This window comes from Pollutimonas thiosulfatoxidans (genome assembly GCF_004022565.1).
Lineage (GTDB): Bacteria > Pseudomonadota > Gammaproteobacteria > Burkholderiales > Burkholderiaceae_B > Pusillimonas_D > Pusillimonas_D thiosulfatoxidans.
The window spans coordinates 2,335,113-2,448,398 of sequence record NZ_CP022987.1 but is presented as its reverse complement, the minus strand read 5'-3'; the positions used below and the strand labels follow the sequence as shown (position 1 = coordinate 2,448,398).

At 59.0% G+C, this 113,286-nt stretch carries 111 protein-coding genes, 2 tRNA genes and 5 pseudogenes (2 of these 118 running past the window's edge); 50 read left to right on the top strand and 68 right to left on the bottom strand.

All coding sequences use genetic code 11. From position 1 onward, the window contains the following. The 6 genes from CKA81_RS11850 to CKA81_RS11825 all read right to left on the bottom strand — a co-directional run. Window positions 1-368, bottom strand: the 5' portion of a protein-coding gene (locus CKA81_RS11850) for a hypothetical protein (protein ID WP_128355447.1). It extends 4 nt beyond the left edge of the window; the window shows 368 of its 372 coding nt (coding positions 1-368); it begins with the start codon at window positions 366-368; the stop codon falls past the left edge of the window. Further along, complete coding sequence (locus CKA81_RS11845; RefSeq protein WP_128355446.1) at window positions 365-2,101, bottom strand: tyrosine-type recombinase/integrase; 1,737 nt, start codon at window positions 2,099-2,101, stop codon at window positions 365-367. The genes CKA81_RS11850 and CKA81_RS11845 overlap by 4 nt, the downstream gene beginning before the upstream one ends. 96 nt (window positions 2,102-2,197) lie before the next feature. Then, a complete protein-coding gene (locus CKA81_RS11840; RefSeq protein WP_128355445.1) occupies window positions 2,198-3,118 on the bottom strand; it encodes a nucleotidyl transferase AbiEii/AbiGii toxin family protein in 921 nt (306 codons plus the stop codon). Continuing rightward, window positions 3,111-3,866 carry a type IV toxin-antitoxin system AbiEi family antitoxin domain-containing protein gene (locus CKA81_RS11835; protein WP_128355444.1) on the bottom strand — a complete coding sequence of 252 codons (756 nt, stop codon included), beginning with the start codon at window positions 3,864-3,866 and terminating at the stop codon, window positions 3,111-3,113. Before CKA81_RS11835 ends, CKA81_RS11840 begins: the two co-directional genes overlap by 8 nt. 198 nt (window positions 3,867-4,064) lie before the next feature. Then, window positions 4,065-4,319: a helix-turn-helix transcriptional regulator gene (locus CKA81_RS11830; protein ID WP_128355443.1), complete on the bottom strand. Its 255-nt coding sequence runs from the start codon at window positions 4,317-4,319 to the stop codon at window positions 4,065-4,067. Window positions 4,320-4,982: 663 nt separating this feature from the next. Next, complete coding sequence (locus CKA81_RS11825) at window positions 4,983-5,336, bottom strand: helix-turn-helix domain-containing protein (RefSeq protein WP_128355442.1); 354 nt, start codon at window positions 5,334-5,336, stop codon at window positions 4,983-4,985. A gap of 739 nt (window positions 5,337-6,075) precedes the next feature. Between CKA81_RS11825 and CKA81_RS11815 the strand changes: the two genes are divergently transcribed. The 4 genes from CKA81_RS11815 (at window position 6,076) to CKA81_RS11800 (ending at window position 10,712) form a co-directional block, all read left to right on the top strand. Beyond that, window positions 6,076-8,082 (top strand): ParB N-terminal domain-containing protein, encoded by a 2,007-nt coding sequence (locus CKA81_RS11815; protein ID WP_128355440.1) that lies wholly within the window; start codon window positions 6,076-6,078, stop codon window positions 8,080-8,082. A gap of 355 nt (window positions 8,083-8,437) precedes the next feature. Then, on the top strand, window positions 8,438-8,866 hold the full coding sequence (locus CKA81_RS11810) for an antirestriction protein (RefSeq protein WP_128355439.1): 429 nt from the start codon (window positions 8,438-8,440) through the stop codon (window positions 8,864-8,866). A 134-nt stretch (window positions 8,867-9,000) separates the two neighbouring features. Beyond that, on the top strand, window positions 9,001-9,438 hold the full coding sequence (locus CKA81_RS11805; RefSeq protein WP_128355438.1) for a LexA family protein: 438 nt from the start codon (window positions 9,001-9,003) through the stop codon (window positions 9,436-9,438). Then, window positions 9,396-10,712 (top strand): Y-family DNA polymerase, encoded by a 1,317-nt coding sequence (locus CKA81_RS11800; RefSeq protein WP_228255708.1) that lies wholly within the window; start codon window positions 9,396-9,398, stop codon window positions 10,710-10,712. The genes CKA81_RS11805 and CKA81_RS11800 overlap by 43 nt, the downstream gene beginning before the upstream one ends. A 321-nt stretch (window positions 10,713-11,033) precedes the next feature. Here the strand turns inward: CKA81_RS11800 and CKA81_RS11795 are convergent, their stop codons facing one another. From CKA81_RS11795 to CKA81_RS11775, 5 genes are all read right to left on the bottom strand, one after another. Continuing rightward, complete coding sequence (locus tag CKA81_RS11795) at window positions 11,034-12,320, bottom strand: arsenic transporter (protein WP_128355437.1); 1,287 nt, start codon at window positions 12,318-12,320, stop codon at window positions 11,034-11,036. A gap of 77 nt (window positions 12,321-12,397) precedes the next feature. Beyond that, window positions 12,398-12,883, bottom strand: coding sequence for an arsenate reductase ArsC (locus tag CKA81_RS11790; RefSeq protein ID WP_128355436.1), 486 nt, complete (start codon window positions 12,881-12,883; stop codon window positions 12,398-12,400). Further along, entirely contained in the window at window positions 12,880-13,380 is a 501-nt protein-coding gene (locus tag CKA81_RS11785; protein WP_128355435.1) for an arsenate reductase ArsC, read from the bottom strand. The genes CKA81_RS11790 and CKA81_RS11785 overlap by 4 nt, the downstream gene beginning before the upstream one ends. Window positions 13,381-13,434: 54 nt before the next feature. Further along, complete coding sequence (locus CKA81_RS11780) at window positions 13,435-13,776, bottom strand: ArsR/SmtB family transcription factor (RefSeq protein WP_026483188.1); 342 nt, start codon at window positions 13,774-13,776, stop codon at window positions 13,435-13,437. A gap of 52 nt (window positions 13,777-13,828) precedes the next feature. Further along, window positions 13,829-14,983, bottom strand: coding sequence for an MFS transporter (locus CKA81_RS11775; RefSeq protein WP_206750833.1), 1,155 nt, complete (start codon window positions 14,981-14,983; stop codon window positions 13,829-13,831). 139 nt (window positions 14,984-15,122) lie between these two features. Between CKA81_RS11775 and CKA81_RS11770 the strand changes: the two genes are divergently transcribed. From CKA81_RS11770 to CKA81_RS11745, 6 genes are all read left to right on the top strand, one after another. Next, window positions 15,123-15,440, top strand: coding sequence for an ArsR/SmtB family transcription factor (locus CKA81_RS11770; protein WP_128355434.1), 318 nt, complete (start codon window positions 15,123-15,125; stop codon window positions 15,438-15,440). Next, complete coding sequence (locus CKA81_RS11765) at window positions 15,437-16,522, top strand: ArsO family NAD(P)H-dependent flavin-containing monooxygenase (RefSeq protein WP_128355433.1); 1,086 nt, start codon at window positions 15,437-15,439, stop codon at window positions 16,520-16,522. Before CKA81_RS11770 ends, CKA81_RS11765 begins: the two co-directional genes overlap by 4 nt. Next, window positions 16,519-16,944, top strand: a complete 426-nt coding sequence (gene arsC / locus CKA81_RS11760) for an arsenate reductase (glutaredoxin) (RefSeq protein ID WP_128355432.1) — start codon at window positions 16,519-16,521, stop codon at window positions 16,942-16,944. The genes CKA81_RS11765 and arsC overlap by 4 nt, the downstream gene beginning before the upstream one ends. Window positions 16,945-16,967: 23 nt before the next feature. Further along, on the top strand, window positions 16,968-17,726 hold the full coding sequence (gene arsH / locus CKA81_RS11755; RefSeq protein WP_128355431.1) for an arsenical resistance protein ArsH: 759 nt from the start codon (window positions 16,968-16,970) through the stop codon (window positions 17,724-17,726). 183 nt (window positions 17,727-17,909) lie between these two features. Then, window positions 17,910-19,181 (top strand): IS256 family transposase, encoded by a 1,272-nt coding sequence (locus tag CKA81_RS11750; protein ID WP_164878465.1) that lies wholly within the window; start codon window positions 17,910-17,912, stop codon window positions 19,179-19,181. A gap of 410 nt (window positions 19,182-19,591) precedes the next feature. Next, the gene (locus CKA81_RS11745; RefSeq protein ID WP_128355429.1) at window positions 19,592-20,119 is read left to right on the top strand and encodes a JAB domain-containing protein; all 528 of its coding nucleotides are present in this window, start codon (window positions 19,592-19,594) and stop codon (window positions 20,117-20,119) included. A 64-nt stretch (window positions 20,120-20,183) separates the two neighbouring features. Here the strand turns inward: CKA81_RS11745 and CKA81_RS11740 are convergent, their stop codons facing one another. Next, a complete protein-coding gene (locus tag CKA81_RS11740) occupies window positions 20,184-20,981 on the bottom strand; it encodes an HNH endonuclease (RefSeq protein ID WP_199287535.1) in 798 nt (265 codons plus the stop codon). Between the two features lie 721 nt (window positions 20,982-21,702). Here CKA81_RS11740 and CKA81_RS11735 point away from each other — a divergent pair. Both CKA81_RS11735 and ssb read left to right on the top strand, forming a co-directional pair. After that, on the top strand, window positions 21,703-22,512 hold the full coding sequence (locus tag CKA81_RS11735) for a DUF3560 domain-containing protein (protein WP_128355427.1): 810 nt from the start codon (window positions 21,703-21,705) through the stop codon (window positions 22,510-22,512). Window positions 22,513-22,578: 66 nt separating this feature from the next. Beyond that, entirely contained in the window at window positions 22,579-23,037 is a 459-nt protein-coding gene (gene ssb, locus CKA81_RS11730; RefSeq protein WP_128355426.1) for a single-stranded DNA-binding protein, read from the top strand. A gap of 116 nt (window positions 23,038-23,153) precedes the next feature. On the opposite strand, the gene CKA81_RS11725 is transcribed toward ssb, so the two are convergent. The 9 genes and pseudogenes from CKA81_RS11725 to aac(6')-31 form a co-directional block, all read right to left on the bottom strand. Further along, window positions 23,154-23,828 carry an SOS response-associated peptidase gene (locus tag CKA81_RS11725; protein ID WP_128356760.1) on the bottom strand — a complete coding sequence of 225 codons (675 nt, stop codon included), beginning with the start codon at window positions 23,826-23,828 and terminating at the stop codon, window positions 23,154-23,156. Between the two features lie 549 nt (window positions 23,829-24,377). Continuing rightward, on the bottom strand, window positions 24,378-27,275 hold the full coding sequence (mobF, locus tag CKA81_RS11720; protein ID WP_128355425.1) for a MobF family relaxase: 2,898 nt from the start codon (window positions 27,273-27,275) through the stop codon (window positions 24,378-24,380). A 388-nt stretch (window positions 27,276-27,663) separates the two neighbouring features. Then, a pseudogene (locus CKA81_RS11705) lies at window positions 27,664-27,930 on the bottom strand (DDE-type integrase/transposase/recombinase); the annotation flags it as partial. 54 nt (window positions 27,931-27,984) lie between these two features. Beyond that, on the bottom strand, window positions 27,985-28,749 hold the full coding sequence (locus CKA81_RS11700) for an IS6-like element IS6100 family transposase (protein ID WP_001389365.1): 765 nt from the start codon (window positions 28,747-28,749) through the stop codon (window positions 27,985-27,987). Between the two features lie 506 nt (window positions 28,750-29,255). Further along, window positions 29,256-29,756 carry a GNAT family N-acetyltransferase gene (locus tag CKA81_RS11690; RefSeq protein ID WP_000376623.1) on the bottom strand — a complete coding sequence of 167 codons (501 nt, stop codon included), beginning with the start codon at window positions 29,754-29,756 and terminating at the stop codon, window positions 29,256-29,258. A 127-nt stretch (window positions 29,757-29,883) separates the two neighbouring features. Then, window positions 29,884-30,723, bottom strand: a complete 840-nt coding sequence (gene sul1 / locus CKA81_RS11680) for a sulfonamide-resistant dihydropteroate synthase Sul1 (protein WP_000259031.1) — start codon at window positions 30,721-30,723, stop codon at window positions 29,884-29,886. Next, window positions 30,717-31,064 (bottom strand): quaternary ammonium compound efflux SMR transporter QacE delta 1, encoded by a 348-nt coding sequence (locus tag CKA81_RS11675; RefSeq protein ID WP_000679427.1) that lies wholly within the window; start codon window positions 31,062-31,064, stop codon window positions 30,717-30,719. Before CKA81_RS11675 ends, sul1 begins: the two co-directional genes overlap by 7 nt. Before the next feature lie 210 nt (window positions 31,065-31,274). Then, a complete protein-coding gene (gene qacG2 / locus CKA81_RS11670; RefSeq protein ID WP_003830719.1) occupies window positions 31,275-31,607 on the bottom strand; it encodes a quaternary ammonium compound efflux SMR transporter QacG2 in 333 nt (110 codons plus the stop codon). A 391-nt stretch (window positions 31,608-31,998) separates the two neighbouring features. Next, window positions 31,999-32,553, bottom strand: coding sequence for an aminoglycoside N-acetyltransferase AAC(6')-31 (gene aac(6')-31 / locus CKA81_RS11665; protein ID WP_044424439.1), 555 nt, complete (start codon window positions 32,551-32,553; stop codon window positions 31,999-32,001). 160 nt (window positions 32,554-32,713) lie between these two features. On the opposite strand from aac(6')-31, the pseudogene intI1 (CKA81_RS17345) reads away from it, so the two are divergent. The 3 genes and pseudogenes from intI1 (CKA81_RS17345) to CKA81_RS11650 all read left to right on the top strand — a co-directional run. Next, a pseudogene (intI1, locus tag CKA81_RS17345) lies at window positions 32,714-33,013 on the top strand (class 1 integron integrase IntI1); the annotation flags it as partial. Next, a pseudogene (locus CKA81_RS17075) lies at window positions 33,014-33,367 on the top strand (TCP-1/cpn60 chaperonin family protein); the annotation flags it as partial. Window positions 33,368-33,593: 226 nt separating this feature from the next. Next, window positions 33,594-35,126, top strand: coding sequence for an IS91-like element ISCR3 family transposase (locus CKA81_RS11650; RefSeq protein ID WP_001747814.1), 1,533 nt, complete (start codon window positions 33,594-33,596; stop codon window positions 35,124-35,126). Between the two features lie 91 nt (window positions 35,127-35,217). Here CKA81_RS11650 and CKA81_RS11645 read toward each other — a convergent pair whose 3' ends face one another. Continuing rightward, window positions 35,218-35,940, bottom strand: a complete 723-nt coding sequence (locus CKA81_RS11645; protein ID WP_223151157.1) for a LysR family transcriptional regulator — start codon at window positions 35,938-35,940, stop codon at window positions 35,218-35,220. Window positions 35,941-36,029: 89 nt separating this feature from the next. Next, a complete protein-coding gene (gene tet(G) / locus CKA81_RS11640; RefSeq protein WP_001257840.1) occupies window positions 36,030-37,205 on the bottom strand; it encodes a tetracycline efflux MFS transporter Tet(G) in 1,176 nt (391 codons plus the stop codon). A 103-nt stretch (window positions 37,206-37,308) separates the two neighbouring features. On the opposite strand from tet(G), the gene tetR(G) reads away from it, so the two are divergent. Next, the gene (gene tetR(G) / locus CKA81_RS11635) at window positions 37,309-37,935 is read left to right on the top strand and encodes a tetracycline resistance transcriptional repressor TetR(G) (protein ID WP_000163574.1); all 627 of its coding nucleotides are present in this window, start codon (window positions 37,309-37,311) and stop codon (window positions 37,933-37,935) included. Here tetR(G) and CKA81_RS17180 read toward each other — a convergent pair. The 5 genes and pseudogenes from CKA81_RS17180 to aadA1 all read right to left on the bottom strand — a co-directional run. Further along, window positions 37,932-38,048, bottom strand: a pseudogene (locus tag CKA81_RS17180) (DUF3363 domain-containing protein); the annotation flags it as partial. The gene tetR(G) and the pseudogene CKA81_RS17180 overlap by 4 nt on opposite strands. Window positions 38,049-38,141: 93 nt before the next feature. After that, window positions 38,142-39,356, bottom strand: coding sequence for a chloramphenicol/florfenicol efflux MFS transporter FloR2 (locus CKA81_RS11625; protein WP_000214125.1), 1,215 nt, complete (start codon window positions 39,354-39,356; stop codon window positions 38,142-38,144). 216 nt (window positions 39,357-39,572) lie between these two features. Further along, window positions 39,573-40,544, bottom strand: a complete 972-nt coding sequence (folP, locus tag CKA81_RS11620) for a dihydropteroate synthase (protein WP_000259026.1) — start codon at window positions 40,542-40,544, stop codon at window positions 39,573-39,575. After that, on the bottom strand, window positions 40,538-40,885 hold the full coding sequence (locus CKA81_RS11615) for a quaternary ammonium compound efflux SMR transporter QacE delta 1 (protein ID WP_000679427.1): 348 nt from the start codon (window positions 40,883-40,885) through the stop codon (window positions 40,538-40,540). The genes folP and CKA81_RS11615 overlap by 7 nt, the downstream gene beginning before the upstream one ends. A gap of 163 nt (window positions 40,886-41,048) precedes the next feature. Further along, complete coding sequence (gene aadA1 / locus CKA81_RS11610; protein ID WP_001206316.1) at window positions 41,049-41,840, bottom strand: ANT(3'')-Ia family aminoglycoside nucleotidyltransferase AadA1; 792 nt, start codon at window positions 41,838-41,840, stop codon at window positions 41,049-41,051. A gap of 145 nt (window positions 41,841-41,985) precedes the next feature. On the opposite strand from aadA1, the gene intI1 (CKA81_RS11605) reads away from it, so the two are divergent. The 6 genes from intI1 (CKA81_RS11605) to CKA81_RS11575 all read left to right on the top strand — a co-directional run bounded on the left by intI1 (CKA81_RS11605) (window position 41,986) and on the right by CKA81_RS11575 (window position 51,486). Continuing rightward, window positions 41,986-42,999, top strand: coding sequence for a class 1 integron integrase IntI1 (gene intI1 / locus CKA81_RS11605; RefSeq protein ID WP_000845048.1), 1,014 nt, complete (start codon window positions 41,986-41,988; stop codon window positions 42,997-42,999). Window positions 43,000-43,274: 275 nt separating this feature from the next. Beyond that, entirely contained in the window at window positions 43,275-43,847 is a 573-nt protein-coding gene (locus CKA81_RS11595; RefSeq protein ID WP_113934837.1) for a recombinase family protein, read from the top strand. 29 nt (window positions 43,848-43,876) lie between these two features. Then, a complete protein-coding gene (locus tag CKA81_RS11590; protein WP_113934836.1) occupies window positions 43,877-46,003 on the top strand; it encodes a site-specific DNA-methyltransferase in 2,127 nt (708 codons plus the stop codon). 3 nt (window positions 46,004-46,006) lie between these two features. Further along, on the top strand, window positions 46,007-48,607 hold the full coding sequence (locus tag CKA81_RS11585; RefSeq protein ID WP_128355423.1) for a DEAD/DEAH box helicase: 2,601 nt from the start codon (window positions 46,007-46,009) through the stop codon (window positions 48,605-48,607). Between the two features lie 51 nt (window positions 48,608-48,658). Beyond that, window positions 48,659-48,883, top strand: a complete 225-nt coding sequence (locus CKA81_RS11580; protein WP_128355422.1) for a transcriptional regulator — start codon at window positions 48,659-48,661, stop codon at window positions 48,881-48,883. Continuing rightward, window positions 48,880-51,486, top strand: a complete 2,607-nt coding sequence (locus tag CKA81_RS11575) for an AAA family ATPase (RefSeq protein WP_128355421.1) — start codon at window positions 48,880-48,882, stop codon at window positions 51,484-51,486. The genes CKA81_RS11580 and CKA81_RS11575 overlap by 4 nt, the downstream gene beginning before the upstream one ends. Window positions 51,487-51,780: 294 nt before the next feature. Here CKA81_RS11575 and CKA81_RS11570 read toward each other — a convergent pair whose 3' ends face one another. The 13 genes from CKA81_RS11570 to CKA81_RS11510 all read right to left on the bottom strand — a co-directional run bounded on the left by CKA81_RS11570 (window position 51,781) and on the right by CKA81_RS11510 (window position 62,562). After that, complete coding sequence (locus tag CKA81_RS11570; protein ID WP_128355420.1) at window positions 51,781-53,391, bottom strand: type IV secretion system DNA-binding domain-containing protein; 1,611 nt, start codon at window positions 53,389-53,391, stop codon at window positions 51,781-51,783. A gap of 12 nt (window positions 53,392-53,403) precedes the next feature. Next, window positions 53,404-53,838, bottom strand: coding sequence for a hypothetical protein (locus CKA81_RS11565; RefSeq protein ID WP_128355419.1), 435 nt, complete (start codon window positions 53,836-53,838; stop codon window positions 53,404-53,406). 6 nt (window positions 53,839-53,844) lie between these two features. Continuing rightward, window positions 53,845-54,552: a StbB family protein gene (stbB, locus tag CKA81_RS11560; protein WP_128355418.1), complete on the bottom strand. Its 708-nt coding sequence runs from the start codon at window positions 54,550-54,552 to the stop codon at window positions 53,845-53,847. Window positions 54,553-54,594: 42 nt separating this feature from the next. Beyond that, complete coding sequence (locus tag CKA81_RS11555) at window positions 54,595-55,014, bottom strand: hypothetical protein (RefSeq protein WP_128355417.1); 420 nt, start codon at window positions 55,012-55,014, stop codon at window positions 54,595-54,597. A 24-nt stretch (window positions 55,015-55,038) separates the two neighbouring features. After that, on the bottom strand, window positions 55,039-55,497 hold the full coding sequence (locus CKA81_RS11550) for a hypothetical protein (RefSeq protein ID WP_128355416.1): 459 nt from the start codon (window positions 55,495-55,497) through the stop codon (window positions 55,039-55,041). Window positions 55,498-55,948: 451 nt separating this feature from the next. Continuing rightward, on the bottom strand, window positions 55,949-56,866 hold the full coding sequence (locus CKA81_RS11545) for a TrfA (RefSeq protein WP_128355415.1): 918 nt from the start codon (window positions 56,864-56,866) through the stop codon (window positions 55,949-55,951). A gap of 129 nt (window positions 56,867-56,995) precedes the next feature. After that, the gene (gene virB11 / locus CKA81_RS11540; protein WP_128355414.1) at window positions 56,996-58,021 is read right to left on the bottom strand and encodes a P-type DNA transfer ATPase VirB11; all 1,026 of its coding nucleotides are present in this window, start codon (window positions 58,019-58,021) and stop codon (window positions 56,996-56,998) included. Beyond that, window positions 57,993-59,102 (bottom strand): type IV secretion system protein VirB10, encoded by a 1,110-nt coding sequence (gene virB10, locus CKA81_RS17425; protein WP_269467472.1) that lies wholly within the window; start codon window positions 59,100-59,102, stop codon window positions 57,993-57,995. Before virB10 ends, virB11 begins: the two co-directional genes overlap by 29 nt. 11 nt (window positions 59,103-59,113) lie before the next feature. Continuing rightward, entirely contained in the window at window positions 59,114-59,965 is an 852-nt protein-coding gene (virB9, locus tag CKA81_RS11530; RefSeq protein WP_128355412.1) for a P-type conjugative transfer protein VirB9, read from the bottom strand. A gap of 26 nt (window positions 59,966-59,991) precedes the next feature. Further along, the gene (locus tag CKA81_RS11525) at window positions 59,992-60,678 is read right to left on the bottom strand and encodes a virB8 family protein (protein ID WP_128355411.1); all 687 of its coding nucleotides are present in this window, start codon (window positions 60,676-60,678) and stop codon (window positions 59,992-59,994) included. A gap of 3 nt (window positions 60,679-60,681) precedes the next feature. Then, on the bottom strand, window positions 60,682-60,819 hold the full coding sequence (locus CKA81_RS11520; protein WP_026483152.1) for a hypothetical protein: 138 nt from the start codon (window positions 60,817-60,819) through the stop codon (window positions 60,682-60,684). 76 nt (window positions 60,820-60,895) lie between these two features. Next, window positions 60,896-61,846 carry a type IV secretion system protein gene (locus CKA81_RS11515; protein WP_128355410.1) on the bottom strand — a complete coding sequence of 317 codons (951 nt, stop codon included), beginning with the start codon at window positions 61,844-61,846 and terminating at the stop codon, window positions 60,896-60,898. A gap of 11 nt (window positions 61,847-61,857) precedes the next feature. Continuing rightward, entirely contained in the window at window positions 61,858-62,562 is a 705-nt protein-coding gene (locus tag CKA81_RS11510; RefSeq protein ID WP_128355409.1) for a type IV secretion system protein, read from the bottom strand. Between the two features lie 435 nt (window positions 62,563-62,997). Here CKA81_RS11510 and CKA81_RS11505 point away from each other — a divergent pair, with 435 nt between their 5' ends. Next, on the top strand, window positions 62,998-63,840 hold the full coding sequence (locus CKA81_RS11505) for a COG1361 family protein (protein WP_128355408.1): 843 nt from the start codon (window positions 62,998-63,000) through the stop codon (window positions 63,838-63,840). Between the two features lie 230 nt (window positions 63,841-64,070). Here CKA81_RS11505 and CKA81_RS11500 read toward each other — a convergent pair whose 3' ends face one another. The 13 genes from CKA81_RS11500 to CKA81_RS11445 form a co-directional block, all read right to left on the bottom strand. Continuing rightward, window positions 64,071-64,451: a hypothetical protein gene (locus CKA81_RS11500; protein WP_128355407.1), complete on the bottom strand. Its 381-nt coding sequence runs from the start codon at window positions 64,449-64,451 to the stop codon at window positions 64,071-64,073. A gap of 193 nt (window positions 64,452-64,644) precedes the next feature. After that, a complete protein-coding gene (locus CKA81_RS11495; protein WP_128355406.1) occupies window positions 64,645-65,190 on the bottom strand; it encodes a hypothetical protein in 546 nt (181 codons plus the stop codon). A gap of 9 nt (window positions 65,191-65,199) precedes the next feature. After that, a complete protein-coding gene (locus CKA81_RS17330) occupies window positions 65,200-66,099 on the bottom strand; it encodes a hypothetical protein (RefSeq protein WP_228255707.1) in 900 nt (299 codons plus the stop codon). Beyond that, window positions 65,997-67,643 carry a VirB4 family type IV secretion/conjugal transfer ATPase gene (locus CKA81_RS11490; RefSeq protein WP_228255706.1) on the bottom strand — a complete coding sequence of 549 codons (1,647 nt, stop codon included), beginning with the start codon at window positions 67,641-67,643 and terminating at the stop codon, window positions 65,997-65,999. Before CKA81_RS11490 ends, CKA81_RS17330 begins: the two co-directional genes overlap by 103 nt. Window positions 67,644-67,654: 11 nt before the next feature. Then, window positions 67,655-67,975: a type IV secretion system protein VirB3 gene (locus tag CKA81_RS11485; protein ID WP_128355405.1), complete on the bottom strand. Its 321-nt coding sequence runs from the start codon at window positions 67,973-67,975 to the stop codon at window positions 67,655-67,657. Window positions 67,976-67,978: 3 nt separating this feature from the next. Next, window positions 67,979-68,299 (bottom strand): TrbC/VirB2 family protein, encoded by a 321-nt coding sequence (locus CKA81_RS11480; protein WP_128355404.1) that lies wholly within the window; start codon window positions 68,297-68,299, stop codon window positions 67,979-67,981. Between the two features lie 83 nt (window positions 68,300-68,382). Continuing rightward, on the bottom strand, window positions 68,383-69,048 hold the full coding sequence (locus CKA81_RS11475; RefSeq protein WP_128355403.1) for a lytic transglycosylase domain-containing protein: 666 nt from the start codon (window positions 69,046-69,048) through the stop codon (window positions 68,383-68,385). A 10-nt stretch (window positions 69,049-69,058) separates the two neighbouring features. Then, window positions 69,059-69,730, bottom strand: a complete 672-nt coding sequence (locus tag CKA81_RS11470; protein WP_128355402.1) for a TrbM/KikA/MpfK family conjugal transfer protein — start codon at window positions 69,728-69,730, stop codon at window positions 69,059-69,061. Window positions 69,731-69,781: 51 nt separating this feature from the next. Beyond that, a complete protein-coding gene (locus CKA81_RS11465) occupies window positions 69,782-70,072 on the bottom strand; it encodes a plasmid mobilization protein (protein WP_128355401.1) in 291 nt (96 codons plus the stop codon). 75 nt (window positions 70,073-70,147) lie between these two features. After that, window positions 70,148-70,435: a NadS family protein gene (gene nadS / locus CKA81_RS11460; RefSeq protein WP_128355400.1), complete on the bottom strand. Its 288-nt coding sequence runs from the start codon at window positions 70,433-70,435 to the stop codon at window positions 70,148-70,150. A 1-nt stretch (window position 70,436) separates the two neighbouring features. Further along, complete coding sequence (locus CKA81_RS11455) at window positions 70,437-70,748, bottom strand: type II toxin-antitoxin system RelE/ParE family toxin (protein ID WP_128355399.1); 312 nt, start codon at window positions 70,746-70,748, stop codon at window positions 70,437-70,439. A 60-nt stretch (window positions 70,749-70,808) separates the two neighbouring features. Beyond that, window positions 70,809-72,122 (bottom strand): tyrosine-type recombinase/integrase, encoded by a 1,314-nt coding sequence (locus CKA81_RS11450; protein ID WP_128355398.1) that lies wholly within the window; start codon window positions 72,120-72,122, stop codon window positions 70,809-70,811. 172 nt (window positions 72,123-72,294) lie between these two features. Further along, window positions 72,295-72,370 (bottom strand) — tRNA-Phe (locus CKA81_RS11445). Between the two features lie 170 nt (window positions 72,371-72,540). On the opposite strand from CKA81_RS11445, the gene hemA reads away from it, so the two are divergent. From hemA to CKA81_RS11420, 5 genes are all read left to right on the top strand, one after another. Beyond that, complete coding sequence (gene hemA / locus CKA81_RS11440; protein ID WP_128355397.1) at window positions 72,541-73,815, top strand: glutamyl-tRNA reductase; 1,275 nt, start codon at window positions 72,541-72,543, stop codon at window positions 73,813-73,815. A gap of 66 nt (window positions 73,816-73,881) precedes the next feature. Then, window positions 73,882-74,961 (top strand): peptide chain release factor 1, encoded by a 1,080-nt coding sequence (gene prfA, locus CKA81_RS11435; RefSeq protein WP_128355396.1) that lies wholly within the window; start codon window positions 73,882-73,884, stop codon window positions 74,959-74,961. After that, a complete protein-coding gene (prmC, locus tag CKA81_RS11430) occupies window positions 74,954-75,778 on the top strand; it encodes a peptide chain release factor N(5)-glutamine methyltransferase (protein ID WP_128355395.1) in 825 nt (274 codons plus the stop codon). Before prfA ends, prmC begins: the two co-directional genes overlap by 8 nt. Before the next feature lie 24 nt (window positions 75,779-75,802). Next, entirely contained in the window at window positions 75,803-76,129 is a 327-nt protein-coding gene (gene grxD / locus CKA81_RS11425; protein WP_128355394.1) for a Grx4 family monothiol glutaredoxin, read from the top strand. Then, window positions 76,126-76,698 (top strand): UbiX family flavin prenyltransferase, encoded by a 573-nt coding sequence (locus CKA81_RS11420; RefSeq protein ID WP_128355393.1) that lies wholly within the window; start codon window positions 76,126-76,128, stop codon window positions 76,696-76,698. The genes grxD and CKA81_RS11420 overlap by 4 nt, the downstream gene beginning before the upstream one ends. Here the strand turns inward: CKA81_RS11420 and CKA81_RS11415 are convergent. From CKA81_RS11415 to folB, 3 genes are read right to left on the bottom strand one after another with little or no spacing between them, the layout of a single operon-like run. Further along, window positions 76,695-79,034: a mechanosensitive ion channel domain-containing protein gene (locus tag CKA81_RS11415; protein WP_128355392.1), complete on the bottom strand. Its 2,340-nt coding sequence runs from the start codon at window positions 79,032-79,034 to the stop codon at window positions 76,695-76,697. The genes CKA81_RS11420 and CKA81_RS11415 overlap by 4 nt on opposite strands. Window positions 79,035-79,061: 27 nt before the next feature. After that, complete coding sequence (ttcA, locus tag CKA81_RS11410; protein ID WP_128355391.1) at window positions 79,062-80,054, bottom strand: tRNA 2-thiocytidine(32) synthetase TtcA; 993 nt, start codon at window positions 80,052-80,054, stop codon at window positions 79,062-79,064. Window positions 80,055-80,071: 17 nt separating this feature from the next. Continuing rightward, on the bottom strand, window positions 80,072-80,431 hold the full coding sequence (folB, locus tag CKA81_RS11405) for a dihydroneopterin aldolase (RefSeq protein WP_128355390.1): 360 nt from the start codon (window positions 80,429-80,431) through the stop codon (window positions 80,072-80,074). Window positions 80,432-80,484: 53 nt separating this feature from the next. Between folB and CKA81_RS11400 the strand changes: the two genes are divergently transcribed. Continuing rightward, window positions 80,485-81,384 carry an NAD(P)/FAD-dependent oxidoreductase gene (locus tag CKA81_RS11400; protein WP_128355389.1) on the top strand — a complete coding sequence of 300 codons (900 nt, stop codon included), beginning with the start codon at window positions 80,485-80,487 and terminating at the stop codon, window positions 81,382-81,384. Here the strand turns inward: CKA81_RS11400 and CKA81_RS11395 are convergent. Beyond that, window positions 81,381-83,141 carry a M61 family metallopeptidase gene (locus CKA81_RS11395; RefSeq protein ID WP_128355388.1) on the bottom strand — a complete coding sequence of 587 codons (1,761 nt, stop codon included), beginning with the start codon at window positions 83,139-83,141 and terminating at the stop codon, window positions 81,381-81,383. The genes CKA81_RS11400 and CKA81_RS11395 overlap by 4 nt on opposite strands. A 32-nt stretch (window positions 83,142-83,173) precedes the next feature. Between CKA81_RS11395 and CKA81_RS11390 the strand changes: the two genes are divergently transcribed. The 14 genes from CKA81_RS11390 (at window position 83,174) to CKA81_RS11325 (ending at window position 98,108) form a co-directional block, all read left to right on the top strand. After that, entirely contained in the window at window positions 83,174-83,950 is a 777-nt protein-coding gene (locus CKA81_RS11390) for an enoyl-CoA hydratase (RefSeq protein WP_128355387.1), read from the top strand. A gap of 203 nt (window positions 83,951-84,153) precedes the next feature. Continuing rightward, the gene (locus CKA81_RS11385) at window positions 84,154-84,501 is read left to right on the top strand and encodes an ATP synthase subunit I (RefSeq protein WP_317135162.1); all 348 of its coding nucleotides are present in this window, start codon (window positions 84,154-84,156) and stop codon (window positions 84,499-84,501) included. Window positions 84,502-84,558: 57 nt separating this feature from the next. After that, complete coding sequence (gene atpB, locus CKA81_RS11380; protein WP_128355385.1) at window positions 84,559-85,437, top strand: F0F1 ATP synthase subunit A; 879 nt, start codon at window positions 84,559-84,561, stop codon at window positions 85,435-85,437. 102 nt (window positions 85,438-85,539) lie between these two features. After that, entirely contained in the window at window positions 85,540-85,782 is a 243-nt protein-coding gene (gene atpE / locus CKA81_RS11375; protein ID WP_128355384.1) for a F0F1 ATP synthase subunit C, read from the top strand. Between the two features lie 124 nt (window positions 85,783-85,906). After that, window positions 85,907-86,377, top strand: a complete 471-nt coding sequence (locus CKA81_RS11370) for a F0F1 ATP synthase subunit B (RefSeq protein WP_128355383.1) — start codon at window positions 85,907-85,909, stop codon at window positions 86,375-86,377. A 14-nt stretch (window positions 86,378-86,391) separates the two neighbouring features. After that, window positions 86,392-86,931: a F0F1 ATP synthase subunit delta gene (locus CKA81_RS11365; protein ID WP_128355382.1), complete on the top strand. Its 540-nt coding sequence runs from the start codon at window positions 86,392-86,394 to the stop codon at window positions 86,929-86,931. A gap of 35 nt (window positions 86,932-86,966) precedes the next feature. After that, window positions 86,967-88,508: a F0F1 ATP synthase subunit alpha gene (atpA, locus tag CKA81_RS11360; RefSeq protein ID WP_128355381.1), complete on the top strand. Its 1,542-nt coding sequence runs from the start codon at window positions 86,967-86,969 to the stop codon at window positions 88,506-88,508. A 101-nt stretch (window positions 88,509-88,609) separates the two neighbouring features. Beyond that, on the top strand, window positions 88,610-89,524 hold the full coding sequence (atpG, locus tag CKA81_RS11355; protein WP_128355380.1) for a F0F1 ATP synthase subunit gamma: 915 nt from the start codon (window positions 88,610-88,612) through the stop codon (window positions 89,522-89,524). Window positions 89,525-89,571: 47 nt separating this feature from the next. Further along, on the top strand, window positions 89,572-90,993 hold the full coding sequence (atpD, locus tag CKA81_RS11350) for a F0F1 ATP synthase subunit beta (protein WP_128355379.1): 1,422 nt from the start codon (window positions 89,572-89,574) through the stop codon (window positions 90,991-90,993). A 9-nt stretch (window positions 90,994-91,002) separates the two neighbouring features. Next, window positions 91,003-91,428, top strand: a complete 426-nt coding sequence (locus CKA81_RS11345) for a F0F1 ATP synthase subunit epsilon (protein WP_128355378.1) — start codon at window positions 91,003-91,005, stop codon at window positions 91,426-91,428. A 206-nt stretch (window positions 91,429-91,634) separates the two neighbouring features. Then, complete coding sequence (locus tag CKA81_RS11340; RefSeq protein WP_128355377.1) at window positions 91,635-92,441, top strand: hypothetical protein; 807 nt, start codon at window positions 91,635-91,637, stop codon at window positions 92,439-92,441. A 73-nt stretch (window positions 92,442-92,514) separates the two neighbouring features. Continuing rightward, window positions 92,515-93,540 (top strand): uroporphyrinogen decarboxylase, encoded by a 1,026-nt coding sequence (hemE, locus tag CKA81_RS11335; RefSeq protein ID WP_394342556.1) that lies wholly within the window; start codon window positions 92,515-92,517, stop codon window positions 93,538-93,540. 339 nt (window positions 93,541-93,879) lie between these two features. Continuing rightward, a complete protein-coding gene (locus CKA81_RS11330) occupies window positions 93,880-95,967 on the top strand; it encodes a primosomal protein N' (RefSeq protein WP_394342555.1) in 2,088 nt (695 codons plus the stop codon). 41 nt (window positions 95,968-96,008) lie between these two features. Further along, a complete protein-coding gene (locus CKA81_RS11325; protein ID WP_128356758.1) occupies window positions 96,009-98,108 on the top strand; it encodes a UvrD-helicase domain-containing protein in 2,100 nt (699 codons plus the stop codon). A 68-nt stretch (window positions 98,109-98,176) separates the two neighbouring features. On the opposite strand, the gene CKA81_RS11320 is transcribed toward CKA81_RS11325, so the two are convergent. From CKA81_RS11320 to CKA81_RS11310, 3 genes are all read right to left on the bottom strand, one after another. Then, window positions 98,177-98,410: a hypothetical protein gene (locus CKA81_RS11320; RefSeq protein WP_128355374.1), complete on the bottom strand. Its 234-nt coding sequence runs from the start codon at window positions 98,408-98,410 to the stop codon at window positions 98,177-98,179. Window positions 98,411-98,565: 155 nt separating this feature from the next. Then, window positions 98,566-99,321 (bottom strand): enoyl-CoA hydratase-related protein, encoded by a 756-nt coding sequence (locus tag CKA81_RS11315; RefSeq protein ID WP_394342512.1) that lies wholly within the window; start codon window positions 99,319-99,321, stop codon window positions 98,566-98,568. Beyond that, entirely contained in the window at window positions 99,312-100,292 is a 981-nt protein-coding gene (locus CKA81_RS11310; RefSeq protein ID WP_128355372.1) for an NAD(P)H-dependent flavin oxidoreductase, read from the bottom strand. The genes CKA81_RS11315 and CKA81_RS11310 overlap by 10 nt, the downstream gene beginning before the upstream one ends. Window positions 100,293-100,405: 113 nt before the next feature. Between CKA81_RS11310 and CKA81_RS11305 the strand changes: the two genes are divergently transcribed. Together CKA81_RS11305 and CKA81_RS11300 are read left to right on the top strand one after the other, a co-directional pair. Further along, window positions 100,406-101,626 carry a CaiB/BaiF CoA transferase family protein gene (locus CKA81_RS11305; protein WP_128355371.1) on the top strand — a complete coding sequence of 407 codons (1,221 nt, stop codon included), beginning with the start codon at window positions 100,406-100,408 and terminating at the stop codon, window positions 101,624-101,626. 40 nt (window positions 101,627-101,666) lie between these two features. Continuing rightward, a complete protein-coding gene (locus tag CKA81_RS11300) occupies window positions 101,667-103,202 on the top strand; it encodes a 3-hydroxyacyl-CoA dehydrogenase (RefSeq protein WP_128355370.1) in 1,536 nt (511 codons plus the stop codon). Between the two features lie 81 nt (window positions 103,203-103,283). Here CKA81_RS11300 and CKA81_RS11295 read toward each other — a convergent pair whose 3' ends face one another. After that, entirely contained in the window at window positions 103,284-104,225 is a 942-nt protein-coding gene (locus tag CKA81_RS11295) for a c-type cytochrome (protein WP_128355369.1), read from the bottom strand. A 180-nt stretch (window positions 104,226-104,405) separates the two neighbouring features. On the opposite strand from CKA81_RS11295, the gene CKA81_RS11290 reads away from it, so the two are divergent. The 4 genes and pseudogenes from CKA81_RS11290 to CKA81_RS11275 all read left to right on the top strand — a co-directional run bounded on the left by CKA81_RS11290 (window position 104,406) and on the right by CKA81_RS11275 (window position 106,946). After that, a tRNA-Arg gene (locus CKA81_RS11290) sits at window positions 104,406-104,480 on the top strand. Between the two features lie 12 nt (window positions 104,481-104,492). Next, window positions 104,493-104,648, top strand: a pseudogene (locus CKA81_RS17555) (4Fe-4S dicluster domain-containing protein); the annotation flags it as partial. 154 nt (window positions 104,649-104,802) lie between these two features. Next, entirely contained in the window at window positions 104,803-105,732 is a 930-nt protein-coding gene (locus CKA81_RS11280) for a sulfurtransferase (protein ID WP_128355367.1), read from the top strand. 62 nt (window positions 105,733-105,794) lie between these two features. Beyond that, window positions 105,795-106,946 (top strand): YeeE/YedE family protein, encoded by a 1,152-nt coding sequence (locus CKA81_RS11275; protein WP_228255705.1) that lies wholly within the window; start codon window positions 105,795-105,797, stop codon window positions 106,944-106,946. Window positions 106,947-106,954: 8 nt separating this feature from the next. Here the strand turns inward: CKA81_RS11275 and CKA81_RS11270 are convergent, their stop codons facing one another. From CKA81_RS11270 to CKA81_RS11255, 4 genes are all read right to left on the bottom strand, one after another. Beyond that, window positions 106,955-107,743, bottom strand: a complete 789-nt coding sequence (locus tag CKA81_RS11270) for an SDR family NAD(P)-dependent oxidoreductase (RefSeq protein WP_128356756.1) — start codon at window positions 107,741-107,743, stop codon at window positions 106,955-106,957. Next, on the bottom strand, window positions 107,743-108,045 hold the full coding sequence (locus CKA81_RS11265) for a DUF3861 domain-containing protein (RefSeq protein ID WP_128355365.1): 303 nt from the start codon (window positions 108,043-108,045) through the stop codon (window positions 107,743-107,745). Before CKA81_RS11265 ends, CKA81_RS11270 begins: the two co-directional genes overlap by 1 nt. A gap of 12 nt (window positions 108,046-108,057) precedes the next feature. Continuing rightward, window positions 108,058-108,891 carry a DODA-type extradiol aromatic ring-opening family dioxygenase gene (locus tag CKA81_RS11260; protein ID WP_128355364.1) on the bottom strand — a complete coding sequence of 278 codons (834 nt, stop codon included), beginning with the start codon at window positions 108,889-108,891 and terminating at the stop codon, window positions 108,058-108,060. A 122-nt stretch (window positions 108,892-109,013) separates the two neighbouring features. Beyond that, window positions 109,014-109,919: a mechanosensitive ion channel family protein gene (locus CKA81_RS11255; protein WP_128355363.1), complete on the bottom strand. Its 906-nt coding sequence runs from the start codon at window positions 109,917-109,919 to the stop codon at window positions 109,014-109,016. Between the two features lie 81 nt (window positions 109,920-110,000). Between CKA81_RS11255 and CKA81_RS11250 the strand changes: the two genes are divergently transcribed. Beyond that, entirely contained in the window at window positions 110,001-110,825 is an 825-nt protein-coding gene (locus tag CKA81_RS11250) for an isocitrate lyase/PEP mutase family protein (RefSeq protein ID WP_128355362.1), read from the top strand. 800 nt (window positions 110,826-111,625) lie between these two features. Here CKA81_RS11250 and CKA81_RS11245 read toward each other — a convergent pair. Then, the gene (locus tag CKA81_RS11245; protein WP_128355361.1) at window positions 111,626-112,807 is read right to left on the bottom strand and encodes a zinc-dependent alcohol dehydrogenase; all 1,182 of its coding nucleotides are present in this window, start codon (window positions 112,805-112,807) and stop codon (window positions 111,626-111,628) included. A 20-nt stretch (window positions 112,808-112,827) separates the two neighbouring features. Then, a protein-coding gene (locus CKA81_RS11240; protein WP_128355360.1) for a ferritin-like domain-containing protein crosses the window boundary here: on the bottom strand, window positions 112,828-113,286 show its 3' portion. The gene runs 51 nt beyond the window's last position; the window shows 459 of its 510 coding nt (coding positions 52-510); its start codon lies beyond the right edge, outside the window; its stop codon occupies window positions 112,828-112,830.

Below are 113,286 nucleotides of genomic sequence, written 5' to 3'. Positions count from 1 at the left end.
TCCCAGAGCCACGTACGCGTGCCCAAAATCTCAAAGGGAGGCTGATGCGCCGACACGATTTCTTCTACCCAGTCGAGGTCGGCAGATAAGATCAGCGGGGCATCATTGGTTAGCAAGCGGCAAAACTGGCAGTAGCGTGACAGCCATTTTTCACACTGATATTTGGGTGGGATGGCAATTTCCGCGATGACTAACGCGGAACTGAACTGACGCTCTGCGATCTTGAGGTCGTGAAGGTAGCCCAGTTGGACGGCAAAGCCATTCCATTCGGTGTCGATCGATTGATCTTCAGGGCTTTTGCTTTTTACGCGCTCCACAAACGCGAGCGCCTGAAGTTCAATTGAAGGGTAGTGCCCAAAGTAGCTCATGCGGCACTCCTTTGCGTGTGCAGGGGAACGACATTGTTTGATAGATGGGGCCGTGGCAGGCGGCGAAGCGGGGCGACCGAGGTCTGTTTTTTTGCTTCTTCCAGCGCCAATTGCGCTTTGTCAAGCGCTTGAACTGTGCTGGCTCGGTAGCCCGCCGGCGAGTCCGCGATATCAGGTTCGCGACCGTGGAGCATGTGGGCGACCGTGTCCGCCTTAATGTTTATATACCGCATTGCCATTTCTGTTGTCTTGTGCCCGGTGATCTGCATGATGACGGGTAGGTCGCCCTTAAAGTGCAGGGCGTAGCGCGTTGCCGAGGTATGGCGTAGATCATGGATACCCAAATCGCCAATCGGGGTGTCGCCGGCGTTGCATGTCTTGCGTGCAACGGCCCAGGCTTTCTTGACGGCTTCATAGGTGGTTGGAAAAATTGGGTCATCGATGGACCAGGGCGCTTGGTCAGGCTTTCGGCGTTTGGTTTTTGCGTGGGTCTCAAGTTGCCGCAGGATCTTGATCGCGTCCGGCCCCAGTGGTACATCGCGCCCGCCGCTCTTGGCGTCAGGAAGCGTCAATATATTTCGAGTCCAGTTGATATGACGCCAGCGCGCCGTGGTGAGCGGCTCGCAGGAGCGCATGGCGGTCTCCAGCATCAGGCAAAACAGGGATGGCGCGTACTCGTTGCCGGCCTGGCACAGCGCAACCGACAAGTTTTCCCACTGCGCGTTGGTCAGGATGCTATCGCGCGGCGGATCAGGCTCGGGCATATCGAGATGCGTGGCGGGGTTGCTCAGGGGGCGCGTCCAGTTCCACCGGTTTCTGGCGTGGTTGAATAGGCGGCGCAGTTCAGCACGTTCATTCGCGATCGGTGCGGCTTTGTAGCCAGCAGCCCTCCTGGCATCGATCAGCGCCTGTACGGCATGGGCCGTCACCTGCGCCATAGGCATTGCTGCCAGCCTGCGGCGTGCTTCGTCGACTTTTTCGGCGCGGGCTTCTTGCGCCGAGCGGTGTTTTGCCAAGCTTTGGGGAATAGCACGCGTATATTCTTCTACGACGAATGAGACCTCCCAATAGACGCTGCCTTTCTTCCCACTATTGTGGTCATCGGCGGGTGTTAAGCGGATCACCGGCATGTTGAGCGTACGCAGGTAGCGGTTGATGATCAGGGAATCTGGGCGGGCTCCTTTCAAATAGGGGAGTCGCTCACGGGCATAGTGCATAAAGGCGGCCGCTACGGTCGTTTTAAAGGGGCCTTGGCCAGCTGCTTGGTCTTTGAGCTTAAGTTCTGCCAGAAGCTTGGCCTGGGCCTTGTTTGCGGCCGCCTGCGAGGCGAAGCCGCTTTGGTAGATATCCTGGCCGTGGGCGCGCAGGCGAAAGGCCCAGCCGGTGCCTTCCCGAATCGGCTTAGCCATGGTGCACCTCCGCATTAGTCGGTAGGTGCCGCAGGGTGGAGTGATTGGTGTATGGATGCATTTACATAATTCCTTAGCATGTGGAATTACGGTATAGGTAAAAGCGCAAAAAAACGGCGAAGCTATTTCAAAAAAGGCTGCTACACCGCAGTCAAGCGCATCCGTCCACCAATAGCATTGACAGAAAAGTGACAGACAAACAAAAAGCCCAGCATGATGTGCTGGGCTAAGTGTTTGATTTTTCTGCGAATTCGTTGGTGGCCTGGGGCGGAATCTAATTGGGGCGCGGCAGGCCAGTGTTTGTGAGCTTTTCCATTTAAGCACGACTTACGGGGTGCCATCTGGGGTGCCAGTGTAAAAAAACAACAAAAATGGTCTTTGGTTGGATTCTTGCGTACAGCAGTTGCATTGACTGGAGCACTACGCAAGCCCCAAACCTGCGACTAATGCATCTGCCTGTGCTGAAAAATCAGCCGGGCGACGTTTGCGGAAGGCTTCCAGATTGCTGAGCTTCCAGCGTAGGGCGGGAAGTTCTCTGGCATGATCGCATTCAAGCAATGACCAATCGGGTTCAGCGCGTACCAAGCCGCCAAGAAACTGCTTGTGCTTATCGGCCAACTTCTGCGGAAGATCGTCTCGCAAGCGGGTGCGTGCTGCAAGCAGGGTATCCAATGAGCATTCTACTTCTGTCATGCCCACGAACGCACGCTCATATTCCGCCGAAATGTCCTTGTCTTTGCCAAACAGCACTTCATGCGGTGGACGGTTGTGGCCCGCCAGGTAGATGGTGAAGCATTCGGCCATGCCTTGTGTGAGGCCGCCGGATTCATACAGTTGCCATATGTCGAACAGGTCACGGGGATGCTGCCGATCCAGGGCAGCGACTAATTTACCGGCGTACAGTTCATCGCGGGCAAGGATGGGTGCATCGAACTCAACGCCGAACAGGTCGCTGGTGCTGGTGCTCAATGGTCGGTACTCGACCGGCAATACCGTGCCACGGAACACGATGTTCACTTCAATCTTGACCTGGCTGCTATCGTTTTCGACGATCAGCTTGGTATCGCCAAGGTCTTTGCTGCGAATCAGGCGAGTGTGCAGTCCGAGGGGGTGAACTCGTTGGGAGATGGCCGCGAGTTCATCGTTGATGGCCTGCAGCGCTTCATCACGTTGCGTTTGCCAGGGTTGGTAGACCACGTCGATATCAACGGACAGGCGGGGCATGTTCTGTACGAAAAGATTGATTGCCGTCCCGCCTTTCATGGCAAAGATGTCGTTATTGAAAACAGCCGGCGTAACGGCCAGCAGCAAGCGGACCGTGTCCGCGTAAGTTTTATCCATGAGGGTTCAGGCTCAATAAACTGCCATCGGCAAGCCGGCTCATCCAGCGTTTGTTGCTACCCGTGTGTATCGGGTAGCGTGCTAACAAATCATCAACATCCACCACTTCTGTCTCTCGCGCCCAGGTAAGGAAAAGACGGACGGTTTTCACGCTGGTGCAGCACGCCAGCAACTGGCCGAGCAGTTCCTTGCGTGGTGAGCGCAGGCCGTCAAAAAGGTTGCGGGCTTCCTCCAGGCTTTGTCGGGTTCCGACGTCGTACAGCATTTCCAGGACGGCGCGTTCAGCGACAGCCATACAGAGATCATCAGGCAGGCCGGGTGGGGTGGTGAGTGTCTTGGCGGGCAAGGTGGTGTCCGGCCAATTGAACAAGTTTGCATAGACATACCGGGCGGGAAAACGTGACGTGAACCACTTGGGCAGGGCGTAACGGGTGTCGCCCCACAGCACCAGCGTGTCGCGGCCCAGGTTATGCCTGATGCCGTGCAACGCCAGCGCGCTTTTGCCCCCGACATGCAGGCCGGTTACGTGCCGCTGAAGAAATAGCAATGCGCCATAGACATTAAAGTCGTCATTGGGGAAGGCATAGACACCTTGCGCCAGACGCACGAGCCACCCATTCTTGGCATAGTCGGCTGCAAGTTTGGGAGATACGCCGAGTTCCCCCAGGGTGTCGAGGTCAAACGGTGCGCCGCGCGGGAGGTCGGACTGCACTCGTTTGATTAGATTGTGTCGTGAATTTACGCTCATGGGTTAAAAATAGCACGATATTCAATCGTTATGCGCATTAGAGAGGGTGGTTGTCTCTCCGAGATGACGGGTGCCTATTTATTTACGCTTTGATTGGATTATGCATTATTTTTAACCTATGAGGTTAAAATAAGCTCTTAATTTAATCGGTTTTGCGTTTGGTTTGTAAGGCATGCGCACTGCATGCCTTTGGCCCGCTTAGTTAACCAGCGCCTTGTTCCGTTCAATCAGCGCATGAACACTAGCTGCAGTGATGCCGCTGGAACGCTTCCCTATTTTTATGAGCACCAGCTCCCCTTCGTTGACCAGTCGATAGATTGTTGATCGCGACACGCCCAGCTTCGCTTGCGCCGTATGTACGCGGTACAGAAGTGCCTCGTCGGGTTGTTTCGGGGCTTGCCTGCTGGGTGACGGGTAGCCAAAGATGCTGTTTGGCATTGCCTGCTCCTTCATATACTCCTCCGTTAGACCTTGGAAAGCACCCTGGGCATCAGGATGCTTTCCAAAGCCGGCGCTGCCTACGCCGTTCCGTCCGGCCCGCCAAGATGCCACGATGGGGGCCGGGTGCTTTGATCGTTCCCAGCAGCGCCCGCCGCTGGCTCCGCTGCTGCGGGTCGTCGGGATGCTGGGAACTGCGGTCTTTGCCGCTGTCATCGACGGATTACGCGCCATCCATCGAATGTGGCCTGCCTTCGGCAGAGCCGGCGTCCGTGTGAACGGATCGTCACTCACGCCTTCCAGTTAGCACCAGTCGCTACCGGCCCGGAAGGGGAATGGTTTTTCACCTGCTTTACTCCTACCCAGGTGCATGTCGCCCCGCATGATGCTGACGACACGGGTAGCCGCGCACTCGCACCGTTCACGGAGAACAGGGCGCGGTATTTATCGGTGTTTTGTTGTTAAAGAGCAGGGTTGATGTAATCATTACGCATCTATTGGAATCGGTCAATACTAATCTAATACGAAAAAGTCATATCGTTAATGGGAATTGATGTCAATTGGGCTTAATGGGGGAGGGAGTGACGCAACAAGGTGCGGCCTGAGTCGTCCAGAGAATGAACGCAGGCGTTAAATAATTGTGGTTTTTCTGCAGGTTAATTGCAGGGAATTGCTGATTCAGGCGTCTGGGCCTGTCTCATCTTCTTTGCGGGCGTACTTATTTAGCTTCAGTTGGATGTAATCGCCGATATCTTCCTGAACGTGGCTAGGCAATTCTCCAACGGCACTACGGGAGATAGAGGGCCAAGGCCAGGGCTCTTCGAACATTTCCCCTTTGCCAGTAACCAACCATTCAGCACGCACGTGCAGGGCAGCGGCGATCCAAACGATATGCCGTGAGGATTCGCTGCGGCCGCCTTCAATGTGGGCGATAGCACCTTGAGTGAGGGGCGTCTGGACGAGGTTTGCCAATGCTTCCTGTGTCAGTCCGCGTGTGGTGCGTGCGATGCGTAAGCGTTCGCCAATGCTCATGCTGTGTGTGAGTTGGAGAGGTTTTCAGTAGTTAGATACATTATGACAGGCTTCTGAGTCAAAGTATGACCATAAATAAAAATAAATAACTAATAAATTTGAAGTGTAAAACGTCAGTTTTGCGACATTGTGGCAGGTATTGGATCATAGTGGAACGCACGTTTACCATGCTTTTCGATTGCACAGCAGGATTCAGACCCGATGAAATTCAATCACGAAAGTGATTTTATTGGGGGCAGATAGGACATCTGTCTATCGCTTATGTGCGTCCCTGCTTCGCAGACCGCGCTGCTCCCGGTTCGCTGTTCGCTCATCCCTCACGGGACTGGCTGACGCCAGCCTTCCGCATCACTGACGCCTTCGGCCCGGCTTCTCGACCGGGCCTGCGCGCTTCGCTTGCCTGCGGGTGGCACCAAAGACCTGGCTGTTGCCGGCGCAGCCATCTTTCCTGACCTCATCACCTGGTCCGCGACTGTAGCCCGTGGCCGCGTGCCGTCAAGGCGCGCCAGGCCGTGTCCTCGGCTGCGCCTGCGGGCCGCACCCACCTGGCGCTTCTTTCCTTGACGGCTCACGTTCGTGGGCTACTGGCCGTCGCGGGCGATGAACTCAGGAAAGACGGTGGCAACGAGGCCAACCGGGTTCTTCGTGCCGACCGCATATCAACAGCAAAAGCGGGCTCCGAATCTTGGAATCCGGTATGCGGTGAACAGCTAACCCTTCAACGTCAGGAGTATTTACCATGAACGCGATCAATCACAGCGAAGTCCAGGCCATTGAAACGGCGAACGAGGACGTGGTCATTCCCGAGCAGAGCAGCATCGTGGTGCCGTTGTCGCAGTTGCGCGTATCCAAGCGCAACGTGCGCAAGATTCGCAGCAGCGGCCCATCCATTGATGCACTGGCAGCAAGCATTGCCAGGGTCGGGCTGTTGCAGAACCTGACCGTGGTGCAGGCCCGCGACGGCAAGTATTACGACGTAGTGGCCGGGGGCCGTCGCCTTGCGGCCTTGAAACTGTTATCCAAGTCCGGGCGCATTCCCAAGGAATGGGCGGTGCCGTGCATGCTGGTCGCCAGTGCTGATGCACGAACCGTGAGCCTGACGGAAAACGTGCAGCGTGAAGCCATGCACCCGGCAGATCAGTTTGAAGCCTTTGCTGCGCTGGTGGCCGAAGGCCAGCCCATTGAAGATATTGCAGCAGACTTTGGTGTCACGCCCCTGGTGGTGCAGCGGAGGCTCAAGCTGGCGAATGTGTCGCGGCGTCTGCTGGCCGATTACCGGGCTGACGCGGTGAGCCTTGAGCAGTTGATGGCGCTTGCCATCACAGATGACCATGCAACACAGGAAGCGGCCTTCTACGAAGCGCCCGAATGGCAGCGGCAGCCCCATTCTTTGCGGGCCAGACTGACTGAGCAGGATATCGACGCGGGCCATTCCCTGGTGCGCTTTGTGGGGCTGGATGCTTATGAAGCTGCCGGTGGCGGTGTGCGCCGTGATTTATTTGCACAGGATGATAACGGCACCTATATCACCGATACAGCGCTATTGGACAGGCTGGTGAAGGAAAAGCTCGACAGCCATGCCGCCCAGGTCAAATCCGAAGGGTGGGCATGGGTGGATGCCACGCCGTCCATGACCCATGCCGATCTTCACGCTTTTCAACGAGCGCCGCGTGAGCGCCGTACTCCGGGCAAGCGGGAAAGCGCACGGATAGAAAAGCTGGAAGCCAGGATGCAGGCCATCGGCGAGGAACTGGATGCCGCGCTGGACAGCGATGACGAAGAAACCGCAGATGCGCTGCAGGAAGAGGGTGACAGTCTGGCTGCGCAGTTGCAAGATTTGGAAGAGCGATTACTGGACTACAACCACACTATCAAGGCGGCGGCGGGTGCCGTTGTGACCATCGACTGGCAGGGGCAGGTGGTGATTCATCGCGGTCTACTGCGGGAAGCCGAAGCCAAGGCGTTGCGGACTTTGGAGCGGCTGCAGCAAGGGCTGGCCGAAGAAGAAAGCAATGGCGGCGACAATGGGAACAATGACCAATCCAAGGCTGCTTCTATTTCCGACAAGCTGGCCCAGCGCTTGAGCGCGCACCGTACAGCAGCGCTACAGATTGAACTGGCACGCAACCCGCAAGCCGCCCTGGCTGCCGTGGTGCATGGCATGGTGCAGACGGTGCTGCCAGTGGGCCGCTATCCCCATTACAGCTTACCGTTGGACATGCGTCTGAACGTACAAAACCGGCTGGACAGCATAGCCCCGGATTGGCCGGAATCACCCGCTGCGGTGGCCTTGCGTGAGTTGCAACAGGCAGTAGGTGCAGACTTGCCGCAGGATAGCGCCGATCTGTTTGCCGTGTTGCTGGCAAAGCCGCAGGATGAACTGCTACGGTTGTTAGCTGTGTGCGCCGCAGCTGCAGTAGATGCGGTGATTCACCGCGCCAGCGAGCACCAGCCAGGGGCAGAACTGGCGCAGGCGGTGGGCCTGCACATGGCGGCATGGTGGCAACCGACCGCCGAAGGCTATTTTCAGCATATTTCCAAGGCCATGATTCTGGATGCCGTGGGTGAGTTCGCGCCTGAGCAGGCGGCAAGGCTGGAAAAACTGAAGAAGGGTCAGCTGGTTAGCGAAGCAGAGCGCCTGGTGGCAGGTACGGGGTGGATGCCCGCAATCTTCCGGGTGGATGCGTCGCAGGAATCTGACTGCGATTCAGACACTGACGAAACCGCTAATTCCCTCGCTGCGTAATCCTGACGATAGGCCCGCGCCCCGGTTCCGGCCGGGGCGCTTCGCTGTTCAGCCAGCATCATCCCCAAAGCTTTGGCGTTTTGGGGCAGATGGTCAAAGTCCGGGCGCAGCATCGCCGCTCCCGGTTTTCCTGCCGGATATGGCCGCGCTTCACGCGGAGTTTCCCAACACAAGACCAAGTGACACTGTATGGCTGTCTTGCTTCCGGTCATTGTGTCATGCCGTTCTCGGTTTCAAGGGCGGCGCGTCGCCGTGGGCGCCGCTTGCGGCCGCTGGCCGTCTTCGACCCTTGAAACCTGCGCTGCGCCATGCCTATGGGGTTCCGGGCAATCCCGCCCTGAATACGGAGATCATCATGTCCAACATCAATGTTGAAACCGAGTACCCCATCATCACCGTGCAGCGCGTGGAGGATGACAAGCGCATGGACTTTCTGCCGAGCGCCCTTGGAGCAGACTATCTGTACGGGGAACGACTGATTTTTAGCTGGTTACGAGAACTCAGTAACGACTACCAGGGCGGCTACTGGCATTACTACTGGTTGTCGAACGGGGCTTTCTACATGGCACCGGACATCTCATCAAAATTACGCCTGGTATGGGCAAACAATTTCTTCGACGGAGAAATGTCGGCTGATGCGGCTGGCATCGTTGCCACCCTCTATGGGTTGAATCACCTGAGTTCCATCACGCATAGCGATATGTTGATTGAGCGCTATCACGGGCTGTGCCAGCATGTGGGCCACCACCCTGAGTCGAGTCTGATCTGGCGTGCCATTGACTGAAGGACAGCAATCTACCCGCGCGAAAGCGCGGGAACGGGCTGCCTGACTGAAGTGTTTCGGGTGGCGTCTGACGCAGTGGCACTCCCGCAATTCAGTCTTATAGAATAAACTGTGTATTTATACAGTATTTTTCTATGTCTAAACCTCTACCTATCGGGCAGATGCCTGTCGAGTGCTGGCTTGTGGAAGCGGCAGCGCAATGCGGCTTTCCCAGCCCAGCCGATGACCATACTCAGCGGCGTATCGACCTGAATGAAATTCTTCTGCATCAGCCTGCGGCGACCTATTACATGCGGGTGCGGGGAACGAGCATGCGTGACGCCGGCATTGAGGATGGCGACTGCATCATCATCGACCGGTCACTGGAAGCCCGCCATGGCGACGTCATATTGGCCGTCATAGACGGTGAGTTCACCGTCAAAACGCTGTTCAAGCGAAACGGCAAGGTCTCTCTCAAAGCGGCCAATCCACTGTTTCCCGAGATCAGCATACGAGAAGGCCAGGAACTCAGCGTCTGGGGGGTAGTGACGTGGGTCATCAAGCAGGCCAGTCGTCGCGGCGGATTGCGCTGATAGACGGAAACAGCTTCTATGCATCGTGTGAGCGCGCCTTGCGGCCTGCGCTGAATGGTAAGCCTGTCATCGTGCTCTCCAACAATGACGGATGCGCCATTGCGCGGACAGCGGAGGCCAAGGCCCTGGGAATCCGCATGGGCGACCCCTGGTTCAAGATCAGACACCTTGAATCTGAGGGCTTGGTGGCACTGTCTGCGAACTTTGCTCTTTATGGCGACCTCAGCGAAAGGATGATGCATGTCATCGGGCAGTTTTCTCCTCGGCAGGAAATCTATTCCATTGACGAGTCCTTTCTCGATCTGACCGGGGTGCCGGGTACGGGCAGGGAAATTGGAACGGCTATTCGTAGCCGGGTACTGCAGTGGGTGGGGATCCCCACCTGTGTTGGCATTGGTCCGAGCAAAACCCTGGCGAAACTTGCCAATCACCTGGCCAAGTCGCTGCCCAGGCTCGAAGGCGTGTGTGATCTGTCAGGGCTGTCGCACGAACGCCTGATGCGTGCGATTCGCCATGTGCCGGTAGCTGAGGTGTGGGGTGTGGGCCGACGGTTGGCCCCTAGGCTGCAGGAGCTGGGCATACAGACAGCCGCTGACTTGGCCTGTGCAGATGCGCGAGTGCTGCGTGATACGTTTTCCATTGTTATGGCCAAGACAGCCAGAGAGCTGGCTGGGGAGTCGTGTATCGCATGGGAAGACAGTCCGGCCCCCAAAAAGCAGATCATGTGCTCTCGCAGTTTTGGTTCTCCGGTGGGTGACATCGGCGGGCTGATGGAAGCGCTCAGTGTTTATACAGGCCGAGCCGCCGAAAAGCTGCGGGCGCAGGCGTCGATGACCACGGCCATTCATGTGTTTGCCAGGACCAGCTTCTTCAGACAGACCCCACAATACAGCGGCAGTGCAGTGATGCCCCTGGGTGAACCGACTGACGACACCCGTGTGCTGCTGGCAGCAACACGGCAGGCACTGCGAAAATTCTTCCGGCCCGGTTTCGCTTACGCGAAAGCCGGTGTCTGTCTGCTGGATGTGCAGCCAAGGCTCGAAGCCCAGGCCCAGCAGCAGTTAGCGTTTGATGTTCAGGATTCCGAGGCTGATTCGCGGCAGGTGAACAAAGCCATGTGTGTGCTGGACTGCTTGAATACCCGCTACGGGCGTGACACCGTCAAACTTGCGAGCAGTGTGCATGACGAGACTGCCGCGTGGCAGATGCGCCAGGAACGGATGTCCCCTTCCTATACGACGCGATGGGAAGATTTGGTAGAGGTGTGGCGGTAGCCTGTCGTGTGACCGCTCAATGAGAATAAACATAAGGGTTCAGAGCCGCGCCAGTCGCGGCTAAGGGCGCTCGCCGCGCGGCCGGTATCCGCAGTCATTTCCCCATCGGTACAGGCCCTAAAACGCCGACTGTATCAGTCCACTCCGCCCTGCAAGGGTGCGCTTCGCCGGGTACTCACCCGATCCCTCCGGTTCTCTTCGTCCTCCTGTCTTGATCCAGCGGCAAGGCGCGGAACTCACGGAAACGGCGGCGTTGAGGCTGAAAATTCGTCTCACACGGAGCCGCATTGCGTGATGACTTGCCGTTTTCGCGTCTGACAATTAGAAAGCGCTAAGTCGTACAACCAGTGCCGCCAAGGTGAAGAGCAGCACCGGAAGGGTGAGCACAATGCCGACCTTGAAGTAATAACCCCAGGTGATATCTACGCCTTTACGTGCCAGCACATGTAGCCATAGAAGTGTCGCCAGACTTCCAATAGGCGTTATCTTCGGCCCGAGATCGCTGCCGATGATGTTTGCATAAATCATGGCTTCCCTGATGGAGCCCGTTGCCTGGCTTGCATCGATGGACAGCGCGCCGACCAAGACTGTCGGCATGTTATTCATGATCGAAGACAATAAGGCCGTGAGTAGGCCGGTTCCCAATGTGGCCACCCACAATCCTTGGTTCGCCATTGCATCGAGCCATCCCGCGATCATATCGGTCAGCCCGGCATTCCGCAGGCCGTAGACAACCAGATACATGCCAAGTGAAAACACCACAATCGGCCAAGGTGCCTCGCGGACGACCTTGCGGATGCTTATTACGTGACCGCGACCCGCAACCAGCAGCAGAATGGCCGCACCCGATGCAGCAAGGGCGCTGACCGGAATGCCGAAGCCTTCCAAGAGGAAGAAGCTGACTAGCAGCAGAATGAGCACATACCAGCCCGCCCGGAATGTGGCCGGGTCGCGAATAGCGTCAGCAGGTGCTTTCAGTTGGCTGGCATCGTAATTCACCGGGATACTTTTTCGAAAGTAGATCAGAAGCACCACCAAGGTCACCGCAACGGAGATGAAGTTGACCGGCACCATGACTGCAGCGTATCGCGCGAAGCTGATATCGAAGAAGTCAGCCGAGACGATGTTGACCAGATTCGACACGATGAAGGGAAGGCTTGCCGTATCCGCGATAAAGCCAGCCGCCATGACAAAAGCCAGTGTGGCCGCCGGTGTGAAACCGAGCGCGAGCAGCATGGCCATCACGATGGGCGTCAGGATGAGGGCGGCCCCGTCATTGGCGAAGAAGGCCGAAACGGCCGCGCCCAGCAAGATGATTAGTGCAAACAGCAGCCGGCCGCGTCCGCCGCCCCAACGCCCGACGTGCAGGGCCGCCCATTCAAAAAAGCCTGCTTCATCGAGCAACAGGCTGATGATGATGATGGCAATGAAGGCGGCGGTGGCGTTCCAGACGATACCCCACACCACCGGGATGTCACCGAAGCTGACGGCGCCGAAGGCCAGTGCGAGCCCGGCGCCTAGCGTGGCACTCCAGCCGATATTGAGCCCGCGTGGTTGCCAGATGACCAGCACAATGGTGAGCAGGAATATAAGTAGTGCGACGACCACAGTGGAACCTCAATGTTTCGGGAATAGAAAAACGCCGTCGTGTGACGGCGGGGCAGAAGTGTTTATAGCTGTGCAAGCTACACGGACGGAGTGATAGAACTGATCTGGTCGAGCGCTCTTTTCAGTTCCAAGGGATCTGACTGCAGTTTGCTTAATGGCAAAGCGAGGAAGGCCTCGATGCGCGCTCTAAGTATGCGATAAGCAGTCTCAAAGGCCGCATCAATCTCGCTGTCTGTGCCGGTGACATGCGCAGGGTCTTCCACGCCCCAGTGGGCGCGCATAACGTTCCCAAGATACGCCGGACATTCCTCACCTGCCGCGCTTGCACACACGGTGATAACGATATCGGGCCGCACTGGCAGGTCATCCCAGGACTTGCTAGCGTAGCCTGCCGTCGAAATGCCTTCTCGGTTCAGAACTGATAGCGAGCGTGGATGTACTTCTCCGGTAGGTCGGCTGCCGGCGCTCACCGCCTTCCAACCGCTTGGCGCAAGATGATTGAAGGTGGCTTCGGCCAAAATCGAACGGCAGGAGTTGCCGGTACAGAGAAACAGGACGTTCATTTGTTGTTGGTACCTAGAGTATCGAGCTCGCGCTTGATGGCGACGCGGTCGAGCTTCGTCAGTGGCAAGCTGGTAAAAATCTTGATCCGGTTGGCGATCTGCCGGAAAATTTTGTCGAATCGTTCGCGTTTTTCTTCAGGCGTTCCTTCACTCGCTGAGGGATCTTCAAACCCCCAGTGGGCGGTGATCGGTTGCCCTGGCCATACGGGACACTGTTCGCCAGCGGCGCTGTCGCACAGCGTAATGACGAAATCCATTTGCGGGGCATCCGGTGCGGCGAATTCGTCCCAGCTTTTGCTGCGCACCTTGTCTGTCGGTAGTCCGACTGACTGAAGGATCTCCAGTGTCAGCGGGTTCACCCCGGCGCCGGGGTGGCTGCCAGCGCTGTATGCGCGGAATCGACCATTACCCAGTTGATTGAGCAACACTTCGGCCATGATGCTGCGCGCGGAATTTCCCGTGCACAGAAACAAGGTGTTGTATGGTTTATTTGACATGGCGAACACACTTCCTTTGAACCAGGACCGCCCAGTGGCGATGGAGTGATAGGGTTACCCGAGATTCTGCTGGGCTGGAGAACAGACTTCCAAGTTGACCGGCGAGCATGGGTTACCGCCGCAGCAGTTTTCCGTGAGATAGGCCAGAATGGAATTCATGGCTGCATACTGCACCGAATAGGACACGAAGCGGCCTTCCTGGTGGGATGACAGCAAGCCTGCGTGGACGAGCTCTTTGAGATGAAAGGTGAGCGACGAGGGAGGTATATCGAGCAGTTCTGCTAATCGCCCCGCGTGTAACCCTGCAGGACCCGCCTGCACGAGATGACGATACGCCTCAAGCCTTTTTTCGTGAGCGATAGCTGCGAGCAGTCGCACAATGTCTTTCGTTTCCATATTTCGATAATAGCAGAAATGACAAATTTAAGTGCTGTAATTGGCGTTTCATTCAGGTCGATACCGGCAGGCGCCAGGTAACCGCTACTCCCAGCAGGGTCAGAGCGGTGAGCGTACCTAGCAACATTGTCGGCCCGAGTTCGCTCAGTACTATTGCTAACCCCAAGGGGGCAATAGCCTGGGCAATAAGCATGGGCCGCGCCAATAGCCCCATACGTGCGCCATACCCATGGCTGCCGAATAGGGCTAACGGGAGGGTGCCGCGCACAATAGTCAGCAGTCCATTGCCTGCGCCATACAGAGCCATTGCGATAAAGGCCAGACCGGGATCGGCAGGCATTAGCAAAGCGAGCCCAAGAAAACAAAGAAGCACTGCTCCACGGGCAGACCACGTTGGATGAAGCGTCCGCCAAAGGGAGAATTCGAGCAGTCTAGCGGCCACCTGTGACGGCCCTATCATCATCCCTACTGCCAGTGCGACGGATGTTGCCAAGCCGAGCTGAACGAGCGTGTCCAGCAGATGTACGGACACGCTCGACATTACGGAGGAGTGCAGCGTGAAGAGGGCTGCGACCAAGAGAAAAAGGAATTGGGTCTCTTTAAGAGCCCCAGCGCGCAGCTCGGCATTGTTCGCCGGTTCAACTCCGCTGTTGCCTTTCTGCTCGCGAGGGATCAATAGCAAATACATCGGCAAGCCCACCGACAGATGTATACCGGCGAGCACCAGGCAGGTACCCCGCCAACCCAGTGTCGCCTCCAAGGTGGTGATGGCCGGCCAAGCTACCGTGCTCGCAAAGCCGCCAAATAGCGTGATGCCCGTCATCGCGGTGCGAGCGTTGTCGCCCAATAGACGTCCCAGCGTGGAGAAGGCGGCGTCATACAAGCCGCCGGCCATGGCCGTTCCAAGCACGGTCCATGCAAGGAAATAGACGGGTAGGTTCGGTGCTGTCCCCATCAAGGCCAATCCGGCTGCCAGCAGCAGGGAACTGCTGGCGAGCACCGGACGACCACCGAGATGATCGATCATTCGGCCAGCGCGGGGCGCGGCGAATCCCGCCACGAGCAGCCCCCAGGAAAGTCCGGCGACGACACTGCCAAGCGACCAACCGGTGTCACGAGAAATTGGGGCGGCAAGTACGGCAGGTAAGTAGAACGTACTACCCCATGCCAATATCTGGGTGATTCCCATGACGGCGATCAGGCGCACAGGAGCATCGGAGAGGGACGGTAGCGGAATGCGCACAAAGCTGCTGAGATGGTGAAAGCGGCCACAGCGGCGACGCTTGAAGATGGATGTTTGACAGATAATACTTGAACAGGCTCCATATTTCCACGATAATAGAAATATGGAATCGAAAGACGTTGTTCAAGTACTATCGGCGCTTGCACAAGAGTCGCGCCTGGCTGTCTACCGTCTCTTGGTGCAAGCCGGTCCAGCTGGACTTCCCGCTGGCCGCATTGCTGAACTTACCTCTATCCCACCTTCCTCACTGTCCTTCCATTTGAAGGAGCTCTCCCATACAGGATTATTAACCTCGCGCCAAGAGAGCCGTTTCGTTATCTATAGCGCCAACTTTGCAGTGATGAACGACATTCTGGGATACCTTGCAGAGAACTGTTGCGAAGGCGTCTTGTGCGTACCATCGGAACAAGGCGAAGCATGAATGATGTCGATGTTGTAATCGTAGGAGCGGGCCAATCAGCGCTGGCAACGGCGTACTTTTTGCGCCGCGCTGAGCTCTCTTTCGTGTTACTCGACGCAGAGGAAGGGCCTGGCGCGGCGTGGCGGCATGGATGGGATTCCCTGACATTGTTTTCTCCGTCGCAATGGAGTTCGCTTCCAGGTTGGCCCATGCCCCCCGCACACGGTTATCCTTCGCGCGACCATGTCATCGACTACTTTGCGCGCTACGAGGCGCGCTATGAGCTTCCCGTCGTACGTCCGGTTCTCGTGCAGGCGGTGCGGCGTGATGGCGACCGCTTTCAAATTGAAGCCGAAGATGGTCGTGTCTGGCGCTCGCGTGCAGTGGTGAGCGCCACCGGCACATGGCGTCATCCCTACGTACCCAGTTACCCCGGGCAGGATAGCTTTTCCGGTGTGCAGACCCACTCCGGACACTATCGGAATCCACAAGCCTTTGCCGGGAAGCGCGTGCTAGTGGTTGGCGGCGGCAACTCCGGCGCACAGATAAGGGCTGAGATGGCTGGCATCGCGCAGACCACGTGGGTCACGCCTTTAGAACCTGTCTTTCTGCCCGATCAAGTTGACGGGCGAGTGTTGTTTGAGCGGGCCACCGAGCGTTGGCAGGCTATGCAGCAGGGCTTGCCGCCGCCGGAAGAAGTCGGCGGTTTTGGCGATATCGTGATGGTGCCCTCCGTTGCCGCTGCGCAACGACGCGGCGACCTCAAATCTGTTCGGCCTTTCTCTGCTTTTACGTCAACCGGCGTCGTATGGCCCGATGGCAGCCACTCAGAGGTTGATGCCGTCATCTGGTGCACGGGCTTTCTGCCGGCGCTTGACCATCTAAGCCCACTAGGCGTCCTGGATGCAGATGGCCGAGTCGCCGTCGAGGGCACGCGTGCCGTGGCTGAACCAGGGTTATGGCTCGTGGGCTATGGCGACTGGACGGGCTTCGCGTCCGCCACTCTCGTTGGCGTCATGCGCACGGCACGCAGTACTGCGCAAGAAATCGGGGCGACGCTGTCGCCTGTCCACCAAACTCAACCAGAGGGAGTATCGCAATGAGCGATGTCGTTATCTATCACAACCCCAAATGCGGAACATCGCGCAACACGCTTGCCCTCATTCGTAATGCCGGGATCGAGCCGCAAGTGATCGAGTACCTGACCACTCCACCGGCGCGGCAAGTATTGAAGTCGATGATCGAACGTGCCGGACTGTCAGTGCGCGAGGCGCTGCGGGAGAAAGGAACGCCCTTTCAAGAGCTCGGCTTGGGCGACACGTCGCTTTCAGACGATGCGTTATTAGATGCCATGCTGGCGCATCCCATTCTTATCAACCGACCCTTCGTCGTGACGCCCACTGGCGTGCGCCTGTGCCGACCGTCTGAGCTGGTACTCGACATCCTGGAGCGGCCCCAACGTGGCCCGTTCGCCAAAGAGGACGGCGAAGTGGTCATAGACGAACACGGAAATCGTGTGCGCTGAACCGGCGCACCTGGAAATTTGAAATGAAGCAATTTACATCGCTACACGACGGCTCGTTGCCCGCATTGGACGCATCCTTGTTGGATATCCCTTCGCACGAGAAACTCGGCATCCCGGTTGACGCTCAACACCCGCCGCGCATTCTGTTGCTCTATGGCTCGCTGCGCGAACGATCGTATAGTCGGCTTCTTGTTGAAGAGGCAGCCCGCATTCTGCAGCGCATGGGTGCGGAAACTCGCATCTACGATCCTGAAGGTTTGCCGCAGCCCGACAGCGTGCCGGCCGATCATCCCAAAGTGGCCGAGTTGCGGGAGTTGTCACTATGGTCGGAAGGGCAGGTGTGGTGCAGTCCTGAGCGTCACGGTACGATCACCGGCATTTTCAAGAGCCAAATCGACTGGTTGCCGCTCGAAGTGGGCGCGGTCCGGCCAACACAGGGGCGCACGCTCGCGGTTATGCAAGTCAGCGGCGGTTCGCAGTCCTTCAACGCAGTTAATGCTATGCGGGTACTGGGGCGCTGGATGCGCATGGTGACTATTCCGAATCAGTCGTCAGTCGCCAAGGCGTTTCAGGAGTTCGACGAGGCAGGCCGCATGAAACCATCGTCCTACTACGATAGAGTCGTGGACGTGATGGAGGAGTTAATGAAATTTACGCTGTTAGTGCGAGGCCGCGCAGATTACATGGTCGACCGCTATAGCGAGCGCAAGGCTGCAGAAGCCGAAGTGTCGCGCCTTGCAGAGGCAGCCATGGCTCATGAGCGAGAGACTGAGCGGACGTAAACCAGGGGATCCCCATGCATGTGCTAGTTGCTGATGTGGTCGCCCGTACGATCAAGGGTTGGGTTCGCGCCTGACCACTTCAGCGGTTTCTTAAAGACATCGTATTCCCACAGAAGTCAGGCCGCCCGAGCCTGTCCGTAATTTTGTGGGTGAGGCATATCATAGGGGTTAAAAACCATGGATATGCCAATGAAGAAGAAGCGTACCGTTGCCGCGCAGGCAGCCGCCCGTGGGCCGTTGCCTGATCTACCCAGGGAACTGCTCGATGAACTGGTCAAAGGTCCGATGACGCCCACTGAAGTCCAGGATTTGATGCTGGCGTTCAACAAGGCGATCATCGAACGGGCCATGGGTGCAGAGATGAACATGCACCTTGGCTACCGGCCCGGTGAAGCCAAGCCACCAGAACAGGCCAACGAGCGCAACGGTGCCAGCGGCAAAACGATCATTACGGATCGCGGCCCCGTGCGGGTGGATATTCCCCGAGACCGCGATGGCAGCTTTGAACCCGTTCTGATCCCGAAGCACGAGCGCCGATTTACCGGCTTTGATGAACGCATCATCGCCATGTATGCCCGGGGCATGAGCGTGCGCGAGATTCAGGGATTCCTGGCCGAGAGCTACGGCACCGAAGTGTCGCCGGACTTCATCAGCTCGGTGACCGACGAAGTCATGGCCGAGGCTATTGCCTGGCAGAGCCGTCCGCTGGAAGCGATGTATCCAGTCGTTTTCTTCGATGCGCTGCGCGTCAAGATCCGCAGCGATGGCGTGGTCAGCAACAAAGCCGTTTATCTGGCGCTTGGCATCCAGGCCGACGGTCAGCGTGATGTATTGGGCCTGTGGATTGAGCAGACCGAAGGTGCCAAGTTCTGGCTCAAGGTCTTCAACGAGCTGAAGACCCGTGGGGTTCAGGACATCCTGATCGCCGTCGTGGACGGCCTGAAGGGGTTGGCAGAGGCGATCAATACCGCCTATCCGAAAACCGCCGTGCAAACCTGCATTGTGCACCTGATCCGAAACAGTCTGGATTACGCTGGCTGGCGCGACCGCAAAGCGGTTGCCCAAGCGCTACGGCCCATCTATGCCGCCGCTAGCGAGCAAGAGGCCGAAATGGCTTTGCAGTCCTTTGCCGAGGGCCAATGGGGCGCAAAGTATCCGACCATCGTGCAGGCTTGGCAACGGGCCTGGGAATACGTGATTCCGTTCTTCGTATTCCCGCCCGAGATCCGGCGTGTTATCTACACCACTAACGCCATCGAAAGCCTGAACATGCAATTGCGTAAAATCATCAAAACGCGAGGTCACTTCCCCAACGACGAAGCGGCCATCAAGCTAATGTGGCTAGCGTTACGGAATGTGTTGAACAAATCCGTGCGCGCGGCCTTCGATTGGAAATCAGCCATGAATCAGTTTGCCATCATGTTCGGCGAACGGTTTACGCAGGCTCGGGGATAAAGTTGTTAAACCGCCTCGCCCACAAAAAGACGGATACTCCCGGCCGCCCCAGCGGCAAGGGCGCTCGCCGCGCGGCCTGTGTCAGCAGTCATTTCTCCATCGGCACAGGCCACCATTACCCTGAGTGCGCCGCCTAAAACGCCGACTGTATCACTTCACTCCGCCCTGCAAGGGGTGCGCTTCGCCGGGTACTCACCCGGTCCCTCCGGTTCACTTCATTCTCCTACGGGCTGCGGCTTCCGCTCCCGCCCCTTTTCGTTCGTCCTTCCTTGATCCAGCGCGGCAAGGCGACGAACTCACGGCAACGGTGGCACTCCGGGCCAGACGTAGTACTGCGGACACCGCAAAACCTACAGAAGGCTCGGAATCTTCGGCCCCGGTGCCAGTTAACCCCGAAAGGAGAATGAACCATGGAAAACCAAAGCGCCGCGCTGAGCTACGACAACATGAATGCGATGCCCGCCCTGTATGTGCGCGGCCCCAGCGGTCGCTATAGGCTGGCCAGCGATGACATGATTCTTGCGGCTGGCCGCATGGCCGCAGAGAGTCTGCTTCCGCAGTCACAGCCCGTCGATAACCCGGTGAAGGTGCGCAAGTTCTTTCAATCCAAGCTGGCCGGCCTTGGGCATGAATGCGCAGCTTTCTTGTATCTGGATAGCAGGTTCAAGCCCATCCAGTACATAGAGCAGGGCATGGGAACGATCAATCAGGCCAGCGTGTATCCGCGCGAGATCGTGAAAACCGCATTGCGCCTGAATGCCGCTGCGCTCATCATGTCGCACAACCATCCGTCGGGATCGAATGAGCCGAGCACCGCCGACCTGAATCTGACCCAGCATCTCAAGAAGGCCCTGGCGTTGATTGATGTACGTCTACTGGACCATATCATCGTGACGGCGACGGAAACGATTTCCTTGGCCGAGCGTGGTGAGATGTGACGGCATGAAAAGCCAGGCAGGGCGTTCCGCCCTGCCTGGCCGCAAACTTGAATCGCTGAACCATCTAGCCTTGCTTACCTGTTTCTGATTGATGCCATTCCAATGCTTCTCTACTTGGCATCATGCTGGCGCTCGTAGGTAGCTTCAGCAGCTTGCCATGCCATTGACCGTATTCCGACTGTCGAAGGTTTTGATGCACGGTAACGGTGTAATCGTCAGCGTTAATCGTGATCCAGCCCAGATCAAAGAGGGTGTGTATGTCAGTGCGCAATAGCAGCCCATTCGTGACCACGTTAGTTTCCGAACCCCGATACGGATAGATATGCGCAGCTTCCAGCACGTCAACGACATTGCATTCCGTGATTGCACAGCGACCACCGTAAGCCGCAATTAGTTGATGCCGAAAAGCGGGCTGACCTCGGCGACGTACGATATCTGTGGCGATGCGTTTTCGCCCGTCCTCGATGCTCTGAGGATCGAAGGCGTCGCTGTGTTGGGCCTCCTCCTCTGTCGCCGCCATAAGATCAGCGTGCTCGCGTTTCAACACAAAGGACACAGGGTTTCTTCCTTCGTCACTCGAATAGGCAAACGGGCCTTCATAACGGAAAGCGGCACCTGGATGCTCGTACTTCGCGTGCCGGTAAAACAAGAGCAGTTCCAGCCCTCGTTGTTGGTGTTCACGGATCAGGTCGTCAGTTCTACCTGATGTCTGACCTTGCCAATAAAGCGTGTCATGCTCCAGAACATCCTCATATTGTGTTCGGTCTGCGGTCTTGCGTTCCGTCACAAACAGCCAAACCGAATCATGTCCCTTCGGTCGGAATACACCTGTATTGATCGTGGCGTCTGAGATATCAAACATCTCACGCAGCTGCGCCCGACTATAGATATTTCCTTGCGTTAGTGCGTCAGACGTTCTGACTGACACGGACTGCGCGTTCTGTAGCATGTCGCCCCTAATCTCTTCATTCGTTGGCCGTATTGTAGGCAGCCACGCCGCATGGTGAGGATGTCGCTCTCGACCAGCCTTGCGGGGTAATGCAAACGTTTCTGGGCGTGTCCCTCCGCCTGACGGCTGCGGGCCGGGCTGTCGTGCTTCGCATCAAGCCGCCTGCGGCGTCTTGCCCCTGCGGGCTTCCATCCCTCACGTCTTCGCGCCTGCCGGCGCTGCGCGCTGCGCTTGCCCCGGGCCGCTGGCCCAAGTAAGAGCCGCGCCGGGCGCGGCTGTGGGCGCTCGCCGCGCGGCTGCCGTGCGGGGTCATCGCTCGGGCGGGCCGTTTTTCCGTCTTCCGTGAGTTCTGTCGCCAAAACCGCCGACTGTATCACTGCGCTTCTCCCTCCAAGGGATTCGCTTCGCCGGGTACTCACCCGGTCCCTCCGCTTCGCTTCGGGCTGCGGCTTCCGTTCCCGCCCCTTTCCGGTCGGCGCTACATGATCCAGATCGGCACGGCGACGGAACTCACGGAAGACGGCGGCAAGACCGGAGAGCCAGCGTAAACCCCACACGGCGGATTTACGTTCCGGCTCAAGAATCTTCGGATTCGGTCAGCTGAAAACCCGAAACCTCATTTGGAGATCAGATCATGAACACCTATGAAGCGAAGCAAGCAGCACGGAAAGCAGGGTATCAGGCCAAGGCCGCACAGGCCGAACGACAGGCAGACGCGGCACACGCCCAGGCGCACGACATGGCACAGGCCATTCCCTTTGGTCAGCCGATTCTGGTGGGCCATCACTCCGAACGTGGCGACCGTCGCTATCGGGGCCGCATCCAGCAGAGCTATGAAAAATCCTTTGAGTTGCAGAAGAAGGCCGAACACTATGCAGACAAGGCCGCAGCAGTAGGCAAGGGCGGCATCTCCAGCGATGACCCGCAGGCCATCGAAAAGCTGAAAACCAGGCTGGCATCGTTGCAGGCATGGCAGGACGCTATGAAGAAATTGAATGGGGTTCTTCGCCGCCATGCCAAGGCCGAGCCGGAAACCTGCATCAGCGCCCTCGTAGCCAGCGGTCTGGTGGACGATACTCGCGCCCGCGAACTGGTCAAGCCTGATTTTATGGGTCGTATCGGTTTTGCACCGTACCAACTGCAGAACAACAACGCCAATATTCGCCGCATTGCCCAACGCATCAAAGACCTGGAGAAAGTGGCTGACCGGCCCGAGTTTGAACGCAGCGGCCCCGGCTACACCTACCGCGAGGATCCGCAGGAAAACCGCGCCATGTTCTTGTTTGACGGCAAACCCGCCAAGGAAACGCGCGACTTGCTCAAGCGCCACGGATTCCGCTGGAGTCCGACACGCAGCGCCTGGGTGCGGCAACTGACCGGCAACGCCCAATGGGCCGCCATGGATTTCATGCGCGCCCTGGAACTCGCCCAGCGACAGCAATAAGCCTTTCCTGTCTGGGCGGAGGGTCGCCCAGACATTCCCCCCGACTGACACAAAGGAGAAGTCACCATGGCATCGTTGAACCGCGCCACTCTGATCGGCAACCTTGGCAAAGACCCCGAAGTCCGCTACACCGCAGAAGGTGCAGCCGTCTGCTCAGCGTCGATTGCTACGACTCACCAATGGAAGGACAAGGCCACAGGCGAGCGCCGCGAAGAAACCGAATGGCACCGCGTCGTTTTCTATGGCCGACTGGCTGAAATTGCCGGTGAATATCTGCGCAAAGGCCGCACGGTATTCGTGGAAGGCCGCCTGAAAACCCGCAAGTGGCAGGACGCCGACACCGGCACAGACCGTTACACCACGGAAATCATTGCCGACCAAATGCAGATGTTGGGCAGCAGGGAAACCGCCAAGGATGAAACTGCACAAGCTGCACCGGCAGCCCGCCCGAAAGGCCGCAGCAGCAAGGCGAAGGCACCCACTGCAACGCCTGACGAAATCGATACATCAGATATTCCATTCTAATCGACAGCCCACCACAGGTCGGGTAACACCGGCCTGGCGAAAACCGCGACTGGCCCGGCTTTGCCGGGCCTTGTTGCGTGTGTCGCCGGAATCCTCGCGCTGACCGACACAGATCATTAAATCAGGCTGGACTGTCGCGGCGGTTCCAGCGGGATGGCATCGAATGCCGCAGCGGGCGGCAGAGTAAACAGCGCCTGCGCGTCGTCCTGGCTGCCGTTCAGCCATTGATCGACATCGGCCAGCTCAATCGGAATCACCGAGCGCTTATCCTGCGCGCCGACAGGTTTGGAGGGATCCGGCTTGTGCATCCTGTTCATCAGGGGGTGAGCGTCTGCGTTCAGCGTAAGCATGGTGTAGCTTTCTACCACTTCGCCGGTTTCCCGGCTCACCCAGGTATTCCACAGACCGGCCAGCCCCCAGGGCGCACCATCGGCGCGCCGGAACCGCCACCACACATTGCTGCCGCTTTCCCAACAGGGTTCATCGAAGGATTCCGCCGGAATGATGCAGCGCTGCCCCCGCGCCCAGGCTTGCCGAAAGGTGGGCTTTTGCGCTAGTTCTTCTGCGCGTGCATTGTTGGTGGAATAGGGCAATTTGGCATCCTTGGCGAATGGGGGAATCAGCGCCCACTGGCCTACGGCAAGTTCCCGCCCCTGGTCGCCTGCACGAATAAACGGCCCCATACCCCGGGGATGCACCTCTGGCCCCCAGAGCCTTGGCGGGTTCTGGCGTCCTACATGCCAGTAGCGTTCAACAGCCGCCTGATCGGGTGTTACGTAGCGATTGCACATAGAGAAATTCTCGCGTGTTTGCTGTGGGTGTGCAATGTCGGGCTTGCTGTTCTCTGCGGGTGGTTTGCTGTTGGGGAGCATGTCAGAGCAGCTTGTGCTGCTGGTGCCGTGCAGTTCCCAGGCTGCGCCTGGGACCCTGTCCGGTGACGATGCCAGCCCGGTTCCCGGCCTGGCTGGGACTTTCCGTCCTCAAATTCGCCTTCGCTCATTTGTGGCCTTAAAAGTCCCACACATGACGCACCCCTGGCGGGGTGGGGAAAGGGTTGTGTTTTCAAATGCCTAGCGGGAAAGCGTTGTGACCTCCGATGCAGGACAAACAGGGCTGCAGAATTGCATAAGCCGTTGATTGGAAGGAGGAAGGAAAGGCCACGGGTGTAGCCTTCCGGGGCGTAGACGGTGGAATAAATTCTTTCCGCAGTTGTGCCACTACATCTCGACGGCTGGCTTTATACACTCTCATGACTTGCTGAGGGCATGCCAGCTGCAGCATGGCTGCAACTGGACTACCCACCAATTACACATTGCCTGCAACCGGCCTGCACAATTGCGTCAATCTACCTCAAGGTCAGATTCGACAGGTAGAGTCGATGCGGCCAGCTCCTTTTCATCCTGGCCAAAGACCTTTGCGGCAGCAGGCTGCAGGTCGTGCGCCAGTCCCTTGTAAGTCTGCCTGTCCACTCTTTCCGGCAGCTTCTCTGCATCGTCGGTGAACACCGTCACCTCATGCCGTTCCCGCGAGATGCTGACGTAGTAGGTGTCCTGGGCGGTGGTGCGGCTGAAGCTCTCGGCGTTGTAAAGCACCCGGTCGCAGGTCAGCCCCTGAGCGCTGTGCGCGGTGGTGGCATAGGCGTAGTCCATGTTCAAGGGCCGGTCTGTGGGTAGCTGGACATGGCGGCCCTGGGTTTCCAGGGTGACGCTGCCCGCGTCGATGGCTACGACTTTCGCCAGTTGCCCGTTGACCAGATCATGTTGAGCATCGTTGCGCGTGATGCGGACATGGTCGGCTACGGACAATTCTGCCTCGTTCAGATGATAGACAGACAGCTTGCTCATGGTCTTGGGAATGATTTCTATGGGCTGCGTGGTTGTTGGGTCTGCGTGGAAAGGTAGGACGTTTATACGGTCATGGCGGGCGCTGCCGGTCACGCGGTAGAGTTCGCCGCGTTTCAGGCCGCACTTGTAATCACGCTCTGGAATCACGATGTCCCCCACGGTGTAATAGCGGGCCACACTGCGTTCGGCGCGTGTGGTGTCATGCCGGGCCAACAATTGGCACGGGCGGCCTTTGCCTTCCAGGCCAAGCAGGGCGTGAATGCGTCGATTGATTGCATTCCTTGAGGCGTTGGTGCCGGTCACGACGATGGTGTTGGCCTGTTCGGTGGCCGTCAGTCCGGTGTAGGACTTCGCGATGGCCTCATAACGGGCTGAGCTGTCGCGGGTCTTCCTGCCATGTTCGTCGGTGGTGAACTCATCTGGAATGACGCGGATGGTATTTAGCAGCGGCAAGGAGTGACTGGCCCGGCCTGTGGCAGCGAGTTCGACCGCCTGGCGCAGCCGCGCCGAGCGTTGGCGCTGGATGTCGCCCATCAAGACGGTCTTCATTCCCTGTTCCTGCAGCATGGCAAAGGCGCGGCCGGCCTCGATGGCCTTGGTCTGGGCCGTGTCGCCCAGCAGCACCACCTTCGCGCCTGTTGGCTGAATGAGGGCCAGCAGCTTGTCCATCTGTCGCACCGGTACCACCCCGGCTTCGTCGATAACCACTACTGATGTCGGTCCTAGGGAGTCCAGGAAGGGGCGCTTGTCGGCAGCGGCCAGGATGGAGGCAATGGTGTTGGCCGCAATGCCGTCTTGGCGCAGGTTGCGAACCATGTTCCCGTAGGGAGCCAGGGCCGTCATGGCGTGACCCTGTTCACGCAGAATGGTTTGGGCGTTTTGCAGGGCGAAGGATTTCCCCGTACCGGCGAGCCCCTGGATGCCTGCTACTTGATCGCTGCCAGTGGTAATCAGCATGACTGCTTCGCGCTGGCCGGGGGTCAGCAGGGTATCCAGAGCATTTTCAGCGTCGGCGGCGTTGATCGTAGATTGCCAGGCACCACGGCCTGTCTGTTCAGCAGCCAGTATCCTGGATTCGGCTTCATGGGCCTTGCGGGTGGCGTAGCGTGGGCTTTCCATCAACAGGCGGCCCTGGGCAATGGCGTCATCAACCAGCTGCAGGGCAGTGTCCTGGTTCAATCCAGCCAGCCGGGTGACTTCAGCAGCCCATCCTTCGCGGGTCATGGGCTGGGCGTTCTTGTCCTGTGTGCTGCTGTAGTGCGGCGCTTCCTGGATCAGCGCACCGGATGCGACACGGCCCTGGATGGCTGCCTGAATGGCTGTGATGTTGGTATGGCCCCCGGCATGGCGTACGGCGCTGTGCAGCAGATCGGCCAGGGGCATGACGGACTCGCGTTCAGCCAAGTGCTGGATGGCCCAGTCCAGCGAAGCCTGTGCGACAAGATCGGCAGATATTTCCCGTGCTTCTGGTGCCTGTCGTTCAGCGTCGTGGCGTGCTTGGTCAAACTGCATTCCGATGGTTGCTGCCGCTTCCCGCCACTGCTGATGCAGTTCCGCGCGGCTGAAAACCTGGGTTTTCTCCTGGCGGTGTGCCAGATTGATACCCTGGCGCAGCGCATGAGGGGCGTTGTCGCGGGCGGTGCCGCGAGCCGTCAGTTCAGCCGTGATGCCGGCGCTGCGCTTACTGAAAAACTCGATCTGTTCACGGGTGATATGGGCCAGTTCGATATGGTTCTTTTCATGGCGAACGGCATACCCCAGGGCGCGGACATTACGTTCCAGCTCAGCCTGATAGATGGAGTCTGTCACCCGCAGCAGCTTGAAAATCGCCTCGTTCGAGAGCGACACCCAGTTGTCGTCGGCGCGCTGAGTCAGGTTCATCAGCAGGGCGTGAACATGCAGGTGAGGGTCAGGGGCTGCGTCTTCCGTAGGGCGGGCGGTTTCATGGCGGAACTTGGCAATGATGAGATTGCCTGTCTGTTCCACCCGCGACTTGCCGTTTTCCTTGTGGCGACCCATGGTCAGATGTTGTTCGACATAGGCCAGAGCAGCAGTCACCGCTTGATCGTTGGCATGAATCAGGCGTTCATCGCCGCCAATCAGTGCCTGCAGCGTGATGCTCTTGGGCGCACCAAAGGTCAGATCAAGCGCAGCACGGGCCTTGGCATCCTTGCGGATCGACCGGCCAGCCGTCACATTCCGGCCGAAGTCGCCCTGCAACATGGCTTTGAAGCGGGCAGGGTCAATCTCACCGACGGCTCCCAGGCGCCGGGCGCCATCGCCTTGCCAAGTTGCGGCACCACCGTCGCGGCTGTAGTAATCGTCAGCCTGGTCGGCGTAGTAGTGGGTGGCAAGGGACGCGCGAGCGCGGTAGATCTGACTGTGCGAGATCATGGGGGCTCCGGGAGAGGTAGTGTGAGGGGTTGGTCGGCAGGTGGAAAGCCTGCGTCAGTATTGGATTAGAAAGGAGAGGAAGGTGAATTGACACTCAGTTTATCTACTGGCTCTGTAGATAATGCCGGCATCTAACGTGTCTGTGAAACGGTGGTTTTCTGAACAGATCATAGTGGCGCACTTGTCATTTTCAGAAGACGACTGCACCAGTTGATTGGGCGTAATGGCTGTTGTGCAGCCAGCTCCTGACAGTTCAATATCAGAAGTGATCTGCACCAATCTCGACTATGCTCAATACTCGTGTGCACCAAAGCGAGGTGAGCATGGCGACGGAGGCTCTGTTGCAAAGATTGGCGGCAGTCAGAGGTAGGCTGTCGCTCTGCGCCGATCAGGCGGCTGCTGCGAAATGGTGGTTGAGCATGCCCATGGCCTCCGTCAGCGCCGAGGGCCCAATGCCAAAAGCTCTCTCCACAAGGCGCACCTCGCCCCTGATGCCGGGCTGCAGGCACCAGGGGCGAGCCTGTCCTTTGCGCAGGGCTCGCATGACTTCGAATCCCTTGATCGTGGCATAGGCCGTGGGGATCGATTTGAAACCGCGCACCGGCTTGATCAGTATCTTGAGCTTTCCGTGATCGGCCTCGATCACGTTATTGAGGGCTCTGTTGCAAAGATTGGCGGCAGTCAGAGGTAGGCTGTCGCTCTGCGCCGATCAGGCGGCTGCTGCGAAATGGTGGTTGAGCATGCCCATGGCCTCCGTCAGCGCCGAGGGCCCAATGCCAAAAGCTCTCTCCACAAGGCGCACCTCGCCCCTGATGCCGGGCTGCAGGCACCAGGGGCGAGCCTGTCCTTTGCGCAGGGCTCGCATGACTTCGAATCCCTTGATCGTGGCATAGGCCGTGGGGATCGATTTGAAACCGCGCACCGGCTTGATCAGTATCTTGAGCTTTCCGTGATCGGCCTCGATCACGTTATTGAGATACTTCACCTGCCGGTGGGCCGTCTCCCGGTCCAGCTTTCCTTCGCGCTTCAATTCGGTGATCGCTGCACCATAGCTCGGCGCTTTGTCGGTATTGAGCGTGGCAGGCTTTTCCCAGTGCTTCAGGCCTCGCAGGGCCTTGCCCAGGAACCGCTTCGCTGCCTTGGCGCTGCGGGTCGGCGACAGGTAGAAATCGATCGTGTCGCCCCGCTTGTCGACTGCCCGGTACAGGTAGGTCCACTTGCCCCGCACCTTGACGTAGGTTTCATCCAGGCGCCAGCTCGGATCAAAGCCACGCCGCCAGAACCAGCGCAGCCGCTTCTCCATCTCCGGGGCGTAGCACTGGACCCAGCGATAGATCGTCGTATGGTCGACCGAAATGCCGCGTTCCGCCAGCATTTCCTCAAGGTCGCGATAGCTGATCGGATAGCGACAATACCAGCGCACCGCCCACAGGATCACATCACCCTGGAAATGGCGCCACTTGAAATCCGTCATCGTTCCGTCCGTCCAATCTCCGCCAAGCATGCTCAAGCTTCACGATTTTTGCAACAGAGCCCACACGAGTATTGAGCATAGTCGAGATTGGTGCAGATCACTTCTGATATTGAACTGTCAGGAGCTGGCTGCACAACAGCCATTACGCCCAATCAACTGGTGCAGTCGTCTTCTGAAAATGACATTTGGTATCTCTCATAAACGGATGTTTTTGAGAGAACTATCTTCGGCCTTCACACGCACGAAAGGCGGCGAAGCTCCGCCGTTAATCCGTCCGCCGGAGATCTCGCCCAGGCAGGCTGAAGGCCGAGCAAGCCTGACAGGCCCGAAAAGCCCGGCACGGGCGTCGGCGGCGATGACGGCGGCGGCATTATCCAGGGTTGATGATGGAAGTGGAGGATATCGACAACCTCTCGCGCAACCAAGACATCGCGGTCGGACTGCAAGTGATCTTGAAGCCACGGGCCCGTCCCACCCCGACATGGACCTCGATGCCCGAACGGACGTTAGATTTCGAGTTCTAGGCGTTCTGCGATGAAGGTTGGATCCCAGCCGGGATTGAAAGTGTCGACGTGGGTGAATCCGAGCCGCTCGTATAGGCCACGCAGGTTCGGGTGGCAGTCGAGCCGCAGCTTGGCGCACCCCTGCGTTCGCGCGGCATGGCGGCAAGCCTCGATCAGCGCGGAGCTGACACCCCGGCCCGCATGTGTCCGTCGCACCGCGAGCTTGTGCAGATATGCGGCCTCCCCCTTGAGGGCGTCGGGCCAGAACTCGGGATCCTCGGCCGACAAGGTGCAACAGCCGACGATGCCGTCGCTGCAACTCGCGACTAGGAGCTCGGATCTCAGGACGAAGGTCTCCGCGAATGTCCGGTCGATCCGCGCGACGTCCCAGGCGGGCGTTCCCTTGGCGGACATCCACGCCGCAGCGTCGTGCATCAGCCGCACAACCTCGTCGATATCACCCGAGCAGGCGACCCGAACGTTCGGAGGCTCCTCGCTGTCCATTCGCTCCCCTGGCGCGGTATGAACCGCCGCCTCATAGTGCAGTTTGATCCTGACGAGCCCAGCATGTCTGCGCCCACCTTCGCGGAACCTGACCAGGGTCCGCTAGCGGGCGGCCGGAAGGTGAATGCTAGGCATGATCTAACCCTCGGTCTCTGGCGTCGCGACTGCGAAATTTCGCGAGGGTTTCCGAGAAGGTGATTGCGCTTCGCAGATCTCCAGGCGCGTGGGTGCGGACGTAGTCAGCGCCATTGCCGATCGCGTGAAGTTCCGCCGCAAGGCTCGCTGGACCCAGATCCTTTACAGGAAGGCCAACGGTGGCGCCCAAGAAGGATTTCCGCGACACCGAGACCAATAGCGGAAGCCCCAACGCCGACTTCAGCTTTTGAAGGTTCGACAGCACGTGCAGCGATGTTTCCGGTGCGGGGCTCAAGAAAAATCCCATCCCCGGATCGAGGATGAGCCGGTCGGCAGCGACCCCGCTCCGTCGCAAGGCGGAAACCCGCGCCTCGAAGAACCGCACAATCTCGTCGAGCGCGTCTTCGGGTCGAAGGTGACCGGTGCGGGTGGCGATGCCATCCCGCTGCGCTGAGTGCATAACCACCAGCCTGCAGTCCGCCTCAGCAATATCGGGATAGAGCGCAGGGTCAGGAAATCCTTGGATATCGTTCAGGTAGCCCACGCCGCGCTTGAGCGCATAGCGCTGGGTTTCCGGTTGGAAGCTGTCGATTGAAACACGGTGCATCTGATCGGACAGGGCGTCTAAGAGCGGCGCAATACGTCTGATCTCATCGGCCGGCGATACAGGCCTCGCGTCCGGATGGCTGGCGGCCGGTCCGACATCCACGACGTCTGATCCGACTCGCAGCATTTCGATCGCCGCGGTGACAGCGCCGGCGGGGTCTAGCCGCCGGCTCTCATCGAAGAAGGAGTCCTCGGTGAGATTCAGAATGCCGAACACCGTCACCATGGCGTCGGCCTCCGCAGCGACTTCCACGATGGGGATCGGGCGAGCAAAAAGGCAGCAATTATGAGCCCCATACCTACAAAGCCCCACGCATCAAGCTTTTGCCCATGAAGCAACCAGGCAATGGCTGTAATTATGACGACGCCGAGTCCCGACCAGACTGCATAAGCAACACCGACAGGGATGGATTTCAGAACCAGAGAAAGAAAATAAAATGCGATGCCATAACCGATTATGACAACGGCGGAAGGGGCAAGCTTAGTAAAGCCCTCGCTAGATTTTAATGCGGATGTTGCGATTACTTCGCCAACTATTGCGATAACAAGAAAAAGCCAGCCTTTCATGATATATCTCCCAATTTGTGTAGGGCTTATTATGCACGCTTAAAAATAATAAAAGCAGACTTGACCTGATAGTTTGGCTGTGAGCAATTATGTGCTTAGTGCATCTAACGTTTGACGTGAGGGGCCGCCGTAGCGGCGAAGCCGCGAAGGGAACCCGCAAGCGCAGCTTGTGGGCGGTCCCTCTCGACGGAATGGTTAGATGCGACCGTTTTAGTGAACACTTGCCTTAGATAGCAAGTTGAGCACAGCAACGCCGCTGATAATGAAGCCGACACCAACAAATCCCCACATATCTAGTTTTTGACCATGCAAAACCCATGCAATCGCAGTGACCAAGACGATCCCGAGGCCCGACCAAACTGCGTAGGCGATTCCAACAGGAATCGATTTGAGTGTCAGCGACAGGAAATAAAAAGCAGCAGCGTATCCCGCTACGACGATAAAAGACGGTACTAACCTAGTAAAGCCCTCACTAGACTTGAGCGCAGAGGTTGCAATGACCTCAAAAATAATGGCCGTAGCCAGAAATAACCAATTTTTCAAAATATTTCTCCATGGAGTTCCGCGAAGAAATTTTAGGTTCGATTTAAGAAAAAAAACAGTCTTGTTGCTGGCCGAAATTTGTGCGCACAGCAAAGCATCTAACGTTTGACATGAGGGGCGGCCAAGGACGATAGCCCTTGGACGTCCCCCCGATGCCCCCCCCCCCCCCCCCCCCCCCCCCCCCCCCCCCCCCCCCCCCCCCCCCCCCCCCCCCCCCCCCCCCCCCCCCCCCCCCCCCCCCCCCCCCCCCCCCCCCCCCCCCCCCCGATACGCAAAAAAAAAAAAAAAAAAAAAAAAAAAAAAAAAAAAAAAAAAAAAAAAAAAAAAAAAAAAAAAAAAAAAAAAAAAAAAAAAAAAAAAAAAAAAAGCCGACGTCCCCTCGATGGAAGGGTTAGACAGCACTGCGCGCCTGCTCGAACGCCTGACGTGTTTGAACCATGTATACGGCCGGTCCATCTGGGGTGTTTATGGTTCTTTGCGCCACAAAACCCGCCTTCTCGTAGCACCGGATTGCGCGTAAGTTGTTCGGCGACGGGTCCGTTTGGATCTTGGTTACCTCAGCGTCTTTGAACAGCATCTCAACGAGCGCGCAAACGAGCTTGGTTCCCAAGCCCTTGCCCAGCTGCGATGGATTCGCCAGAGACTGGTCTATTCCGCGTACTCCTGGATCGGTTTCGTCTTCCCACCATCCGTCACCGCTTCCGAGTGCAATGTACGACTGAGCGTACCCAATCGGTTCTTCATCCAGCATTGCGATGTAGGGAGTGACGGACTCTTTCGCCAGGGCGCTTGGTAGGTATTGCTCCAGCACTTCAGCAAGTGTTGGACGTGTTTCTTCTCCGCCCCACCACTCAACGATGTGAGGCCGATTTAGCCAGTCATGGAGCATCGGAAGGTCGTGCTCGGTCATGAGGCGCAGCGTGACGAAGCTAATGGTAGTGGTCATGAGAACGGTCTTTGTGCTGCCTAACTTTGTTTTAGGGCGACTGCCCTGCTGCGTAACATCGTTGCTGCTCCATAACATCAAACATCGACCCACGGCGTAACGCGCTTGCTGCTTGGATGCCCGAGGCATAGACTGTACAAAAAAACAGTCATAACAAGCCATGAAAACCGCCACTGCGCCGTTACCACCGCTGCGTTCGGTCAAGGTTCTGGACCAGTTGCGTGAGCGCATACGCTACTTGCATTACAGTTTACGAACCGAACAGGCTTATGTCCACTGGGTTCGTGCCTTCATCCGTTTCCACGGTGTGCGTCACCCGGCAACCTTGGGCAGCAGCGAAGTCGAGGCATTTCTGTCCTGGCTGGCGAACGAGCGCAAGGTTTCGGTCTCCACGCATCGTCAGGCATTGGCGGCCTTGCTGTTCTTCTACGGCAAGGTGCTGTGCACGGATCTGCCCTGGCAGGGCATCAACGAAGACCAGAACCTGGGCATCGCCATCACCCGCCGTGCGCTGGAAGCCCCGCTGCGCGCCATCGTGGCCAACGCCGGTGAAGAACCGAGCGTGATCGTGGCCAACGTCAAGGCCGGCGAAGGCAGCTACGGCTACAACGCCGCCACCGGCGAGTTCGGCGACATGATCGCCATGGGCATCCTGGACCCGACCAAGGTGACCCGCTCGGCCCTGCAGCACGCCGCTTCCGTCGCCGGCCTTGCGATCACGACCGAAGTGGTCGTGGCCGAAGTGCCGAAGAAGGAAGAGCCGGCCATGCCGGGTGCTGGCGGTATGGGCGGCATGGGCGGCATGGATTTCTGATCCGGTTGGCCCGGTCGTCAGGGAACCGGACCGCGCCAGCGCGGTCCGATCCCGGCAACGACCCGACATCAAGGCCCCAAGGACGGGGCCGGAGCCCGGCAGCGATGCCGGGCTTTTTGTTGTGCCCGCGCCGCGGCAATGTCTGACGCGAAGATCAGAACGCACCGATACGAACGTGCGAACACAGGCGCAACACTGAGCAGCCGTCCCCGCACCGGAGCGCTGCGTGCCGCGCCTCGCCACATCCCGGCGGCAAGCCGCGGGATGCGCGCCACTGCCGTCCGCCCACACCGGTTCGCGGTACGCGCGCCACGCGCCCGAGCGCACGCTGCTGTACGCGTTGGTAGAGGCGCACTACCCGGACTTCATTGCACGGATCGAAGCGGAGGGCCGCTCGCTGCCCGGGTATGTCCGCGAGGCGTTCGATGCCTACCTGCGTTGCGGCGTACTCGAGCACGGCTTCCTGCGGGTGGTGTGCGAGCACTGCCGTGCAGAGAGGCTGGTGGCCTTCTCCTGCAAGAAGCGCGGGTTCTGCCCGAGTTGCGGCGCGCGACGCATGGCCGAGAGTGCGCGGCACCTGGTCGAGGAGGTGTTCGGCCCGCGGCCTGTGCGGCAATGGGTGCTGAGCTTTCCGTACCCCTTGCGTTTCCTGTTCGCCAGCAAGCCAGAAGCCATTGGCCCGGTGCTGGGCATCGTGCAGCGCGTGATCGCCGGCTGGTTGGCCGATCAAGCCGGCATCGACCGCGCCAGCGCCCAGTGCGGCGCGGTGACGCTGATCCAGCGTTTCGGCAGCGCGCTGAACCTGAACATCCACTTCCACATGCTGTGGCTCGACGGCGTGTACGTGGAAGCCACCGAGCTGCCGCGGCGCGAACTGCGCCTGCACCGCGCCCGTGCGCCCACCACCGCGCAGTTGACCCAGCTGGCAGCTACCATCGCGCACCGGGTGTGTCGGCACCTGACGCGCAAAGGCTGGCTCGAAGGGGAGGGCGAATCGGCCTTCCTGGCAGACAGCGCTGCAGGCGACGACAGCATGGATGGGCTGCGGATGAGTTCGATCACCTACCGCATCGCCACCGGCCGCGACGCTGGCTGCAAGGTCGTCACGCTGCAAACGCTGCCCGGTGACGCCGGTTCGCTGGAGGGCGAAGCCGGCAAGGTCGGCGGCTTCTCACTGCATGCCGGCGTGGCGGCCGAAGCACACGAAAGCCACAAGCTGGAAAAGCTGTGCCGCTACATCACGCGCCCGGCGATCAGCGAGAAGCGGCTGTCGATAGCGCTCCAGGGCAGGGTGCGTTACCAGCTCAAGACCCCGTGGCGCAATGGCACCACGCATGTGGAATGGGATCCGGTGGATTTCATCGCCAAGCTGGCGGCGCTGGTCCCGCCACCTCGCGCGCATCTCACCCGCTTCCACGGCGTATTCGCCCCGAATGCAAACCTGCGTGCGCAGCTGACGCCCTCGGGGCGCGGCAAGCGGCCTGCGGGCGATGCGGCGCCAGTGGACGTCAGCGCCCACGACGCGCCGCGCAGCCCCGAGGAGAAGCGCCGTGCGATGAGCTGGGCGCAACGGCTCAAGCGGGTCTTTTCCATCGACGTCACCGCCTGCGTCCACTGCGGTGGCACCGTGCGGATCGTCGCCAGCATCGAGGAACCCACCGCCATCCGCGCCATCCTCGCCCACTTCGAGAAGCACGGCGCGCGGGAAGAAGCGCACTACAGGCCCGCAGCGCGCGCGCCGCCAGTGCAAGCCGCGTGACGATCTGCCGGCTGCACAGCCGACGGCGAAACCGGAATCCGAGCCGATGCGGCCACGATCCGCAGGGCGGCGCTCGGCCCGCTGTCGGGAATCAGCGAAGCATGGCTGCTGACAACGCCGCTGCGTGGCCCCGCGATGCCGAAATCCCACTCACAGACGTCCGATCCGTGCCCAAAACGGGGCTTGCGCGACCGCCGCCTACCCAGCAGACTGCCCGAAAAGGGCGTTTGAACTTCCTATACGCAAGGAACGTCTCGCCTGCCAAATCGGGCCATGTGACGGCTGACCGCTTGGCGAGCGGATGCCGTTCCGGTAGCACCGCCAAGAGCGGTTCGGTCCATGTGCGACGGGAATGGCAGTCGGGTGGTTGGGGCGTGCCCGCGACGAACGCCACGTCCAACCTGCCGGCGCGAAGCTGCACCACCGCTTCACGGGCCGGGCCTTCGGCGATCTCGACTTCAACATCGGGGTAATCCTTGCGGTATTGGCCGATCAGCTTTGCGAGGAAGCTATGCGGAATCAGGGCATGGATACCGATACGAAGCCGGCCGCTTTCTCCGGCTGCCGCCATGCCGGCGGTTTTCACCGCATGGTCGAGTTGGTCAATACCTACGGCTATCCGCTCGACGAAATGGCGTCCGGCCTCGGTCAGCCGAACGCCGCGCGCATGACGCTCGAACAAGAGGATGCCGAGGTCTTCTTCCAGTGCCTTCACGCGGGCGCTGACGCTGGACTGTGCAACGCCGAGCGCGTTGGCGGCGTGACGGAAGTTGAGATATTCGGCGACAGCGAGAGTGTGAACTAAGGTCATCATTGGCACTCGCCCCGAAAGGAGATGATTGCTCAACAGATTTAATCCGTCATTTCTCCTAAGTCTACGCATGCCAAATCGCCATGACTAAATCACAATGAAGTTGCGAATGGTCTGCGTAGTATTGGCAGACATATTAAATAGAGGATCGCGCCGACAATCCAAACCCAACCGTTCCATGCCCCGGCGGTGGCAGAATAGAGTGCTGTGAAGCCAAGCGGTCCTGCGATAGAGCTTAGATTGGTGAGGCTCGTTAGCGTTCCTTGCAAAGCCCCTTGCTTGTTACTGCTGACATTGTTTGAGAGCATTGCCTGCAAGGCCGGCATGCCAACACCCCCGGCGGCAAGCAGCAACAGAATCGGGAACACCATCCATCCCTGCGTGGCAAAAGCCAGAAGAACGAAGCCAGTCGCATCCGCAGCCATGCCAAACAGCAGCGTGCGCCGCTCTCCAAGCCGGCTTGAAAGCGGGCCGGTAACAAACGCTTGGAAGATCGCATGTGTTGCCCCAAACGCCGCGAGCGACAAACCAACGGTCGCGGTGTTCCACTGAAAACGGTCCTCGCCATATATGACCCATAGGGCTGCAGGCACTTGGCCGATCAGTTGAATAATGAAGAAAACTGCGAAAAGCGCACCTAGCCCGCGCAATGCATCATCCAGCCGTAACAGAACGAATGGTTTGATGCGAACCGGCTTTCCGGTCCCGCCATGGCTGTGATGAGTCTCCTTGAGGAAAATGCAGGCAAGCAGGAACGCGAACCCGTTGAGAAGGGCGGCGGCGATAAACGGGGCATGAGCAGAGATACCACCGAGCATGCCACCAAGTGCTGGCCCGGCAATCATGCCCGCCCCATAACAGGCCCCCATGTAGCCGAACCAGCGTGCGCGAGAACCTTCCCCCGTCGAATCGGCAATGGTTGAGGCTGCTACAGCTCCGGTTGCGCCCGTGACGCCGGACACGAGTCGGCCGATATAGAGCACCCATAAGACCGGCGCTGATGCCATAATCGTGTAATCGACTGCGGCTCCTGCAAGAGAAGCCAGAAGTACCGGACGCCGACCGTAAGAATCCGAAAGCTGTCCAAGCATGGGCGCGAAGACGACCTGCATCAATGCATAGAGCGACAGCAAGGCACCATAGTGTCCAGCGACCTGCTCTGCTGGCACAAGCTCACGCAGAAGCGTCGGAAGGACGGGCATGATGAGGCCGAGACCCATGGCGTCAAGACCCACGATCAGCAGGGCAATGATGGCAGAGCTGCGCACCTGAAACTCCAGCGCCGCTCAATGGAGCGACTTTATCAACGATAAGGAGATGGACATATAACTTATCGGTGATAAATTGTCAAGCACTGGCGAAGGAACGTGAATGACCAAACTGGACAAGGGCACCGTGATCGCGGCGGCGCTAGAGCTGTTGAACGAGGTTGGCATGGACAGCCTGACGACGCGGAAGCTCGCTGAACGCCTCAAGGTTCAGCAGCCTGCGCTTTACTGGCATTTCCAGAACAAGCGAGCGCTGCTTGATGCGCTCGCCGAGGCGATGCTGGCGGAACGCCATACCCGCTCGCTACCCGAAGAGAATGAGGACTGGCGGGTGTTCCTGAAAGAGAATGCCCTGAGCTTCAGAACGGCGTTGCTCTCTTATCGGGACGGCGCGCGTATCCATGCCGGCACTCGACCGACAGAACCGAATTTTGGCACCGCCGAGACGCAAATACGCTTTCTCTGCGCGGAGGGCTTTTGTCCGAAGCGCGCCGTTTGGGCGCTCCGGGCGGTCAGTCACTATGTGGTCGGTTCCGTTCTCGAGCAGCAGGCATCTGATGCCGATGAGAGAGTTCCGGACAGGCCAGATGTGTCCGAGCAAGCACCGTCGTCCTTCCTGCACGATCTGTTTCACGAGTTGGAAACAGACGGCATGGATGCTGCGTTCAACTTCGGACTCGACAGCCTCATCGCTGGTTTCGAGCGGCTGCGTTCATCTACAACAGATTAGAGGCTTATGCCCCTTTGCCGCCCCAACTGCCACGACACCGATCCGCTTTGCACGATGCCCATGACCTCACGGCCGAGCTGGCGGTCGATGACCGGCCGCCACGGGACAAGGGAAATGAGCGGTATCTTGCCAGACAGGATACCGCCATTCACGAGGTTTCGAAGATTATTGCGCCGCATCGGAGCGGGCTTGCTTCCAGTCGTCGGCTAGACGACTGGCGACTTCTCGGTGGCAGCATCACGGGATCGAAGGAGCGCCAGCCCCAACGACACCAGCACTGCCATTGCCGTGGCGTAACAAATCACGGGCCACGCTGTATCGCCGTTTAACAGCGTCACCGCCAATGTCCCGACGATACTGACTATCAGGCTTTGGATGCAGAAGTAGAACGCAACCGCTGATCCAGCGATGTCGTCGAACTGCGCAAGTGCGCCGTTGGCGGTAACGGACACCGTGAAGACAATGCCGACCGCGACAACCCACATCGGCAGGATGAAGCTGAAAAATGACGGCGATCCGAAAAGTTGGCCGATCCCCAACAGGATCGCGCCGGAAACGAGCAACGCCATCCCGCGCGCTACGCATCCCGCGATACCCCATTTGGCAACGAAGGACTTTGCGAAGCGGGTTGTCGTGACCATGACCAGCGCGACAGTCGCGAAGGCCAAGCTAAATCCGATCTCGGAATAGCCGGCTTGGCCTATGAGAACACGGGGGGCTGTCGAGAAGAAAACGAAGAATGTGCCCATGCCGGCACTAAATCCGACCGTGTAAACCCAAAAGGCCGGACTCGCGAAGATCGGCAAAACAGATCGTTGCGTTCTGGCCTGATCCAACGGTCGGGTTTCATGCCACCTGAAACTGGCGTTTAAGAGTGCGAGCGAAGCCAGTGCAGCCAGTGTGATGAAGATCGCCTGCCATCCCCAAAACTCGCCGATCAGCGCACCGGCTATAGGGCCGAGCGCAGGCACGAACGCCAGCATCGAACTGAAAAGGCCGTAGATGACGGCACCTTCGGGACGATTGGCATATACGTCGCGCACGGTCGCGAAGGTGGCCACCAGCATGGCCGATGCTCCAACAGCCTGAACCAGACGAAACGCAACAAAGGCTAATGCAGTTGAAGAACAAGCCGCTCCCAGAGACGCAGCAACGAAAGCCGTTGCGCCTACAAGCAGGATCGGCCGTCGCCCGACGCGATCGGAGAGTGGCCCAAAGATCACTTGGCCCACACCGAGCATCACCATGTAGAGGCTCAACGTGAGTTGGATTATGGATGGAGTCGTGTTCAGGACGCCCGGCATCGCCGGAACGACTGGAAGATAAATATCCATCGCCAGCGAGGCGAGGATGTCGAAGGGAGCCATAAGCAGCAAGGCTGCCGGCAGCGTATAGGCCCACGCGGGGCGTGTGGTGGTCATGACGAATCAACCGCTCGATTAAGGATACCGGGCAGCGTCTGCTCGTCAGCAATCAGATGGGATTGGTCTTACAGAGCGCCGCAACAACAATTCTGATGTTGCGGCTTACTTGTCTGCTGACTTGGAATTTCCCATGCTGATGGCTCCACGATTACGAAATTGAATAGCAGCTCTTATCGAATTAGTTGTTGCGTTGCAATGCGGTATCGTTGGCTCCTATAGCCCCAACCCCCGCTGCCGCCCTAACTGCCACGACACCGAACCGCCCTGCATGATACCCGCGACCTCGCGGCCGAGCTGGCGGTCGATGATCGGCCGCCACGGGACAAGGGTGAACTCGTGGCTCTTTTCCACGATGGCGAACTTGCCGCTCGTTAGCTGGACAGTCCCGGTGAACTTGCCGCTGACACTCTCACCATCCTTGGCGGCGCGGAACGGCAGCGCCTTGCCCTCGGCCATCTCCGCACCGGCGCGCGCAACTTCCCGCTCGCGCAGGGTGGCGAGAAGATTGCGCCGGTAGAAGATTCGGCCGTCCCTGTTGCGCGTGGCGTCGCGCTGTTCGATATGATGCTCGCGGCGCTGGTCCATGGCTTCGCGGACCTGTTGCCCGAAGCCGGTCGGCGCAAGGTCGGCCGTTTCGCCATGGACCAATCGCCGGTCCATCCCCGGATCGAGGATGAGCCGGTCGGCAGCGACCCCGCTCCGTCGCAAGGCGGAAACCCGCGCCTCGAAGAACCGCACAATCTCGTCGAGCGCGTCTTCGGGTCGAAGGTGACCGGTGCGGGTGGCGATGCCATCCCGCTGCGCTGAGTGCATAACCACCAGCCTGCAGTCCGCCTCAGCAATATCGGGATAGAGCGCAGGGTCAGGAAATCCTTGGATATCGTTCAGGTAGCCCACGCCGCGCTTGAGCGCATAGCGCTGGGTTTCCGGTTGGAAGCTGTCGATTGAAACACGGTGCATCTGATCGGACAGGGCGTCTAAGAGCGGCGCAATACGTCTGATCTCATCGGCCGGCGATACAGGCCTCGCGTCCGGATGGCTGGCGGCCGGTCCGACATCCACGACGTCTGATCCGACTCGCAGCATTTCGATCGCCGCGGTGACAGCGCCGGCGGGGTCTAGCCGCCGGCTCTCATCGAAGAAGGAGTCCTCGGTGAGATTCAGAATGCCGAACACCGTCACCATGGCGTCGGCCTCCGCAGCGACTTCCACGATGGGGATCGGGCGAGCAAAAAGGCAGCAATTATGAGCCCCATACCTACAAAGCCCCACGCATCAAGCTTTTGCCCATGAAGCAACCAGGCAATGGCTGTAATTATGACGACGCCGAGTCCCGACCAGACTGCATAAGCAACACCGACAGGGATGGATTTCAGAACCAGAGAAAGAAAATAAAATGCGATGCCATAACCGATTATGACAACGGCGGAAGGGGCAAGCTTAGTAAAGCCCTCGCTAGATTTTAATGCGGATGTTGCGATTACTTCGCCAACTATTGCGATAACAAGAAAAAGCCAGCCTTTCATGATATATCTCCCAATTTGTGTAGGGCTTATTATGCACGCTTAAAAATAATAAAAGCAGACTTGACCTGATAGTTTGGCTGTGAGCAATTATGTGCTTAGTGCATCTAACGCTTGAGTTAAGCCGCGCCGCGAAGCGGCGTCGGCTTGAACGAATTGTTAGACATTATTTGCCGACTACCTTGGTGATCTCGCCTTTCACGTAGTGAACAAATTCTTCCAACTGATCTGCGCGGGAGGCCAAGCGATCTTCTTCTTGTCCAAGATAAGCCTGTCTAGCTTCAAGTATGACGGGCTGATACTGGGCCGGCAGGCGCTCCATTGCCCAGTCGGCAGCGACATCCTTCGGCGCGATTTTGCCGGTTACTGCGCTGTACCAAATGCGGGACAACGTAAGCACTACATTTCGCTCATCGCCAGCCCAGTCGGGCGGCGAGTTCCATAGCGTTAAGGTTTCATTTAGCGCCTCAAATAGATCCTGTTCAGGAACCGGATCAAAGAGTTCCTCCGCCGCTGGACCTACCAAGGCAACGCTATGTTCTCTTGCTTTTGTCAGCAAGATAGCCAGATCAATGTCGATCGTGGCTGGCTCGAAGATACCTGCAAGAATGTCATTGCGCTGCCATTCTCCAAATTGCAGTTCGCGCTTAGCTGGATAACGCCACGGAATGATGTCGTCGTGCACAACAATGGTGACTTCTACAGCGCGGAGAATCTCGCTCTCTCCAGGGGAAGCCGAAGTTTCCAAAAGGTCGTTGATCAAAGCTCGCCGCGTTGTTTCATCAAGCCTTACGGTCACCGTAACCAGCAAATCAATATCACTGTGTGGCTTCAGGCCGCCATCCACTGCGGAGCCGTACAAATGTACGGCCAGCAACGTCGGTTCGAGATGGCGCTCGATGACGCCAACTACCTCTGATAGTTGAGTCGATACTTCGGCGATCACCGCTTCCCTCATGATGTTTAACTTTGTTTTAGGGCGACTGCCCTGCTGCGTAACATCGTTGCTGCTCCATAACATCAAACATCGACCCACGGCGTAACGCGCTTGCTGCTTGGATGCCCGAGGCATAGACTGTACAAAAAAACAGTCATAACAAGCCATGAAAACCGCCACTGCGCCGTTACCACCGCTGCGTTCGGTCAAGGTTCTGGACCAGTTGCGTGAGCGCATACGCTACTTGCATTACAGTTTACGAACCGAACAGGCTTATGTCCACTGGGTTCGTGCCTTCATCCGTTTCCACGGTGTGCGTCACCCGGCAACCTTGGGCAGCAGCGAAGTCGAGGCATTTCTGTCCTGGCTGGCGAACGAGCGCAAGGTTTCGGTCTCCACGCATCGTCAGGCATTGGCGGCCTTGCTGTTCTTCTACGGCAAGGTGCTGTGCACGGATCTGCCCTGGCTTCAGGAGATCGGAAGACCTCGGCCGTCGCGGCGCTTGCCGGTGGTGCTGACCCCGGATGAAGTGGTTCGCATCCTCGGTTTTCTGGAAGGCGAGCATCGTTTGTTCGCCCAGCTTCTGTATGGAACGGGCATGCGGATCAGTGAGGGTTTGCAACTGCGGGTCAAGGATCTGGATTTCGATCACGGCACGATCATCGTGCGGGAGGGCAAGGGCTCCAAGGATCGGGCCTTGATGTTACCCGAGAGCTTGGCACCCAGCCTGCGCGAGCAGCTGTCGCGTGCACGGGCATGGTGGCTGAAGGACCAGGCCGAGGGCCGCAGCGGCGTTGCGCTTCCCGACGCCCTTGAGCGGAAGTATCCGCGCGCCGGGCATTCCTGGCCGTGGTTCTGGGTTTTTGCGCAGCACACGCATTCGACCGATCCACGGAGCGGTGTCGTGCGTCGCCATCACATGTATGACCAGACCTTTCAGCGCGCCTTCAAACGTGCCGTAGAACAAGCAGGCATCACGAAGCCCGCCACACCGCACACCCTCCGCCACTCGTTCGCGACGGCCTTGCTCCGCAGCGGTTACGACATTCGAACCGTGCAGGATCTGCTCGGCCATTCCGACGTCTCTACGACGATGATTTACACGCATGTGCTGAAAGTTGGCGGTGCCGGAGTGCGCTCACCGCTTGATGCGCTGCCGCCCCTCACTAGTGAGAGGTAGGGCAGCGCAAGTCAATCCTGGCGGATTCACTACCCCTGCGCGAAGGCCATCGGTGCCGCATCGAACGGCCGGTTGCGGAAAGTCCTCCCTGCGTCCGCTGATGGCCGGCAGCAGCCCGTCGTTGCCTGATGGATCCAACCCCTCCGCTGCTATAGTGCAGTCGGCTTCTGACGTTCAGTGCAGCCGTCTTCTGAAAACGACAGCACTTTACCTTCGTGAAAGCCGCTCTCTGGTGTTAATATCGGCGTCAAGTTTTCAATGTCCCGGATGCGTCCATGAATCAACGCATAGGATACGCCCGCGTATCAACCGATGATCAGCACCTTGACCTGCAGCGCGACGCGCTCCAGCAGGCTGGGTGTGGCGTGATCTATGAAGAAGCGGCCAGTGGCAAGAATACGGCTCGCCCCGAGCTTGAGCAGTGCCGCAAGGCGCTGCGGGCAGGGGACACCCTGGTGGTGTGGCGGCTGGATCGGCTCGGGCGCAGCCTGCCAGACCTTGTGCAGATCGTGACCGATCTTGAGCAGCGCAGCATCGGCTTTGAAAGTTTGACAGAAAAGATCGAAACCGGCAGCGCGGCGGGCAAGCTTATTTTTCATGTGTTCGCAGCGCTGGCCGAATTTGAGCGCGGTTTGATCCGAGAGCGGACGCAAGCCGGGTTGGCGGCCGCTCGTGCCCGTGGCCGCGCCGGTGGCCGCAAGCCGAAGCTGGATGAACAGCAGGTTAGAGAGATCAAAGCCCTGCTGCGTGACCCCCATATTCAGGTGGCTGACGTGGCCCGTCGCTATGGCGTATCTCGAACCACGATTTACAAGCATTGCGGCGTCGTACAACCACGCCATCAATAGCGAAGAAACAAAAGAGGGAAAGCATTTCCGTGTCCAGACTGACTGATTTGATTGCCAAGGCAAAAGCCAAAGATTCGGCCCTGGGGGCTGAGTTGGATCGAGAGTTCAAGATTCTCTCTTCGCGCCTTCCCTTCGGCTTGAACTTCGAGCGGCATAGCCCCGAAGCGGTTGAACTGCCGCTGCGCCCGATACGCAAGGGCGACAAGGTGCGCGTGCTGTCGGAACGTGGCACAACCCAAAAGGGCGATCAGCGGCTGTGGCAGGTGAAGTCGATCCACAAGGCGAAGAAAACGGCTGACTTGGAGCTGCTGGATGCGACAGAGGTCGAAATGCAGACCGTGGCGCTGGGGGATTTGGTGGTGGTAGCCCAGTTCCGCGACATCATCTATCCCGGCCTGGTCAGCACCGGTAAAGTGCAGCGTGGTGGCGACAAGCCGTGCCACACCGTCATCAACGGTGAGAACTACCACGCTCTCAAAGCGCTGACCTATACCCACCGGGGAAAGGTGGACGTCATCTATATCGACCCGCCGTATAACACCGGGGCGAAGGACTGGAAGTATAACAACGACTATGTGGAGGGCGACGACCAATATCGTCACAGCAAATGGCTGGCGATGATGGAGCGCCGCTTGCTGGTAGCGAAAGAATTGTTGAATCCGGCGGATTCAGTGTTGATCGTAACTATTGATGAAAAGGAGTATCTGCGGCTTGGGTTGCTTTTAGAACAGGTATTCCCAGAAGCTAGAACCCAAATGGTTAGTGTTTCAATCAACCCAGCAGCGGTTGCTCGTGCAGGGTATTTCGGCAGATCCGACGAGTATTATTTTTTCGTGATGCTGGGGCGAAGTGGGGTCAAACCAATTCGCCTTTCTGACGAGTGGATCACGACAAAGGGCCGAACTCATAAAGGTGACATTCGATGGGATTTACTTCGAAAATCTGGATCAAGTCCAACTCGAGACGGGCACCCTGAAACTTTCTACCCTTTTTTTGTTTATGAAGATGGGAAATCGTTCCATAGCGTTGGTGAACCAATTGGGGTAGGTGCGAATCGTCACGACACGGTAGCTCCCGATGGAACGATAGCTGTTTGGCCCATCCGCAAAAACGGAACAGAGGGACGTTGGCGGCTTAAGCCATCCACTGTGAGAGAAGTTTTGTCGTCCGGAGGGCTTCGACTTGGAGAACTGAAGGGTGAAACAACTCCCGTATATTACCTGGCAGAGGGCGAGCGTTCGAAAATTGAGAACGGAACTTATGAGGTGCTTGGGCGTCGCGACGACGGATCGGTAATTACTTCGACACTAGAAACGACAGATCGCGTTACCGTACCTGGCTCTCAATGGCGTATTGGTTCACATGATGCGACACAATACGGCACGAGGTTGCTGCTGAATTTTCTTCCTTATCGCAGATTTCCATTTCCAAAGTCGCTCTATGCGGTTGAAGATGCACTACGTTTCTTTGTCTCTGACAAATCGGAGGCTGTTATTCTCGACTTCTTTTCTGGTTCTGGAACCACTGCGCACGCTGTAATGCGGCTTAACAAGCAAGACGGCGGGCAGCGCCAATGCATCAGTGTGACTAACAACGAAGTTGCCGCTGACGAACAGAAAAAGTTGCGCGAAGCAGGTTGGCGTCCCGGCGATGCCGAGTGGGAAAAGTGGGGCATCTGCGACTACATCACCAAACCTCGCGTTGCCGCTGCCATCACGGGCAAGACACCCGACGGCGAACCCATCAAGGGCGACTACAAATTCACCGATGAATTTCCGATGGCTGAAGGCTTCGAGGAAAACGCAGAGTTCTTCACGCTGACCTATGAGACGCCGGTATCGGTCAATTACAACCTGGCGTTCAACCGGATTGCGCCGTTGCTGTGGCTGCGAGCAGGAGCGCAGGGCAGTCGCATAGACAAGCTGCCCGACAATGGGTGGGCGGTGGCCAATACTTATGGCTTGCTCAGCAATGTGGATGCGGCCACACCCTTTATCAAGGCGCTGGCTAAGGCCGATGGAGTACGCATTGCCTATATCGTCACCGATGATGACCGCCGCTTCCAGGCGATTGCCAAGCGGTTGCCCGATGGCGTCGAGCCGGTGCGCTTGTACGAATCGTATCTGACCAATTTCAGCTTCACTAACGGAGAGTAACGGATGAAGTTCACGCTCAAAGACTACCAGCGCGACGCCGTCCGCGACTCCCTGAATAACCTGGGCAAGGCCCGCCGCCTGTGGCATAACGAATCCGACCGAACGGCGTTTTCGCTTACAGCGGTGACTGGTGCGGGTAAGACCGTGATGGCCGCTGCCACATTCGAGGCGCTGTTTCACGGTGATGATGAGTTCAGCTTTGATGCCGACCCCGGCGCGGTGGTGATCTGGTTCAGCGACGACCCTTCGCTGAACGAACAGACCCGCTTTCGCTTTATCGAGGCGAGTGACCGCATCAACTACACCGACCTGGTGGTGGTGGAAAACACCTTCAACAGACCGAAATTCCAGGCGGGGAAAATTTACTTCCTCAATACCCAGAAGCTCAGCAAGAACAGCTTGCTGGTGCGTGGCCATGATCCTGAAGAAATGGCCGCCAAGCTGGACAGCACCTTCGCGGACATGCGGCCCGACCTGCGGGCATACACGATTTGGGACACTATTCAGAACACCATTGAAGACCCGGATTTGACGCTTTATCTGGTGCTGGATGAGGCGCACCGTGGTATGGGTGTGCAGACAGCAGCCAGCCAGAACGCCAAAAGCACGATTGTGCAGCGGCTCATCAATGGCGTGGGCAGCGTGCCCGGTGTTCCTGCTGTCTGGGGTATTTCAGCCACGGTGGAGCGGTTCAACAAAGCGATTGAGTCGGCAGGCAAACACATCAAGCTGCCCAATGTGGAAGTTGATGCGTCCAAGGTGCAAGAGTCCGGCCTGATCAAGGACACCATCCTGCTGGATATTCCAGACAATGCGGGCGATTTCGATACCGTGCTGGTGCGGCGTGCGACCGATAAATTGAAGGAATCCAGTCTTGCCTGGGGCGCTTATTCCAAGCAGCAACAGGAAGCTCAGCTTGTCGTGCCATTGATGGTTTTGCAGGTGCCCAACACGCCTGACCCCGATGAAATCGGGCGGGCGCTGGATACCATTTTCGAGCGCTACCCTGAGCTGCCCTCTGCCAGCGTGGCGCACGTTTTTGGGGATCACACCACACAGCGCTTCGGTAACCGCGATGTGCCCTACATCGAGCCGCAGCGAGTTCAAGAATCGGCCTGGGTGCGGGTGCTGATTGCCAAGGATGCGATCAGCACCGGCTGGGATTGCCCGCGTGCCGAGGTCATGGTGTCGTTCCGTGCGGCCAGCGACAAGACGCACATCACGCAGTTGCTGGGTCGCCTGGTACGTTCGCCGCTGGCCCGCCGTATTCCTGGCAACGACCGCCTGAACGCAGTGGACTGCTTGCTGCCGAAATTCAATCGCAAGGCCGTGGAGCAGGTGGTCGATGAGCTGACAACTGGCAACGAGGCGGCAACGCCTGGGCGCGTGTTGATCGACTACATGGAGGTGCAGCCGAACCCTGCTGTCGCGCCTGCCGTGTGGGAAGCATTCGAGGCGTTGCCGTCACAAACGCGGCCGCAACGTGGTGCCAGGCCTGCGGTCAGGTTGACTTCGTTGGCACACGAATTGGCGTCCGACGATATTCTGTCCGGCGCGGGCAGACTGGCACACGCCGAGATGCACGCCGCCTTGGATTCGTTTCAGGCCGACAACGAAGCCAAGATCAAGGCCAAGCGGCAGTCCGTGTTAGTTGTGGACGGGAAAACCGTGAAAGCAGACATGCTGGGACAGGGCCGGAGCCTGGAACAGTTCTGGGAAGATGCCGATATGGCGGTGATCGACGATGCCTACCGCCGTGCGGCGCGCATCTTCAGCCCGGCGATTGCTCATTCGTATGTCGACCATCTGGCGAGCCAGGAGGCCGACCGGAACGAAGACCCGGAAGGCTTTCTTGAGGCCATCATGGAGGCCCGCGTAACCGTTGCTGGTTTGGGGCTGGTGATGGAGGCGCAGGCCTATTTTGATGCTGAGGCCGATAAGCTAGCGAAGGACTGGTTGACTCGGTATGGGGCGCAGATCAAGGCGCTCAGCGATGATCGACGCGAGTCCTACAGGCAGATCATCGAAATGAGCACGGAGCCGCAGGACGTGGGCTTGCTCAAGCCTGAAGCTCGTTATGAGGCAACCAAGGCGAACGAAAACGGCAAGGTGAGAGTGCTCCCAGTCTGGGATGACCACTTGCTATGCAACGATGCCGGCAAATACCCCGCTGAACTGAATGACTGGGAGCGGACGGTAGTCGAGACTGAATCGGCAAGGCCGGGGTTCTCGTTCTGGTATCGCAACCCGCAGCAGCCTGGGCAGGCTTCGCTGGGTATTGCCTATGAGAAATCGGGGCAGTACGGCATTGTTCGCCCGGACTTTCTGTTCTTTGCCACTCAGGGGGATGGCTCTCTCGTCGTCGATCTGGTTGACCCGCACGGCCTGCATTTGAGCGACGCGCTAGTCAAGCTGCAGGGCTTGGCTCTGTATGCTGCCAATCATGCTGATACCTATCGCCGAATTGAGTCCATCGCCCAGGTGAAGGGCAGCGACAAACTGCGTGTGCTCAACCTGAAACGGCGGGAAGTGCAGGATGCGGTGGCGGACGCCCAAGATGCGGAGGTTTTGTTCAGCAGCGGGCTGGCAGATGACTATCAGTGATCGTGCAACCGGATTGACTAATCAGATCAGTGACTATTGGAGTCACAGCGCATGAAGCCGCACAACGCAACTGACCTCTTTTTTGTGACCGAGGAAGCAGAAGCCGAGATGGTCGCCGCCGGCTATGAGTTTGAGCCGCCGAGCCACGCGCGAACAGCGAGCATCCGCGAGCTGTTCGGCTGGCAGCCCGGCGAGACCCTATCCGAGGCTGTGAGCAGGCACCTGGAGAAGGCTGGTGCAGGTAGCGGGTGCAAACCGAGAGGCGAAGGTGTATGACGACGGAAGCAGAGGCTCTCGCCAATATCCTTGCATGGTCTGCTGATTGTCCTGACTGGCAGCGTGACGCATTGCGCCGACTTGCAACGCAAGTAGCCTTGGAACCGGCCGAGATCGACGAGCTGACTTCCATCTGCAAGGGCGAGAACCCAGCCGTCCCACTGGAAGCAGGGCACCTTCGTGGCCCGAACCAGGATCAGGGGGAAGTCTATCTACGTCAGGTGCATGGAGTTCGGCATGTTAACGCCCTGGCCCCCGATCAGCGGCTGACGCTTCACCGTGTCGGTTTGACCATCATCTACGGCGACAACGGATCAGGAAAGTCCGGCTACGCACGTATTCTCAAGAAGGTTTGTCGCGCCCGTATGCCTGGTCGGACTGAGGAAATCGTCCCTGACATCTATGACCCAGCGCCAGGTACGCCGAGCGCCACGATTGAATACGCGATCAGCGGCCAGAACCGCACTTGTGCTTGGCAGCTTGGACAGGCTGCCGACACCGCACTTTCAGGCATTAGCGTGTTCGATTCACGCACTGCGAACGTCCACGTTGACGATACGAATGACGTGGCTTACACGCCGTTTCCGCTCAAACTACTGGGTGCGCTGGCGCAGCTCTGTAAGTCGGTCAAGGACAAGTTGGCAGCCGAGATTGCGCAGATAAAGGCGCAAACTCCCGAAGCGATCAAGACGCCAGCATGCAGCAGGGAGACAGAGGTTGGCAGGCTCATGGCTCGGCTCACCGCCAGCATTGCGCCGGCGACGGTCGAAACGATGGCTACGCTCACGCAAGCAGAGCAAGACCGATTGGCGCAGCTCACTGCGGACCTGGCTGGTGATCCGGCTCGCGCGGCGCGCCAACTTGCGGCGTTGAAGACCAAGGTTGACGGGCAGGTTGCGCGCCTAGATCGGCTATTTGCTTCAATCAGCGACGATACCGCCAAAGACCTGCGCCGCCTTGCTGTTGATAGCGATGCCACGCGCCGGGCGGCAGAAGCTGCTTCCAGTGCGCTCTTCCGCGACGAACCGTTGCCGCAGATTGGGTCGGATGTTTGGCAGGCGCTATGGGCCAGCGCCAGAGCATTTTCTGACGCGGAAGCCTATCCCGAACAGCGATTCCCCGTGACAGATCCTGGCAGCGTATGCGTGCTTTGCCAGCAGGAATTGACCCCCGTCGCCGCTGATCGCCTCAATCGCTTCGAGACTTTTGTGCGCGACGACAGCCAGCAACGTGCCGATGCTGCGCGTGTCGCATACGACAGAGCGCTAACAGCGTTCAAGGGCGAGTCTGTTTCGTTGTCAGAGCTGGCGAACATTGTGGCAACCATCCGCGACGAACTGCGTCAGGATGCCTTGGCGCTGGAGATTAGGGGCGCGACCCTGCGCGCCCTGTGGCGTCATCGCCAGATCAGGCGACGCCACGCAAATCCAAGCGCTGCTATTGACGTGCCCGTTCCGGAATATTCGCGTCAGGCGCTGGTGGATCAAGCTGAGGGCATTGAGACTCGAGCGAACGCCCTTGCAGCAGAGGCGGGCTCTCCAGCTCGCGCCGCCTTGCTTACCGAACAGGCCGAGCTTGTGGATCGGCAATGGCTTGGTGGCATCAAAGCCGATGTTCTCGCCGAAATCGAACGCCAGAAAAAAATCGCACGGCTTGAGACGGCCCAGCGGGACACTGCGACCAACCGTGTCACCACCAAGAGCACCGAGATCGCTCAGAATTTGGTCACGGACGCGCTACGCGCACAGTTCGCTCGCGAGGTGGCGAGCTTCGAGATTGCAGGTCTCGCTGTGGAGCTTCGGCAGCAAAATAGCGTTCAGGGCATCCCTCGCTTCAAGGTCGCACTTACGCGGAAGCCCACGGCTGCGGTGGGGCAGGTCTTGAGCGAAGGCGAGCACCGCTGCGTTGCCTTGGCCGCGTTTATGGCCGAACTCGCCACCACCGAAAACAAGTCCGGTATCGTCTTTGACGATCCCGTTTCATCGCTCGACCATATGCACCGGGAGGCCGTGGCCAAGCGCCTGATAGCTGAGGCCGTGCATCGCCAGGTTATCGTCTTCACGCATGATCTGGCGTTCCTGTTTGAGCTGAATCGCGCGGCGAATGATGCCCAGCCCAAGCCGCCGGTGGCGATTAGCTCCATCAGCCGGGGAGCTGACAAGGCAGGCTTCTGCCGCAGCGAGCCGCCATTCAAAGCCCGTCGGGTCAGTGACATCACCACAAGTCTGAGCAATCAGCTTGCTGGTGAACGCTACCATTTCGAGCAAGGCAATCAAGACGAGTGGCGAAAAACTGTCAAATCCATCGCAGCAACGTTGCGCGATACTTGGGAAATCGCGGTTGAAGAAGCTGTCGGGCATGTTATCCGGCGACTGTCCAACGAAGTGAGGACGCCTGGCTTGGTCAAGCTGACCGCGATCACGGTTCCCGACTGTGAGACTATGCGTGATGGCTTTGGTCGCTGTTCCGAACTGCTGCATAGCGCCGCCGCTACGTTGAACCGCCCTCTGCCGAGGCCAGAAGCACTGACGGCCGAGATTGATGCCTTGGCGACTTGGGCGGACAGCCTTCGGCAGCGTCAGAGCGCTGTGAGGTTGCCCTGATTTCTTGGTGTCACTCAAGTGCTGTGAAGCTGAACATGGCATTTTTCATGGCATTGACAAAAATATATGTCGTAATATGTTGATTTTTAATGAAAATTAGTAGCTATGAATAATCGAGTGGGAATCATCGGTAATACAAAGCCGTGCTGTTAAGTGGTAGTGGTCACACAATACCAATCTCTCTGCAGTCCTCTAATGCTGAATGCCCATGAAATCGGTGTGCATGCCCCTCTGGCTGTTTATAGTTTTCTCGGTGTTTTATCTGACAGATAATTTCGTTATGGCGAAATCAGTTCAAAGTATCTTCCCAGACTCCTGAAACGCGCCCGCAGCCACCACATACTCCCTGAACGGTAACTCCACCCGAGCAATCGCATAATCCCCCGCCAATGCCACATACCCGCCCAGCGCTGGCAGCGCCTGTATCTGCGCCGCCGTTACCACCTCCTCCGTCACCCGTTCCATGTTGTCCGACGTATTGCGGTTGTCCGCACTGCGGCTGATGCTGAACTTGGGCCGTTCCACTTCATGCTTGCCCAGGCTTTCGCTCATGTCCTTGGCGGTCTGCGGGTCGGTGCGGGAGCCACCAAGCACGGCCAGGTTGCGGAAGCTGGCCCGGATGGTGGTGGCCATGGTGCGTCCGTAGATATGTTCCAGTTGTGATGTGCTTTGCAGGCCCGCCACGATGCGCAGGCCGTTCTTCCGTCCTTTGGTCAGGCCGGCTTCCAGTGAGGGCAAAGCTTCCAGGCTGGCCAGTTCGTCAATGAAAAGCCACCAGCGTCGGTGTGCGCTTTCGGGCATGGACAGGATGGAGGTAATGAACACGTCTGCCCAGGACGAAACCAAGGGTTTCATGGAACTCATCATGTCTTCGCGCCAGTTGATATACAGGTTGCCGCCGTCGGGCTTTGTCAGCCAGTCGCGGATGGAGAACCTGCCCGGTTTCATGCCGGTATGTTCCGAGAGCTTGTTCGACAGTACGAAGCGGGCAGAGGACAGCGCCTTGCTGGCTTCGCTGGAACCGACGAACAGGGATTCTGCCAGGGTGCCTTCCAGAAACTGCTTCAGGACTTTGGGGTCTTCGATGGTGCAAAGGCGGAACAGGTCCATGATGCTGGCTTCATCGCCCTGCAATTCATAGAGTTTCTTGGCGGTTTCGCGCAGCAGCAGGCGGCCGAAATCGTTCCATTCTTCCGCATTTCGATCCTGGCTCATGGGAACCATGGAGCGGGCCAGCCGCTTCCAGTCGTAATCGGCGCGCACTTCGTTGAAGAAGGACCAGCCCTGGCTGCGGGCGTCATAGGGGTTGAGGATGACATCGTTGGGTTGCCAGAATTTGCTGAGGAGATCGCCATTGGGGTCAATGACGATCATGCGGTCATTGTGTGTGGGCGTTTGGCCGGGAATATGCCGGGCCATGTCATGCTGCGAGCGCTTGAGTACCGATGCCGCCATGTTCCGCAGCAGTACGGATTTACCGGAACCCGTCGCTCCACTGATGAGCAGGTGCAGGTTTTCATTGGCGGTTGGCATGGGGATGCCGCCTACATCTATCTGCATCGTGTCGCGTTCTTCGCATTGGCGTGCCAGGTTGTTGGCGCTGGTGGTGCGGGTGCCACGCACAAAGCGCTTGTAGGCTGCGCCTTCAAAACCTTCGGTCCTGGCGGTGCGACCAATGAATAGAATCAGTGTCAGGGAAAGCACCAGGCCGACACCCAGGGCGCCCCAGAGCACGGGGTATTGCGGCGTGAGCATCACGAAATGCCGGAAGGTATGGGCGTTCCAGTCGCGCCAGTGCATCTGGCTGGCCCAGGTGGCGGCAAGCATCCAGGTAGTGGCCGGAAAGACGGCCAGGGAAAAGGCGGCGATACGCCGCCGGGTGATGGGTGAGATCAGGGTGGACATGGAGCATGACCCTCAAGGAATCAGAAGCTGGCCCAGGGCCAGCCCGGCCAGCAGCCCGCCGAGCACGCCGGCGGTGCCGCCTACGACGAGGGCAATGAACGCCATGCGGCGAGCGGATTGGTGGGCGATACGGGCATACTGGGCGGATTCCCGGCTCAACTGATCCAGGCGGGTGCCGGTATCGCTCAGCATGGATTGAAGGGACTGCTGAAGCTGTAGATTCACAGGCTTTGACGCCGCTTCAAGCGTAGCGCTCAGGTGGCGACCGAGTTGCTGGGGCAACATCTGTTGCGCCTCGCTCATGGACTGCATCTGCTGCTGGGCGGCATTCAGGTTGCGGGTGACGGCTTCCAGCCTGTCCACCAGGCCGGCGACTTCGCCCAGGACTTCGTGGTACAGCAAATCCAGTTTTGAACGGGGGCCGCTGGGCGGGGTGTGGGCGTCCATGACAGATTACGAAAACAGTGCAGCGAAGGCTGCATTCATCTGTCTGTCCACTGGCTTGGCCAGGGCGCGCAGGGCGTGGCGGTTACTCAGCTGCGAGATGCGAGCATGGTCGTCAGGGTCAGCGCTGCGCAGCAGGGCGCGATAGTCGGTCTGGTCGGCCAGGACATCCGCGATGGTGGTGCGCTGGTCGGCTAGCAGTTCGAAGACTTCGTTTTCATAGATGGCAGCCTGGGCGTTGGCCTGCACTTCGCCCGACTTGGCGGCATAGGCCAGGATGGAGGGAAACTCTTCTTCCACGCTGCTATCGACACGGTTGAACAGAATCCGTACCCGGTCCGAGTCCACACCCAGCGCAGCCAGCGCGGCCACGGTTTTGATGGTTTCGCGCTGGGCTTTGCCAGTGTTGATGACCGGCAGCACGAAGTAGCTCATTTCTTCATGCGCGCCTTCGTAACGCATCATGTGAGTCAGAAAATCTTCGATGTTGCTGGCCCCGACATCGACAATGGCGTCATCCCGGGTGAGCAGTTCGCGGAACAGGCGGCCAAAGTGCTCACCGCGTAGCTGATCGACGTTCAGACCCAGGTCGGCCCCGGTTTCGTTGGTGGATTCCACCGCAAAAATCTGAGCCCCGTTCATGCGGGGCGCTAGCAGGTGGGAAGCAACAACCGTCTTGCCAACGGAGCCGGTGTAGTTGAGAACGGCGACTTTCATGGTTTATTCCTTGTGGTGGTGCAGTCAGAGAAGAAGGGGGCGTTACTTGCCTTCACGGCGTAGGGCTTCCAGGTCGATACGCATGTCGCGAATCTTGCGCAGGTCGCCGGGCGTCTCGATGTTGCTGGGCCGGCCCTGGATGGCATCAAGGGCTGGTGCAGATGTGGGCGGCGCTTTTGGGGGTGTGGCGGGCGCGGCATGTGGCTTGGGCTGCGATGCAGGTTTGGCTGCAGCAGACCGCTGGGCTTTGCGCCAGCGGTACAGCGTGATGGCGTAGGTGCTGTACTGCACCGACAGGCCCGCTGCGGCCAGATCATCCAGCACGGCAGCATGGGGAACGCCGGCGGTGAGCTCAGCTTCGATCAGAGGAAAGAGCGCGCGCAGCTGGGCGGCGATGCTGATGCGAGGGTCCAGCTCAGCGAGCGCGGCCCGGTAGCGTGCGACGGGAGCGGGTTCAGTCATAGGATTCCAGGGGATAGGTGCCGCTTATCGCGACAGTTCAGGAAAGACGGCAGACTGCTTGGCGACCAGCCAGGAGCGGCCCGTGGCCAGCGCTTCGTCGTAGGCGGATTGTTCGTCTGTGAACGGGGCAGTCTTGCCGTGGGTGGAGAATTGACCGCCGCCGACTTCCTGGCCGTTTTCCAGCAGGCGCAGGGTGAAGCTGCCTGTGTCGGCTGGGTGAGGAAGAATCTCGAAATTAAAGCGCAGCCGGGTCTGGGTGACTTCGTCGTAGAACTGTCTTTCGACTTCGCGAAGTCGCGCTGTCCACTCCGGGCCGATGCGCTCCAGGGCTTCAGCGATGCTGTAGCCGCGTTCGCGCAGCCAGTCGCAGCGGTTCAGGATGAGTGCCGCAGTGAGCGCTTCGCCCAGGCTCATGGTGCCGATGCCATGGAGGGCGGCTTCCTGTGCGATGTTGAGCATGCGGGTGTCGATGGTCGAGTGCATGGAGTCTCCTTTGCCCTGTGACTTGATGGGCAGTGCTTGGGGTGAAAAGAAGGGGTAGCCCAGGTGGGCGGGTGCTGGCTTCGTTGCTGACCGACAGCCGCTTTGCGGCTGTACAGCGTGGCGATGCAAGATGGCTTCGCGTGAAGAGGAGAAATGCTGCGCGTCAGGCGGGCCGACGGCATGACTTGTTCACAGGCCGGTTTGGTAGAAGAAAGGTAGAAATAAGGTAGAAGGCGTCGCGATGGCTGGAAAGCCAGCATTCATGCGGGTTTCAAAAAATCTTGCGCGATGCTGTGACGATAAAGCGCGATGTTCTGACGAAAGGCCGCGATCTTATGACGCGCTTGCCGCGATGCTATGACGACGCCAAAAACCACTTATCCACAGGCCGAAAATCGGGCCGGAAATGGCTGTTTTTGGGGATGAAGCGCGATGCTATGACGATGAAAAACTACCGTTCAAGGCGCGTCCAGACCGCCTGTTCATGGCCCCGAGTCGCGGCTTCAATCCGGGGTTCTGCGATGACTTTCAGGGCTTCCAGTTCGTCCAGGCTACGCTCCAGCGTGACCCGGAAATCCCGCATGCGCCCGGTGTATTGGGCGCGTTGCTTGAGGATGTCCAGGCTGTATTTCTGCTGGATGTCGGCAGAGGTGCCAATCAGCCGCTGCAGGCTTTTTGAGAGGTCATGACGCATCTGCAGGCGCTTGGCCCAGTCCACCAGGGCATATTCCCGGTTGCCGAATATCTGCGCCCAGCGAGGGTCGGCATACAGGGTGTAGCTGCCTGTGGGTTCGTGATAGTCAAAGCCCCCAATCATGGCAATCACACGGGTGGAAGGGTGGCGGCCATAACTGTATTTCACTGAGCCGTCTTTCCTGCGTGCCTCGATGCAGAGGGTAAAGCGGGCCAGGTCTTTCATGCCTTCATGCAGCCATTCGTAGGCGCTGCCGCCTGTGGGCCGGCCCATGCCGCGCAGGAAGTCGGCACGGTTGATAACCGGCGCTTCGCCCAGCAGGGCGGTGGTCTGCAGATACATGGCGTGCATCCAGATGTCGGCATGGTCTTCGCTCAGCTGCTTGCCAGAACCCTTGAGCAGAATGTGGCTCCCCTCCAGGAACACGGTTTCATCGTGGAGAGGACGCCACCCGCGACGCACTGGAGCAAAGATGGCGCTGCGGGCAATGTAGTTCGGGATGGCGCGTACCGTTTCGTTCATGCCGGGCAGCATGAATGGTGTTGGGGTGGTGGCTTGTTTCTCAGCGGCGTCAGCCATGGCCTGTGAAGCTTTCTGCATGGCACGTTGCATGGCGGCTGACAGCCGCTGCAGGTTGGCATCCTTGTGAAAAGGGGTGCGGATGGGTGTGGTCATTGAAGATGCTCCGGGCGAGCCCATGCAAGGGCCGCCCGGAGTGTGTGCAGCGCCTCACACGGGTTCGGGGGTAGGGGACCCGGCAGACTGCCGGGTCGAATGGATTGGGTGTGGCGCTGTTGCGGGAACTCAGGCGACGACGTGGCGCCGGGGTTCAAACCAGATTTCTTTCACGCGGAACTGCTCGACATGCACGACAATGTCCACGGTCTGCTGCAGAAAGGTCTGGATTGTGGGCAAGTCCAGATTGCCGCCGGTGGGTGACTGCTTGGTAAGGATGGCCAGCCGGTCGAAGGCGTCGATTGCGCTGTTGGCGTGTGTCGTGGTGACGGACCCCGGGTGGCCAGTGTTCAGCGCAGCCAGATAGTCCCAGCTTTCCGGGCCGCGTAACTCTGCCAGGAAAATCCGGTCGGGCGACAGGCGCATGCAGGCAGCCAGGCAGTCGGTGGCCGACACTCGGCCCCGTGTGCCGCCGTACATCATATGGACGCGGTTTTCATGCCAGGGCAGGATCAGTTCATGTACGTCTTCAATGGTGATAAGGCGTTCATGGACGGGTATTTCATTCATGAGGGATCGGGCAAAGGTGGTTTTGCCTGATCCTGTTGCACCCGAAATCACCACGTTTTTGCGCGCGCGGACGGCGTCCACCAAAAACTCGAAATAGTCTCCCCTGTTTTTCAGTATCAGCAGCCGCTGATCGAGTTTCGACAGGCCGTCAGCACCATATTTGGCGGTGGCATCCATGGTGGATTTGAACGCCCCGCCGGATGCCAGCTGCTTCAGATAGAAAGTTTCCGTGGCGTGTTTGCGGATGTTGATGGCGATGGAGCCGTCTATGCAGGCCGGCGGCAGAATGATCTGGCCGCGCTCCCCATCGGGCAGTACCACCGACATGATGGGGCTGCGCGCCATGTGGTTGTAGGCCGCCAGTGCCGTCGCTAATGCTTCCAGGTGCGGGTAGCTCAGTTCCTCGCAGTCGTGCGATATCCAGTGTCCGTCCGTGCGGGCGTACAGATGCCCCTCGCGCACGATGGCGATCTCTGTGACTTTCGGGTCTTGCAGATGCTGGGCCAGGGGCCGCAGAAAAGTCCGCACAGAAATGGCGCGATCAAAAGGTACCACTTCAAGGGGTAAGTTCAAGGTCGTAGACATGGCTGAAGTCCAGATCACGGGCGACCATGATGCCGATGCGTTCGCCCTGGTTTTTGTAAAGGGTCGGGGGTATGTCCAGAGACTTTTCCAGAATCTTGGCGATAGCTTCTTGCCCGCCCTGGGCGGTGTTGTCGAATCGGATGTTGTTGTCGCCGGACTGGCCCTGGTTCGATGCCCAGTTGCCGAAGTCGCCGACCAGGGACAGCAGGATGGCGTTGCCGAAGCGTTCCCAGAAATGGTTGTCAACATGACCGTCCAGCCCAGCTTCGCCTAGTGGGCCGGTGCCGGGTGAGGCCAACTCAACGATGACACCAGCGGGTGTTTCCAGCCGGTTCCAGGTGACAAAGGCGCGGGCCTGGCCCTGCTGGATGCCGCCGGACTGATAGCCGGTGAACTTGGTGCCGGCGTCGATCAGCTTGACCTTGCCGTTGGCGCTCATGACATCTTGGGTGGCCAGGCAGGTGAGCAGCCCCGGTTGGGTGCTGACCAGCTTGGTCTGCAGAGTGCAGTCGATCATGGTGCCTTGGGTGAGCAGGAAGTTGCGATCCCCCAGCTGCCCGGCCACAGAGGGCGCAAGTTCCAAAGGCCGCAGCTTGTCGGCCAGTGGACCGGCATCACTGTAGGGGCCGCCCGGGGCGCTGGCCGGACGGCTGCCTGCGCTGCCGCCTTCTGCGCCGCCCGCCTGCAGCGGGCTCGCCAATCGCCGCAGCGCCACTTCATCGACAGGCGGCGGTGCTGAGGGCGTGGGTGGTGGAAGCACATAGGCGGGCGCTGAGACAGGTCCAGGTGCTGGGGGTGGCAAGGGTTTGGGTGGCGCGGGGCGCTCCACCCTGGGCGGCTTCAGCCGGTTGGTGATTCCGCTTTGATCGGCTTCCAGACTGCTGTCGCTGGCAGGCGCTGGTTCCCGGCTCCAGGCTTTCAGCAGCACACCGATGGCCACGGCAATGGCCACCAGGATGGTGAGCCACAGAAAAGCGCGTGCGCCACGTGGGGCGCTGCGCCCGGCGGTTTCCAGGTTCAGGGCTTCGCGCTCCAGGCTGGCTGCGGTGGTCTGATCCTGGCGCGGATCGGTGTCGTTCATGGGCTGTTCCTTCATGGCGAGATCTCCCGAACTCGCAGCGTCGGTACAGGCGCTGCCGCGCCTTTCACCGTGCGCCGGACGGTGGGGGATGCTGTGCCGGTGTGGGCGGGTACAGGGGTCAGGCCAAAGGCTTCGTTATGGATGGCCAGCACCTGGTTGCCCAGGCGCAGATGCCAGCGTGGCGAGGTGCGATGCAGCACCATCGTGCGTTCATCCGCCATGTGATAGTTGGTAATGACTTCCTGGCCGTCAGGGGTCACGCGGTACACCGTGGGCATGTCGGTTTCCGGCGGGAATTGCAGCCAGGTGTGGCGGCCATCATCCCAGGCGTGAACGGGCGCGATACTGGCGTTGCCACTGCGGGTGTATGCCTGCCAGTTCATCGTGCCGGCAGATGCCTGCAACGAGCGCTCAACTGCTGCCTTCTGTGCCGCTTGTGCCTTCATGCGGGCTTCCACTTCCGGGTAGCGCATCACCAGCTTGTAAAGGGCCGGGGCGCTGCGGTCGTGGCTGTAGGACAGTCGGAAGCTGTATTCGCGCCGGTCAGTGATGACAATGAGGTTGGTATGAGCGTCTTCGGCGGTGGGCTTGAAGAACAGGTGGTGGTTCTTGTACGTGAAGGCGTAAGCCTGGCTGTCGCCAAATACGTGATACTGATAGGTTTCGCCGGGCTCCAGCTGAATGTGAGTGGCGACTCCGATCACCGCATCGAGCTGAATCACGTTGGCCGGGTCATAGTTGACATAGCGCACCCGATGGTCGAGCCGTGAAGCGCGGGGCGTCTCCAGCGCCCAGGCGCTGGCTGGCAGGGCCAGGCACAGCAGCAGCGCCACCGCCCGACTGCGTGGGAAGAGTTCAAACATGGGGGTTCCTTCTGATCCAGGTCGGTTCAGCGCGACAGGTCGGCTGCCAGGTCGTAGCGCACCACCTGAAAGCCCAGCGGGTTGCGCCGGGCGACGGCTTCCGTGAGGGGTACGTCGGCGTACTGGTAGGCCATGGTGGCGATCAGGTGCCGCGTCCTGGTCACGTTGCCGGTGGAGACTTCACGTTCCGTTCTGGTGAAGCGGACAATGGCGGCCTGATTGGCGCCCAGGGTGATGGAATGAACCTGAACATCGACCGTACCCAGGGTGCCTAGCCGAGTGGTTACGGCATCCGGCCCTTCGAAACGCTTGCCGTACTGCACTTGAATGGGCGGCGATGACAGCAGGGCGCAGGTGTCGAATTGATCCTGGATGGTCTGCCAGCTATAGCCTTCGCAGTTCAGTACATAGGTGTTCAGAAAATACTTGGCGATGCGTTGGCCGTAGTCTTCCATCGGTTCGCCCAGGGTGCTGACATGCTCGATGCTGCCGGTGGCGTTATCCACGCGCACTACATACATTTCGGGCGGCTGCTTCAGGGGCGTCAATCCCGCCACGGCAGCGACAGCGGCAAAGGCGATCAGCCCCGCGCCCATCGCAACCTGCCAGGCGCGCTTGCGGCTGGTGACCAGTTCGCCCAGGTGGTCGCGCTCCAGGCCGCGCGATTGTTCCAGCCAGGCAGCCACGTCTTCAGACTTGAGAGGTTCTGCCACGGTTCAGACTCCTTTGAAAATCGGTGCGCTGGCGTTCACCGGCACACGCGGCCCGTCAGCAGGCTGTGGGGGTTGGGGCGCATGAAAGGCGCAGCCGGCCAGCAGCCCGGCCAGCGCCAGGGCGGCAATGAGTTTTTGCATGGGATGGGCTCCTGTCCTGCCGCGTGAGCAGAAGGAAGGGTGTGATGGCCCCGCTGGGCAGCGGGTGGGGAAAGGCTTACTTGGCGCGCAGTCGCAGCATGCTGCGCAGACGCAGAACAGAGAACGCGCCCCGGGCGGCGGAACCGACACCGAGTTGAGCGCCGAAGCCGTTGGAGAGACCGGCGGCGAGGCCGGGGATCAGAATCATGATGACCAGGCTGGCAGCGCCGACGAGCACCTGAGCGCCGAACAGTGAAAGCACGTCGGCCATTCCTGTTTCTATCTGGTCAGCGATCATGCGGATCAGCTGGATGTTGAGTTGCAGGATCAGGCCGAAGACCAAGCCTGCAAGCAAAGCCAGGAAGACAAAGTTCAATGCCTGTGAAACCCAGTTATTGAAGAGAGGCTTTGTTGGCTCGAACAATGTCGCGGCGATAAAGAGTGGCCCTGCTGCAACCACCAAGGCCATGCCGACTTTGCAGACCACCACAATGACCATGATGATGCTGCCAACGACGGCCGCATTGATTCGCAGCAGCGTCGCCAGGATGCTGACCAGCACTTCCCTGGTGGAAGGCATGAAGTTGTACCAGGGCCGGTCGCTTGCGCCCAGCATGGCATTGGATGCCTCACTGGTTTCGTTCTGCAGCTTATCGACTTCTGCCGCCACGTTGCCCGTGCCGAGTGCGAGCTGTGTGACATCGTCAGGCAGTGCGATCATGGTTTTGGCAATGTCGTTTTGGTACAGGCCGCCTGCGCCAAAAATCATGGACACAATCGCCACGAGAATGGCCTTGCGGAAGAACTCGGTGACGGTCATATTGCTCTGACCGTGCATGAGCGCAAACGCGTACACAACGAATTGCAGAGTCAGGCCCACCACGATGACCGGCATGAGTGCTTCGAAGAGTGCCTGCATCGGCCCGTTGATGGCATCGCTGAGAATGCTTTCGGTTTGAGTCATGACCCATTCAGCTATGTTGCTTGGCGTAGTGGGTGCCGCGACGGATGGAGTGAGGCTGGCCATGGCGTGCTAGCCTATTCAGCTGCGCCGGGGGATGAGTCTGACGCTGGCTTATTCCCAAACCATCCTCCATAGACACGTTCAGCCCGGGCCTGCAACAGTTGTCGTTCCGCATCCAGTTGCTGTGCAGCAAGCTGAATGCGGGTCTGTTCGGCTGAGATATTCGCCTGCTCAATCTGAATCCGCGCCTGCAGTTCAGCAATTTCCTTGGGGTTGGTCGTCTGGTTGATCTGATCCTGCAGGGCATCGACATTGGCCAGCCGCTGGGTCATCGAGTCGTAGGCCCGCTCACTCATGGCTTTTGCGGTTGCCTCAATGTTCAGTGACCGTTTTGACAGCTCCTGTCTGTCTTCGGCGAAGCTCACCGGCGCCATGACATCATCCGTGATGCGGGAAACATCCCCGTTCAAGCCTGAGTTACCGGATCGGTTGAGCAAGTCCTGAGCGTTGGAGGGCAGGGCAGCGCGAAGCTGATCGCGGATGGCGTAATCATTGGGAATGGCACCGTAGCCGCTGGATTGCGTGAATGCAGCAAGCTGCTCCCTGGCTGTCGCCAGTTGATCCGTCAGGTTCTTGAGCTGGTCACGGGCGGTCAGTAGCTGTTCTTGCAACTGGGCTATGGTTGCAGCATCGACCGTGGGGATGCCGCTGGCGCGGGCAGGGTTCATGAAAACAGCGGCCAGGGCGATACCCGCCGCAAGATGCTTGTAGCGTGTCATGGGAGAACTCCGGTGGTAAGGGGGGATCGGCGTGCTAAGTCGCGGGGTGCGGTGCTAGGCACAGTCGTGAGCCGAAAGGGATGGTTTGTACTGCCTTAGAGAAGGCTGTCATATGCGGTCGAATACGGTAAAGTCGGTCGTCCGCTTTCGGCCAAAAGCGGGCATTGCTTGCCAGAATCGATTTCCCACTTGGCTGGGACTTGGAGTCAGAATTGACGGGAAGCGCGACCTCCAACGACGGCCGGATAATGACTTTTGGCGGACATTAAGAAGGCATGCTTCCTAATGGATCACATATCCCACAGAAGTGACAGAGCGAACGCTACCATTCGAAGCGTTCATCCTGCTCCCGGTCGGTGTCGGCCTCCCATTTCCTCGTTCTCTCGACTCCTGCTTGCCGTTTAGACAATTGGCCAACTTCTTTGGGGCATTTTAATGAAATTTGTAGAAGATAAAGCACCAATCGTGCTTGTGGTTCTCTCTGGCCTTTTGTTCGTGCCACTGGTTTTTATCGGTGGTCTCGTTTGGGGCTTAAATCTGGGCGGAAATGGAAAACTTGCCGCAGATACACTGTCAGCTTGGGTGGGTGCCATTGCCACGGTTGCAATAGCAATTTTGACTTTCATACTTGCCAGGGAGACATGGTATTTGCGATTGGCGCAAATTCGGCAAATTGACGAATTAAAAATAGAGGCGATGCGGCCTAGCTTGGAATTTTATATTCTATCTGCGCAGGCTTCGATTCACATGATGAATGCTCACATTCAAAATAATGGCAAGGGTATTGCACGGAATGTATCATTCAAATTCTATGGAAGCAGTGGCGATGTTTTAAGCTCTCAGGAGAGGGCAGTGGTTGAGAAATTTCAGTCGCTCAATATGCTGAAAAATGGGTTGACCTCTCTTGGTGCTAGCAAGGAGCGGAAGAGCTTTGTTTTCAGCTTTCTAGACCTCATTAATAAAAATGGGGACGCACTATTTGGTGTAAAAATAAGAGCGTCAATCGAATTTGAGGATGCAGAGGGACGAAAGTATGCTTCTGAATCCATCGTGGATTTTTCCGAATTCAAGGGTGTTTCAGAAGTAGGGGGTGGAGATCCGCTTTACAATTTGTACAAGGAAACAGAGAAAATTGTAAAAGTCCTTGAAAGCGTTCAGGCTGGAATGTCATCGAAGCGGCTAAATATCAATGTTTACTCCTCTGCTGACCGCGAGGAGGAGCAGAAAGCACTCGAGGATAGGTTAAGAGAGTTGAGAGAGAAAAAAGAAAATTCATAAAAAGACGGTTAAGCCGCTTTTTCCATTGAGAAGATGGAATTACTTCCAATTGTTGATTTGCGTCTCAGCGGTAGAACCCGTCGTTCCAGCGGATGCGCCGCAAGCGAAGCACTACTGAGTTCGCTCGTTCCTCACGGTCTGCTTTCACAAGCCGGCAATTTCCGCTTTGGGTCGCTCCCAGTCTTTCAGTAGTTGATAATGCTTCCGGATTAAATCTGAGCGAGTAAAAGTTACTGCTTGGAAATAGCGGCCTGGTATTCGGCTTCCGTGATGCGGCGGGCCTTCAGGTTGTCCGAGACAATTTCATCCTCAGCCTCTTTGTAGGCAATGTGTTTACTGCCGCCCACGACCAGGATATTGTCTGCGCCGTTGAGTGTGGCTGGCACGGTATTGGACCGGTATCCAACTTTGCCGAGGTTGTTCCATGCGGTTTCTGTGAACAGGAACGTGTCGCCGTTCCGTTCAATGTGGACCAGGGTGGGCGGATACCGACCGTTATCCGAGAACCAATGTCCGATGAATTTCTCGCCCTTCGGTTCTGTCTTGCATCCTGCCAGGATGCTCAGCAGGGCAGTGGCTCCGGCAGTGGCGATGAGATGTCTTCGGTTCATTGGGTGTGTTCCTATGGTGGTCGGTTGTCAGTAAGCCCCTGGCTGCGTTTGTACGCCGCCCAGGCGTCGGCCACGCTGCGAGCGTGTCCGGCAGTTGTAAGCCAGCAAGCACGTTCAATAGGTTTCAGATTGTTCCACCAAGCCATGCCGGCTATCTCATCGGCAGTGGGGTGGCGTTGGAAGTTGGGAAGGTTCACAGGCACAGGTCCGGTCCCTCCTGTTCATGTTGTGGCGACGGCCTTAACGCATGATCGAAGCGTGCGCCGATGAGGTCGGCTACGCGCTGATAATCCTCCGGGGTGGGGCGCTGGCCATTCACTTCATGGACATGCAGGCTGTAATATTTTTGAACATCTTGCTCAAAATAGGCGCGATCCTGGTGCGGGTAGGTGGAAGAAAACCAGATATCGGGGTTCAGGCGCGGGTCGCTGCATGATGGTTCGGTCACGCCGTAGTCCTGGCCGTATCGTTTGAGGTCGTCGGCGTCCACGGTGACCCGGTCAAGCTCAATGCCCCGTGTATTGGTTTCTCCGGCCTCCAGGTCTTCGTGGGTCCAGTGTTCGCTGTAGACGGAGATCAGGAAGGTATCTTCCGGGCGGTCTGTGTCCGGGTCGTGCAGGCCCAGCCGCGTATAGAAGTCCTGATCCTTTGCCGTCTGCAGTGCATCACGGGCCTGTGTCTGGCGCCGCTCTTCATCCAGCGCCTGTTGCTTCTCACGTTCGTTGGCATGGTGTTTCATGAGGCATTCCTATGAAGTGGCCGGAACAATGCGGCCTTGGCGAACCGCATCCAGGTACACCGGCAGCCAGTGCGCAGGGTCAGGCCCGGCCTGGGCGACTGCTTGTTCTGCAATTTCTGCCATGTCGGGGCTGCCGGAGAACACCAGCAGTTCGTCTTCGCAGCCGGACAGATCAAGCTGGGCGACCGTGACGCTGGAGCCTTGCTTGACGAGGAACTTCCGGCTGGCCTCGCCCAGTGTTTTCAGTAACTCGAACTCGGCGGGGGTGAGGCCGAATCCTTCGATATAGTCGCGGGCTTTGGCCCTGGGGTTGGGCAGCAGAATCAGCGTGGCGGTCTGCTGAACCAGTGAGGGACCGACCGGGTTTTCGGTGATAGCGCCCGGTTCCTGGGTAGCGAAGGCCAGCACACCGTTTTTCTTGCGTATGGTGCGGCTGGCGTCCTGCATGTCATCCTGGAAATGCTTGTCCTTAAGCGGATGCTGGCATTCGTCGTACAGGTTGATGATGCGCCGGCCATCATGCAGGGCGTCGATGCGGTGCTTCAAATACATGGTGGCCGCGCCGCGTACCGCGTCATCGTCCAGCAGTTCGGTGAGGTCAAATCCGAAAATGGCGTGTTTGCCGTCATAGCTTGCCAGGCTCAGTTCATCTGCCGGGTTATCGAATACCCAGCCGTATTCACCGCCCCGGCACCAGGGTGCCAGGCGTGCGTGAATGGTGCTGGTGCTGTCATCCTCGCTGTAGGGGTTGGGTAGCAGGGTGTTCAGGGTGGACAGCGTTCGAGCTTCGCGGTCGATCAGCGTAGTCAGCTGCTGCACGGCCTGGGTGATGTCGGCATGTTGCCGGGTGGTGACCGCCTCGCCCCGGCGTTCAGCCAGGAGAACAACCAGCCGGACCATGAAGGCCACGTTTCCTTTCGTGGGGTGCATCTGAAATGGGTTCCAGCCGGTCGTTTCGCCCAGGCGGATATTGAAGTACCTGCCCCCAGGGCCATGATGAGCACCTGCATGCCCTGGTCTTTGTCCCACACCACACACGTTGCGCCAAACTTCTGCGCCTGGGTGAGCAACATGCCCTGCAGCACGGTTTTGCCCGTGCCAGTCATACCGATAATCATGGTGTTGCCCGGGCGTCGCTTGCCGGTTTCGTCCAGGTCTTCCACCGACGCATGGAAGTTGAAGAAGAACGGGCTGCCGGTCTGTGTCTTGAGCATAGTGACGGCTGGCCCCCAGGGGTTGCCTGCGGGTTTGCCCGTCAGCTGGTTATGCAGACTGGAGAAGCACAGGAAGTTAAGCGACGTGACCGGCACCGGGCGGGGACGCCAGTGCCAATTGCCGGGCAGTTGCGCCCAGAAGCCAGCTTCCAGGGCTTTTTCCAATGGCCTGAAACCAATGGCTTCTTCAGCCAGGGCGGTGGCGGTATGTGCCAGTGCCTGGCGCACGCCTTCCGCCGTGTCGCCATAAATGAGCAGGGTGGCGTGGTGGTCGCCCAGGCCAAGACGGCCGGAAGTGAGGTCATCCATGGCCTGTGTCAGTTGGCCCACCTGGCTGCCGGCGTCGTCGCCGGAATCCACCAGCAGCTTCTGATGGCGCTTCACCAGTTTCTTTGCGGCGGCCCCCGTGTGGCTGCCCCAGGACTGGGTCAGCACAAATTCATGCGGCAGGCCCAGCAGTCGGTCCAAGTGGCCGGGCTTGCTGGCTTCTGGGTAATCGCGCAGCTCCATCATGCCGAAAATGCGCGAGTCGGCCACGGTACGCAGTTCGCCAAGCTCTCCATGCTTGCCGAAGATGGGCCGGGCATAGGGCAGGGTGTCGCGTAGCCGTTCCCGCGAAACCGGTACGGGCCGTAGCCGCCCCGAAAGCAGAAAGCCCAGGAACTCAGCGGTTTCACTGAAGGCAAAGCCATTGCGATCCACAATCCCCAGCGTCTGCGGATCGTAGCGGTACAGACCGGCCTTGAATGTGCGCAGAATGTCGTTCAGGCGGGCGATGGATTCCGTCTGCCAGTGCGCGATGCGCTGGCTGTCGGCCTTTTCCAAGCTGGCGAAGGTGCCAAGTATCGGATCCTCGACCGGGTGAACCAGCACCGACAGGTACAGATCATTCACCATCAGGCCGCTTGCGTCGAAAGTGGAGCGATAGGCCGCGTCGAACTGGGAGGCGAAGGGCTGGCTGAAAGTGCTTTCCGGGTATTCGGTGACGCGACGGCGGATGATGTGGGAATAGAAGCCGACCGAACCCATGGGCAGGCCGCGCAGCACGTTATGCAAGGCTTCAATCCATTCCTTCAGTTCTTCCTGTGCGTAGGCATCCGGTGCGCGCCCCGCCACCTTGATGACGGCCAGGTACTCATGGTTATCGCAGGCGATGATCTGATCTGTGACGTGGTGGGAATAGGGCAGATAGCGCGAAACCCGCCGTTCGTCCACGGCAAGAGTGGCTGCAGCAGTCATAGTGACGTCCTTTATCGGATGAGCGCGCGCCAGGGGCGGCGCCGATGGTAGCCGTGCAGGGCGTAGCTGGAACCCTTCCAGAAACGCTGATTACGGTTGCGTTTGCGGGTTTTGAGTTCCAGCCAGAGCACATCCAGGGCTTTGTCGTCGTCGCGGGTGAGGATGGCCAGGGTAGGCATGACCACAAACAGGAGTCCCCACCAGGCCAGGCCCGCCGTCATGGCGATCATCGCGACAACGGCGAAGGCACCCAGAAGTAACCGCGTGGGAACACCCATGAAGGTGGCCTTGCGACCCAGCCCCTTGAAGACGGGGTAGGTGTGATCGTTCATGGCTTATTTCCAGAGCAGCACGACCAGCTCAGCGGCTGATCCGGCCAGCAGCACACCGATGCCCCAACGGATGGCGTCATCCTTGCGCATGACCTCTGCGGAATACAGCACAAAGATGATGATGCCGATGATGATGGCGGCAATCGGCAGAATGACATCCAAGTTGTCGCGCAGGGTCTGCAGCGTGGTCTGGGCCCTGGAAAGTCCACCGATGGATTGGGCCGATGCAGTCTGAGTGATGCCAAACAGCAGCAGGGCTGCCGTCCATCCGTTGATGATATGCAGGCGTTGCGTAGCGTTTCTGAAGTGATTCAGTAGTGACATGGAAAGACTCCTGCCCCAGACGCCGGGCGGCGCAGGGGTGACGGTGATAAGGGAAAAGGGGTGGCCGGCCCGGTGAGCCGTGGTCAGATGTCGGAACTCTGGCCGGGTTCAGGATCGGGCGTTTGTGCAAAGCCGTCAGCCGCCGGGTTGGAGGTGAAACCGTCGGGTGTGCCGGGTGGCGCTTCAGGCGGTGGTTTCTGCCTGGGGTTCTCTGTGGGCTGGGCCGGTGTGTCAGCTGGTGCCTGTGATGCCGTCGCGTCGGTCAGAGGTACCAGCGCAGGCACCTTGATGCCTGCCTGGGTCAGCACCTTCCCCACATAGCCGTTGGTAAAGCCACGCTTGAAATTGCCGGTGTTGTAGCAGGACAGTGCGGCACGTAGCGCCTGCTGCGGATCTTTATGGGTGGGTAAGGCCCGGGCGTAGCAGTCAGCCAGCACGGTCTGGGCTGCCGCCAGATTGCGGCAGGGGTCAAACACCGTGGTGGCATCCAGTTTCAGCCAGGCCCAGTTGCGTACATTGATCTGTCCCAGCCCGGCATCGAAGTCGATGCCCTGGTCAATCAGTGTCTGCGCTGCAGCCGTGGCTTCTTCCTGGTTGCGGGGCTGACGCTTCAATGAGTGGTGGCCCTTGCGGTTGACGCCAATGGCGTACTGCTGCGCCCTGGATTCATGCTTGACCACGGCATGCAGTGTGACCGGGTGAATATCGGGAGCGCAGACAAGGGCCAGGGCGGCGAGTTCGGCAAGCATGACGGCGTCCTCAGTCGTTGCTTCGGTGCCTGGGGTCGGTCAGAGAGAAGTTCCAGCCGCTGGCCCACTGTCCAGTATGTTCCGCTTCCCACTTGGCCTGAGCCGCGTCGTAGTCTTCAGACTTTATCCAGTAGCCGCCCATGGCCGGCCTGCCCACGTACTGGATCGACAGTTCATAGGTCCAGGCGTGATCGTTGTAGACCACACAATAGGCGGGCAGCTGTGTGAGCGTGACCGTGCGAAGCGAATGCACCTCGTAGACGGGTTCCGCGTTATCGCCCGCATAGCTGTAGCCGCGTTCGCGCCATTTGTAGGCGGTGCCGGAATAGCTGCTGTTCAGATATTCCGCATCACACTTGCCGGCGCCATGTGAAATCGCGTCGATGCGCTGCGCCATGCCATCTTCGCCGGAAGCGGGACATTCAGACAGGAAAGCCCGTCGGGCTGCGACCGTCGCAGACCAGTCCAGGCCGCGCTTGTTGAATTTCTTGATGCCGAAGTAGTGATCCAGCGACGGGCTGCATTCACCGGGGCGCAGACTGGAAGACAGACATAGCGTCGCTTCGCAGGCCAGGCGGGGAATGCCTGTCAGCAGCTCAATTGTGCCGTTCGCGTGGGCAGCAGGAGCCAGGACGCAGGCAAGCGCCAGCGCCCCGGCCCGCAGGGCGGGAAGGGTGTGCATGAGGAAGTCTCCGGGAGTGGGGTAGAGCGTGCGGCCTGTCGGCCTGGGGTATCAGCGCTGCTGCAGCGTCTGTTGTGCGATGGCGAGATGTTCAGGCTTGGCCATGGCCCGCAGCAGGTGGGCGCTTTCGATAGCGGCCAGGCGGGTATCGCGCAGCTGGCCCAGATCAGCCACGACCTTGCGCAGCAGGGTCAGTTCTTCCTGCAGCGTATCGTCAGCGGAAAGCCGTCGCCTTATATAGTTAGAGAGGGATAGCCCGGACAGGGCTGCTGCTTCGCCCAGACGCGCAGCATGAGACGGGGTCACCCGGATACGGATGACCTCGGAAAGAGGTTCGTTCATGAGGGTTCCACTGAGGTATTGAGCTAAAACGGTATCGCCTAACCTGCTATGGGGCTGTCTTCAGTTCCAGCCTGCCTAGTGATGTAGGGCTTTGATGACGGTGGCTGGAGCCGCTGCCATGACTTTCAGCAGGGCGGCGGCTGGGCCGGTAGGAGATCGCCGGTGTTGCTCCCAATTCTGTAGTGTACGCACGCTGACGTTGATGGCTGCAGCAAACTCGCCTTGCGAGAGCTTCGTGCTTTCGCGCACGGCCCTGACGTCAATGGGGCTGACGGTAGTGCGGCGGCCTTCGAGCTCGCCTGCGCGGATGGCCTTGGCTTGCCGCAGGCTTTCTTTTAGGTCTTCAAAGAGTTCTGTGTCCATATCAGAGGTCCTTTACCAATGCCCGCAGTTCCTCAATCTGTGCGGGGGTCAGATTCTCCTGTTTCGACTTCGGATAAGCCAGGAGCATCATGATTTGATCTTCGGCAGTGATCCAGTAGTAGATGACACGAATGCCGCCACTTTTCCCCATTCCTGGTCTTGCATGACGTACCTTTCGGATTCCTCCTCCAGACGGAATCAGATCACCCCGCCGAGGGTTAGCAGCCAAAATCTGTTGCAGTTCAGCGTAGTCATCGTCTGGAAGCAAGTCTACGATTTGTCGAGTGAACAGGGGAGTTTCGATGAATTCCATAGGTTCTAAGTTCGAGCATAAATTATACGCCATTGGCGTATGTGAATCTATAGTGCGATGTTATGTCCCAAACTGCAGTTCACGCTTTGGTCGATGGCGGATGAATTGCAGTATGTTGTTTTCAGGGACAGGCAGCTTCCCAGCTTCCAGTTCATCCAGGAAGTCGGCCCACTGCTGCACCATTTCTTTGCGTTGAGCAATGAAGGCGGCGCGGTCGTAGCTGCTGCCAAGTTCTTCATCGGATGCGTGAGCCAGATGCCGCTCGATGACATCCGGGTCCCAGCCCAGGTGTTCACGAATCATGGTGCGCGCCGTGGCGCGGAAGCCATGCCCGGTAATTTCTTCCTTAGTGTCGTAACCCATGGTGCGCAATGCGACGTTGATAGTGTTGTCGCTGATGTAGCGACTGGTCTCCGAACGGCGTGACATGCTGCGAAAGACTGGGCCGGATGGTCCGGTCAACGGATATAACTCCTGCAGAATCTCCAGAGCCTGTCGCGGCAATGGAACGATGTGTGCCGGTGTGCGGCTATCGCGTTTCTGCCACTCCCGCATCTTCATCTTCTCGGGTGGGCAGCGCCAGAGTTCGACTTCAAAGTTGATGTCTTCCCAGTCAGCAAGCCGAATCTGGCCAGGGCGCTGGAACATCATGGGGGCAAGACGCAATGCGCTGCAGGTGATGAAGTGTCCGTGATAGTTGCGAATATCCCGCAGAAGCTGCCCAAGTTTGGCGGGCTCAGTGATAGCCGCATAATGCCGGCTGCGTGGCGGTGGCAGGCCGCCCGTATTCTTGTTGACGAAATTCTTGCCTGGCTCCATTGCGCCTACGTCCACAGCATATTGGTAGACATGCTGAACGGCCTCGCGAACGCGCTGTGCAGTTTCGAGATTGCCCCGATCCTTTGGCCGATGCAGGCATTGCACGATCTCTGTCGGCAGGATCGTTTCGATTGGCTTGTGGCCTACCCACGGAAATACGTGAATTTCCATGTGGCGGATGACTTTCTGGGCGTAGTCGTCTGACCATTCCCGGTCTTTCTTGGCACTGCTGTGCCACGCTCTCGCGAGCAGCTCGAACGTGTGCAGGCGTGCGATGCGCGCAAGCTCCTCCCGCTGTTCACGGGTTTCCTTGGGATCAGAGCCGTTCGCCCTTTGACTGTTGGCCTCATACGCCTTGGCTCGTGCCTGAGCGAGTGTGACTTCCGGGTACGGTCCCAGCCCGAGTTTTATGCGTTTGCCGTCTTTGGTGTAGCGGTAGATCCAGACCTTGCCAGTGTCTCGAACGCGCAGGTACAGATTGTCCCCGTCGTTGAGCATGTATTCCTTCGGGCCTGGCTTGGCCGCTCTGATCTGAGTTTCATTGAGTAAGCCCACAACTGGCCCCCCGGAGTTCGTTTTTCACGAATCTATTGTGGGGTACCACCTGGGGGGCCGGCAAACTCGGGATGTAGCGACGCGCAGTGAGACGTCCTGGGCGGCGATTTGCGCCTAAGACATTGATTTTTTTGAGATTTGGGAGGTTTTGAACCGTGCTGGAACAGCAGAATGGTGGCCTGGGGCGGAATCGAACCACCGACACAAGGATTTTCAATCCTCTGCTCTACCGACTGAGCTACCAGGCCAACAAGAAGGCGAAATCATACAACAAAACTAAATTGTGTGCTTTGCGCCACGGCGGGCCGCTCATATTACACAAACCGACTGTGTAGTGGCGGTCGATTTCGGTAAAACGACCCGGGCGACTATAATCCTTCCTGTTCAAGCACTTGCTGCGTCTTTCTTCCTCTGATACATGTCTGTTGACGTCCTGACCTTCGGCCTTAATCACGTTTCTGCTCCCGTTGCGGTGCGGGAGCGCGTGTCGTTTCCGTTGGATGTGCTCAAGCCCGCGCTCGATGGCCTGCGTTCCACTTTTGGTTCGTCTGTGCGCGAAGCAGCCATACTGTCAACCTGTAATCGCACCGAGATATACTGCGCGGCCGACGCGCAGGTGTCCGAGCATCTGCCTACCTGGCTGGCCGACTTCAATCGCTTGGAGGCGGGCAGCCTGCAGCCACACCTGTATCAGTATCAGCAAAATGATGCCGTGCGGCACGCGTTTCGGGTCGCCAGTGGTTTGGATTCCATGGTGCTGGGCGAGCCGCAAATCCTGGGGCAGATGAAAGATGCCGTACGCGCCGCCGACCAAGCGGGTGCACTGGGCACTTTGCTGCATCAGTTGTTTCAGCGCACCTTCTCTGTAGCCAAGGAAGTTCGCTCGCAGACGGCCATCGGGGCGCACTCGGTGTCCATGGCTGCCGCCGCGGTACGCCTGGCCGAGCGTGTTTTCGGCGATATGGGCCAGGCCAGCGTATTATTTATTGGCGCGGGCGAGATGATCGAGCTCTGTGCCACGCATTTTGCGGCGCTGCATCCGCAGAATATGGTGGTGGCCAACCGCACGGCCGAGCGTGCCGAGGTGCTGGCGTCGCGCTTCATGGCCAAAACCATGACGCTGGCCGATATCCCGCAAAAGCTGGCCGACTTCGACGTCATTGTTTCCTGTACGGCAAGCACCTTGCCCATCCTCGGTCTGGGGATGGTCGAAAGGGCTACGCGCGCCCGGCGCCATCGGCCCATGGTCATGATCGACCTGGCCGTTCCTCGCGATATCGAGAACGAAGTCGGAAGACTGGCGGACGTCTACCTGTATACGGTGGATGACCTGGGGCGCATGGTGCAAAGTGGCACCGATGCCCGCCGCGCGGCCGTGGTACAGGCTGAAGCCATTATCGAGACCCGTGTACAGAACTTCATGCATTGGCTGCACAACCGCGAGATCGTGCCTGCCATCATCGACTTTCAGCAGGCGGCCGATCAGGTGCGCCAGGCCGAGCTGGAAAGGGCGCGCCGGATGCTGGCGCGGGGCGACTCGCCTGAAGCCGTGCTCGAACAACTGGCTCACGGCCTCACTCAAAAATACATGCATGGCCCCTTGGCCGCGCTGAACCGAAGTGAAACCGACGAGCGCCAGCAATTGCTGGCATTGCTGCCGCGGCTATTGCCCACGGCGGAGCGCCGTCGTTAGCGACGCTGCAGCTGTAATAGTCCACGGCGCTGCCGCCGCCTCTTCCTTTCGTTTCTTCCCGTCTTTATGAAATCCTCTATGCGCAACCGGTTGGAGCAACTTGCTCACCGGCTTATCGAAGTTGATGCCCTGTTGTCCGAGCCCGAGATCGCGGGCGATATGGATCGCTATCGCAAGATCACGCGCGAGCGCGCCGAGCTCGAACCCGTGGTGACGGTGTTCAACGCCTATGTCGCTACCGAGGGCGATATCCAGGCTGCTCAGGAAATGCTGCGTGATCCCGACATGCGGGACATGGCCGAGGAAGAGCTGGAGCTGGGCAAGGACAAGCTGGAACAACTGGCTGCTAACCTGCAGGTGCTGTTGTTGCCGCGCGATCCCGACGACAGCCGCAGCGTATTTCTGGAAATTCGCGCGGGCACCGGGGGCGATGAAAGCGCTTTGTTTGCGGGCGACCTGTTGCGCATGTACAGCCGCTATGCCGAGAACAACGGTTGGCGGGTAGAGCTGATGTCGACCAGCGAATCGGAGGTCGGTGGATACAAAGAGGTGATCGCGCGCGTCGATGGCGACGGCGTCTATGGCCGGCTTAAGTTCGAGTCGGGCGCACACCGGGTGCAGCGCGTGCCCGAAACCGAGACGCAGGGCCGCATACACACGTCGGCGTGCACGGTGGCGGTGTTGCCCGAGGCGGACGAGCAGAGCGAAATAGCGATCAACCCGTCGGAACTGCGTATTGACACTTTCCGGGCCAGCGGCGCGGGTGGCCAGCACGTTAACAAGACGGACTCTGCCGTGCGCATTACCCACCTGCCTACGGGCCTGGTGGTGGAGTGCCAGGACGACCGCTCGCAGCATCGCAACAAGGACAAGGCCATGCAGGTATTGGCGGCGCGCCTGAAAGACAAGCAGCAGCAGGAGCAGAACGCCAAGGAAGCCGCGCAGCGTAAAAGCCTGGTTGGCTCCGGTGACCGCTCCGAGCGCATCCGCACCTACAACTATCCGCAGGGCAGGGTAACGGATCACCGCATCAACCTTACGCTGTACAAGCTGGCACACATCATGGAGGGCGATCTGGACGAGTTGACGAACGCCTTGCTGGCCGAGCATCAGGCCGAGCTGCTGGCTTCGCTGGGGCATGACTAAGCAGCCTACGCTGCGGTCCATGGCCGCAGCCAGTGCGCTTCCCCGACTGGAATTTCAGATGCTGTGGGAGCATATTTTGCAGGTGCCTCGCGTGTGGCTAATCGCTCACGATACCGACCCCATCAGCGCGCCAGACATCGCGCGGTTTGAGGCGCTACAGGAGCGCCGCCTGGCAGGCGAGCCCATGGCCTATATCCTGGGGTATCGCGAGTTTCTGGGGCGTCGCTTCAAGGTAGGGCCGTCGGTACTGATTCCCCGGCCCGAGACCGAATTGCTGGTCGAAGTGGCGCTTAGGCATCTGGAAACTGCGACCGCGCCGTACGTGCTCGACCTGGGCACCGGAACCGGCGCCATTGCCATTTCCATCGCGCTGGCCAGAACTGACGCCCAAGTCGTGGCAAGCGATGTTGATGCCGGCGCACTGCGGATTGCCCATGACAACGCGCGGGATCTGAACGCACGAGTCGAATTTTTTGCGGGGAGTTGGTACGATGCCTTATTGGACAGCAGGGGCTTTGATCTGATCGTTTCGAATCCGCCGTATATTGCCGCAGACGACATTCATCTACGTCAGGGCGATCTGCGTTACGAGCCCCGTTGCGCACTGACCGATGGTCATGACGGCTTGACGGCGCTGGGCAGTATTGTCTCCGGCGCCGTGCAACGCCTGCGGCCGGGCGGCGCGCTGTTTATGGAACACGGATGGGATCAAGCGGCGCAAGTGCGCCAACTATTGCAAGAGGCGGGCTTTGCCAAAATTGAAAGCCTGCGCGATCTGGCCGGCATCGAAAGGGTGTCCGGCGGTATTTATCTTTAATCTTTACCAGGAATCGAGAAAGCCATGAGCGAAGTTCAAGATTTTATTCGTGAGACCGTCACGGGCAACCCCGTCGTTCTTTTCATGAAGGGCACGGCCCAGTTCCCGCAATGCGGCTTTTCGGGCCGCGCCATCCAGGTGCTGAAGGCGTCGGGCGTTACCAAGCTGGTTACGGTTAACGTGCTGGACGACGAGCTCGTCCGCCAGGGCATCAAAGACTACTCCAACTGGCCGACCATTCCGCAGCTTTACGTGGCTGGGGAGTTCATCGGCGGTTCGGACATCATCGCCGAAATGTACGAAAACGGCGAACTGGCTACTGCACTGAAAGAGGCAGGGGCCACTGAGTGACAGCCAAGCGGCGGCTGGTAGTCGGGATAACCGGCGCGACCGGCGCCGTTTATGCGGTTCGCCTGCTACAGGCCGTGCGCGGCGTACCGGATGTCGAATCGCATCTGGTCGTCTCTCCGGCCGGTGTGCTTAATATCAAGTACGAACTGGACCTGACACGGCAGGATGTGCACGCGCTGGCGGACCAGGTTTATAGCTTTCGCGATGTAGGGGCCACCTTGTCCAGCGGCGGTTTTGCCACGACTGGCATGGTGGTTGTGCCCTGTTCGATGCGGACGCTGGCTGCTGTCGCGCACGGGTTTTCGGACAACCTGATTACCCGGGCGGCAGACGTCACGTTAAAAGAGCGCCGGCGCCTGATCATGATGGTGCGCGAAACCCCGCTAAACCTGGCGCACCTGCGCAACATGACGGCAGTGACCGAAATGGGCGGCATTATTTTTCCGCCCCTTCCTGCTTTCTATCATCATCCCAAGACACTGGACGAAATGGTCGATCACACCGTTGCCCGCGTCCTGGAGCTTTTGGACATACACGTGCCCGGCCCGCATTGGGAAGGCATCGACTAGAAACTCGCCGGCGTTTCACCCTTCACTTCTTTCAGCGTATCGACGCCCCGGATATCGACGGGTTCGGCGTGGCCCGACTTGTCGCGACCGAAGTGCAATACGGTGTGCGGGTAGGGCAGTTCGATGCCGGCGGCGTCGAAGCGTTGCTTCATCAGCCGGTTGAAGGCGCGCTGTATCAGCCACTGGTTGCCAGGCGTTGTCTTGATCAGCACCCGAATCGAGAAACCACGCTCGTTCAGGGCGGTCACGCCGGGGATGGAGATGTCTTCCAGCACTTCGGCGGCCAGTTCCGGGTCTTGCATCATGTCCTGGAAGGCCAATTCCAGTTGCGCAATGGCTTCGTCCACGCTTTCACGATGAGCAATGTTGTACTCGGCATAGTGGTAGCCGTAGTCGCGGGTGTGGTTGGTAAGCTTGTCTATGGTCGAGAACGGAATCAGATGGTAGCCGCCATCCAGCGTGCGGATCACCACTGAGCGGATGGTGATTTTCTCTACCGTCCCGAACAAGCCGGCCAGCTCGACAATGTCGTTCTGATTCATGCCGTTTTCCAGCTGTATGAAAATGCCGGTGATCACATCTTGCACCAGCTTTTGCGCGCCAAATCCGATCGCCAGGCCGGCAACCCCGGCGCCGGCGATCAAGGGGCCGACATTGATCCCGATCTGTGAAAGCACAATCAGGACTGTCATGGTGGCGATCACCACCGCCGCTGCATTCCTGAACAGCATCAGCAAGGTTTTCTCTCGTTCGCTGGCCTTGCGATGGCTGGTGGCGCCAAGCCGATGCTCGATAATGCTGGCGATCACAGTCCAGGTCAGTGCGGCGATGGCCAGGATGATGCCGACATGGAACAACAGCGCCACGGTGGCCTGGCCGCGGTCCGACTCCAGCCAGGAAATCAGGTCGAAGGCATGCCAGGCGTCCAGCACAACCAGCGTCACTAGCACCAGGATGGCCAGGCGCAAGGCCTTGAGCGCCATGGGTACATAAGCGTTCAGGCGAGACTCCAGCAAGGGCAGGGCGCGGCGCCAGTCGTCAGGGATGCGCAAGCGGCGGGTGGCCAAGGACGTCAGGGCTGCCGCCAGTATCATTCCCAGGGCGATGGCGGCGACCGACTGCAATGTGGCGCGTGCCATGAAGATCAAGGCATATTGCTGCGCCGCCTGGCTGACGACCAGCAGTATGGTCAGGTAGGCCAGAGCCAGCAGATGCCAGCTGCGGGCCAGTACACGAATCAATGTGCCGAAGACGGCCGCACTGGCTTGCTCGGCACGCGCGACCAGCGCCGCGCTGACATTCTTGCGGTTCTTCCAGACACCTCGTACGCCATAGATATAGACCGCCAGCATGATGAACAAGCCTGCCACCTGTCCGACCGATGGTCGGAAAATAGCTGTGGCAACGGGCACGATGACCATTAAACCGTAGCCCGTCAGTCCGATCAGCAGAGACAGCCAGTGATTCCAATACGTGGCCGACTCCGGCGATAGCGGCAGCAGACGAAGCTGCTCGTAACGCGTTGCAAATATGCCGCGCGAAACCGACTTGGCGATTTCTATCAGGACGAATGCCGTCAAGAACTGCAATGCGAATACCGTCGCCTGAACATCGCCCGCCGTGAAGGCCATGACGGCGACATAGCCTGCCAGGGCGGCAAGCAGGCTGGCGGCAACGTCAACCACAAATGCCGCGGCAACGCCCAGTAATTTACGGCCCAGGGCCAATGAAGCGAACCTGTACAGCGCGCCCGATTGCGATCGGTGGCCAGGATGGCCGGGCGTGGAGGTTACGGTGCGCGACGGGCTGTCTTTCACGATCCAGATATTCAGGCGTGCGAACACAAAACCGGCAAGCATACGCAAGATGGCGTAGGCCGCCAGAGTGGCCAGCACTGCTATCAGTAGCGCCTTCAGGGTGTTTGCCCACAACTGCGTCGAACTGCCCGGTACGCCGTCGCCCAAGGCCAAGGACTTCATGATGACTACGGTTTCGCGTAGATCGTCCACCAGTTGTGCTGTGAAGGTTTGCAAGCCGGCTGCCAGGCGCTGCGAGACAGGAACGTCGGCCGGGTCTTGCGCTGCCTGGGCTGGCACCGATGGGCGGTCTGTATCGGGTGGCAGATTGCGCAACTGCTCGATGAGCTTTTCCCGGGTCTTGTCGTTTTCAAGCAGATCTGCCAGGGCGGCGTAAGAGCCGGGATCTTGTGCGGCGGGTTCGGGCGCTGTTTGCGCCGAACTGGACGATGTGAGGACACTGCCCAGCAGTATGGCGACCGCAATGAGTGCTTGGTAAATGAATAGGCTGGTGGTGTTCTGAACAGCTTTAAAGTGCACGCGCTGGCTTCCTTTACGAGAGTTTGCTTAAGTGTCTGGACGGGCTCCGGAATCGTTCATGAAGACGACGCTGGGTTTGGTTCGTGGCAAGTCGGAGTCCGTGTCGCCGAATGCAGCCACTGCCTGGAGCATGTCTTCATCGAAGGCTTTGTCGCCGTCTTCGTCAGCCAGGCCGGTTGGCGCGAGGCCGGCAAAATCGAACAACTGCTTGTCCATCAAGTGCGTAGGCACGACCCGCGACAGTGCGCCAAACACATTCCAGGAGCGCCCCGGAAAATGCCTGTCCCATTCTGCGATCATGCGCGTGACTTCCTTGCGCTTCAGGTTTTCCTGCGATCCGCAAAGGTTGCACGGAATAATGGGAAACTGCTTCAGTGCGGCATAGGCGATCAGGTCTTTCTCGGGCACATAGGCCAGCGGCCGAATCACAATGTGCTTGCCGTCGTCCGACATGAGCTTGGGCGGCATGGCCTTCATGCGGCCGCCATAAAACAGATTCAGGAAAAATGTACCGAGAATGTCGTCGCGATGATGGCCCAGCGCGATCTTGGTGGCGCCCAGTTCGGTGGCGACCCGATACAGTATGCCGCGCCGCATGCGCGAGCATAGCGAGCACATGGTCTTGCCTTCCGGGATCACGCGCGTGACGACCGAATAGGTGTCCTGCGTTTCGATATGAAAAGGCACCCCCAGCCCGCGTAGATACTCCGGCAGTATGTGGTCGGGAAAGCCCGGCTGTTTCTGGTCCAGGTTAACGGCGATGATGTCGAAGTCGATGGGGGCGCGAGCCTTGAGCGTCAGCAAGATATCCAGCATGCCGTAGGAATCCTTGCCGCCCGAGAGGCACACCATGACTTTATCGCCGTCTTCGATCATGTTGAAATCGGTGATGGCGCGGCCGGTCTCGCGCACCAGGCGCTTGGCCAGCTTGTTGTCGTCAACTCGCTGCTTATGCGCGCGTCGGCTATCGACCGGGGCTGATGGCTGCTGAAGGTCTTGAGGAATTGCAGAGGCTGGCATGGCGATCAATAAAGGGTTTAACGGCTGCGCTGCACTTCTATGCCGACGGCTGCGCAGTCGGAAAATGCCAGCGGCTTGCTGATGCGAATACGCGCGAACTGCACTTGGGCGAATTCAGCCAGGATGCGATCGACCACGCGTTCGGTCAGCGTCTCCAGCAGGTTCACGTGGGCCCGGGTGCACTCGTCCACGATCGCGTTGCGCAGCAAGCGGTAGTCCAGCACGGTGCTGATGTTCTGGTCGTGCACTTCTTGCGTGACGTCCACGTCGAACTCTGCGTCGATGTGCAAGGGCTGTGTGGCGCGCAATTCGTGCTCCAGTATGCCGATGCGAGCGTCCAGCGCGAGTTGGGTAAAGAATATTCGGCGGGTGGGCATAATGCTGGCCTTGTAGAATTGAACGAATTGTAGTGCTTTAGGCAAGGCGGTGTATGAGCGTGGCGGGCAAAATCCATGATGCGGCAATAGTCGGCGGTGGTCCGGCGGGCGTGTCCTGCGCGATCTGGCTAGCGGGCCTGGGTCTGTCGGCTGTGGTTCTCGAGGCGGCCGGCGCGCCGGGAGGGCTGTGCCTGGGCAACCCTTTTCCGGAGAAGTGGAACGCCACCTTGCCCGGACTGACCGGCGATCAGGTTGCGGACAACCTGGCACTCAGTCTGCGTGAAGCCGATGTTCCGGTATTGCTCAATTGCAAGGTAGAGCAGGTGGCGCATACCGGTCAGCAGTTTCGGATTCATGGTCGCACCATGGAGCAGCCGCTGTCTGCGCGTTTTGTGGTGCTGGCCAGCGGCGTTCGTCCCAGAGGACTATCGGATGCAGCAGCAGGACAGCGGTACGACGGTGTGCTGGTGGGGCCAGGCCACCATGTTGTCGAGCAAGACTTCCGCGGCAAACGCGTGGCCGTGCTGGGCGGCGGCGACAACGCCTACGAGAACGCCTTGTATGCCATCGAGCATGGCGCCCAGCACGTAAAGTTGTACGCCCGCAATGTACGGGCGCAGCATCAGTTTCAGCGTAGTCTGCCGGCCGCACATGTTCATGTCGGCCCCTATCGCGCCAACCCGGTGGCGCGCACTGTGGATGGCCAGCCGTATGATTTGATCCTGGTATTTTACGGTTGGGATCCGCGGGCAGAGTTCGCCGAAAGCTTGAATCTGCAGCGCGGCGCGCGGGGCTTTATTGCCACCGACATGCTGACGGCACAAACCAGTTGCCCGGGGGTCTATGCCATCGGCGAAGTGGCTCAGCGCCAGCATCCATGCGTTGTCACGGCAATGGCCGACGGCGTTACCGCCGCCAAGGCCATACAAGCCCGGATCGAAGCTGGCGCTTAGCTGCGGTGCAGTTCGCATTCGGTCGCAAGCGGTGCATTCAGTTGCAGGTTGAACGCGCGTAATTCGTCGCGACGGAACACATGCATCAGGACCTTGCTACCCGGCTTCCATCGGGACAGCAAGCGTTCCAGCGATGCGGGGTCGCCAATTTTCAGGCCGTTTACGGCCACCAGCGTGTCGCCTGCCGACAGGCCCGCTGCGTGGGCGGCGCCGCCTTCGTAAACCGTGGCGATCTGCGTCTGGCCATGGCTGGCGCGAGGGCGGATGTCCAGCGTTGGCGCCGTGCCAGCCGACTTCCAGGTCAGCGTGATGCCTTCGTGGGCGAGCAGTGTCTCCAGCGGAACATCTTCCGTTCCGTCCACATAGCGTGCCAGGAACTCGCTTACGTCCACGCCGGTGGCCTCCTGAATCAAGGCAGCGACGGCGTCCTCGGGGATGCCCTTGCCGCCGCCCTGGTAAAAGTCCCGGCCATAGCGCTGCCACAGCAACAGCATGACGTCATCCAGCGACCGCGTCCCTTCGGTCGCCTGGCGCAAGGTCAGGTCCAGGCCCAGCGCCACAAGGGAACCTTTGGTGTAGTAGCTGACCAGTGTGTTGGGCGAGTTCTCGTCCTGCTTGTAGTAGCGGGTCCAGGCGTCAAACGAGCTTTCGGCGACGCTTTGTTTAATGCGCCCGCCGCTGCGGTGCACATTGCCGATGACCTTGCCAAGCAGCCTGAGGTAGGCCGGCTCGTCTATGACCCCGGCACGCATTAACATCAGATCGTCGTAGTACGACGTGAAGCCCTCAAACAACCACAGCAGGCGGGTATGCGTCTCGCTTTGCAGCTTGTAGGGTGCAAACACTGCGGGCTTGATGCGCTTGACGTTCCAGGTATGGAAGTACTCGTGACTGACCAGCCCGAGAAAGCTGATGTAGCCGTCTCCGGCCGGGGCTCCTACCGCCGGCAGATCCTGCCTGGATGTCATCAATGCTGTCGAGGCACGATGCTCCAGGCCGCCATAACCGTCGCCGGTGACCATGGTCATGAATACATAGCGGTCGGAACTGTCCAGAAAGGGAGGGTGGCAGCTGTCAGGTTCGAACAGGGCGATCTGCGCTTCGCAGATACGCTGCGTATCGGCGGCTATGCGCTTGAGATCCAGATTGGGGATCACGCCGGTAAAGACCATCTCGTGTTCGGCACCGTGGGCGCGAAAGCTGACCACTTGCGGTGTGCCCATTTCGATGGGGTGATCGATCAGGGCGTCGTAATCAGGCGCCCGATACATGCCAAAGCCATGCCGCTTTGCCGCCAAGGGGTGGCCGACGGCTTCCGGCAGGCTGGTGTAGACCTTCCAGCGCCGCGTATGAGGGGGCGGGAGGATATGCACATGGCAGGGGGTGGCTTCGCTGCCGTTGACTGCAAGAAACACGCTGGTGCCGTTGATGAAGGCATGGGTTTCGTCTACATGGGCGCCGCGCACGGACAGATCCCAGGCATAGACCACGTACTCGACGACCAGCGGGCCGGAGCAGGGCGCGGAGCGCCACTGGTGGTTGCCGATCTTGACGATGTCCACTGGCTGATCGTCGCTGGCTGCGCTTATCGTTTCTATTTGCCGGGAGAAATCCCGGATAAGATAGCTGCCAGGAATCCAGGCGGGCATCGTCAGGATTTGCCCTGCCGGGTCGGGAGCCTCGATGGTCAGGTTTATTTTAAGTCGATGGCCCGACGGATCGAAGGGCGTTACGGTATAAAGTATGGATAGTTTCATTTCCCTATATTACTTTGCAACAAGGAGGCCGCATGGATGCGCCATTGGTAAAAACAGAGGTCCGCGGACGTGTGGCCCTGCTTACGCTTAACCGCCCGCAAGCGCTTAATGCACTCAGCAACGAGGTTATTGATCAGCTTGCGCAAGCCATGCGCGACTTCGATGCAGACGAGAATATCGGCGCCATGGTGCTTACCGGCAGCGACAAGGCTTTTGCCGCCGGCGCGGATATCGCCGCGATGCAGGGCTGGTCGTACATGGACGTGTACAAGCAGGATTACCTGGGCGGCAACTGGGAGTCCCTGAAGCACATCCGCAAACCCATCATTGCCGCCGTGGCGGGGTACGCCCTGGGTGGCGGGTGCGAGCTGGCCATGCTGTGCGACTTTATTATCGCGGCCGAGAACGCCCGCTTCGGGCAGCCTGAAATCAAGCTGGGGGTCATCCCCGGCTATGGTGGCACCCAGCGCCTGCCTCGTGCGATCAGTAAAGCCAAGGCCATGGATCTGGTCCTGACGGCCCGCATGATGGACGCCAACGAAGCCGAGCGCGCCGGGCTGGTCTCGCGCGTTGTTCCGCTGGAACGCATGCTGGATGAAGCCATCGAGGCGGCAACCATCATTGCTTCCATGTCGCTGCCCTCGGTCATCATGGCCAAAGAGTGCGTCAACATGGCCTACGAGGGCTCGCTGAATGAAACCTTGATGTTCGAGCGACGTAATTTTCATGCCTTGTTCGCCACCGACGATCAAAAAGAGGGCATGAAGGCCTTTGTCGAAAAGCGTAAGCCCGACTTTAAACATCAGTAAAAGATTGTTAAGGCTGGCACCCGGCTGCCAGCCTTGCCCTCCAGCTTAGGCAAGCTTACCGCTTGCTTAAAGTCCCAAAATAAAGCTATACTTTATTGGTTTGACGCAAGATAGCCATGGATTGGCAGCAAGGAAAAACCCCACAGTTAGTGCTTACCGATGCAGACCGCTTAGCTATAAAGAAGCGCGCCAGCACGGGTATCATGCGCACGCTTGTAGCGCAGGCAGTCATGCTTGTTGCGGCAGTTGCGGGGTCCTGGATAGTCGCTGGCAGTTACGCCGCACTTTCAGCTTTGCTTGGTGGTTTGGCGTACCTTTTGCCGAACAGTCTTTTTGCGCTGCGCTTGCTTTTAGGCGTAATTGGTCCGGTCAGTACCAGCCCAATTACGTTTTTTGTAGGCGAGGCCTTTAAGCTGGGTTCTGCCGTAGGCATACTTGGCTTGGCCGTGTGGCTGGGGCAGGGTTGGCTGGTGTGGCCGGCCATGCTTATTGGGCTGTTATGTGTTTTAAAAGGCTATGTGCTTTTGCTGGTGTTTCGCAAGCTGCCATAGTTTTTTTTATGTTTTAATCATGGGCCTCGTACGCTCGTTAACCGGATAAGGGTTCAGATGGCTGCTAGTGATCTTTCGCCACAGTCTGAGTACATTCAGCACCACTTGGTTCACTTGAACAATATCGGTGCCAAGCAATCGCTCATCGCAGACTTCAACGTTGTCAATTACGACTCCCTCTTCTGGTCCATCCTGACCGGCCTTATCGTTATCTTCATATTGTGGCGCATGGCCAAGCGCGCCAGCACCGGTGTTCCTGGCCGCGGCCAGATGTTCGTTGAAACCCTGGTCGATATGGTCGAAGACCAGGCCAAGGGCATTGTCCCGAACGAAGCCTCCCGTCGTTATGTGTCGCCCCTGGCGCTTACCGTGTTCTTGTGGATCATCCTCATGAACGCGCTGGACCTTATCCCGGTTGATGCACTGCCGTGGTTCTTCAAGGTTACCGGCCTGGGCGCCGAGCACTCCGACATACTGTACCACCACCGCATTCTGCCAACCGCCGACCTGAACGTGCCCATGGGCATGGCCTTGGGCGTGCTCATGCTGATGTTCTATTACGGCATCAAAATCAAGAGCCCCGGCGGTTTCGTCAAGGAACTCTTCACAGCGCCCTTCCATGCCCCCGGCCTGGGCGGCATCCTGCTGGCTCCATTCAACTTCTTCCTGAACGCCATCGAGTACGTCGCCAAGCCAGTGTCACTGGGTATGCGGTTATTCGGCAACATGTTTGCTGGCGAACTGATTTTCATGTTGATCGCTCTGCTGGGCGGGGCATGGACCGGATTTAATGGCGTGAGCCTGGGTATGGGCGTAGGACACGTCCTTGCAGGGTCGGTATGGGCAATTTTCCACATACTGATCGTGTTGCTGCAGGCATTCATTTTCATGATGCTGACTCTCGTTTACCTGGGACAGGCGCACGAAGGCCATTAATAGTTTTCGGTCCGGGCTCAGCCCGGCCGGGGCGCAAGATTCTCTTGCATTGCATTTTCTTTTGAACTTTTTGATTACACGGTTTTTAACCAAGGAGTTGTTATGACCAACGTTGCTTTCGTTGCTCTGGCTTGCGGTCTTATTATCGGTCTTGGCGCTATTGGCGCATGTATCGGTATCGGTTTGATGGGTGGTAAGTACCTCGAAGCTTCGGCTCGTCAGCCCGAGTTGATGAATGCCTTGCAGACCAAGATGTTCCTGTTGGTTGGTCTGATCGACGCGGCCTTCCTGATCGGTGTTGGTCTGGCCATGTTGTTCGCATTTGCGAACCCGTTCGTAGGCTAAGTGTTGCAGCCCGCCTCGATGGCGGGTTAAGCAGCCGCAGGCGGGATACTCGCCGCCGCGGCTTGGACATCAGGTGTCATGCAGCCGTGCTGTCTGGCACAAGTGGTATTAAAGGGAAACGACCGTGAATTTAAACGCGACTCTCTTTTTTCAGATGCTCGTGTTTTTCGTATTGGCCTGGTTCACGATGAAATTCGTGTGGCCGCCTCTTACGAAAGCCATGGATGATCGACGTCAGAAAATTGCCGACGGCCTTGCTGCCGCCGACAAGGGTAAGGCCGACCTGGCCCAGGCCCAGGCGCGTATCAGCCTGATCGAAGCGTCTGCAAAAACAGAAAACCATGCCCGCATGGTCGAGGCCGAGAAGCAGGCTGCGGCTCTTATCGAACAGGCTCGTCGCGAAGGCGAAGTCGAGAAAGCGCGCATTGTCGCGCAAGCCCAGCAAGACGCGGCCCAAGAGGTACAGCGTGTGCGTGAAAGCTTGCGTGCCGACGTTGCACTTCTGGCGGTCAAGGGTGCAGAACAGATTCTCAAACGAGAAGTCGATGCACAGGCACATGCCGAGCTGCTTACCCAGCTTAAGGCTCAACTCTAAACTCGAGGCAAGCCATGGCTGAACTATCGACTATTGCCAGACCTTATGCCGAAGCGCTTTTTGCCTCGGCACGTCAAAGCCCGAACGGATTGACGCAGTGGTCTGAATTGTTGTCCGAGCTTGGTCATGTCGCCAGCCAGGACGACGTGCGCGAAGCGCTGACCGATCCCAGGCTGAACGTTGCGCAACGCACCGAGCTGTTTGCGGGCCTGGTCAAGACTCCGCTTACTTCCGAAGGGCGCAACCTGATCGAACTGCTGGTCAGCAATCACCGCATACTGGTGTTGCCGCAAATCGCCGAGCAATTCGATCACCTGAAGAACGAGCACGAAGGTACAGCGTTGGCTGAAATACGCAGCGCCTTTGCGCTAGACGACACGCAAGTCCAGCAGCTTGTCGCCGGGCTTGAAAAGAAGTTTGGCCTCAAATTGAAGCCGGCCGTTACCGTCGATGCCGACTTGATCGGCGGCGTTCGTGTGACCGTCGGCGACCAAGTACTTGATACTTCTGTGCGTGCCCAGTTGGCTCGCATGCGCGACACTCTGGCCGCCTGACGCGCGCCAGATAACAGGATTCCAGGAGTCTGAACATGCAACTTAACCCGTCAGAGATCAGCGAACTGCTCAAGGCCCGTATTGAAGGCCTGGGCGCGTCGACCGACGTACGTACGCAAGGCACGGTCGTTTCCGTGACCGACGGTATTACCCGTATCCACGGCTTGTCCGATGTGATGCAAGGCGAAATGCTTGAATTCCCGAATAACGTGTTCGGACTTGCGCTCAACCTCGAGCGTGATTCTGTCGGCGCGGTTATTTTGGGCGACTACACCAGCGTCTCCGAAGGCGATCCGGTAAAAACCACCGGCCGCATTCTGGAAGTACCGGTAGGTCCGGAACTGCGCGGCCGTGTGGTCGACGCATTGGGTGTGCCTATTGATGGCAAGGGTCCCATCAACGCCAAGCTTACTGACATCATCGAAAAAGTCGCCCCAGGCGTGATCGCCCGTAAATCGGTTTCGCAGCCTCTGCAAACCGGTATCAAGGCGATCGACTCCATGGTGCCGATTGGTCGCGGTCAGCGCGAGCTGATCATTGGCGACCGCCAGACCGGTAAAACGGCTGTTGCCGTCGACACCATCATCAGCCAGAAGGGCAAGAACGTTACCTGCGTGTACGTTGCCATCGGCCAGAAGGCGTCCACCATCAGCAACGTCGTACGCAAGCTTGAAGAGCACGGCGCACTGGAATACACCATTATTGTGGCTGCAGCGGCGTCCGACTCGGCTGCCATGCAGTACCTGTCGGCCTACTCGGGCTGCACCATGGGCGAGTATTTCCGCGACCGCGGCGAAGACGCCCTGATCATTTACGACGACTTGACCAAGCAAGCCTGGGCCTATCGTCAGGTATCGCTGTTGCTGCGCCGTCCTCCCGGCCGCGAAGCCTACCCTGGCGACGTGTTCTATCTGCACTCCCGCCTGCTCGAGCGCTCCGCGCGCGTCAACGAAGACTACGTCGAGAAATTCACCAACGGCGAAGTCAAGGGCAAGACCGGTTCTCTCACCGCGCTACCCATCATCGAGACGCAAGCTGGCGACGTTTCCGCTTTCGTACCGACCAACGTCATTTCCATCACTGACGGCCAGATCTTCCTGGAAACCGACTTGTTCAACGCTGGTGTGCGTCCCGCCATCAACGCTGGTATCTCGGTATCCCGGGTGGGTGGTGCTGCCCAAACCAAGGTCATCAAGAAGTTGGCCGGCGGTATTCGCACCGACTTGGCGCAGTATCGCGAGCTTGCCGCTTTCGCCCAGTTTGCCTCCGACCTTGACGACGCCACGCGTCGTCAGCTCGAGCGCGGCAAACGCGTGGTCGAACTGCTCAAGCAGCCTCAGTACCAGCCGCTACAGGTATGGGAACTTGCCGTCACGCTGTTCGCGGTCAATAACGGCTACCTTGACGACCTCGAAGTCGAGCAGATCCTGCCTTTCGAGAAAGCACTGAAAGATTTCCTGAAGTCCAAGCACGACGACATGATTCAGCGCATCGAAGACACCAAGGAACTGTCCAAGGACGACGAGGCAAGCCTGGTTGCAGCCATACAAGAGTTCAAAAAGCACGGTGCTTTTTAAGGTTTAGTGGCGGGGGATGACGCGGCATTGGCTTCGTCATTCACACATACGGTGGGGCTTACGCAAGTCGCCCCGCTATAACGCCCTTTCAGGAAAGAGCGATGGCCGGAATTAAGGAAATTCGAACCAAGATCAAGAGCGTGCAAAACACGCGCAAGATCACCAAAGCCATGGAGATGGTGGCGGCATCCAAGATGCGCAAGGCGCAAGAGCGGATGCGTGCCGGCCGTCCCTATGCAACCAAGGTGCGCGATATCGCAGCACACTTGATGGGGGCCAACCCCGACTACACGCATCCTTACATGATCGAGCGCAGCGACATTCGCGGCGTCGGCATCGTGGTCATTACGACCGACAAGGGTTTGTGCGGCGGGTTGAACACCAACATCATGCGTCTGGTGCTTGCACGCCTGAAAGCGTTCGAGCAAAAAGGCATTTCGGTTCAGACCACTGCCCTGGGCAACAAGGGCGCCAGTCTGCTAAGCCGTATCGGTGCAAACCTGGTGTCCCAGGAAGTGCAGCTGGGCGACACGCCCAACCTGGACCGCCTGATCGGCGCCATCAAGGTGCAGATCGATGATTTCATAGACGGCAAGATCGACGCCGTCTATCTGGCGACCAATCGCTTCGTCAATACGATGAAGCAAGACCCAACCTTCATTCGCCTGTTGCCGCTGCCCAGCGGTCTGGCCGATCCGTTTCAGGCTGATGGCGGCGACGATGCCGACGGCCAGGACGGCGTGATCAAGTCAGAATACGGCTGGGACTACATCTACGAACCCGACTCCAAGACCGTCATCGACGATCTGCTGATGCGCTACGTGGAAGGGTTGGTGTATCAGGCAGTGGCCGAAAATATGGCGTCCGAGCAGTCTGCCCGGATGGTCGCCATGAAGGCAGCGTCGGACAATGCCAAGAAAGTCATCGGCGAGCTCGAGCTGGTCTATAACAAGACCCGCCAGGCCGCTATTACCAAAGAGATTTCAGAAATCGTGGGGGGCGCTGCCGCTGTTTAAGTTTTAACAGAAGGCATCCCGTCAAAGTTATTTAGCAAGGACTAAACATGAGCAACGGTACCATCGTTCAGTGCATCGGCGCCGTGGTGGATATTCAGTTCCCCCGCGACACCATTCCCAAGATTTACGACGCGCTCAAGCTCGTCGACACCAGCTCGGATTTCGCCGAAGCCGGCCTTACCTTCGAAGTGCAGCAGCAATTGGGCGACGGCGTCGTCCGCACCATTGCCATGGGCTCTTCCGACGGTCTGCGTCGCGGCATGGAAGTGGCCAACTCCGGCGCGCCGATCTCGGTGCCTGTCGGTGAGGGCACCCTGGGTCGCATCATGGACGTGCTGGGTCGTCCGATCGACGAGCGCGGCCCCATCGAGGGCAACGAAACACGCGCCATCCACCAGAAGGCGCCCAAGTTCGACGAACTTTCGCCTTCGGTCGAATTGCTCGAAACCGGCATCAAGGTTATTGACCTGGTTTGCCCGTTTGCCAAGGGCGGCAAGGTCGGCCTGTTCGGCGGCGCCGGTGTGGGCAAGACGGTCAACATGCTCGAGCTCATCAACAACATCGCCAAGGCGCACAGCGGCTTGTCAGTGTTTGCTGGCGTGGGCGAGCGCACTCGCGAAGGCAACGACTTCTATCACGAAATGGCAGAAGCCGGCGTCATTCAGCTGGATAACCTGAAGGAATCCAAGGTCGCGATGGTGTTCGGTCAGATGAACGAGCCTCCTGGGAACCGTCTGCGCGTTGCGCTGTCGGGCCTCACCATGGCCGAGAAATTCCGTGACGAAGGCCGCGACATCCTGTTCTTCGTCGACAACATCTACCGCTACACGCTGGCCGGAACCGAAGTGTCCGCACTGCTGGGCCGTATGCCTTCCGCGGTGGGCTACCAGCCAACGCTGGCCGAAGAAATGGGCCAGTTGCAAGAGCGCATTACATCGACCAAAACGGGTTCCATTACGTCCATCCAGGCCGTTTACGTTCCTGCCGATGACTTGACCGACCCCTCGCCAGCCACGACTTTCCAGCACTTGGACTCCACCGTTGTGTTGTCCCGCGACATCGCCGCTCTGGGTATCTACCCGGCCGTCGACCCGCTCGACTCCACCAGCCGCCAGCTTGATCCTCAAGTCGTCGGTGAAGAGCACTACAGTGTTGCCCGCGGTGTACAGCAAACCTTACAGCGCTATAAAGAGCTGCGCGACATTATCGCCATTCTTGGCATGGACGAACTTTCGCCCGAAGACAAGCAGGCGGTGGCTCGTGCTCGCAAGATCCAGCGCTTCCTGTCGCAGCCCTTCCACGTGGCAGAAGTGTTTACCGGCTCGCCCGGCAAATACGTTCCGCTGGCGGAAACCCTGCGCGGCTTCAAGATGATCGTTGAAGGCGAATGCGATGCTTTGCCCGAACAGGCTTTCTACATGGTCGGTTCTATCGACGAAGCATTCGAAAAAGCCAAGAAACTCCAATAAGGATTAAACATGGCCAACTTGCATGTTGACGTTGTCAGCGCAGAAGAATCGATATTCGCCGGCGAGGCGAAGTTCGTGACGCTGCCTGGCGAGGCGGGCGAGCTGGGCATACTGCCCGGCCACACCCCGCTTATTTCGCGGATCCGTCCCGGAACGGTCAAGATCGTTCTGGCCGATGAGACTGAAGTCAGCATCTTTGTTGCAGGCGGTATTCTCGAGATCCAACCGGGTACCGTAACGGTGTTGTCCGATACGGCCATCCGTGCGGAAGATCTTGACGAAGCCAAGGCCCTGGAAGCGCGCAAGCGCGCCGAAGAGGCATTGCGCAATACCACCGACAAGGCTGACATCGCTGTCGTGGAAGCCGAGCTGGCCATGTTGGCTGCTCAGGCCGCTGCAGCGCGCTCGCTTCGGCAAACCCGCCGCCAGCACTGATCCTGTCGCGGCATGCCCCCACGGGGCTGCCACCAAGCCGGCGCCTCGCACTTGCGGGGCGTTTGCTTTTTGCGCCGAAGGCTTTGCGCCATTCGTGCCCGTCTCGGCGTAGGTAGTTGCCGAGTTAACAGTATTCCGGATTGTTGTAGCAAGCGAGCCTCACTATGCTGGCTCTACCGCTACGCTTCAACTATCAGGAGATCACCATGAGGGAACGTCTGGATTGCGCAGTGCTAAGTACGCCATGCTGCTTCGATTGGCTAGGGCCCTGGCTGGGTCCGCATGCCGCGGGCAAGCTGCAGTTGCATCCGCTGGACGGCTGCAACGCCACCGTCGACAGCGTCGAGTCGGCGCGGCTCCTTGCCGCCTCGTCCATGCGCTTGCGCCGCTACGATGCCTGCCTGATACCCGTCAACGAAAGCAATCTGGCTTGGGCGCGCACCAGTTTATCGATGGCAAAGGGGGCATTGCACACGCCGGTCGTTGCGCTGGTCCGCAACCTGAAGGCCGCCGCCCTGGACGACCTGCACACACTGGGCCTGGCCGATTTCGTACGCGACCCCTTGTGCATAGAAGAGCTCCGCGCTCGTATCGAGCGCCTGCTGGATGGCAATCGTTACTTGGCAAGCCCGCCGGCTGCCACGTCGTCCATTTCCGAAAACCGGGCGAACTACACCCGCATGGCGGGCTTGGCGGGCCCGCTTACTCAAGAAGCACTGTGTGCCACCATACTGGACCGCAGCGGTACCGAGCTCGAAGCGTTCGCCATTGCGTCAGCCTCGCGCTGTGCGACCACGCGCGAGTCCTTCCGCGCCGCCAAAAGCCAGGTTATCGAGCGCTTCGAACGCGCCTACATCACTGCGGCGCTGGGCCGACACTCCGGCAATATCGCCATGGCCGCGCGCGCTGCGCAAAAACACCGACGAGCTTTTTGGGCGCTGATGCGCAAGCACGATATCGACGCTGCGCCGTTCCGTGCCGAAGCCGTCCCCAACCACCCCGGAGACGGGTAAAATCAATGGTCTTGCAATAAGGATAACCGTGACTACACCGACTTTGAAAAACGATGTGTTCCTGCGTGCGCTCATGCGCGAACCCGTACCTTATACGCCTATCTGGATGATGCGCCAGGCTGGTCGCTATCTGCCCGAGTACAATGAGACCCGCGCAAAGGCTGGCTCTTTCCTCGCCTTGGCGCAAAATCGCGAGTACGCTTGCGAGGTCACGCTACAGCCGCTCATGCGCTTCGATCTGGACGCAGCCATCCTGTTCTCAGACATCCTCACGGTTCCTCATGCCATGGGGCTGGGGCTGGACTTCGTGGCCGGTGAAGGCCCGAAGTTTGCCCACCCCGTACGCAACGAAGACGACGTCAAGCGCCTGGCCGTACCCGACCTTGCACGCCTGCAGTATGTTTTCGATGCCATCACGCTTATTCGCAAAGAGCTCGACGGCAAAGTGCCGCTTATCGGCTTTGCAGGCAGCCCCTGGACGGTAGGCTGCTATATGGTCGAAGGCCAGGGCTCTGATGACTATCGCCTGATCAAAACCATGCTGTACAGCCGCCCCGATCTCCTGCATCGCATGCTGGAAGTCAATGCCCTGGCTACGCAGCAGTACCTCAATGCTCAGATCCAGGCGGGTGCTCAAGCTGTCATGATCTTCGACAGTTGGGGCGGGGCGCTGGCCGATGGGCATTTCCAGGAATTTTCGCTGGCATACACTCGCAAGGTTGTAGACGGACTTATCCGCGAACACGAAGGACGGCGGGTGCCGGTCATCGTCTTTACCAAGGGTGGTGCATTGTGGCTGGAAGATATCGCCGGCCTGGGTTGTGACGCTGTAGGGCTGGACTGGACGGCCAACTTGGCCAAAGCGCGGCAACGCACGGGCGATGCGGTCGCATTGCAGGGCAACCTTGATCCCATGGCGCTGTTCGGCGGAGACGCCGCAATCCGCCGCGAAGTTCGTCGCGTCATCGACGACTTCGGCACAGTAGGGGCGGGCGGGCACGTGTTCAACCTGGGCCACGGAATATCCCGATTTACGCCGCCTGCTGCGGTCAGCACACTGGTTGACGAGGTCCATACTTATAGTCGCGGCAAGCACTAAATCTTTTGCCCGGCAACAGGTAAAACCCCTATTTTTTTATGCTGCGGGTGCCGGTTGTGCACAATTTTCGGTGCTCTGCAGCATTTGGTATTACTGTTCAGTTACGCTTTCGGAATGCCTCACAAGCTATTGAAAAATATAAGTAATTAGCTCGTGTGGCACAGCAATTCGCTTATTACAGTGCGGGGTAGGTTGACTTTCCACATCTTATGACCAAGCTTTTCCCCAAAGTTATCCACAGGGGAGGGGCACGGGCGCTAAGTCCAGGTCCAGCAATCATTTATACGTCTAAGCCAGAATTTACTTGAAGTATCCATGCCCACTGAATCCTCGATTGGTTTGTCGTCGCCGGTTGCTGCCGGCCCGGTAGCACCCGGGGTTTATTGCTTGCGGGTGGCGGTGGATGTGCCGCTCTTGGCCTTGTTCGACTACTTGTCGACAGTGCCGGTCGAGGTCGGGGTCAGGGTTATTGTGCCCTTTGGCCGGCGCAAGGTGGTGGGGGTGGTGGTCGGCTTGCCGGAGGCCCCCGCTATTGATATTGCCTTGGTCAAAGAAATAGACCAGGTGCTTGACGACACACCGCCTTTGTCGGCCGATTGGTTACGGATGGCGTCATTTGCTGCGCAGTACTATCAACGCCCGCTCGGCGAGGTCATATTGCCCGCACTGCCCACCGCGCTGCGCAAGGTGTCGGCTTACCAAGGAAAACTGTCGGCAGGTGGACCGGTGCAGCGCCTGGACAATCGCAAGCCAGTTGCGCGGCGCGACGTCCCGCCCGACGTTCCACCACAACTGAATGCCGAGCAGGCCGCTGCGGCCACCGCCATTGCTGCGTTGCGGCAACATAAAACGGTAATGCTGCATGGCGTCACAGGTAGCGGCAAGACCGAAGTCTATCTGCACGCGGCTCAACAAGTACTGGCTCGCGGCAAGCAGGTGCTGTTCATGGTGCCCGAAATCAACCTTACGCCGCAGTTGGAACGGTCGCTACGCGCGCGCCTGGCCAGCGTGGCCGGATCAGGCGCCTTGGCGGTCATGCACAGCGGCTTGTCCGATGGCGAGCGCTTGCGAGCGTGGCTGCAAGTACAGCGGGGCCAGGCCCGCGTGCTGCTCGGAACCCGACTGTCGATTTTTGCGCCCATGCCCGAACTGGGCATGATCATCGTCGACGAAGAGCACGACACCTCATACAAGCAGCAAGATGGGCTGCGTTATTCGGCCCGCGACCTTGCCGTCTGGCGCGGTAGCGACCTGAACATACCGGTGGTGCTGGGTTCGGCGACGCCCTCGCTGGAAAGCTGGAATCACGCGCAAACCGGTCACTACCTGCGCTACACGCTTGCGCAGCGCGCACGCGATGTCGCGCTGCCTGAAGTGCGGCTGGTGGACACGCGCCGACTGGCATTGCAGCAGGGGTTTTCGCCGCAACTGATCAAAGCCATCGGCGAACGGCTGGCGGCCAAAGAGCAGGCCCTGGTTTTCCTTAACCGACGGGGTTATGCGCCGGTACTGAATTGTTCTTCTTGCGGGTGGGTCAGCCAATGCCCCCGTTGTACCGCGTATACCGTGCTGCACCGGGCAGGTGCGCGGCGCAATATATTGCAGTGCCATCATTGCGGTCATCAGGCGCGCGTTCCTGCTGCATGTCCCGAGTGCGGCGACCAGGACCTAAAACCCATGGGGCGAGGCACCCAGCGGGTAGAAGAGCATTTAGCCGAGCTTTTTCCGCAGGCGCGTATTGCCCGCATCGATGCCGACAGCACCCGACTCAAAGGCAGCGCCGCGGCGCTTTTTGCCCGCATACACGCCGGCGAGTTCGACCTGTTGGTCGGCACCCAAATGGTTGCGAAAGGCCACGACTTCGCCAACCTGGGCCTGGTCGGCGTGCTGAATGCCGATGCCATGCTGTTTGCTCAAGATTTCCGTGCGCCCGAGCGCTTGTTTGCGCAACTGATGCAGGTGGCCGGGCGCGCAGGCCGCCACGTAAAGGGCGGGCAGGTCATCATCCAGACCGATTACCCCGAGCAGGCGGTCTATCAGGCCCTCATACGTCACGACTATCCCGGCTTTGCAGGCTATGGGCTGGACGAGCGCAAGGCGGTGGGCTTGCCGCCTTATGCCTATCAGGCTTTGCTTACGGCCGAGGCCCGGCAGTTGGCCGCGGCGCTGGACTTCCTGGCCAGCGCGCGCCGGCTTCCGGCGGAACAGGCTACGATGTACGAGGCCCTTGATGCCATTACGCTCTACGATCCCGTACCCTTGCGGGTGGTCCGGGTGGCCAATGTCGAGCGCGCACAATTGCTGGTTGAAAGCACCAATCGCCGTGCCCTGCAACAGTTCCTGACGACCTGGTCGGCTGCGCTGGCAGGGCTCGCGCGGGACTTTCGCGTGCGCTACAACCTTGAAGTCGATCCGCTGGAAATCTAGGAACATTCTTGAGTACGTCTGGCCACACCGTAGCCTCCGATATGAACGCCATGCAGCGCCAGGCGGTGCTGTATCTGGACGGCCCGTGCCTGGTGCTGGCCGGCGCCGGTAGCGGCAAGACCAGGGTGATCACTCAAAAAATTGCTTACCTGTTGCGCGAGTGCGCCTATCCGGCACGCCATGTGGTGGCGCTTACCTTTACCAACAAGGCCGCGCGCGAGATGAACGAGCGCGTGAAGATGCTGGTGGACGCCAAGCTTGCCAAGGGATTAACGGTTAGTACTTTTCATTCGCTGGGCTTGCGCTTCCTGCGCGAAGAGGCGCGTCATGCCGGCCTGAAGGCCAGCTTTTCCATTCTGGACGCCACCGACGCGCTGGCCATTATTCAAGAGCTGCTGGCCACCACCGACAAGGCCCGCCTGCGTGCCGTGCAGCAAAATATCTCGTTGTGGAAGAACCAGTTGATGGACCCGGATGCCGCGGATCGTGCAGCGGCCAGCCCCAGCGAGATCGAAGCCGCCAGAGTGTATCGCAGCTACAGCGCTACCTTGTCGGCTTATCAGGCGGTCGACTTCGATGACCTGATCCGCTTGCCGGCGCTATTGCTTGAAACCAATGCTGAAGTGCGCCAGCGCTGGCAGGCCCGTGTGCACTACCTGTTGGTCGACGAATACCAGGACACCAATGTTTGCCAATACCGCTTGGTCCAATGGCTGACCGGCGATCGTGCCATGTTTACCGCTGTTGGTGATGACGATCAGGCGATCTACGCCTGGCGCGGCGCGACAGTGCAGAACCTGGCCAATCTAACTACCGATTACCCCAATCTGCAAATCATCAAGCTCGAGCAGAACTACCGCTCGGTGCAGCGCATTCTGTCGGCCGCCAACCAAGTGATCAGCAAGAATCCGAATCTGTTCGGCAAGAAGTTGTGGTCCAACCTTGGGGTCGGTGAGCCCATACAGGTTACGCCCATGGACACCGAGGACGTCGAGGCCGAGTCAATTGCCGTGCGCCTGTCGGCCGCGCGTTTCGAGCGGCGCGCCGAATGGCGTGACTTCGCGGTGCTTTATCGCAGCAATCATCAGGCACGTGCCTTGGAACAGGCGCTGCGCAATCTACGCATCCCGTACACCATATCTGGCGGGCAAAGCTTTTTTGACAAGGCCGAGATCCGCGATATCCTTGCCTACTTGCGCCTGATCGCCAACGACAGCGACGATCCGGCTTTCATACGGGCGGTCACGACGCCGCGTCGAGGCGTTGGGCAAAGCACCTTGCAGACCTTGGGCCAGTTCGCCAGCGAACGGCAGTTGTCCTTGTTTGAAGCGGTGTTCGAGATCGGCGCCAGCGACAAGCTGGCCACCAAGCAGTTGGAGCCGCTGCAGACTTTCGGCCAGTTCATCCAGCGTATCCAGACGCGGGCCGGGCGCAAAGGAAGCTTGCAGTTGGCCCCCGCCGCGCAAGCCAGCCTGTTGGCTGGAGACCTGCCCGCCTCAGCCGCGATCGGCGTCGACGGCGCCACGGAAGACAGTCCGGGCGCCATATTGGATGAACTCGTCAGCAATATTCAATATGAGCGCTATCTTTACGATACGCTCGAAGAGAAGCCGGCCCAGACGCGTTGGCAGAACGTGCTCGAGCTTGTTGGCTGGCTGACACGCAAAGCCGAGGAAGACGGTCTGAACTTGCTCGAATTGGTGCAGCACGTTGCTTTGGTCACGATGCTCGAGCGCAACGACGATGACGATCCCGACGCGGTCAAGCTGTCGACCCTGCATGCCTCCAAGGGCCTGGAGTACCCTCACGTTTATCTGGCAGGCGTCGAAGAGGGCTTGCTGCCCCATCTTGGCCGGGACGAAGAAGACGCCGACCCCGCCGCCGCGGCTGAGTCGCTGGCGCTGCGCATACAGGAAGAACGGCGGCTGATGTATGTGGGCATTACCCGGGCGCAGCGCAGTTTGCACCTAAGCTGGTGCAAGAAGCGACGTCGAGCCCGGGAAGATCTGGTGCGAGAGCGCTCTCGCTTCATCGAGGAAATGGGTCTGGCCGAGCTTACGGTTACGGAAGACCCGGCGGCAACGGCGCTAAGTCCCAAAGATCGATTGGGCATGCTCAAGGCCATGCTGAACAGCAAATAAAAAGCCTGCCACAACAGGCAGGCTCGCAATCACAAGAATTCGGAGGGCGCTAGAGCGCGCCCAGATTGTTACCAGTACGAGCGTGAATAGCGCGAGTCTTTAGCGCGTGCTTCGTTCAGGGCTTCAGTTACGTCGATCATGTATGCGAAGAACCAGCTACCGGCTTTCCGCAAGGAACCAAGAGCGTTTTTGGTCAGTGCCGTGAAGGATAAGGACTCGCCGCTGTTCAGAGCCTGACGCATCAAATCGCGCTCAAGAGAGTCATTCAAGCGAGTGTACTGATTGATGGAAAGATCTGACATGGTGTCTACCTATTGATGTTATGTCTGGCACAGAACAGGATGTTTTGTGCTGACAAGTCCATTATAGGGTTTACCCTAGGATTAAAGCAAGGGTAAACCCTAGGCCATCAATAAAGTGTCGTGTTTCCGCAGCTTATGTAGCGAGATGACATGGATCAAGCTTCTGGCGCCTTCCTTTTACTTAAGAAACTCGCGAAAGCCGCTTGCGCTTCATCGGATACCAGGCGGCGTCCAAACAGGGTTTTTTCCCGGTCAAAGGCATGCCCTAGTGCCGCGCGCTGGCTTTCCTGCAGGATTTTCTTGGCCTCCCGCAGAGCCTGTGCCGGTTGCGCTGTCAGGGCATGGGCCGTGTTTGTAGCGTGCTCGAGCGCCATGCCGGCCGGAACGGCCTGGGTAATGAAGCCGCTGTCTTGTGCTTCCTGAGCCGAAAAGGGCTTTCCGAGCAGTAGCCATTCAGCGGCGCGCCGAGCACCCACCAGTTGTGCCAGCAACAGGCTGGATCCGCCTTCGGGACTGAGCCCCAGCGAAACAAACGGCATGGCGAACGTGGCGGTGTCGCCGGCATAGACGAAGTCGCAATGCTGCAGCAGGGTGACCCCTACCCCGATGGCCGCGCCCTCGACGGCGGCCACCACCGGTACGTCTATGCTTGCCAGCGTACGCAGGAACGAGAGCGCCGGGCTGTCTTCCACGCTGCGCGCGCCGCGGAACTCCGACACATCATTGCCTGAAGTGAAATACCCCTGCGCCCCCGTCAGGATAATTGCGCTGCAAGAGGCATCAGCCTGTGCCGCCTGCAGGCTGTCTTCCAACTGGCGATACATGACATTGTTCAGCGCGTTGCGTCTTTCAGGGCGGTTGATAAGCAGTGTTACGCAGGCGCCGCTGCGGCTGGTTTCTATCATGCGCAAGCCCCTTCGCTTTCGAGGGCCAGACTTTTGCGAGCCTGATGGTATTCGCGCTTCAGGTTCTCGACGATTTCGTCCACGGCAAGTATTTGCTCGATAGCAGCCACGCCTTGGCCGGCGCCCCAGATGTCGCGCCATGGCTTGCTGCGCGTGGTGCCGAAGTTGGCGCCTGCACTGCCGGCCTTGTCCAGTTGGTCGGGATCCAGGCCCGCCGCAAGAATACTGGCCCTGAGGTAGTTGCCCGGGATGCCGGTAAAGTAAGGGGTATAGATGACATCGCTGGCGCGCGCCTGTACCAGCATGTCTTTATAGGCGTCTACCGCGCGGGCTTCGCGGCTGGCAATGAAGCGCGTGCCGATGTAGGCGAAGTCGGCGCCCATGGCCCGGGCAGCCAATACGTCGCTGCCGCGCGATATGGCGCCAGACAAGGCGATAGGCCCGTCGTACATGCGCCGAACTTCGGCCATGAGGGCAAAGGGGCTAAGGGTGCCGGCATGCCCGCCAGCCCCCGAACACACCAGTATCAGCCCGTCCACGCCTGCCTCCAGCGCCTTCTCGGCATGGCGCAGGGTGGTAATGTCGTGGAAGACCTTGCCGCCCCAGCCGTGTATGGCCTTGACGACATCCCCGGGCGCGCGCAGGCTGGTGATGATCAGCGGCACCTTATGCTGTGCGCACACATCCAGATCGTGCTCCAGGCGGTCGTTGGACTTATGGATGATGTGGTTGATGGCGTAGGGCGCGATGGCGCGGTCCGGGTCCCGCTGCTTCAGTTCGGCCAATGTCGTCTCCACCTGCGTGAGCCACTCTGTCAGCAAGCCTTGTGGCCTGGCATTCAAGGCCGGCATGGATCCCACGATGCCACTGGCGCATTGGGCAATGACAAGTTCGGGGCCGGACACAATGAACATGGGCGCCGCGATGACGGGCAGCACCAACTGCGGATAGAGTTCGTCGACTAAAGGGCCTGGCATGCGTTTCTCCGTACTGAGGGGTGGTTCTATTCTAGGGCCATTCTTTGGCGACGCGGCAGGGGCTGCGCATATCAGGCAAAATACTGGTTTACCTATTGAAGCTATTGTCTGCCATGTCTTTACGCCCAGCGCCTCTTACCGGCATCCGAGTCCTTGACCTCACGCGTGTGCTGGCGGGGCCGTGGTGTACACAGAACCTTGCGGACCTGGGTGCGGAGGTCATCAAGATAGAGCGCCCCGGTGCCGGCGACGACACCCGAGGCTGGGGGCCTCCCTACATCAAGGATGCCCAGGGACGCGATACCTCCGAAGCCGCCTACTATGCCTCGGCCAATCGCAACAAGCAGTCGGTTGCGCTGGACATCGCCACGGCGCGCGGTGCAGAACTGGTTCGCAAGCTGGCCGGGCAGTGCGACATTCTGGTCGAGAACTTCAAGGTCGGGGGCCTGCGCAAGTACGGGCTGGACTACGAAAGCATCAAGGCTTTGAATCCGGCGCTTATCTATTGCTCCATCACCGGCTTCGGCCAGACAGGGCCTTATGCCAATCGTCCCGGATACGACTTCATGATCCAGGGGATGGGCGGGCTGATGAGCATTACGGGCGAGCGCGACGACCTGCCTGGCGGCGGGCCGCAAAAAGCGGGGGTTGCCGTGGCCGACCTCATGACCGGCATGTACGCCACGGTCGGTATTCTGGCCGCCTTGCACGAACGCAGCCGCAGCGGCCTGGGGCAGCACATCGACATGGCCTTGCTGGATTGCCAGGTTGCCATGCTGGCCAATCAAAACTTGAATTACATGACGACCGGCCAAGCACCGCAACGCGCCGGTAATGCCCACCAGAACCTGGTCCCTTACCAGGTGTTTTCCGCCGCTGATGGTCATTTGATCGTCGCCGTGGGCAATGATGGGCAGTTTGCCGCCTTCTGCCGGGTAATAGGCCGGCCGGGTTTGTCCGAGGATGTTCGCTTCTCGACCAATTCAAATCGGGTGATCAATCGCGAAGTGTTGGTGCCCATGCTGGTAGAGGCAATGAAGACCCAGTCGCGCGATTACTGGTTACGAGAACTCGAGCAGGTGGGCGTGCCAGCCGGCCCCATCAATACGATCGATCAGGTTTACGAAGACCCCCAGGTGAAATGGCGCGGCATGCAGCAGATGCTGCCGCACGCCACGGCCGGGGAGGCTCCGGTGGGGGCCAGTCCCTTGCGCTTCTCGGACAGCCCGGTCAGCTATCGCCATGCTGCGCCGCTACTGGGCGAGCATACCCGTCAGGTACTACGTGACCGTCTGGGTCTTAGCGACCAAGAAATCGAAGAATTGACGCGTTAACGCCAGGCCGTTAATGCAAGCGGATTAGAAGGAGATTATCTTGAAAACCATTAAGACCATAGGAATAGTCGGTGCAGGTGCCATGGGCCGGGGGATTGCGCAAATTGCCGCGCAGGCCGGGCTGGACGTGCTGCTGTTCGACCTGAATGCAGCCGCTGTGGCTGCCGCGCGCGAGTCGCTGCAGCAAATCTGGGACAAGCTGGTCGCCAAGGAAAAGCTCAGCGCCGACCTCGCGGCACAGTCGCTGGCACGCGTGCACGCGTGCGCGGACATTGCCGAAATGGCGCGCGCCGACCTGGTTATCGAGGCGGTCGTTGAACGGCTGGATGTCAAAACCGACTTGTTCCGTCAACTGGAAGGCATAGTCTCCACCGATTGCATCTTGGCGTCCAATACCTCTTCCTTGTCGATCACAGCGATCGCCCAGGCTTGTGAGCGCCCGGGCAGGGTCGCCGGCTATCACTTTTTCAATCCCGTGCCGCTGATGAAGGTCGTGGAGGTTATCGACGGCCTGCGCAGCGATCCGCAAACTGGCGATGCGCTGATGGCGTTGGCCCGCGTCATGGGTCACACCCCCGTCAGGGCTCGCGATATGCCCGGCTTCATTGTCAACCATGCCGGCCGCGGCATGAATGTGGAGGGGCTCAAGACCGCTCAGGAATCGGTGGCGCCGTTTTATCAAATCGATGCCATCATGCGCGAGCAAGCAGGCTTTCGCATGGGCCCGTTCGAGCTGCTAGACCTGACCGGCCTGGATGTGTCGCACCCCGTCATGGAATCGATCTACCGCCAGTTTTTCGATGAGCCCCGTTTCCGTCCGTCGCCCATCACATCGGTGCGCTCGGCGGGCAAAATGCTGGGCCGCAAGACCGAGCAGGGATTTTACAAGTATGTGGACGGTCGCAAGCAAATACCGCAAGAGCCCGCAGTTCCAGCGTTGCCCGAGGGCCTGCGGGTGTGGCTTGCCCCGTATCACTCTGTTGGCCACAAACGCGCCGCGGCACTGCTCAAGAGCTTGGGCGTAACGCCGATAGCGGCGGAAGCACCGCCCGATGATGCCTTGATCGTCGTGACGCCCTACGGCGAAGATACGGCATGCCTGGTCGGCGGCCATCAGCTTGATGGCGAGCGCACCGTGGCGCTGGATACCTTCTTTGGTCTGGAGCAAGGCAGGCGACGTGTAGTCATGTGTTCGGCGGCCACGCAAGCCCCATGGCGCGATGCCGCTCACGCGCTGTTTGCCAGCGATGGCACCCCGGTATCGGTCATTGATGACTCGGCCGGCTTCGTCGCCCAGCGCATCGTCGCAGCCATCGTCAACGTGGCCAGCGATATTGCCCAGCAAGCCATCGCCACCCCACAGGATATCGATCAAGCCGTTGCGCTGGGTTTGGGTTACCCCAAGGGCGGGCCGCTGTCGATGGGAGATGCCCTGGGCAGTGCCCATGTGCTGGAGATCTTGCGCGCCATGCATCGCGTGACGGGCGATATGCGTTATCGCCCCAGCCCCTGGCTGCAGCGCCGCGTGCAACTTGGGATGTCGCTGCAGGCACAAGCGGCAGTTCAAGCAAGATAAGGAAAACGGCCGCGCAATACACGAGGCCGTCCAGAAAAAAGGCCAGACACGCGTCTGGCCTTTTTTGTGTTGGCGTCTGGCTTACTGCACAGACTGGACCATGTATTCGATGGCTGCCTTGATTTCTTCGTCGGTAGCTTGCGAACCGCCGCGAGGAGGCATGGCGCCTACGCCGCGGATGGCATTTTGCAACATGGTATCCATGCCATGGTCCAGGTACTTGGCCCAGGCGGCCTTGTCGCCCAGTTTGGGTGCGCCGGCTACGCCGCTGACATGGCAAGCAAAGCAGACGGACTCGTAAACCTTCTTGCCGGTGGAATCGGCAGCAGCGCTATCAGCTGCCGGGGCGGGTGCTGCGGCTTCTTGTGCTGCAGGCGCGGGTGCTTCGGCGGCTGGGGCTGCGGCGGCAGGCGCTGCAGCTTGTGGCGCCGGTGCAGCGGCGGGCGCAGCAGCCGTTGCTGCTGCCGCGGGTTGTTCGGTGGCAGCGGCATTGTCGGCGGCCGGTTCTTTGGGTTCGTCGAATGACGCGCCCGATTCATTGGCCATGTAAACGACGGCGCGCTGGACTTCGAAGTCGCTTAAGGAAGCATTGCCGCCCTTGGGTGGCATGGCGCCCTTACCGTGAATGGCGATTTCGACCAGCTTGTCGTAACCGCTTGCGATCAGCGGAGCCCAGGTGGCGTTATCGCCCAGCTTGGGGGCGCCGGCCACGCCAGTGGAGTGACAGGCGGCACAGGTGGTCTCGAAGACTTGCTGGCCCGTCTGGAAAACCTTGGGCGCATTGGCGTCGACCAGCTTGAAGCCCGCTACCGGCTTGATGCGCGATGCGATGGATTCTTCGGATTGAGCAGTGGACCCGGCACCAGCCTGCATGGTGGATTCGACCAGATTGACCAGCATGACGATGACGATGACCGGTACCAGGAAAGCCAGGATGATCGTTACGATTAGCTGCTTGGGCGTTTTGATGAGGCCTTCGTGCTCCTCGATGGTCTCTTCGACGTGTTGTTCCGTATTATTCATAATCGAATCCTGCGTGTTCCTAGTCTGTAGGCAAAAAGGCCTGAATGCTATAGAGGACCTGCCATTGCAGGGCTTCCGCGCGACGTTACGAGTAACGGTCGGGCAGCACCTGAATACGCGATTATAACGAGACTGGTGCTTTAGTGCAGGATTGCGCAAACACGCTACAATGGCGACCCTGCGCCCGTAGTTCAATGGATAGAATGGGAGCCTCCGAAGCTCTTGGTACAGGTTCGATTCCTGTCGGGCGCGCCAGAATCGACGAACATGCCCTATGTAGTTACTGAAGCATGTATCCAGTGCAAGTACACCGACTGCGTGTCTGTTTGCCCGATGGATTGCTTCATGGAAGGCCCCAACTTCCTGGTCATCAAACCCGACGAATGCATCGATTGCTCTATCTGCGTGCCAGAGTGCCCGGTGGCGGGCACGCCGCAGCAGGCCGCCGCTTGGTCTGTTCAGAAACGAGCTGATATGGTTTCTTATATAAGCTTAGCTGTAACCGTTAGTTTGGTTATGTAGCAATCCTCGGTATCTTTCGTACTCAGTCTATTACTTCTACCTGGGTGACGAAATCATGTCCTTTTATAAAAAAATGGCCGGCGTACTGGCTGCTTCTTTAACACTATTGGTGGGCGGGGCGGTGCACGCCGCTGCTTCAGACGTATTGGTCAGCACTGACTGGCTGGAAAAGAACCTTGCCGATCCGAAGGTTCGGGTCGTCGAAGTGAGTGTCAACCCCGGTTTGTACGAGCGCGGACACATCCAGGGCGCGGTCAATTTCAACTGGCATACCGATCTGGTCAACACGGTCGAGCGCGATATCGTCGGCCAAGACGCCTTCCAAAACCTGCTGCGCAACGCTGGCATCAGCAATGACACCGTCACCGTGCTGTACGGCGACACCAACAACTGGTTCGCCGCCTGGGGCGCCTGGGTGTTCGACATTTATGGCGTGAACAACGTCAAGCTGCTGGACGGTGGCCGCAAGAAGTGGGAAGCCGAAGGCCGCCCACTGACCATCACGCCCGCCACCCCCGCTGCCGGCAATATCGTGGTCCAGGCCGCCGACGAAAGCCTGCGCGCACGCCTGACCGATGTGGTTGCAGTCGCCAAGAAAGAGCAAGACGCCGTGTTGGTGGACATCCGCTCTGCTGACGAATACAACGGCAAGATCTTCGCACCTTCCGGCGTTCAAGAGCTGTCGATCCGCGCCGGCCATATCCCGGGTGCAGTCAATGTCACTTGGAGCAAGCTGGTTGCAGAAGACGGCACGTTCAAGCCCGTTGAAGAGCTCAAGAAGCTATACGCCGACGTTGGCGTGGATGGCTCCAAGCCCGTCATCACCTACTGCCGCATTGGCGAGCGTTCCAGCCATTCCTGGTTTGCTCTGAAAAAGCTGCTGGGCTACGACGTGCGCAACTACGACGGATCCTGGACCGAGTACGGTAACGCTGTTGGTGTACCCATCACCAATCCCGCCGGCACCGTCTGGGGCAACATCTAACCGGATGTTTGTAAGTCATGACTAGTTTCGCGATTCCAGCGAAACGAGTTTGGCCAGCAGCAATGCTGGCCGTTCTTGTTTTCGCTTCCATTTTTTACGCATCCGGCATCGTGGCTGGCTGGCCAGCAAATGGCCGTGTGCTGGCGTTCGCCTTGTTGGCGGGTACGGCCTTCGGCGTGGTGCTGCAACGTTCGCGCTTTTGCTTCTTCTGCGTTACGCGCGACTTTCTCGATCAGAACGACTCGCGCGGCTTGATCGGCATTGTGGTTGCGCTGGCCGTCGGCACCATCGGCTACCACGTCTTGTTCAGTGCCTTCCTGCCCATACCTGCTGTCGGGCGTTTGCCGCCGGGCGCGCACATCGGGCCGATAAGCTGGGTGCTGGTGTTGGGCAGTCTGGCTTTTGGCGTGGGCATGGCGGTGTCGGGATCGTGCATCAGCGCGCATCTGTATCGCCTGGGCGAAGGCTCGGTCGCGTCCATTTTTGCCTTGCTTGGCGCCTTGGTGGGTTTTGCCTTGGGCTTCGCATCATGGAACACGCTATACCTGCTTACCATTCAAGAGGCGCCGATCGTATGGCTGCCGCATTCGTTGGGGTATGGCTGGTCGCTGCTTGCTCAGTTGGCAGCCTTGGCTCTGGTAGCCGCTTTTTTACTTAAGCGCCACGACGGCACCAAGCATGCATCGGAACCGGCGGGAACGTTCCAGTGGGCCGACGTGTTCGTACGCCGCTGGCCCACTTGGGCTGGCGGGTTACTGGTCGCGTTCATAGGCGTGATGTCTTACTTTCGCTATGCGCCCTTGGGCGTTACGGCAGAGCTAGGCAGCGTGGCGCGGACCGCGGCCTCACAGTGGCAGTTGTTGCCTGATCGCCTTGAGGGGTTGGATACCTTCTCGGGTTGCGCCACGGTGGTCAAGGAAACCTTGCTCTCGCCCAACGGCCTGTTTGTGCTGGGCTTGATTGGAGGCGCCTGGGCAGCAGCTTTGGTGGCCGGCGAGTTCAAGCCCCGCCTGCCGTCGCTGCGCGATGTGCTGCGCAATTTCGGGGGCGGCGTGCTGATGGGCTGGGGCGCCATGCTGGCCCTGGGATGCACGGTCGGCACGCTGTTGTCAGGCATCATGGCAGGAGCCTTGTCGGGCTGGGTTTTTGCGATCGCCTGCGTGCTGGGTGTATGGGGCGGCTGGCGCTTGCGCCAGAAAGTAGCCGCCTTTTGATGATGGCCTTATAGGCTGTCGACCACACCGCCTTCAACGCGGAGCGCCGCACCGGTCGTGGCTGATGATAGCGGAGAAGCCACATAGACCACCATATTGGCGACCTCTTCAAGGGTTGCCGCACGCTGGATGATGGAGCTGGGGCGTTGTGCTTTTACGAAGGCTACGCCAGCTTCTTCCAGTGTCTGGCCCTCGGGCGCCGAGGCCATCAGCATTTGCGCCGCGCCTTCGGATAGCGTCGGGCCAGGCAGCACGGAATTGACTGTGACGCCGCTGCCGGCGGCAAGCTTGGCCAGGCCGCGGGCCAACCCGAGCAGCGCTGTTTTACTGAAGCCATAGTGGATCATGTCGGCCGGAATGTTCAATGCCGACTCCGATGAAATAAACACGACTCGGCCCCAGTTCTGTTCGAGCATCGCCGGCATATAGGCTCTTGCCAAACGTACGCCCGACAGGACGTTGACTTCGAAATAGCGCGACCATTCTGCATCGTCGATTTCAAAGAACGGTTGTGGGCCGTAGATACCGAGATTATTGATGAGGATGTCGCAGCGTGGTTCCGCCTTGATCAGTAATGCGCAGCCTTCGGCGGTGCCCAGATCTGCGGCGACGCCACGCACCGTGGCCGTAGAAGCGTGCTGTTTAACCGCCGCGATAGCCTTGTCTACCGCTGCTTGCGAGCGTCCGTTTACTACGACCGACGCGCCGGCTTGTGCCAGCCCTTTCGCTATCGCCAGGCCAATGCCGCTGGTCGAGCCGGAGATGATGGTTGTCTTGCCTGATATGTCGATGTTCATCATGTTTTTGCCTCTAAGATACGTTGTTTGAACACCTTGATGTAGTCTCGATAAGCTGCCAGCATCGGTTCGAACATGGGGTCCTTTCTGTTCTTGAGCATCACCTCGCTGAATAGCTTCATTCCGAGTACCAGCGCAGCAGAGGTTTCTTTATCAAAGATTTCCGCAGCCTGAGCCTTGTCGATGATCTCGAACAAGTCGTCATGGTTTTCTGCGGTGAATACCAGCGGTTGATGCAGGTCGGGCTCGGCATGCTTGCCGCCCAGATACTCCAGGGTAATTCGATGCTGATGTCCAGCCATGATCGTCCATCCTTAAAAATTTGTTGCGTTAACCTTAGCGGCGCTTACTGCGCCGAACTCATACGAGGCCATCGGTACCTCCATGACATGGTCAATGAAAACCGCCTGACCCACATCGCTGGCTGCTGCTCCGGCGACGACCATCAGGGGTAGCAGATGGTCTTCTCTTGGGTGAGCCAGCCGCGCATGAGGAGCAGTCTCCCATCGCACGAGCATATCGTTGCGGGCTTTGGCGTCGGCCTGGCTGATGGCTTTGTTCAGGTAAGCCTCGAAAGCCTCCGCAATGGGGGTTGATTCAGGGCGGCGAAAGCCGCGCATGTTGTGATACGTGAGGCCGCTGCCGATGATCAGCACGCCCTCATCGCGCAACGGAGCCAGGGCCTGTCCGACCCGGATGTGTTCCTCGGCGTCGTAGCTGGACTTCATGGACAGCATGACCACAGGGACGTCCGCTTCGGGATACATTAAACCCAGCGGTACAAAAGTGCCATGGTCGAAGCCGCGTTCCGCATCGACGCGGGGCTTGAATCCCGCGTCGGCAAGCAGAGTCTTCACCCGTGATGCCAGGTTGGGTGACCCCGCTGCGGGATACTTGATGCGATAGGTGTGCTCAGGAAATCCGAAATAGTCGTATTCCATGGGCGGATGCTCGGCTGTCGAGACGGTGAAGTCTTCCGCTTCCCAATGGCCGGAAATTACCAGCACGGCCTTGGGTTTGGCCGGCAGGCGCGCTGGTAGTTCGCTGAACCCGCGCTCTGTCTTGGCATACATGGGTTTCATGCTGTCAACATAAGGCCACGGCCCGCCGCCGTGGGATACAAAATACACCGGAAATCTGGTCGTCATGTTTGGTCTCTCTGTCGGCCGCAAGGGGGCTATGGAGACACTGTATTCCTATTGCTCACCTGGAAAAAGGGGGCAATGGGCAAGCTATCATTCCGATATACGCAATAATCGGCTTGATGTGCTTATGAGTTCTCGTGCAGGGTCAGCTGGCGTTGACCGGTGGCACGCGGTGGAATCCAGCCGCGCTCTCGCAGGGCTTCGTCGATCGCCATCAAGACCGCGTCGCGACAGTCGATGTCTCGGGAAAAAGTGGGAACCCAATATTTGACGGTATAGGTCACGCCTTCCACGTCGTAGACACTTGCTCGAACAACGGCTTCCTTGGCCATGGCCGGCGGCATGGCAGAGGCCGACATTGCCGCTTCAAAGAGCAGTTGCTTTCCTTGCGAGACGGGGATGTCGTGATGCAGGACGATCTGGACGCTGGCCTGGTAATGCTTGCGAGGCGCACTGTAGTTGGTCAGCATCAGGCGCGAGATCTGACTGTTGGGCAAAATCATGTAAGTGTCGTTGGGTGTCAATACCCGTGTGGTACGCCACCCGATCTCTATGACGCGGCCGGTGGTGGTTTCGTCGAACTCCACCCAGTCTCCGATACGGAAGGGAGCCTCCAGGCCGATGGCAATCCCCGACAGCACGTCGGCCAGCACATTGCGGATCGCAAAGCCCAGGATGGCGATAATCAAACCGGAGCTGGCCAGTATGCCTCCTGCCGACTGACCAAGAAGCAGGCCAATTGCGGCCACAGTGGCTAGGGCAAATAGTGTGGCAGTTACCAGATCGCCCAGCAGTTTGGGCTTGCGGCGCTTGGCCTTCCCTTTGCGCGCGAGTGCGATGTCGGCGATCCTGGCTGCGAGCCATGCGAAAGAGTAAAAGGCCGCGACGGCGCTGAAGCGCAGCATGGCCTGGGGATCGGCCTGCGGCATGAACTTCGGGAACAGGTAGGCGTGGAAGGCATACATCAGCACGGATACCAGGCACAACAGGGCCGGCCACAACAGCCATAGAATCCGCGCACGTGAAATCATGTAAACCTCTGTTTTATTGTTAAGTTTAATATGAGCTGGCCGATTCGGCCTCGGGTAAGGTCCATCCAAGGATAATTCATCATGACAAAAACGACGGTTGCCAATAAGAGAACGGAGTTTTTCAGGCTGCACCAATCCGGGTGTTTTGTGATTCCCAACCCCTGGAACATCGGCACGGCGCGCAGCCTGGAGGATATGGGCTTCAAAGCGATAGCCTCGACCAGTTCCGGGCATGCCTATTCAAATGGTCTGCCTGACGGCGCCCAATCGCTGGAGTTGGTGCTGGCGCATTTGCGTGAGTTGGCCGACGCGGTCGACATCCCCTTGAACGCAGATTTCGAGAACGGCTTTTCGGACGATTTGGAAGGCATGCAGGAAAATATTGTCCGTTGCATAGAGACGGGGGTCGCTGGGCTCTCGATCGAGGACGTGCCTCAAGGTGAGGCTGATGGTTTGTATGCCTTTGATGTTGCGGTGGCTCGAATCAAGGCGGCGCGGGCCGCCATCGATGGTACCGGTCAGCCGGTGTTGTTGACTGCCCGTACGGAGGGTTTTATACGTGGAGCTCCGGACATCGACGAGACGGTCCGGCGTCTGAAAGCGTTTGCGGACGCTGGCGCGGATTGCCTGTATTCGCCTGGCATCAATACGCGGGAGCAGATCGAGGCGACGGTCCAGGCAGTTGGTGGGCGGGCGGTGAACTTCCTAAGCGGCGGCGCCCTGGGCTTTACGGTGAACGAACTCGCCCAATTAGGCGTACGGCGCATCAGTGTAGGTGGCGCTTTGGCACGCGTGGCGATGGATGCGTTCTTGCGGGCGGCAGGGCAGATTGCCGATGAAGGCGTATTTGATTCATTTGCTGGGGTAATCAGCAATGCCGAACTGAATCGGCGGTTTGGTTCGTAAGCGACACATCCAACATTCGTTATTGAGCCGGTATTTGTTCCAAGCGCCGTGCTTGAGGTGGGCTGTCGGCGGTCTTCGTTCTAAAGCCGGCCCGGGGTGGGTGGGGCTGGCTGGGCTCGACGGTCACGGCCCCGGCTTGCGCCGGGGCAAACCTTGCGTCAGCGCCACGGCGGGGCGCCTGCGGAACTCGCAACGTCGGGGCAGTGCCCCGACACCCGCGTTGCTCACACAGCCGCAGGCTTGCCTCCCCGCCGCGACACTGCCACAAGGCGTGCCCTAAAGCCGCCCAGCCAGCCCCACCCACCCCAGGCCTCCGATTGAAGTGATTGAAGCAGTGATCGGAGACGAGGGCCGTTTTTCTTTGAGGTATCGGTAGAGGGCAGGCTTCTTGGGCACCGTGCCAGCAGGTGAGTCTTCGAATCGAGGTCTCCCGCATATACCCTTTCTCCACCCCAGACGGGTGCTGGCACCTCATACCAACAGCGGTTTATTGCAACCCAAGTCCGTGGCAACCAGTGCCATTCAACCCGAGCTACTGCAAAAGGTGTGCACGGGCAGGTGGCGGGGCGGCGCATTGGGCACGCCGGCTATCAGTGCGGATCAGGGAGGCAAGGCCGCGACTGTTCGAACAACATGTTTGTCGGGGCACTGCCCCGACGTTGTGAGTTTCGCGGCCGCCCTGATCCGTGCTGATGGACGGGAAGTCCGGCTTGCCGGACCGTGACCATTAAGCCGCCCCGCCACCTGCCCGTGCGCGCCTTCTTAAGAAACCAAAATCAATGGCACAGAAAGACACCATCCTAAGAAACCAGCCCCGGTTTCATAACGACCTTGATGCACCCGTCCTCCTTCTCCCGGAATGTCTTGTACATCTCTGGCCCGGCCTCCAGCCCCACGGTATGGGTAATGACAAAAGAAGGGTCTATGTGCCCGTCGACAATATGTTGAATCAACTCGTCCGTCCACCGATTGACATGCGTCTGCCCCATCCGCCAGGTCAGCCCTTTGTTCATCGACGCTCCAAACGGTATCTTGTCGATCAGGCCGCCATACACGCCGGGTATGGACAGGGTGCCGCCGGGCCGGCATACATAAATCATCTCGCGCAATACATGAGGTCTGTCCGACTCCAGCATCACCGCTTGCTTCACTCGATCGTAAACAGAGTCAAAAGAGCGCGTCACGTGTGATTCCATGCCGACGGCGTCTATGCATTTCTCGGGTCCCTTGCCTGCCGTCAATTCGTTCAGCCGATCCAGTACGCTTTCCTCGTCGAAGTTAATGGCTATCGCGCCGCCAGCCTGGGCCATCGCCAGTCGTTCGGGGACACGGTCGATGACGATGACCTGCTTGGCGTTCATCAGCACGGCGCTGCGTATCGCCATTTGGCCCACCGGTCCCGCGCCCCAGATGGCCACCGTGTCGGTCGGCTGTATGTCGCACTGCGCTGCAGCCTGCCAGCCCGTGGGCAGAATGTCTCCCAGGAACAGCACCTGGTCGTCTGTCAGGCCCTCGGGTACTTTGATGTGCGTCGTGTCGGCGTAGGGCACGCGTACATACTCTGCCTGGCCGCCCGGGTAACCGCCCGTGATGTGGGTGTAGCCGAACAGCCCCGCGCAGGTATGTCCGAACAACTTCGCAGCCGCATCCTTGTTGCGGTTGCTGCGTTCGCAGACTGCGAAATTGCCCCGCTTGCATTGTTCGCATTCGCCGCAAAAGATGGTGAACGGAATCACTACGCGCTCGCCTATGGAAAGGGCCGTGTTCTCGCTGCCAGTTTCGACGACCTCGCCCATGAACTCATGGCCCATGATGTCGCCCGATTTCATGCCTGGCATGAAACCATCGAACAAGTGCAGGTCCGATCCGCAGATCGCGCAGGCAGAGACCTTGATGATGGCATCGCGCGGGTGCTCGATGATGGGGTCAGGAACCGTGTCGCACTGTATCTTGTGTTTGCCGTGCCAGGTTAGTGCTCTCATGTTGCGCTCCGGGCTGCGACTTAGCGTTTGGCGGTGTCGGCGTCGAATTCGTCTCGCGCCAGGAATTGCTGTGTGACCGGAGCCAGGTGTTCCAGCAGCCATTTGGCCATGGCTTCCTCCTGCGGCAGAATCTGTTCGCAGACGCGCTTGGTTTCCATGTCGCCGGCCAGTTCAGCTGCAGCAATCAGGCAGCGGTAGGAAGCGATCTCCATGTGCTCGAAGGTGTAGCTGGCCATGGCGGCCTTGACCACTTCGTCGGGGGCGAACACGCCGCTGAATCCTTGGGCTGTCGCCATGGTTTTGCCCATGATGTCTTTCATGGTCGAGGTGTCTTCGCCCAAGCGTTCCAGGCACTGACGCAGCAGATCGGCCTGCTGGCGCGTTTCTTCACAATGCGCTTGCAGCTTGGCGCGCAATTCGGGGTAGTTTTCCAGGCGTTCCGCTGTGGCGGTCAGCATGGTCTCTGCCTGTTTCTCCAT

Coding starts and splice junctions, on each gene's coding strand:
- CKA81_RS11840 (WP_128355445.1), bottom strand. CDS start 3,118: ATGGATAAAACTTACGCGGACACGGTCCGCTTGCTGCTGGCCGTTACG.
- CKA81_RS11835 (WP_128355444.1), bottom strand. CDS start 3,866: ATGAGCGTAAATTCACGACACAATCTAATCAAACGAGTGCAGTCCGAC.
- CKA81_RS11830 (WP_128355443.1), bottom strand. CDS start 4,319: ATGAAGGAGCAGGCAATGCCAAACAGCATCTTTGGCTACCCGTCACCC.
- CKA81_RS11825 (WP_128355442.1), bottom strand. CDS start 5,336: ATGAGCATTGGCGAACGCTTACGCATCGCACGCACCACACGCGGACTG.
- CKA81_RS11815 (WP_128355440.1), top strand. CDS start 6,076: ATGAACGCGATCAATCACAGCGAAGTCCAGGCCATTGAAACGGCGAAC.
- CKA81_RS11810 (WP_128355439.1), top strand. CDS start 8,438: ATGTCCAACATCAATGTTGAAACCGAGTACCCCATCATCACCGTGCAG.
- CKA81_RS11805 (WP_128355438.1), top strand. CDS start 9,001: ATGTCTAAACCTCTACCTATCGGGCAGATGCCTGTCGAGTGCTGGCTT.
- CKA81_RS11790 (WP_128355436.1), bottom strand. CDS start 12,883: ATGAACGTCCTGTTTCTCTGTACCGGCAACTCCTGCCGTTCGATTTTG.
- CKA81_RS11785 (WP_128355435.1), bottom strand. CDS start 13,380: ATGTCAAATAAACCATACAACACCTTGTTTCTGTGCACGGGAAATTCC.
- CKA81_RS11780 (WP_026483188.1), bottom strand. CDS start 13,776: ATGGAAACGAAAGACATTGTGCGACTGCTCGCAGCTATCGCTCACGAA.
- CKA81_RS11770 (WP_128355434.1), top strand. CDS start 15,123: ATGGAATCGAAAGACGTTGTTCAAGTACTATCGGCGCTTGCACAAGAG.
- CKA81_RS11765 (WP_128355433.1), top strand. CDS start 15,437: ATGAATGATGTCGATGTTGTAATCGTAGGAGCGGGCCAATCAGCGCTG.
- arsC (WP_128355432.1), top strand. CDS start 16,519: ATGAGCGATGTCGTTATCTATCACAACCCCAAATGCGGAACATCGCGC.
- arsH (WP_128355431.1), top strand. CDS start 16,968: ATGAAGCAATTTACATCGCTACACGACGGCTCGTTGCCCGCATTGGAC.
- CKA81_RS11750 (WP_164878465.1), top strand. CDS start 17,910: ATGCCAATGAAGAAGAAGCGTACCGTTGCCGCGCAGGCAGCCGCCCGT.
- CKA81_RS11745 (WP_128355429.1), top strand. CDS start 19,592: ATGGAAAACCAAAGCGCCGCGCTGAGCTACGACAACATGAATGCGATG.
- CKA81_RS11740 (WP_199287535.1), bottom strand. CDS start 20,981: ATGTTTGATATCTCAGACGCCACGATCAATACAGGTGTATTCCGACCG.
- CKA81_RS11735 (WP_128355427.1), top strand. CDS start 21,703: ATGAACACCTATGAAGCGAAGCAAGCAGCACGGAAAGCAGGGTATCAG.
- ssb (WP_128355426.1), top strand. CDS start 22,579: ATGGCATCGTTGAACCGCGCCACTCTGATCGGCAACCTTGGCAAAGAC.
- CKA81_RS11725 (WP_128356760.1), bottom strand. CDS start 23,828: ATGTGCAATCGCTACGTAACACCCGATCAGGCGGCTGTTGAACGCTAC.
- mobF (WP_128355425.1), bottom strand. CDS start 27,275: ATGATCTCGCACAGTCAGATCTACCGCGCTCGCGCGTCCCTTGCCACC.
- CKA81_RS11700 (WP_001389365.1), bottom strand. CDS start 28,749: ATGACGGATTTCAAGTGGCGCCATTTCCAGGGTGATGTGATCCTGTGG.
- CKA81_RS11690 (WP_000376623.1), bottom strand. CDS start 29,756: ATGGACAGCGAGGAGCCTCCGAACGTTCGGGTCGCCTGCTCGGGTGAT.
- sul1 (WP_000259031.1), bottom strand. CDS start 30,723: ATGGTGACGGTGTTCGGCATTCTGAATCTCACCGAGGACTCCTTCTTC.
- CKA81_RS11675 (WP_000679427.1), bottom strand. CDS start 31,064: ATGAAAGGCTGGCTTTTTCTTGTTATCGCAATAGTTGGCGAAGTAATC.
- CKA81_RS11645 (WP_223151157.1), bottom strand. CDS start 35,940: ATGATGACCTTAGTTCACACTCTCGCTGTCGCCGAATATCTCAACTTC.
- CKA81_RS11625 (WP_000214125.1), bottom strand. CDS start 39,356: ATGACCACCACACGCCCCGCGTGGGCCTATACGCTGCCGGCAGCCTTG.
- folP (WP_000259026.1), bottom strand. CDS start 40,544: ATGGTGACGGTGTTCGGCATTCTGAATCTCACCGAGGACTCCTTCTTC.
- CKA81_RS11615 (WP_000679427.1), bottom strand. CDS start 40,885: ATGAAAGGCTGGCTTTTTCTTGTTATCGCAATAGTTGGCGAAGTAATC.
- aadA1 (WP_001206316.1), bottom strand. CDS start 41,840: ATGAGGGAAGCGGTGATCGCCGAAGTATCGACTCAACTATCAGAGGTA.
- intI1 (WP_000845048.1), top strand. CDS start 41,986: ATGAAAACCGCCACTGCGCCGTTACCACCGCTGCGTTCGGTCAAGGTT.
- CKA81_RS11595 (WP_113934837.1), top strand. CDS start 43,275: ATGAATCAACGCATAGGATACGCCCGCGTATCAACCGATGATCAGCAC.
- CKA81_RS11585 (WP_128355423.1), top strand. CDS start 46,007: ATGAAGTTCACGCTCAAAGACTACCAGCGCGACGCCGTCCGCGACTCC.
- CKA81_RS11580 (WP_128355422.1), top strand. CDS start 48,659: ATGAAGCCGCACAACGCAACTGACCTCTTTTTTGTGACCGAGGAAGCA.
- CKA81_RS11575 (WP_128355421.1), top strand. CDS start 48,880: ATGACGACGGAAGCAGAGGCTCTCGCCAATATCCTTGCATGGTCTGCT.
- CKA81_RS11570 (WP_128355420.1), bottom strand. CDS start 53,391: ATGTCCACCCTGATCTCACCCATCACCCGGCGGCGTATCGCCGCCTTT.
- CKA81_RS11565 (WP_128355419.1), bottom strand. CDS start 53,838: ATGGACGCCCACACCCCGCCCAGCGGCCCCCGTTCAAAACTGGATTTG.
- stbB (WP_128355418.1), bottom strand. CDS start 54,552: ATGAAAGTCGCCGTTCTCAACTACACCGGCTCCGTTGGCAAGACGGTT.
- CKA81_RS11555 (WP_128355417.1), bottom strand. CDS start 55,014: ATGACTGAACCCGCTCCCGTCGCACGCTACCGGGCCGCGCTCGCTGAG.
- CKA81_RS11550 (WP_128355416.1), bottom strand. CDS start 55,497: ATGCACTCGACCATCGACACCCGCATGCTCAACATCGCACAGGAAGCC.
- CKA81_RS11545 (WP_128355415.1), bottom strand. CDS start 56,866: ATGACCACACCCATCCGCACCCCTTTTCACAAGGATGCCAACCTGCAG.
- virB11 (WP_128355414.1), bottom strand. CDS start 58,021: ATGTCTACGACCTTGAACTTACCCCTTGAAGTGGTACCTTTTGATCGC.
- virB10 (WP_269467472.1), bottom strand. CDS start 59,102: ATGAACGACACCGATCCGCGCCAGGATCAGACCACCGCAGCCAGCCTG.
- virB9 (WP_128355412.1), bottom strand. CDS start 59,965: ATGTTTGAACTCTTCCCACGCAGTCGGGCGGTGGCGCTGCTGCTGTGC.
- CKA81_RS11520 (WP_026483152.1), bottom strand. CDS start 60,819: ATGCAAAAACTCATTGCCGCCCTGGCGCTGGCCGGGCTGCTGGCCGGC.
- CKA81_RS11515 (WP_128355410.1), bottom strand. CDS start 61,846: ATGGCCAGCCTCACTCCATCCGTCGCGGCACCCACTACGCCAAGCAAC.
- CKA81_RS11510 (WP_128355409.1), bottom strand. CDS start 62,562: ATGACACGCTACAAGCATCTTGCGGCGGGTATCGCCCTGGCCGCTGTT.
- CKA81_RS11505 (WP_128355408.1), top strand. CDS start 62,998: ATGAAATTTGTAGAAGATAAAGCACCAATCGTGCTTGTGGTTCTCTCT.
- CKA81_RS11500 (WP_128355407.1), bottom strand. CDS start 64,451: ATGAACCGAAGACATCTCATCGCCACTGCCGGAGCCACTGCCCTGCTG.
- CKA81_RS11495 (WP_128355406.1), bottom strand. CDS start 65,190: ATGAAACACCATGCCAACGAACGTGAGAAGCAACAGGCGCTGGATGAA.
- CKA81_RS11490 (WP_228255706.1), bottom strand. CDS start 67,643: ATGACTGCTGCAGCCACTCTTGCCGTGGACGAACGGCGGGTTTCGCGC.
- CKA81_RS11485 (WP_128355405.1), bottom strand. CDS start 67,975: ATGAACGATCACACCTACCCCGTCTTCAAGGGGCTGGGTCGCAAGGCC.
- CKA81_RS11480 (WP_128355404.1), bottom strand. CDS start 68,299: ATGTCACTACTGAATCACTTCAGAAACGCTACGCAACGCCTGCATATC.
- CKA81_RS11475 (WP_128355403.1), bottom strand. CDS start 69,048: ATGCTTGCCGAACTCGCCGCCCTGGCCCTTGTCTGCGCTCCCGATATT.
- CKA81_RS11470 (WP_128355402.1), bottom strand. CDS start 69,730: ATGCACACCCTTCCCGCCCTGCGGGCCGGGGCGCTGGCGCTTGCCTGC.
- CKA81_RS11465 (WP_128355401.1), bottom strand. CDS start 70,072: ATGAACGAACCTCTTTCCGAGGTCATCCGTATCCGGGTGACCCCGTCT.
- nadS (WP_128355400.1), bottom strand. CDS start 70,435: ATGGACACAGAACTCTTTGAAGACCTAAAAGAAAGCCTGCGGCAAGCC.
- CKA81_RS11455 (WP_128355399.1), bottom strand. CDS start 70,748: ATGGAATTCATCGAAACTCCCCTGTTCACTCGACAAATCGTAGACTTG.
- hemA (WP_128355397.1), top strand. CDS start 72,541: ATGTCTGTTGACGTCCTGACCTTCGGCCTTAATCACGTTTCTGCTCCC.
- prfA (WP_128355396.1), top strand. CDS start 73,882: ATGAAATCCTCTATGCGCAACCGGTTGGAGCAACTTGCTCACCGGCTT.
- prmC (WP_128355395.1), top strand. CDS start 74,954: ATGACTAAGCAGCCTACGCTGCGGTCCATGGCCGCAGCCAGTGCGCTT.
- grxD (WP_128355394.1), top strand. CDS start 75,803: ATGAGCGAAGTTCAAGATTTTATTCGTGAGACCGTCACGGGCAACCCC.
- ttcA (WP_128355391.1), bottom strand. CDS start 80,054: ATGCCAGCCTCTGCAATTCCTCAAGACCTTCAGCAGCCATCAGCCCCG.
- folB (WP_128355390.1), bottom strand. CDS start 80,431: ATGCCCACCCGCCGAATATTCTTTACCCAACTCGCGCTGGACGCTCGC.
- CKA81_RS11400 (WP_128355389.1), top strand. CDS start 80,485: ATGAGCGTGGCGGGCAAAATCCATGATGCGGCAATAGTCGGCGGTGGT.
- CKA81_RS11395 (WP_128355388.1), bottom strand. CDS start 83,141: ATGAAACTATCCATACTTTATACCGTAACGCCCTTCGATCCGTCGGGC.
- CKA81_RS11390 (WP_128355387.1), top strand. CDS start 83,174: ATGGATGCGCCATTGGTAAAAACAGAGGTCCGCGGACGTGTGGCCCTG.
- CKA81_RS11385 (WP_317135162.1), top strand. CDS start 84,154: ATGCGCACGCTTGTAGCGCAGGCAGTCATGCTTGTTGCGGCAGTTGCG.
- atpB (WP_128355385.1), top strand. CDS start 84,559: ATGGCTGCTAGTGATCTTTCGCCACAGTCTGAGTACATTCAGCACCAC.
- atpE (WP_128355384.1), top strand. CDS start 85,540: ATGACCAACGTTGCTTTCGTTGCTCTGGCTTGCGGTCTTATTATCGGT.
- CKA81_RS11365 (WP_128355382.1), top strand. CDS start 86,392: ATGGCTGAACTATCGACTATTGCCAGACCTTATGCCGAAGCGCTTTTT.
- atpA (WP_128355381.1), top strand. CDS start 86,967: ATGCAACTTAACCCGTCAGAGATCAGCGAACTGCTCAAGGCCCGTATT.
- atpG (WP_128355380.1), top strand. CDS start 88,610: ATGGCCGGAATTAAGGAAATTCGAACCAAGATCAAGAGCGTGCAAAAC.
- atpD (WP_128355379.1), top strand. CDS start 89,572: ATGAGCAACGGTACCATCGTTCAGTGCATCGGCGCCGTGGTGGATATT.
- CKA81_RS11345 (WP_128355378.1), top strand. CDS start 91,003: ATGGCCAACTTGCATGTTGACGTTGTCAGCGCAGAAGAATCGATATTC.
- CKA81_RS11340 (WP_128355377.1), top strand. CDS start 91,635: ATGAGGGAACGTCTGGATTGCGCAGTGCTAAGTACGCCATGCTGCTTC.
- hemE (WP_394342556.1), top strand. CDS start 92,515: ATGCGCGAACCCGTACCTTATACGCCTATCTGGATGATGCGCCAGGCT.
- CKA81_RS11325 (WP_128356758.1), top strand. CDS start 96,009: ATGAACGCCATGCAGCGCCAGGCGGTGCTGTATCTGGACGGCCCGTGC.
- CKA81_RS11320 (WP_128355374.1), bottom strand. CDS start 98,410: ATGTCAGATCTTTCCATCAATCAGTACACTCGCTTGAATGACTCTCTT.
- CKA81_RS11310 (WP_128355372.1), bottom strand. CDS start 100,292: ATGCCAGGCCCTTTAGTCGACGAACTCTATCCGCAGTTGGTGCTGCCC.
- CKA81_RS11305 (WP_128355371.1), top strand. CDS start 100,406: ATGTCTTTACGCCCAGCGCCTCTTACCGGCATCCGAGTCCTTGACCTC.
- CKA81_RS11295 (WP_128355369.1), bottom strand. CDS start 104,225: ATGAATAATACGGAACAACACGTCGAAGAGACCATCGAGGAGCACGAA.
- CKA81_RS11280 (WP_128355367.1), top strand. CDS start 104,803: ATGTCCTTTTATAAAAAAATGGCCGGCGTACTGGCTGCTTCTTTAACA.
- CKA81_RS11275 (WP_228255705.1), top strand. CDS start 105,795: ATGCTGGCCGTTCTTGTTTTCGCTTCCATTTTTTACGCATCCGGCATC.
- CKA81_RS11270 (WP_128356756.1), bottom strand. CDS start 107,743: ATGAACATCGACATATCAGGCAAGACAACCATCATCTCCGGCTCGACC.
- CKA81_RS11265 (WP_128355365.1), bottom strand. CDS start 108,045: ATGGCTGGACATCAGCATCGAATTACCCTGGAGTATCTGGGCGGCAAG.
- CKA81_RS11260 (WP_128355364.1), bottom strand. CDS start 108,891: ATGACGACCAGATTTCCGGTGTATTTTGTATCCCACGGCGGCGGGCCG.
- CKA81_RS11255 (WP_128355363.1), bottom strand. CDS start 109,919: ATGATTTCACGTGCGCGGATTCTATGGCTGTTGTGGCCGGCCCTGTTG.
- CKA81_RS11250 (WP_128355362.1), top strand. CDS start 110,001: ATGACAAAAACGACGGTTGCCAATAAGAGAACGGAGTTTTTCAGGCTG.
- CKA81_RS11245 (WP_128355361.1), bottom strand. CDS start 112,807: ATGAGAGCACTAACCTGGCACGGCAAACACAAGATACAGTGCGACACG.